This window comes from Candidatus Methanomethylophilaceae archaeon, from assembly GCA_017524805.1.
GTDB lineage: Archaea > Thermoplasmatota > Thermoplasmata > Methanomassiliicoccales > Methanomethylophilaceae > Methanoprimaticola.
Window position 1 is genome coordinate 1 of sequence record JAFXUX010000038.1, and the last position, 111,187, is coordinate 111,187.

At 55.7% G+C, this 111,187-nt stretch carries 95 protein-coding genes, 3 tRNA genes, 1 other RNA gene, 2 pseudogenes and 1 CRISPR repeat array; of the genes and pseudogenes, 64 read left to right on the forward strand and 37 right to left on the reverse strand.

What is annotated here, in order from left to right; translation table 11 throughout:
- The coding region (locus tag IKP20_07870) for a leucine-rich repeat protein (GenBank protein MBR4504868.1) at window positions 1-2,030 on the forward strand (2,030 nt) is incomplete at its 5' end.
- A gap of 194 nt (window positions 2,031-2,224) precedes the next feature.
- The gene (locus tag IKP20_07875) at window positions 2,225-4,360 is read left to right on the forward strand and encodes a Coenzyme F420 hydrogenase/dehydrogenase, beta subunit C-terminal domain (protein MBR4504869.1); all 2,136 of its coding nucleotides are present in this window, start codon (window positions 2,225-2,227) and stop codon (window positions 4,358-4,360) included.
- Window positions 4,361-4,376: 16 nt separating this feature from the next.
- On the opposite strand, the gene IKP20_07880 is transcribed toward IKP20_07875, so the two are convergent.
- A complete protein-coding gene (locus IKP20_07880) occupies window positions 4,377-6,533 on the reverse strand; it encodes a Coenzyme F420 hydrogenase/dehydrogenase, beta subunit C-terminal domain (protein ID MBR4504870.1) in 2,157 nt (718 codons plus the stop codon).
- Between the two features lie 148 nt (window positions 6,534-6,681).
- On the opposite strand from IKP20_07880, the gene IKP20_07885 reads away from it, so the two are divergent.
- A complete protein-coding gene (locus IKP20_07885; GenBank protein ID MBR4504871.1) occupies window positions 6,682-8,811 on the forward strand; it encodes a Coenzyme F420 hydrogenase/dehydrogenase, beta subunit C-terminal domain in 2,130 nt (709 codons plus the stop codon).
- 164 nt (window positions 8,812-8,975) lie between these two features.
- The gene (locus IKP20_07890; protein MBR4504872.1) at window positions 8,976-11,093 is read left to right on the forward strand and encodes a polysaccharide pyruvyl transferase family protein; all 2,118 of its coding nucleotides are present in this window, start codon (window positions 8,976-8,978) and stop codon (window positions 11,091-11,093) included.
- Window positions 11,094-11,135: 42 nt separating this feature from the next.
- Here the strand turns inward: IKP20_07890 and IKP20_07895 are convergent, their stop codons facing one another.
- The 4 genes from IKP20_07895 to IKP20_07910 all read right to left on the reverse strand — a co-directional run bounded on the left by IKP20_07895 (window position 11,136) and on the right by IKP20_07910 (window position 15,272).
- Complete coding sequence (locus tag IKP20_07895) at window positions 11,136-13,265, reverse strand: polysaccharide pyruvyl transferase family protein (protein ID MBR4504873.1); 2,130 nt, start codon at window positions 13,263-13,265, stop codon at window positions 11,136-11,138.
- A gap of 66 nt (window positions 13,266-13,331) precedes the next feature.
- The gene (locus IKP20_07900; protein ID MBR4504874.1) at window positions 13,332-13,889 is read right to left on the reverse strand and encodes a hypothetical protein; all 558 of its coding nucleotides are present in this window, start codon (window positions 13,887-13,889) and stop codon (window positions 13,332-13,334) included.
- 83 nt (window positions 13,890-13,972) lie between these two features.
- Window positions 13,973-14,317, reverse strand: coding sequence for a hypothetical protein (locus IKP20_07905; protein MBR4504875.1), 345 nt, complete (start codon window positions 14,315-14,317; stop codon window positions 13,973-13,975).
- The gene (locus tag IKP20_07910) at window positions 14,310-15,272 is read right to left on the reverse strand and encodes a DUF2111 domain-containing protein (protein ID MBR4504876.1); all 963 of its coding nucleotides are present in this window, start codon (window positions 15,270-15,272) and stop codon (window positions 14,310-14,312) included. The genes IKP20_07905 and IKP20_07910 overlap by 8 nt, the downstream gene beginning before the upstream one ends.
- 150 nt (window positions 15,273-15,422) lie before the next feature.
- On the opposite strand from IKP20_07910, the gene atwA reads away from it, so the two are divergent.
- From atwA to IKP20_07965, 11 genes and pseudogenes are all read left to right on the forward strand, one after another.
- Window positions 15,423-17,030, forward strand: coding sequence for a methyl coenzyme M reductase system, component A2 (atwA, locus tag IKP20_07915; GenBank protein MBR4504877.1), 1,608 nt, complete (start codon window positions 15,423-15,425; stop codon window positions 17,028-17,030).
- Window positions 17,031-17,032: 2 nt separating this feature from the next.
- Entirely contained in the window at window positions 17,033-17,653 is a 621-nt protein-coding gene (gene mcrC, locus IKP20_07920) for a methyl-coenzyme M reductase I operon protein C (GenBank protein ID MBR4504878.1), read from the forward strand.
- Window positions 17,650-19,167, forward strand: coding sequence for a methanogenesis marker 3 protein (locus IKP20_07925; protein ID MBR4504879.1), 1,518 nt, complete (start codon window positions 17,650-17,652; stop codon window positions 19,165-19,167). The genes mcrC and IKP20_07925 overlap by 4 nt, the downstream gene beginning before the upstream one ends.
- Complete coding sequence (locus IKP20_07930) at window positions 19,164-19,586, forward strand: methanogenesis marker protein 6 (GenBank protein ID MBR4504880.1); 423 nt, start codon at window positions 19,164-19,166, stop codon at window positions 19,584-19,586. The genes IKP20_07925 and IKP20_07930 overlap by 4 nt, the downstream gene beginning before the upstream one ends.
- Window positions 19,583-20,017, forward strand: a complete 435-nt coding sequence (locus tag IKP20_07935) for a methanogenesis marker 5 protein (GenBank protein MBR4504881.1) — start codon at window positions 19,583-19,585, stop codon at window positions 20,015-20,017. Before IKP20_07930 ends, IKP20_07935 begins: the two co-directional genes overlap by 4 nt.
- A complete protein-coding gene (locus tag IKP20_07940) occupies window positions 20,014-21,237 on the forward strand; it encodes a methanogenesis marker 15 protein (GenBank protein MBR4504882.1) in 1,224 nt (407 codons plus the stop codon). The genes IKP20_07935 and IKP20_07940 overlap by 4 nt, the downstream gene beginning before the upstream one ends.
- Before the next feature lie 9 nt (window positions 21,238-21,246).
- Complete coding sequence (locus IKP20_07945) at window positions 21,247-21,813, forward strand: methanogenesis marker 17 protein (protein ID MBR4504883.1); 567 nt, start codon at window positions 21,247-21,249, stop codon at window positions 21,811-21,813.
- Window positions 21,806-22,734 (forward strand): annotated as a pseudogene (locus IKP20_07950) (methanogenesis marker 7 protein). The gene IKP20_07945 and the pseudogene IKP20_07950 overlap by 8 nt, the downstream one beginning before the upstream one ends.
- A gap of 145 nt (window positions 22,735-22,879) precedes the next feature.
- On the forward strand, window positions 22,880-25,633 hold the full coding sequence (locus tag IKP20_07955; protein ID MBR4504884.1) for an FAD-binding oxidoreductase: 2,754 nt from the start codon (window positions 22,880-22,882) through the stop codon (window positions 25,631-25,633).
- A gap of 408 nt (window positions 25,634-26,041) precedes the next feature.
- Window positions 26,042-26,650, forward strand: a complete 609-nt coding sequence (locus tag IKP20_07960) for a cobalamin-dependent protein (protein MBR4504885.1) — start codon at window positions 26,042-26,044, stop codon at window positions 26,648-26,650.
- Between the two features lie 148 nt (window positions 26,651-26,798).
- Window positions 26,799-28,178: pseudogene (locus tag IKP20_07965) on the forward strand (monomethylamine:corrinoid methyltransferase).
- On the opposite strand, the gene IKP20_07970 reads toward IKP20_07965, so the two are convergent.
- Together IKP20_07970 and IKP20_07975 are read right to left on the reverse strand one after the other, a co-directional pair.
- Entirely contained in the window at window positions 28,168-28,848 is a 681-nt protein-coding gene (locus IKP20_07970) for an HAD family hydrolase (protein MBR4504886.1), read from the reverse strand. The pseudogene IKP20_07965 and the gene IKP20_07970 overlap by 11 nt on opposite strands.
- 7 nt (window positions 28,849-28,855) lie before the next feature.
- Window positions 28,856-30,073 (reverse strand): YcaO-related McrA-glycine thioamidation protein, encoded by a 1,218-nt coding sequence (locus IKP20_07975; GenBank protein ID MBR4504887.1) that lies wholly within the window; start codon window positions 30,071-30,073, stop codon window positions 28,856-28,858.
- A gap of 103 nt (window positions 30,074-30,176) precedes the next feature.
- On the opposite strand from IKP20_07975, the gene IKP20_07980 reads away from it, so the two are divergent.
- Window positions 30,177-31,109: a hypothetical protein gene (locus IKP20_07980; protein ID MBR4504888.1), complete on the forward strand. Its 933-nt coding sequence runs from the start codon at window positions 30,177-30,179 to the stop codon at window positions 31,107-31,109.
- A 9-nt stretch (window positions 31,110-31,118) separates the two neighbouring features.
- On the opposite strand, the gene rnpB is transcribed toward IKP20_07980, so the two are convergent.
- An RNA gene (gene rnpB / locus IKP20_07985) (RNase P RNA component) lies at window positions 31,119-31,412 on the reverse strand.
- Window positions 31,413-31,549: 137 nt separating this feature from the next.
- Between rnpB and IKP20_07990 the strand changes: the two genes are divergently transcribed.
- The gene (locus IKP20_07990) at window positions 31,550-31,858 is read left to right on the forward strand and encodes a heavy metal-binding domain-containing protein (GenBank protein MBR4504889.1); all 309 of its coding nucleotides are present in this window, start codon (window positions 31,550-31,552) and stop codon (window positions 31,856-31,858) included.
- 11 nt (window positions 31,859-31,869) lie between these two features.
- Here the strand turns inward: IKP20_07990 and IKP20_07995 are convergent, their stop codons facing one another.
- Complete coding sequence (locus IKP20_07995) at window positions 31,870-32,307, reverse strand: regulator of amino acid metabolism, contains ACT domain protein (protein ID MBR4504890.1); 438 nt, start codon at window positions 32,305-32,307, stop codon at window positions 31,870-31,872.
- A gap of 265 nt (window positions 32,308-32,572) precedes the next feature.
- Here IKP20_07995 and IKP20_08000 point away from each other — a divergent pair, with 265 nt between their 5' ends.
- A complete protein-coding gene (locus tag IKP20_08000; GenBank protein ID MBR4504891.1) occupies window positions 32,573-32,854 on the forward strand; it encodes a chorismate mutase in 282 nt (93 codons plus the stop codon).
- A gap of 1 nt (window position 32,855) precedes the next feature.
- Here IKP20_08000 and IKP20_08005 read toward each other — a convergent pair whose 3' ends face one another.
- From IKP20_08005 to IKP20_08020, 4 genes are read right to left on the reverse strand one after another with little or no spacing between them, the layout of a single operon-like run.
- A complete protein-coding gene (locus IKP20_08005; GenBank protein MBR4504892.1) occupies window positions 32,856-33,770 on the reverse strand; it encodes a hypothetical protein in 915 nt (304 codons plus the stop codon).
- A gap of 45 nt (window positions 33,771-33,815) precedes the next feature.
- Window positions 33,816-34,793 carry a mevalonate kinase gene (gene mvk, locus IKP20_08010; protein ID MBR4504893.1) on the reverse strand — a complete coding sequence of 326 codons (978 nt, stop codon included), beginning with the start codon at window positions 34,791-34,793 and terminating at the stop codon, window positions 33,816-33,818.
- Window positions 34,793-35,317, reverse strand: coding sequence for a hypothetical protein (locus tag IKP20_08015; GenBank protein ID MBR4504894.1), 525 nt, complete (start codon window positions 35,315-35,317; stop codon window positions 34,793-34,795). Before IKP20_08015 ends, mvk begins: the two co-directional genes overlap by 1 nt.
- Before the next feature lie 5 nt (window positions 35,318-35,322).
- On the reverse strand, window positions 35,323-36,447 hold the full coding sequence (locus tag IKP20_08020; GenBank protein ID MBR4504895.1) for an aminotransferase class I/II-fold pyridoxal phosphate-dependent enzyme: 1,125 nt from the start codon (window positions 36,445-36,447) through the stop codon (window positions 35,323-35,325).
- 131 nt (window positions 36,448-36,578) lie between these two features.
- On the opposite strand from IKP20_08020, the gene IKP20_08025 reads away from it, so the two are divergent.
- The 3 genes from IKP20_08025 to IKP20_08035 are packed head-to-tail and all read left to right on the forward strand — an operon-like array spanning window position 36,579 to window position 41,708.
- Entirely contained in the window at window positions 36,579-38,435 is a 1,857-nt protein-coding gene (locus tag IKP20_08025) for a sel1 repeat family protein (protein ID MBR4504896.1), read from the forward strand.
- Between the two features lie 30 nt (window positions 38,436-38,465).
- The gene (locus IKP20_08030) at window positions 38,466-39,071 is read left to right on the forward strand and encodes a sel1 repeat family protein (protein ID MBR4504897.1); all 606 of its coding nucleotides are present in this window, start codon (window positions 38,466-38,468) and stop codon (window positions 39,069-39,071) included.
- Between the two features lie 9 nt (window positions 39,072-39,080).
- Window positions 39,081-41,708, forward strand: coding sequence for a sel1 repeat family protein (locus IKP20_08035; GenBank protein MBR4504898.1), 2,628 nt, complete (start codon window positions 39,081-39,083; stop codon window positions 41,706-41,708).
- 2 nt (window positions 41,709-41,710) lie between these two features.
- Here IKP20_08035 and IKP20_08040 read toward each other — a convergent pair whose 3' ends face one another.
- Window positions 41,711-47,641 carry a DUF4011 domain-containing protein gene (locus tag IKP20_08040; GenBank protein ID MBR4504899.1) on the reverse strand — a complete coding sequence of 1,977 codons (5,931 nt, stop codon included), beginning with the start codon at window positions 47,639-47,641 and terminating at the stop codon, window positions 41,711-41,713.
- A complete protein-coding gene (locus IKP20_08045; GenBank protein MBR4504900.1) occupies window positions 47,638-48,414 on the reverse strand; it encodes a hypothetical protein in 777 nt (258 codons plus the stop codon). Before IKP20_08045 ends, IKP20_08040 begins: the two co-directional genes overlap by 4 nt.
- Before the next feature lie 123 nt (window positions 48,415-48,537).
- On the opposite strand from IKP20_08045, the gene asd reads away from it, so the two are divergent.
- Window positions 48,538-49,599 (forward strand): aspartate-semialdehyde dehydrogenase, encoded by a 1,062-nt coding sequence (asd, locus tag IKP20_08050; protein ID MBR4504901.1) that lies wholly within the window; start codon window positions 48,538-48,540, stop codon window positions 49,597-49,599.
- A 211-nt stretch (window positions 49,600-49,810) separates the two neighbouring features.
- On the opposite strand, the gene IKP20_08055 is transcribed toward asd, so the two are convergent.
- The 4 genes from IKP20_08055 to IKP20_08070 form a co-directional block, all read right to left on the reverse strand.
- Window positions 49,811-51,523, reverse strand: coding sequence for a LicD family protein (locus IKP20_08055; protein MBR4504902.1), 1,713 nt, complete (start codon window positions 51,521-51,523; stop codon window positions 49,811-49,813).
- Between the two features lie 155 nt (window positions 51,524-51,678).
- Window positions 51,679-53,040, reverse strand: coding sequence for a LicD family protein (locus tag IKP20_08060; GenBank protein MBR4504903.1), 1,362 nt, complete (start codon window positions 53,038-53,040; stop codon window positions 51,679-51,681).
- A gap of 9 nt (window positions 53,041-53,049) precedes the next feature.
- Entirely contained in the window at window positions 53,050-53,730 is a 681-nt protein-coding gene (locus tag IKP20_08065; protein MBR4504904.1) for a sel1 repeat family protein, read from the reverse strand.
- 3 nt (window positions 53,731-53,733) lie between these two features.
- Window positions 53,734-53,880, reverse strand: coding sequence for a hypothetical protein (locus tag IKP20_08070; GenBank protein ID MBR4504905.1), 147 nt, complete (start codon window positions 53,878-53,880; stop codon window positions 53,734-53,736).
- A 360-nt stretch (window positions 53,881-54,240) separates the two neighbouring features.
- Between IKP20_08070 and IKP20_08075 the strand changes: the two genes are divergently transcribed.
- The 18 genes from IKP20_08075 (at window position 54,241) to IKP20_08160 (ending at window position 73,832) form a co-directional block, all read left to right on the forward strand.
- A complete protein-coding gene (locus IKP20_08075; GenBank protein ID MBR4504906.1) occupies window positions 54,241-55,512 on the forward strand; it encodes an ATP-grasp domain-containing protein in 1,272 nt (423 codons plus the stop codon).
- 4 nt (window positions 55,513-55,516) lie between these two features.
- Window positions 55,517-56,263 (forward strand): phosphocholine cytidylyltransferase family protein, encoded by a 747-nt coding sequence (locus IKP20_08080; protein ID MBR4504907.1) that lies wholly within the window; start codon window positions 55,517-55,519, stop codon window positions 56,261-56,263.
- A 357-nt stretch (window positions 56,264-56,620) separates the two neighbouring features.
- On the forward strand, window positions 56,621-57,817 hold the full coding sequence (locus IKP20_08085) for a hypothetical protein (GenBank protein ID MBR4504908.1): 1,197 nt from the start codon (window positions 56,621-56,623) through the stop codon (window positions 57,815-57,817).
- 5 nt (window positions 57,818-57,822) lie between these two features.
- Window positions 57,823-60,378 (forward strand): LicD family protein, encoded by a 2,556-nt coding sequence (locus tag IKP20_08090; protein MBR4504909.1) that lies wholly within the window; start codon window positions 57,823-57,825, stop codon window positions 60,376-60,378.
- 122 nt (window positions 60,379-60,500) lie between these two features.
- Window positions 60,501-61,364: an ATP phosphoribosyltransferase gene (locus IKP20_08095; GenBank protein ID MBR4504910.1), complete on the forward strand. Its 864-nt coding sequence runs from the start codon at window positions 60,501-60,503 to the stop codon at window positions 61,362-61,364.
- A 1-nt stretch (window position 61,365) separates the two neighbouring features.
- Window positions 61,366-62,415, forward strand: a complete 1,050-nt coding sequence (gene hisC / locus IKP20_08100; protein ID MBR4504911.1) for a histidinol-phosphate transaminase — start codon at window positions 61,366-61,368, stop codon at window positions 62,413-62,415.
- On the forward strand, window positions 62,412-63,011 hold the full coding sequence (gene hisH / locus IKP20_08105) for an imidazole glycerol phosphate synthase subunit HisH (protein ID MBR4504912.1): 600 nt from the start codon (window positions 62,412-62,414) through the stop codon (window positions 63,009-63,011). The genes hisC and hisH overlap by 4 nt, the downstream gene beginning before the upstream one ends.
- Window positions 63,008-63,772: a 1-(5-phosphoribosyl)-5-[(5-phosphoribosylamino)methylideneamino] imidazole-4-carboxamide isomerase gene (locus tag IKP20_08110; protein MBR4504913.1), complete on the forward strand. Its 765-nt coding sequence runs from the start codon at window positions 63,008-63,010 to the stop codon at window positions 63,770-63,772. The genes hisH and IKP20_08110 overlap by 4 nt, the downstream gene beginning before the upstream one ends.
- Complete coding sequence (locus tag IKP20_08115; protein ID MBR4504914.1) at window positions 63,769-66,915, forward strand: DUF3427 domain-containing protein; 3,147 nt, start codon at window positions 63,769-63,771, stop codon at window positions 66,913-66,915. Before IKP20_08110 ends, IKP20_08115 begins: the two co-directional genes overlap by 4 nt.
- 50 nt (window positions 66,916-66,965) lie before the next feature.
- A complete protein-coding gene (locus IKP20_08120; GenBank protein MBR4504915.1) occupies window positions 66,966-67,382 on the forward strand; it encodes a transcriptional regulator in 417 nt (138 codons plus the stop codon).
- Window positions 67,383-67,422: 40 nt separating this feature from the next.
- Window positions 67,423-67,977: an imidazoleglycerol-phosphate dehydratase gene (locus IKP20_08125; protein ID MBR4504916.1), complete on the forward strand. Its 555-nt coding sequence runs from the start codon at window positions 67,423-67,425 to the stop codon at window positions 67,975-67,977.
- A 1-nt stretch (window position 67,978) separates the two neighbouring features.
- Complete coding sequence (gene hisF, locus IKP20_08130) at window positions 67,979-68,731, forward strand: imidazole glycerol phosphate synthase subunit HisF (GenBank protein ID MBR4504917.1); 753 nt, start codon at window positions 67,979-67,981, stop codon at window positions 68,729-68,731.
- On the forward strand, window positions 68,674-69,330 hold the full coding sequence (locus tag IKP20_08135) for a bifunctional phosphoribosyl-AMP cyclohydrolase/phosphoribosyl-ATP diphosphatase HisIE (GenBank protein MBR4504918.1): 657 nt from the start codon (window positions 68,674-68,676) through the stop codon (window positions 69,328-69,330). The genes hisF and IKP20_08135 overlap by 58 nt, the downstream gene beginning before the upstream one ends.
- On the forward strand, window positions 69,327-69,641 hold the full coding sequence (locus IKP20_08140; protein MBR4504919.1) for a histidinol phosphate phosphatase domain-containing protein: 315 nt from the start codon (window positions 69,327-69,329) through the stop codon (window positions 69,639-69,641). The genes IKP20_08135 and IKP20_08140 overlap by 4 nt, the downstream gene beginning before the upstream one ends.
- 36 nt (window positions 69,642-69,677) lie before the next feature.
- Window positions 69,678-69,977 carry a histidinol phosphate phosphatase domain-containing protein gene (locus IKP20_08145; GenBank protein MBR4504920.1) on the forward strand — a complete coding sequence of 100 codons (300 nt, stop codon included), beginning with the start codon at window positions 69,678-69,680 and terminating at the stop codon, window positions 69,975-69,977.
- A 62-nt stretch (window positions 69,978-70,039) separates the two neighbouring features.
- Window positions 70,040-71,485, forward strand: coding sequence for an MFS transporter (locus IKP20_08150; protein MBR4504921.1), 1,446 nt, complete (start codon window positions 70,040-70,042; stop codon window positions 71,483-71,485).
- Window positions 71,486-71,494: 9 nt separating this feature from the next.
- Window positions 71,495-72,277, forward strand: coding sequence for an S-methyl-5'-thioadenosine phosphorylase (mtnP, locus tag IKP20_08155; protein ID MBR4504922.1), 783 nt, complete (start codon window positions 71,495-71,497; stop codon window positions 72,275-72,277).
- Between the two features lie 139 nt (window positions 72,278-72,416).
- Window positions 72,417-73,832 carry an aminopeptidase gene (locus tag IKP20_08160; protein MBR4504923.1) on the forward strand — a complete coding sequence of 472 codons (1,416 nt, stop codon included), beginning with the start codon at window positions 72,417-72,419 and terminating at the stop codon, window positions 73,830-73,832.
- 28 nt (window positions 73,833-73,860) lie between these two features.
- On the opposite strand, the gene IKP20_08165 is transcribed toward IKP20_08160, so the two are convergent.
- The 9 genes from IKP20_08165 to IKP20_08205 all read right to left on the reverse strand — a co-directional run bounded on the left by IKP20_08165 (window position 73,861) and on the right by IKP20_08205 (window position 80,038).
- On the reverse strand, window positions 73,861-74,559 hold the full coding sequence (locus IKP20_08165; GenBank protein MBR4504924.1) for a class I SAM-dependent methyltransferase: 699 nt from the start codon (window positions 74,557-74,559) through the stop codon (window positions 73,861-73,863).
- 20 nt (window positions 74,560-74,579) lie between these two features.
- Window positions 74,580-74,652 (reverse strand) — tRNA-Gly (locus IKP20_08170).
- A gap of 29 nt (window positions 74,653-74,681) precedes the next feature.
- Window positions 74,682-75,287, reverse strand: coding sequence for a thiamine phosphate synthase (locus tag IKP20_08175; protein MBR4504925.1), 606 nt, complete (start codon window positions 75,285-75,287; stop codon window positions 74,682-74,684).
- Window positions 75,278-76,450, reverse strand: a complete 1,173-nt coding sequence (thiH, locus tag IKP20_08180; GenBank protein MBR4504926.1) for a 2-iminoacetate synthase ThiH — start codon at window positions 76,448-76,450, stop codon at window positions 75,278-75,280. Before thiH ends, IKP20_08175 begins: the two co-directional genes overlap by 10 nt.
- Before the next feature lies 1 nt (window position 76,451).
- Window positions 76,452-77,219, reverse strand: a complete 768-nt coding sequence (locus tag IKP20_08185) for a thiazole synthase (GenBank protein ID MBR4504927.1) — start codon at window positions 77,217-77,219, stop codon at window positions 76,452-76,454.
- A 1-nt stretch (window position 77,220) separates the two neighbouring features.
- On the reverse strand, window positions 77,221-77,829 hold the full coding sequence (gene thiF, locus IKP20_08190) for a sulfur carrier protein ThiS adenylyltransferase ThiF (protein ID MBR4504928.1): 609 nt from the start codon (window positions 77,827-77,829) through the stop codon (window positions 77,221-77,223).
- A gap of 1 nt (window position 77,830) precedes the next feature.
- Window positions 77,831-78,025, reverse strand: coding sequence for a sulfur carrier protein ThiS (gene thiS / locus IKP20_08195; protein ID MBR4504929.1), 195 nt, complete (start codon window positions 78,023-78,025; stop codon window positions 77,831-77,833).
- A 464-nt stretch (window positions 78,026-78,489) separates the two neighbouring features.
- Entirely contained in the window at window positions 78,490-79,791 is a 1,302-nt protein-coding gene (truD, locus tag IKP20_08200) for a tRNA pseudouridine(13) synthase TruD (protein MBR4504930.1), read from the reverse strand.
- Between the two features lies 1 nt (window position 79,792).
- A complete protein-coding gene (locus IKP20_08205; GenBank protein ID MBR4504931.1) occupies window positions 79,793-80,038 on the reverse strand; it encodes a DNA-directed RNA polymerase subunit L in 246 nt (81 codons plus the stop codon).
- 115 nt (window positions 80,039-80,153) lie between these two features.
- Between IKP20_08205 and IKP20_08210 the strand changes: the two genes are divergently transcribed.
- The 3 genes from IKP20_08210 to IKP20_08220 all read left to right on the forward strand — a co-directional run bounded on the left by IKP20_08210 (window position 80,154) and on the right by IKP20_08220 (window position 83,967).
- Window positions 80,154-81,704, forward strand: a complete 1,551-nt coding sequence (locus IKP20_08210; GenBank protein ID MBR4504932.1) for a DEAD/DEAH box helicase family protein — start codon at window positions 80,154-80,156, stop codon at window positions 81,702-81,704.
- 86 nt (window positions 81,705-81,790) lie between these two features.
- Window positions 81,791-83,605, forward strand: coding sequence for an ATP-dependent DNA ligase (locus IKP20_08215; GenBank protein MBR4504933.1), 1,815 nt, complete (start codon window positions 81,791-81,793; stop codon window positions 83,603-83,605).
- A 47-nt stretch (window positions 83,606-83,652) separates the two neighbouring features.
- A complete protein-coding gene (locus IKP20_08220) occupies window positions 83,653-83,967 on the forward strand; it encodes a hypothetical protein (GenBank protein MBR4504934.1) in 315 nt (104 codons plus the stop codon).
- A 124-nt stretch (window positions 83,968-84,091) separates the two neighbouring features.
- Here IKP20_08220 and IKP20_08225 read toward each other — a convergent pair whose 3' ends face one another.
- Window positions 84,092-84,418, reverse strand: coding sequence for an iron-sulfur cluster assembly accessory protein (locus tag IKP20_08225; GenBank protein ID MBR4504935.1), 327 nt, complete (start codon window positions 84,416-84,418; stop codon window positions 84,092-84,094).
- A 28-nt stretch (window positions 84,419-84,446) separates the two neighbouring features.
- A complete protein-coding gene (locus IKP20_08230) occupies window positions 84,447-84,854 on the reverse strand; it encodes a carboxymuconolactone decarboxylase family protein (GenBank protein MBR4504936.1) in 408 nt (135 codons plus the stop codon).
- Window positions 84,855-85,040: 186 nt separating this feature from the next.
- On the opposite strand from IKP20_08230, the gene IKP20_08235 reads away from it, so the two are divergent.
- The 6 genes from IKP20_08235 (at window position 85,041) to IKP20_08260 (ending at window position 94,192) form a co-directional block, all read left to right on the forward strand.
- On the forward strand, window positions 85,041-88,313 hold the full coding sequence (locus tag IKP20_08235; GenBank protein ID MBR4504937.1) for a leucine-rich repeat domain-containing protein: 3,273 nt from the start codon (window positions 85,041-85,043) through the stop codon (window positions 88,311-88,313).
- 303 nt (window positions 88,314-88,616) lie between these two features.
- Window positions 88,617-89,309 (forward strand): hypothetical protein, encoded by a 693-nt coding sequence (locus IKP20_08240; protein ID MBR4504938.1) that lies wholly within the window; start codon window positions 88,617-88,619, stop codon window positions 89,307-89,309.
- Between the two features lie 452 nt (window positions 89,310-89,761).
- Window positions 89,762-91,858, forward strand: a complete 2,097-nt coding sequence (locus IKP20_08245; GenBank protein ID MBR4504939.1) for an acetate--CoA ligase family protein — start codon at window positions 89,762-89,764, stop codon at window positions 91,856-91,858.
- A gap of 102 nt (window positions 91,859-91,960) precedes the next feature.
- Window positions 91,961-92,758, forward strand: a complete 798-nt coding sequence (gene dph5, locus IKP20_08250) for a diphthine synthase (GenBank protein ID MBR4504940.1) — start codon at window positions 91,961-91,963, stop codon at window positions 92,756-92,758.
- Window positions 92,759-92,872: 114 nt separating this feature from the next.
- On the forward strand, window positions 92,873-93,874 hold the full coding sequence (locus tag IKP20_08255) for a class I SAM-dependent methyltransferase family protein (GenBank protein ID MBR4504941.1): 1,002 nt from the start codon (window positions 92,873-92,875) through the stop codon (window positions 93,872-93,874).
- 162 nt (window positions 93,875-94,036) lie between these two features.
- The gene (locus IKP20_08260; protein MBR4504942.1) at window positions 94,037-94,192 is read left to right on the forward strand and encodes a hypothetical protein; all 156 of its coding nucleotides are present in this window, start codon (window positions 94,037-94,039) and stop codon (window positions 94,190-94,192) included.
- Between the two features lie 268 nt (window positions 94,193-94,460).
- On the opposite strand, the gene dcd is transcribed toward IKP20_08260, so the two are convergent.
- Complete coding sequence (dcd, locus tag IKP20_08265; protein MBR4504943.1) at window positions 94,461-94,952, reverse strand: dCTP deaminase; 492 nt, start codon at window positions 94,950-94,952, stop codon at window positions 94,461-94,463.
- A gap of 51 nt (window positions 94,953-95,003) precedes the next feature.
- Here dcd and IKP20_08270 point away from each other — a divergent pair, with 51 nt between their 5' ends.
- Both IKP20_08270 and IKP20_08275 read left to right on the forward strand, forming a co-directional pair.
- Window positions 95,004-96,005: an LD-carboxypeptidase gene (locus tag IKP20_08270; GenBank protein ID MBR4504944.1), complete on the forward strand. Its 1,002-nt coding sequence runs from the start codon at window positions 95,004-95,006 to the stop codon at window positions 96,003-96,005.
- 62 nt (window positions 96,006-96,067) lie between these two features.
- On the forward strand, window positions 96,068-97,030 hold the full coding sequence (locus IKP20_08275) for a calcium/sodium antiporter (protein ID MBR4504945.1): 963 nt from the start codon (window positions 96,068-96,070) through the stop codon (window positions 97,028-97,030).
- 128 nt (window positions 97,031-97,158) lie between these two features.
- Here IKP20_08275 and IKP20_08280 read toward each other — a convergent pair.
- The 5 genes from IKP20_08280 to IKP20_08300 all read right to left on the reverse strand — a co-directional run bounded on the left by IKP20_08280 (window position 97,159) and on the right by IKP20_08300 (window position 101,108).
- Window positions 97,159-97,245, reverse strand: a tRNA-Leu gene (locus IKP20_08280).
- Between the two features lie 126 nt (window positions 97,246-97,371).
- Complete coding sequence (locus tag IKP20_08285; protein MBR4504946.1) at window positions 97,372-98,421, reverse strand: uroporphyrinogen decarboxylase family protein; 1,050 nt, start codon at window positions 98,419-98,421, stop codon at window positions 97,372-97,374.
- 36 nt (window positions 98,422-98,457) lie between these two features.
- The gene (locus tag IKP20_08290) at window positions 98,458-99,438 is read right to left on the reverse strand and encodes a hypothetical protein (GenBank protein ID MBR4504947.1); all 981 of its coding nucleotides are present in this window, start codon (window positions 99,436-99,438) and stop codon (window positions 98,458-98,460) included.
- 121 nt (window positions 99,439-99,559) lie between these two features.
- Window positions 99,560-100,540, reverse strand: coding sequence for a deoxyhypusine synthase (locus IKP20_08295; protein MBR4504948.1), 981 nt, complete (start codon window positions 100,538-100,540; stop codon window positions 99,560-99,562).
- A 4-nt stretch (window positions 100,541-100,544) separates the two neighbouring features.
- Window positions 100,545-101,108 carry a hypothetical protein gene (locus IKP20_08300; protein ID MBR4504949.1) on the reverse strand — a complete coding sequence of 188 codons (564 nt, stop codon included), beginning with the start codon at window positions 101,106-101,108 and terminating at the stop codon, window positions 100,545-100,547.
- Window positions 101,109-101,155: 47 nt separating this feature from the next.
- Here IKP20_08300 and IKP20_08305 point away from each other — a divergent pair, with 47 nt between their 5' ends.
- The 3 genes from IKP20_08305 (at window position 101,156) to IKP20_08315 (ending at window position 102,499) form a co-directional block, all read left to right on the forward strand.
- Window positions 101,156-101,533, forward strand: coding sequence for a hypothetical protein (locus tag IKP20_08305; GenBank protein MBR4504950.1), 378 nt, complete (start codon window positions 101,156-101,158; stop codon window positions 101,531-101,533).
- Between the two features lie 128 nt (window positions 101,534-101,661).
- The gene (locus IKP20_08310) at window positions 101,662-101,904 is read left to right on the forward strand and encodes a hypothetical protein (GenBank protein ID MBR4504951.1); all 243 of its coding nucleotides are present in this window, start codon (window positions 101,662-101,664) and stop codon (window positions 101,902-101,904) included.
- Window positions 101,905-101,968: 64 nt separating this feature from the next.
- On the forward strand, window positions 101,969-102,499 hold the full coding sequence (locus IKP20_08315) for an inorganic diphosphatase (protein MBR4504952.1): 531 nt from the start codon (window positions 101,969-101,971) through the stop codon (window positions 102,497-102,499).
- Window positions 102,500-102,963: 464 nt separating this feature from the next.
- On the opposite strand, the gene IKP20_08320 is transcribed toward IKP20_08315, so the two are convergent.
- Entirely contained in the window at window positions 102,964-103,827 is an 864-nt protein-coding gene (locus IKP20_08320) for an EamA family transporter (protein ID MBR4504953.1), read from the reverse strand.
- A gap of 282 nt (window positions 103,828-104,109) precedes the next feature.
- Here IKP20_08320 and IKP20_08325 point away from each other — a divergent pair, with 282 nt between their 5' ends.
- The 10 genes from IKP20_08325 to IKP20_08370 all read left to right on the forward strand — a co-directional run bounded on the left by IKP20_08325 (window position 104,110) and on the right by IKP20_08370 (window position 110,346).
- Window positions 104,110-104,691, forward strand: a complete 582-nt coding sequence (locus IKP20_08325; GenBank protein MBR4504954.1) for a DNA-directed RNA polymerase — start codon at window positions 104,110-104,112, stop codon at window positions 104,689-104,691.
- A complete protein-coding gene (locus tag IKP20_08330; protein MBR4504955.1) occupies window positions 104,684-104,908 on the forward strand; it encodes a DNA-directed RNA polymerase subunit E in 225 nt (74 codons plus the stop codon). Before IKP20_08325 ends, IKP20_08330 begins: the two co-directional genes overlap by 8 nt.
- 5 nt (window positions 104,909-104,913) lie before the next feature.
- Window positions 104,914-105,420: a GTP-dependent dephospho-CoA kinase family protein gene (locus IKP20_08335; GenBank protein ID MBR4504956.1), complete on the forward strand. Its 507-nt coding sequence runs from the start codon at window positions 104,914-104,916 to the stop codon at window positions 105,418-105,420.
- Window positions 105,417-105,731: a 30S ribosomal protein S24e gene (locus tag IKP20_08340; protein MBR4504957.1), complete on the forward strand. Its 315-nt coding sequence runs from the start codon at window positions 105,417-105,419 to the stop codon at window positions 105,729-105,731. Before IKP20_08335 ends, IKP20_08340 begins: the two co-directional genes overlap by 4 nt.
- Before the next feature lie 5 nt (window positions 105,732-105,736).
- Window positions 105,737-105,922: a 30S ribosomal protein S27ae gene (locus tag IKP20_08345; GenBank protein ID MBR4504958.1), complete on the forward strand. Its 186-nt coding sequence runs from the start codon at window positions 105,737-105,739 to the stop codon at window positions 105,920-105,922.
- Window positions 105,923-105,970: 48 nt separating this feature from the next.
- Window positions 105,971-106,044: transfer RNA gene (locus tag IKP20_08350), tRNA-Arg, on the forward strand.
- Window positions 106,045-106,542: 498 nt separating this feature from the next.
- Complete coding sequence (locus tag IKP20_08355; GenBank protein ID MBR4504959.1) at window positions 106,543-106,866, forward strand: hypothetical protein; 324 nt, start codon at window positions 106,543-106,545, stop codon at window positions 106,864-106,866.
- A gap of 226 nt (window positions 106,867-107,092) precedes the next feature.
- Window positions 107,093-108,598, forward strand: a complete 1,506-nt coding sequence (locus IKP20_08360) for a hypothetical protein (protein MBR4504960.1) — start codon at window positions 107,093-107,095, stop codon at window positions 108,596-108,598.
- A gap of 38 nt (window positions 108,599-108,636) precedes the next feature.
- Window positions 108,637-109,335: a helix-turn-helix transcriptional regulator gene (locus IKP20_08365; protein ID MBR4504961.1), complete on the forward strand. Its 699-nt coding sequence runs from the start codon at window positions 108,637-108,639 to the stop codon at window positions 109,333-109,335.
- Window positions 109,336-109,515: 180 nt separating this feature from the next.
- Window positions 109,516-110,346 (forward strand): viperin family antiviral radical SAM protein, encoded by an 831-nt coding sequence (locus IKP20_08370; protein MBR4504962.1) that lies wholly within the window; start codon window positions 109,516-109,518, stop codon window positions 110,344-110,346.
- 132 nt (window positions 110,347-110,478) lie between these two features.
- Window positions 110,479-111,046: direct repeats of the CRISPR family, unit length 32 nt; unit sequence GTTTCAATCCACGCACCCACGAAGGGTGCGAC.
- Window positions 111,047-111,187 lie beyond the last annotated feature (141 nt).

Sequence of the window (111,187 nt, forward strand, 5' to 3'; positions counted from 1 at the left end):
GGTGGATGTGCGACGGCAAGCTCCTCGGAAGGTCCACCATCGTGGCCGACGACATCGAGGTCTCCTACGAGATCACCAGGACAGCTCAGGAGTACACCGTAACCGTCAAGACCGTCGACTGCGGAACCACCAAGACCGTCGAGTTCGATGTCCCCTACGGCACCCAGATGAACGTGTCCGAGGACACCTACACGCTCTCCGTTCCCGGCTTCGCCAACTTCAAGGCCGATGTCCCCGTGAGCGATGCCCAGTACACCTACGACTTCAGCGGGTGGATGTGCGACGGCAAGCTCCTCGGAAGGTCCACCATCGTGGCCGACGACATCGAGGTCTCCTACGAGATTTCCAGGACCCTCAGAGAGTATGTCGTCACGATCGTGTCTTCAGATGAGGATGCTGGATCCGTTTCCGTCGAAGAGATTACCGCATTCTACGGAACTACCATAATCGTTGATGGAAACGTCCTGACCATCGGAAATTCTGAATCCGAGGCCATCGTCAAGGACTCTACCGAGGAATACTCCTACGCCTTCGAGGGATGGGACTTGTCTTCCAGGACTGTCCTCGGTGAGATGACCGTCACCGCGGAGTTCTCCAAGACCCTGCTTGCCTTCGTCTACGAGAACGTTTGGTACCTTGTTCTGGAGGACCGCTCCACCGTCTCCGCATTCGGATACGACGGAGAGCCCGTTTCCATCGCGGTTCCTGACCTCGTATACTGCGACGACATGGAGTTCGTCCCCGTGTCGATTGCCGAAGGCGCCTTCGCTGACTGCACTACTGTGACCTCCATCGAGGTCGGAGAGACAGTCGCCGATATTGGCGCCGGAGCCTTCGACAGCCCGTTCCTCACGTCCATCGTGGTATCTGAAGAGAACGAGAACTACTCCTCCGCTGACGGGGTGCTTTATGACAAGGACGCTGCAGTCCTGATCAGGTTCCCCGCCTCCATGCTGTCGGTCCAGATTCCGGAGTCCGTCGAAAAGATAGGCGCGGGAGCCTTCAGGAACGCTGGGGCCGCTCTCAAGGAGAACGGCGAAGACGCTTACTTCAACTACATATGGTTCCCAGCCACCGTCAAGACCATCGGCGCGGACGCCTTCCGCGGAAGCGCGCTCGAGTGCCTCAAGTTCAGAGACGGGACTACTACCATAGAAGCAGGAGCCTTCGCTGAATGCGGCAGCGTCAGTTACCTCTTGTTCAACTACACTCTCGAGACAATCGGAGACGGTGCGTTCGAGGGATTCGTCTTTATAGGCGAGGACAAGGCGGAGATGAAGCTCAGCGACGCCGTCAAGGGCTTCAAGTTCACCGGCGATGCCAGCGACAGCCTCGAGATCTACGTCCCGCCCGTTAACGGAGTCATCGTCAGCGGCGACGTGAAGTACAAGATAACCTCCAACGAGGATTCCAAGGATATGTCCGCCATCAGCCTCGCTGATGACAGTGTGACCGAGCTGGTAATCCCCGAGACCATCACCTACCTCGGATTCGAATGGTCCGTCACCTCCATAGCCTCCAGTGCTTTCGCAGGGACTGCCATCGAGTCCGTGACCACTTCGGCCGAGATCGGCAGCAATGCCTTCAAGGGATGCAAGAAGCTCGAGTCTGTCACCCTCGAAGGGGCGACGGCCATCGGAACGTACGCCTTCTACGGCTGCACTGCTCTTGTGTCCGTCGATCTCGGAGATGTCACTGTCTTGGGCACCAGCGCGTTCAGCGGATGCAGTTCCCTGTCCACCATCGACCTGAGCGGCGTCATCTCCGTCGGCAAGCACGCCTTCTATAACTGCAAGGCGCTTACCGCCGCCGATCTGAGCAGCGCCACGACCATAGGATACGGAGCGTTCTCCGGAACGAACCTGCAGGATGTCTCCTTCGGATCCGGCCTCACCGACGTCGACTCCAAGGCGTTCTACGGCTACACCTTCAAGAAGATCAACGGCACCACCAAGATCACGGCCAATGCCGAAAACCTCAAGGGACACACCTTCTCTGGTTCGGGCAAGGTCCTGATCATGGAATCCTGAACCTAAACGGCCGGGCAACCCCCGGCCAAACTTCTTTCCTTACTAAAATATCGGTTTTTGTCGGCAGTTCGCTTATCATGTTTGGGCGGGCGAATTTCAGAGCATCAAAAGGGCTCCTTAAATCCGGATCTGATCTGCATTCCAGGCTCTTTCCCAATGATTAGTGTTATTAATCATCCGCATAATTATCATGCATGTCCGATGTGGTCACCGATCTCCGCAGCAGAGGAAAGGATTGCTGCGGCTGCGCCGCGTGCGTCAGCGTCTGCCCCAAAGGCGCTGTCAGCATGGTTTTGGATGACGAAGGAATATGCAGGTCCTCAGTTGATATCCTCGCCTGCGTGGATTGCGGCTTATGCTCCAAGGTATGCCCCATACTCAATTTGGACCGCTCCAACGACTCCAAACCCAGCTTCTATGCTTACAGGGCAGAAGAAAGTGAGGTTTTGAGGAGTTCCTCCGGAGGCGCATTCTTCCCGATGGCCCAGCGGATGATCTCCCGCGGCGGATACGTCTGCGGCGTGGTGTTCGACAGCGACCTCAACGCCGTGTTCAGGATGACCCAGGACATCGCCGTCGTAAGGGACATGCAGAAATCCAAGTACGTATTCAGCGAGATGGGTAGTATATACGGCGAGATAGAGGAAGCTCTGAAATCCGGGAAGGAGGTTCTTTTCGTCGGCTGCCCATGCCAGGTCGCAGCGGTGAAGAACCGCATCAAGGACAAGGAGAAGCTGTACACCGCCGATCTTCTTTGCGCCGGGCTTCCCGCCAAAGGCATCTATCGGAAGTATCTGGAGGAGATCTCCGAGGGCAAGAAGATAAAGAACCTTATCTTCCGCGACAGCGAGCTTCCGTACGGGACTCTTGTGATCGAATACGAAGACGGCACCAGGAAGACCAATTTCCGCGATCTGTATTTCGCAGGGTTCCTGAAGCATATGTTCAAGAGCAGATCCTGTTCTGAATGCGAGTTCGCGTCCATCCCGAGGCAGGGAGACGTGACCATAGGCGACCTCTGGAATTACGACAAGATCATCTATGATCTCGATGCGAAGACCGGCATAAGCTGCGTCGTGGTGAACAGCGAAAAAGGAAGGGAGATGTTCGGCGTACTCTCGGAAAACGCTACTTTCCTCAGGGAGATTCCGATGTCCTTCGCCATGCGCTTCAACAGGTTCAATGTGAAGCGTCCGGCAGGTCCGGCCAGCGAAAGGTTCCATTATCTTCTCGACAGGGGCTATAGCGTCAGGAAAGCGCTGGATTACTCGATCAATTCGAAATATGACGTGGCCATCACCGGATTCTGGCGCGCCCCCAATTACGGCGGGGATCTCACGTACTATGCGCTGTACAACGTGGTCAAAGACATGGGTCTGGAGCCGATATTCGTGGAGGCATGCAACCCCAAGGCTCCTCCGGGATCTCCTCCGAGCCCGGTGCACATGGACACCAAATATCCCGCGTTCAGCATCGCGCCGTGGTATGCCAGCAAAGAGAAGCAGGCGGAGATCAACCTCCGCGTGAAGAACGTGATGGTCGGGTCGGATCAGGTCTGGAACCCCAAGCTTCTGTCCCCCGGCGGGCTGAACGCCTACTCTCTGGATTTCGTGTCGGCATGGAGGAATTCCGTGGCATACGCCTCATCGTTCGGAGCGACCTCTTACGAAGCGGACACGCCCCAAAAGAAGGAGCACATAGACCTTCTGAAGCGCATAAAGCACGTGTCGGTCCGCGAGAAGTCGGGAGTGGACATCTGCGCGAAATTCGGCATCGATGCCAAGCTTGTCCTGGATCCGGTCATGCTCTGCGACATGAAGCATTACGAGGAGCTGATCGACAGCGCCGACATGGAGTTCCCCAAGAGGTACATGCTAGCCTTCATCCGCCACATAAACGTCCACATGGATCCGGTCCTGATGTCCTCCGCGCTGGGGGTCACCTCGCTGAACGTCGGCGGGCCGGAGCTCGACTATTCCAAGCCCGTCTCATACCCCATGATCAACGTGCATTCCGTGGAGAACTGGCTGAAATCGATAAGCAGAGCCGAGTTCATTCTCACGGATTCGTTCCACGCCACCGTTTTGGCTATATTGTTCAGGAAGCAGTTCATCTCGGTGTACGGCCGCATGGATGAGGCATCAGGGAACGGACGCATGTCCACCCTGCTGAATTCATTGGGACTGAGCGGCCGCCTATTCAGGACCACGGAAGAGGCCGTTCAGGCGGGCGCCCACAAGCGCGAGATCGATTACGATGCCGTCTACGGGAAGCTGGACGCCCTGAGGGCGGAATGCATGGCTTGGCTCGAGAGCGCCATAGAGCGCTGAGGGGGGCTGTCCCCCCTCAATATTCTTTCTCTATCTCCAAGGCATCTTTGAGCCAGTTCAGGGATTCCTCGCGAAGACTCTCCAATTTGGCGTTGACCTTGTTGTAATCGATGGGAACCCCGAAATCCTTGGATGTGACGGCGTCCCAGGTGGTCTGGTACATCCTGCATTCCAGGTCGAACATTCCCAGCAGCGATCTGAAGCGGTCCAAGCCGGTCTCTTCGCCCATGTTTCCGTACGTCACCGTGAACTGTTTCCCGAAGACGATGCAGAGGGCGGCCGCATGGAAGGAGTCCGTCAGCACGTAATCCGCGTAATATATGGACTTGACCCAGTTCTCGACGGTGCCAGCATGGGTCATGGGGTACGAAGTCCTGACCTCATCGAGGTTGATGTCGGGTCCGACTATGTTGACGAAATCCAGGCCTATGAAGTCGGCCAATCTGAGGGGTTCCATATGCTCCCCTATGTGCCTGATGAAACATAGTCCGTAGTGCTCCGGGAATTCCATGGTAGCTTTGTCCAGAAGGGCCTGATAATGCTGCATTCCGCAGAGCATGACCGGATCGAGGACATGCTTCGCCTCTATGCCCAGGTTTTTGCATATGTCCACTCCCGATTTCTCGCGGACCGACACGTGCTTGATGTTGCGGAGGGCTTTGACCTGCTCTTTCTCCACTTCCGTCTCGGGCTCGTACGTGGATTTGCCGAACGAGGATGCGTACGCCACGGTATTGCGCCACGGGGTCGAGAAGTCCAGGGCATAGGAATACACGGTCTCGGGGTGTCCCTCGAACAGATTCGGGTTCCAGACCTGGTCCGACCCGACCATGAGCGTGTAGATCCTGAGATTCACCTCGGTCTGCTGGCGCTTGTCATGGGCCCAAGGTATGATGCTGTAAAGGGGATAGGCGTTCACCAAGCGCTTCGGGCTTCCGGGGACCACGAATTTATTGTTGCTGCGGGCCTCGATCATCGCGGGTTCCAGCCCCAGGTCCTTGATTATGTTGAATAGAGCGTAATATGTCAGGTCCCCGCCGTAGTTCGGCACTCTCCATAGCCCGGTGATTCCCACGTCATATTTCCATTCCAGACAATACTTGATGGATTTTCTGACCGAATATCCGCGCTCAAGCATGTAGTACATTCTTTTCCTGCCCAAGTGGTGCTTGTGCTCGGGGTGGAGCCTGTTGAAACGCCTCACGAAGTCGAACGGTATCTCCCTCAGGAACGTAGAATTTTCGATGAGGACGTTCATCAGCTTCCTTCCGGCGGCGTTGTTGACGAGGACCGCGCTGACCCCTTTGCTGGAGTCGAAGTCGTAGAACAGCCTCTCCGAATCCCACAGGTCCCCGATGGTCAGATCCGCGTGCCTGGGGGCGGCCGCGAAATCGCAATTGGCGCAGCAGTCGTCTTTATACAGATTAGCGTTGAATCCGGCGAAGTACGGGTCTTTGAAGTTGGTCTTGCTGGTCCCGTCCGCGAAATCGAATATCAGAGTTCCGTATGGGACCTGTTTGCTGCGGAAAGTCAGGTTTCTTATCCTCTTCCCCCCGGCTTCCTCTTTGATGTATTTTTTGTAGATGCTCTTGGATGGCATTCCAGAGCAGATCAGATCCACGGTGAACAGCTTGTCATCCTCGCCTATGTAATTCCTGAGGGCTGCCGCATGGCACGGAAGACCGACGAAAAGGACGATGTGGCCCTGGCTCAGGCAGGCCTTGACGTCTTTGTATACGCCTCTCATCTCGCTCAGAACGTATTTCGAGCCGTACATGCGTCTGATGGTGCTCCTGTCGTTCGTCAGCTTGTACACGACGTTCATGTCGTCGTCGTAGAGAGCTCCGCACACGTATCCGCCGTTGTGGAGGGTCCACCCGGCCAATATGGAAACGGCGCCTCCGGAAGAGCTCATAGCGAGGACTTTGTCGTTGGCCATGAAGGCATACGATTTGGGGCGGCTCATGTTGATGCCGGTGCTGTGGTTGATGATGGGGCATACGTCGATGCACGTTCCGCATTCCGTGCACAATTCGGTGTCGACAGACGATTTGAGGAACCCTTCTTCGTTGAGATCGATGGAGATCGCTCCGCTGAGGCAGACATTCTTGCATGCGTAACAGCCCAGACAGCTTTTCTCCAATTCTTCCAGCGCATCGACCACATGTTCCATGGTGCCTGATGGTCATAGAATAATAAACTTATTCGGTGGATGGCAGCCGGCGTTTTCCGGTTTCTCCGGTTCTGGACGAGCTTCGGAAGCCTGGGTTTCGGCCGCCAGAAAAAGTGCTAATTTATATCGCAAAACACTACGCCTTCGCATGGCCGTCAACGTCGGGACAGAACTCCCCAAAGCGAAGAAATTCTGCGTCGGATGCTATGCTTGTGAGAGCGCATGCAACCACAGCGCAATAAGCATGGGCTTGGATGCGGAAGGCTTCTGCAGAGCTTACGTGGACGATTCCGCTTGCACAGGCTGCGAGTCCTGCGTGATGGTCTGCCCGCAGCTCAATTACGAATCAGAATCCGTTGATTCGCCTCTGGCGTACGCTTTGAAGGCTCCGCAGCCGGTGCTCTCCGAGAGCTCTTCCGGCGGTGCGTTCTCCCTTCTTGCCGATTTCATTTTGGAAAAGGGAGGGTTCGTGTGCGGCGTTGTTTTCGACGGGGAGTTCAACGCAGTCTACGAACTGACCGACGACAGGGAAGAGATCGCCAAGATGCGCGGTTCCAAATATGTCTACAGCGAGATGCGCGACATCTATGATAGAATCTCTGAGAAGCTGAAGGCGGACCGCGATGTTCTCTTCGTAGGGCTGCCATGCCAGGTGAAGGCCGTCAGAAACTGCATCGGGAACGATGAGCATCTGTATTGCGTCGATCTGATCTGCGGCGGCCAGCCGTCCAAAGGCGTGTTCCAGAGGTACGTGTCCGAGATCTCATCCGAGAAGCCGATCTCCGGCCTCTCATTCAGGAAAAAAGGGTATCCGTACGGGATGCTCGCCATAGATTACGCTGACGGGACCAGCAAGCTGTCATTCGGCGACAAGTATTATGCCGGATACAACAGGCATATGATAAAGAACCAGGCGTGCGGCGACTGCAAGTTCTCGTCCGCCCCCAGGCCCGGCGATCTGACCATAGGGGATCTCTGGGGTGCCGAGAGGTACATCCGCGACACCGACATCTCGGAGGGGGTCAGCGCCGTGCTGGTGAATACCCGCAAAGGGCGTGAGATGTTCGATGCCATTTCCGAAAAGGCCGCATACAGGAGGGAGGTCCCGCTCGATTTCGTGAAGCGCTTCAACAGGATGGGTCCCAGGCTTGCGATCCACGAATCCAGGAAGAGGCTCTTCGATCTGGTGGGCCGCGGGTATCCCGTATCGAAATCGGTGGACTATTGCCTCGTCGGAAGGTTTGACATGGGGATCACCGGCTTCTGGAGGGTCAACGACTATGGCGGCGAGCTTTCCTACTACGCATTGTTCATGTTCTTCATGGACAGGGGAATGGAATCATTGATGATCGAGTCCAGGAACGACATCTCCGGCCTTCCCAGCGAGCCGGCCCTTTTCAGCAACCATTACACCGCCAATTCGAGGGCCAAATGGTATCCCAACATCAGGGAGCAATCGGAGATCGGCGCCAGAGTCTACAACGCCATCGCCGGTCCGGGTCCCATATGGGACAGGAGGATCATCGGCCAGGACGTGGTGGAATGCTATTCCCTGGATTTCATACCGTCATGGAGGAACAAGATTTCCATAGCATCCAGCTTCGGCTCGAACGTCTTCGAAGGATCGGACGAGGACAGGGCGAGGATCGCGAATGCCATCGGCAGGCTGGACAAGGTATCGGTATGCGATCTCTCATCGCGCAGCATATGCGAGTCCATGGGCGTGGAGGCCAAGATCATCATGGATCCCGTCTTCCTCTGCGACCCCAGGCATTATCGCGACCTCATCGCGAAATCCAAGGCCTCTTTCCCCCACGGATACGTGCTGATCTATGCCTTGCACCAGAAGGATCTGGAAGGGTTCGAAGCCGCTGTCGACGAATTGGGTCTGGGGCAGATATTCGTCGGAAATGCGGAGACGAATTTCAATCTGAAGTCTCCGTATCCGGTCACCAACACATATTCCATAGAGAACTGGCTGAAATGCATAGACGAGTCGTCGTTTGTCATCACGGATTCCTATTACGCCGCCGCTGTCGCCATCCTGTTCAGGAAACCTTTCGCGATCGTAACGAAGGCGGAGCCCGAGCGCGAGGGAAGGATATCCTCTTTGCTCAAGATCGCAGGATTGGAAGGCCGCATTTTCGTCGACATCCCGGAGCTTCTGAATTCCGGAGCAATCGGCGAGGAGATTGACTACGACGCCGTCCATGAGAGGATAGCTCTCGGCCGCGACGAATCCATAGAGTGGGTTCTCAGTTCGCTTCAGCTGTCCTGAGCCTCGGGCCGGAGCGGTCTGGAGGGGAGGTTCTGCCTCTCCATCCGTTGCCCCCCGGAATACGCTGGGATATACCGCAAAACCAGTGGATTTGAACGGGGTGCATATAAAATAGTAGATTCGGCATGATAGGTCTGGGTATAGAATTGACTTGTATCGATGCCTTGTCAGAGCTTAGCAAAGAATGCGCCGGATGCGCGGCATGCCAAAGCATCTGCGTCAAGAATTGCATATCTATGGTGGAGAATAAAGAAGGCTTCCCTGTCGCAGTGATAGACAAGTCCGCATGCATAGATTGCGGAGCATGCGAGCGCGTCTGCCCTCAGATCTCCCCTGTTTTCGACAATGACAAAGAGCCGGAATGCTATGCGGTCAAAGCGCCGTCTGAAGTGCTGGAGAAGAGCTCGTCCGGAGGCGCCCTGTCTCTGATAAGCGATGCGGTCTTCCGCGATGTCCCCGGATTCATCTGCGGGGCGGTTTACGACAGCGAATTCAACGTAGTGTTCGACATGGTGGACAGCAAAGAGGGCGTCACCCCGTTCCACGGGTCGAAATACGTGTTCAGCGACTTGACGAACATATACCCAAAAATCAAAGAGAAGCTGTCCGCAGGCTCCCGCGTCCTTTTCGTCGGATGCTCCTGCCAGGTCGCCGCCATCAAGAATGTATTCAAGAACGACGAGAATCTGATCACGGTCGATCTCCTCTGCGGCGGGTTCGCATCAAAGATGGTGTTCAAGAAATATGTCGCCAGTTTGGAGGAGACTTACGGGAAAAAAGTGGCCGACGTCAAGTTCCGCGCCTTCGGCGTCCCGTACGGCTCCCTTTATGTGGTCTTCGAAGACGGAAGCACCGAGACCATCCTCAACGATCTGTACATGAGGGCGTTCGTCAAGGGGCTGATCAAGAACAAATCGTGCGCCCAGTGCCAGTTCGGGCTGCCCAGACAGGGGGACCTGACCATCGGCGACCTTTGGAACGCGGACAAGATCATTTCGGACACAGATCTGAAGAACGGGATAAGCAGCGTTCTCGTCAACAACGAGCGCGGGAAGGAGATCTTCGAGATTGCACAATCCTCGGCCGAATACGTCACGCCGGTGCCGCTGTCTTTCCTGAAAAGATTCAATAAGACTTCGTCCAGCAAGACGAAGCCGCATCTGGGCCGCTCCAGGCTCTTCGACATGCTCGAGCGCGGGGTTCACATACAGAAAGCTCTGGACTATTGCCTCGGATGGAAGTTCGATGTCGGCATCACCGGATTCTGGCGCGTCCACAATTTCGGCGGGGAGCTGACGTACTATGCTCTTTACAACCTTATGCTGGATCTGGGCCAGGAACCCATCTTCATAGAGGCCCGCCACGATTTCAAAGGGGCGCCTCCGGACCCCAAGCTGCTGAAGGGCGTATATCCGTTCTATGCCAAGGCCAGATGGTACCCCACTATGGAGGAGGAGAACGAGATCAACCTTCGCGTGACCAATTTCGTGGTCGGATCGGACCAGGTCTGGAACCGCCGTTTCGTCTCCCAGAGCTCGATCGAATGCTATGCGCTGGATTTCGTCGCAGATTGGAGGAACAAAGTCGCCATAGCGGCATCGTTCGGAACGGACAGGTACGAAGGTAATGAGGAGGAGACTGAGCGCTTCGGGAAGCTGATCAGAAGGTTCAACCACATATCCGTGCGCGAGAGCCAGGCCAAAGACATTATCGAGGAATTCGGAAAGGAAGCCTACGTAATCCTGGACCCTGTCATGCTCTGCGATACGAAGCACTTCGACGAGCTTATAAGCAATAACGAACACGTGTTCCCCGGCAAATACGTCTTCAACTACGTGATGCACCCCGAGATTTTCGAGGGCATGGACAGATTCTACAGCAAACTGGGATACGGGCCGGTTACGATCCTGAACTATCTGCTGGACCCCAGGAACGAGGATCTCCTGGCCATCAACACGCATTCGGTGAGCGATTGGGTCAAGTGCATCAAGAACTCGTCCTTCGTCCTGACGGATTCCTTCCACGCGACCGTGTTCTCGATTCTGTTCAGGAAGCCCTTCGTCGTCCTGCACGGCAATCTGGACAAGACAGGCGGACTGACCAGGCTGGAGACTCTGCTCAACAAATTCGGCTTGGAGGACCGCCTATTCAAGACGGTCGACGAGGCCCTCGCCACCGATGTGATGGAGAGGGAGATCGATTACGAGCCTATCCACAAAGCCCTCAACGAACTGAAGGAAAAGGACATCCAATGGCTGAGGATGGCTTTGAACATCGAATGATGGGGCCCGGCCCGATGCTTCTGTTGCGTCGGGCCCTCCCTTTCAGCTCATGTTCAAAGCGTTCTTAACCCACGCCATTCCCACTTCGCGTTCTTTATCCAGTTTCCTGTGGACTTCGTCGTAATCGATGGGAGCGAACAGGACCCCGGATTCTATTGCATCCTGGGACGTCTTGCATATGCGCTCTTCGAGGCCCAGCGTCGTGAGCAGGGTGGTTATCCTGCCGACCCCAGAGCCTTCGTTCCAGTTCCCTATCAGAGTCACGAACGGCTTTCTGAACAGGATGGAGAACACGGTCCCGTGGAAGGAATCGGTGACGACGAAAGACGAGTTCTTGATGCCCTTCATCCAGTTTTCGACGGTCCCCACGGAAGTCCTGGGGTAGTCAATCCTTTCGTTGAAGTCCGATGACGCGTTTCCGGCGGTTACAGGGCCGTATCCCAGCGCTTCGTAGATTTTCTCCATGCCTTCGAAGTTGACCGGGTGCATCATGTAGTTGAATGCGTATTGCTTCGGATAGCGCATCTGCGAGGCGTCTGAAAGAGCCTCGAAGTGCTTCACGTCGCAGAGCATGACGGGATCGATGATTATCTCCGCCTCAGCGCCGAGCTCTTTGCAAAGCTCCACGGCAGAGCTCTCACGCACGGAGAGGTGGTTGAACCTTCTCAGCAGAGCGGCGAAGGATTCTCTCTCCTCGTCGGTGCCTTCGAATCTGTCCGTACCGAATGATGAAGCTATTGCAATCTTGTTTTTCTCGTCGTGGACGAAATCCAGGGTGTAGCATTCCAGGATGTCCTGGGTGATGAAGCGCCTGTTCCACACCTGATCGGATCCGACTATGAAATTGTCGACCCTGTTGTTGAGCTCTTCCTGCTCCTCTTTCGTTTCATACCATCTGGCGATGTTGTAGAACGGGTATTTCGTCGCCAGCAGAGGGGGGTTCGGCGGGGCGTTCCTTTTCGATTTCCTTCTGGATTCGATCATGAGCGGCTCCAAACCCATGTCCATTATGATGTGGTACAGGGCGTAGTACGTGAGCTCCCCGCCGAAATTCAGGACGCGCCAGAATCCTGTTATGCCGACGTCGAACTTCCATCTGAGGCAGTAATCTATCGATTTGGCGACCGGGTGCCCGCGCTGAAGGAAGTGCACCATCCTGATCCATCCCAGATGCAATCTGCGCTCATGCTTCAGGCCTGGGTTCTCCTCGAAATTAGGCTTGGGTATCCTCTCGGCGAAATCGGCGGAATCGTTCATGTCGAACGCCATGGCGGCTCCCTTTTGGGAGTTCACCATCACCAGGCTGAGGGTCCCTGCGGCGCTTCCCGCGACTTTGTCGCTTCCCATGAGGTCTCCGAGAGTTATGTCTCCGGGCCTGCTGTCTATGAACCTGCATGCGGCGCACCCTTGGTTGATGATGAGGCTGGCGTTGCATGCCCTGACGAACGGATCGTAGACGGACATTCTGAAGGTTCCGTCTGCGTACATTATGGCCAGGGAGCCTTTGGGCTGGCCCCTGGGATTGAAATCCATGGACGTGATCGGCTTCTCCGCGGACAGCTCTTCGATGTACTTGCTGTATATCATCGGCGAAGGCTGGCCGGTGCACACGATGTCCGCGGTGAAAAGATGGGGGTCGTCCCCGACTATGTTGTGGAGGGCGTGCACATGGCACGGCATCCCGACGAAGAGGACATCTTCGCCCTCGTCCAGTTTCTTCTTGATTTCGCCGTAGATGTGCCCCATGTCGCTGGGGGCGTATTTGGGTCCGCGCATCTTCTGGACGATATCCTTGTCTTTTGTGATCGCGTATACGGCGTTCACGCCATTTTCCAGGATGACTCCGCACACGTATCCGCCGCGGGCGAGCATCCAATCGGCGAGGATCGGGAACGCACCTCCGGAAGAGCTCGTGCTCGCTATCTCGGCGTTGGCCCTGAACGCATAGTAATCCTGTCTCCTCTTGATTTCCGGGAGAGGGGATATAAGGGGGCAGATTTCCGAGCATCTTCCGCATCTGATGCATTTGCTTTCGTCGACGGAGGACCTCAGGAACCCCACATTGTCGGTAGCCAGAGTGATAGCGCCTTTCTCGCACACGTTCTCGCATGCGCGGCAGCTTACGCACAGCTTTCTGATGCCGATGAGCTCTTCGACGACGTTGAGGGCCATGCGCCGTCAACTGGATGTCCGTATTAAAGGGTATTCAAAAGAAGGCCCTGGGATACGGCCCAGGTTTCACAGTCTGTCGAAAGCCACCAGGACGGACGCGAGCTTCGGGTTGTCAACTAGCCCGTAGTGTTTTTTGATCATGAGGTCGCTGGTGGGCGCCGGACTGCAGGAGACTACGTTCTTGCAACCGTTGCTTTCGTTCAGTTCCGGGAACGAAACGGGAGGCATGACGAACTGCTCTCCTCCGCTGGCCTGCACCGTGGGGAACAGCACGAATCCGTCGGACAGCCACACGACATCGTCTCTGGAAGTGTACTTGCTCGCGGTGAAAGGGAATACCTCTTCGCCTATGACGTTGCCCTCCCCGGAGACGAGGATGACCGTGGGTTCTGGCGGAGGTCTGAATCTGGGATCCTTGACTATGCAGATGACGCTGTCGCGCTCCAGAGCCTGTTTGAATCCCTGATTGTCCACTTCGATGTTGCCCATCGCACGGACTTTTGCCTCCTCTTTCTCGAGCTCAGAGAGAATCTCCTTGTCGAGATAGAAGGCATGGATGACTCCTCTCAGCCCGCGTATTATTTCGAGCTGTTCGTCGCCCGGTGCGTCCGGATCCGCTGTCATGGTTCCACTTGATGTATTTAGACGTTAAAAAAAGTATGCAATCCAACGCATTGCGCATAATTGTGGATTCTTCGGTTTTCCTTTCATTTGATGTCCGAAGTTTCGCCGTCTTCGAGGAAATGTATGGCGCAATCGCGCTTCAGACCGAGGCCGCCGGCGACTTCTATCGCTTTTATTATTCCGGCCATCACCGGGCAGGCCGCGTGGGGGATGGTCTCTTCCGCGAGCCTGTATATTTCCGATTCGGAGATCTTGGCTTCCACCTCGGAGAATGCGCTGATAGGCTGCAATCCCCAGGAGAGCCTCAGAACGTTCGGGCATTCGCTTTTTATGTCCACGCGGACCATGCCCATGTCCTCCTCGGCGGTCACCAGCGTGCGTTTTTTGCACACCCCTGCGTCCACCACCAATCTGCACGTCTTATTCATTGTCGTCATTCCTCAGTCTTATGAGGTTGTTCACGCCGGCCATGGATCTTATGTCGACCACGCCTATGGCCGCGATGATGCGGTTGTCCAGTTCGATCGGGGTGACGATGACTCTGATGCCTTTGTAAGGCCCGGAGACTGCAATCTTGCGTATGGTGGTTCCGGCGCTGATCACTTCCTCCAAAACCTGGCCGGTGTACGCGTTGTCTATGACCTTTCCGTTCTCGATCCTTATCCCCAGATTGTCCCTGCTTTTGGCGCATACCGGGAGCCCTCCCACCAAGTCGTGGATGGCGAACGCAAGGGAGATAAGCTCGCTGCCCGAGCTGCGCGACGACAATATATCTTCCAATTCGCGGCCGAATCTCATCCCTCCCATCATGGCCAGCCCGGCGTTGACCGCCGCGATCTCCGCCGCTTCCAAAGTCGGCCCGGTGCCTATTATGATGACGTCGTCGCTTTTCAGCTGGAAACTGGACCTTATGCTTTCCTCCGTTCTGGCGTCCAGCGTGGCATCGGAGCCTGGCAAAGACAGCTTCCCGCCGGAGTAGGTAAGGGTGGTGGCTCCTGCCGACCCCTCTTTTTTGGCCGCGCCCTTCTCCTCGCATCCGTATTTCACGTTTCTGGCCATCTTCGGTATGCGGACGGCCACGTTGGCATCCCCGCCGGTCAGGCCTTCGGCGTCCACGTCTGCGGAGATGTCCATGTGGGTCTTCTTCTTGAATTCCAGACCTTTGGCGGTGAGCAGAATGCCGCTCTTCCCGATCGTCACCATTCCCTGCTCCTGCATTATGGAGATGATGGATCTGGTGCTCCCTTCGCCGATGCCGAGGAGCTCTGCCAGTTTTTTCCTTCCGATGGTATTCCTGCTGTCGAGGGTTTCGATAGCCTTCCAGATATGGTAATCGCTGAATTTCGGCAGCGGTCCGCCGGATTTGGCTGGTCCAGGGGTCATATGGATATATCTTTCATCCAATTTAAATAGTTTTGAGTGTCTGGATGTATATTCGGACAGTACGGCATCGGATAAGTATGATGGGTGTATCGCTTCCCGTCGGGGCTTCGATTCATATACTATTTATTGGCAGAGGATTTACGGAACGGCATGGCTCAAGAATCTGTCGACCTTCTTGAAATCGAGAACGTCTCCAAATCCTTCGACGGAAGGTTAGTACTGAAGAATGTCAGCGCCAAGCTTTCCACGGGGAAGATACTCGGTTTGGTCGGGAAGAGCGCGGCCGGAAAGAGCGTTCTGATCCATATGCTCAGAGGCAGCGACGAATACGCCCCGGACTCTGGCCGCGTGATATACCACGTCAACCGCTGCAAGAAATGCGGCGACCTCGATCTTCCGTTAAAGGGTGTTCCCTGCGTCAAATGCGGCGGGGAAACGGAGAAGCTGGCGGTGGATTATTGGTCGCTGAAAGAGGATGATCCGCTCAGATCGGCGGTGAAATCCCATATCGCCATCATGCTTCAGAGGACCTTCGCCCTGTTCGGAGACAAGACGGTCATCGAGAACGTCATGGAAGCCGTCACCCCGGATTACGAAGGTGACAGAAGGGTCAGGCGCGCCATCGAGATGATCGAGATGGTCAACATGACCCACAGGACGACCCACATAGCCAGGGACCTGTCCGGAGGGGAGAAGCAGCGCGTGGTCATGGCCAGGCAGCTCGCCAAGGAGCCTCTGTTCTTCCTGGCCGACGAGCCCACCGGAACTCTCGACCCCACCACCGCCGAGACGGTCCACCAGGGTCTCATCGATTACGTCCGCAAGATGAACATCTGCATGGTGTTCGCGTCCCACTGGCCTGAGGCCATAACCAGGATGGCGGACGAGGCTATTCTGCTGGAGGCCGGGAACGTCGTCAAGCAGGGCAACCCCAAGGAGGTCACCGACCTCTTCATGAAGGACTACCATTTCGAGAAGCAGGCCGTCGGAAAGCTCGGCGAGCCCATAATCGTCCTGGACAACGCCAAGAAGCACTATTTCTCTGTCGTCAGAGGAGTCGTCAAAGCCGTCGACGGCGTATCATTCGACATCAAGGAGAGGGAAGTCTTCGCTCTCATAGGTTATTCAGGGGCGGGGAAGACTACGACCTCGCGCATGATTGCGGGAATGACCCCGGCCACCTCGGGAACCGTCAAGATAAAGATAGGCGACGACTGGGTGGACATGTCCGAGAGCGGTTTCGCAGGAAAAGGAAGGGCCACACCTTACATCGGCGTCCTCCACCAGGAATACACGCTGTATCCCTTCGACACCGTCCTTCAGAACCTGACCACCTGCATAGGTATGAAGATGCCCGCGGAGCTCGCCAAAGTAAAAGCTATACAGGTCCTGACCAGCGTGGGATTCCCCAAGGAAACCGTCGAGAAAACTCTCTACTCATATCCCGATTCTCTCTCGGTGGGAGAATGCCAGAGGATAGCCTTCGCCCAGGTTCTGATCAAAGAGCCGCGCATAATCATCCTCGACGAGCCCACCGGAACGATGGACCCGATAACCAAGACGATTGTGGCGAAATCCGTGGTAAGGGCGAGGGAGACCTTAGGAGAGACTTTCATCGTCGTCAGCCACGACATGGATTTCGTTATGAACTGCTGCGACCGCGCCGCCTTCATGAAGAACGGGACGGTCGTATCCATTGGGAACCCAGAGGACATCCTAGAGGAGTTCAACATGGAGCCTGTGCCCGAAGGTGAATGAAATTGAAGCAGAAGATGGGAAGGCATCTCAGCTTCGTTGAGTGCAGGGAATCGATGGGTCTCGGAGTCGGAGGCGGACTTGCTCAGAGGGCGACCATCTCCGAGTCCGGGAGGGACGTGGTGGCCATAGCGATGGGTCCCGGAAGGAGGCACATCACCAAACCCGTCTGCGAGATCACCTATGCGCTCCGCGAGGAAGGGATAGATACGAGCGTCCTGGTGGTGAACGCCGGTTCGGGAGTGCCCGCCGACGCGCCGGACATGACTACGGGTTCCTGCTTCGGCCTCGATCCGATCGAGGTCGAGAGGATCCAGCAATACAAGGTGGCTCTGATCCACCTGGGGAACGTCAGGGCCCACATCATCTACAAGGCCAGGCTGATACTCAGGAACGTGAACATACCTGCCATAATAGTGGCGCAGTGCCCCATAGATTTCGAGGACTTCGCTGCAATAGGCGTCAAGACGTCCCGCGTGATGCCCCCGGACGACAAGATCCAGACCAAGGGTGAGATCGTGAACATAGTCACCGGCGTCGTCAGAGGGGTAACCTGCGACCAGGACAAACTGGACGAGATCGTATCGAAAGTGCAGTCGATGCTTCCGGAGCGCGGTATCGAATGATAGTCATCGTCAACGGCAAAGAGAAGAAGCTCAAGGCCGGCTCCACGCTCAAGAACGCGATAGCCGGCGAGACTTACGTCAAAGGGTCCCTCATCTCTGTGCATCTGTCGGAGGAGAAGATTGTCACCGAGACCAGCGATTTCGAGATCGAGACCGAAGCCGGGACCATGGTCATGCGCCTCAACGACTCCCCGCTGGCGGAGATGTGGAGGACCAAGGTGGCACAGGCGCTTCCCGGCGCGAACGCCAGATGGGTGACCCACGACATAGCGGCGTTCGGATCGTTTCCGACCGATCTGGAGGTGAGCAGGGAGGAATTCCACTACAAGACCTACGACTGCTTCTTCGCTCTCGGAGGGTTCGACAACCACACCACGTACATCATGGTGGCCAGGGACAACCACAACGGCTCCTACGGCGCCGGGCATGGGCTCATCGGAAAGATAACCGTCGGAAGGCACATACTGGACAAAATCAGGGAGGGGGACCGCATCATCGGCGTCCGCCCCATGATGTCCGAGACCAGCACCGAGAACGTCGTGGTCACGGACGATTTATCATTCAAGCTTGAGGACGGGTACAGAGTGGAGACATCCGTCACGGTCAAGCTGGACCCGGCTTCCCCAGAGGCGTCGGAGCACGTGCTCGTGCTGTCCAGCCAGGGATTCATCAGAGCGACGGATTCGACCGGGAGCTACGTATCCTGCTCCGACGATCTGGACGTCTCGATCCCGGCGGAGAACATAGCGATAAGAGGCGCCGGGGCGGTCGCGGTCAGGAACAGCGGAGTCGGTACCGGGCGTTTATTCTTCTACAAGGAGAAAAGGCAGCTCTCGCCCAGCCACACTTCGGCTGGAAACATAACCCAGGGGGCGGCAATCCTGTCCCGCGCGAAAGCCGGCGACGTCTTCGCCGTGACAACGGAGCCTCCGAGGGCGCTTTCGGTGGGCATGACCCAGGCCGATGGCGCCAAGTTCCTGGAGGCCGCCGGGATAAAGCAGGTCAGGACCGGGGACGTCTCGGATGACGCAATAATCGCCGAGCAGAGCCCGGAGCGCACCATGCAGGCTCTCAAGGACGGGGAGGTCGAGACTTTCGGCGTCCCGAGGGAGAGAGTGTTCAAGATCAAGCTCTCTGACGCCGACCCAGCCAGCAACATGTATTTCAGGAAGATTACCGGCCTCAGTCACAAGCCCGTCGGGACCTTGAAGGTGCAGTTCACTTTCGAGGGCCTTCCCATGGTGACCTTCTACGGCGACGAGATGAGGGGAAAGAACCTGTATCCCCAAGACCCGTTCAAGAAGTCCAAGCGCGGGGACATAGGGCTGACCAACCAGGCCAGGCCGCACCACGGTCTGATAGGCATCAGGCTGAAGGACAGCAAAGAATACGGCCCCACCGGCGAGGAGCCCTACGGGACCAACATCATAGGGAAGTTCGTGGACGATCTGGACAGGCTGATGGACGGCTTGGAGGACGACGCCACGGTGTACGTCACGGAGGCGGATTTATGAGCGAAGCCAGAGAGACGAGATTGTTCATGATATCGCCCAGATCCACGCTCACGCCGGATCAGCTCGCGCGCATGATCCATGCGTACGGGGCGGAGGCTCTGGTCAAGGAGACATGCTACGGGTGCCTCGTCGAGGGGCCGAGGGAGCTGGTCCTGTCGATACGCGACAGGGTCAGGGAAGGCTATCCGAACGAGGTCTTCACCAAAGTCAGGGCATACCCCAGCAGCGACCCCAGAAGATGCCGCGCGATGCACGGTACAAGGCCCGGGTACGCGCAGCTGGAGATGGAATGGGAGCTACTGGCAAAGGTCCAATACGGGCTCGAAGAGGTAGCCAAAGGCGCCAAATACGTCCCTCCCGAGGAGAAGAAACGCATTTCAGTAAACGATTTCAAGAGAATTTGCGAGGTACGCCGATGAAGGTCTTCATAGATCCGCCCAACAGCCTGGTGCTTTTCGATCTGGTCGAAAGGTTCGGGCATGAACCGCTCAGCACCATGGCCGCCATCCAGGAGAGGGTGGACAACATAGAGGTGGACATGCCGCCGATGAACGTCACCCTCGACGACGTCGTCAAAGGGCTGAAATACGCCGGTGTGGAAGTCCCATCCGGCGTCAGAGGGAGATTGGCCTTGTGGGGCCCCCTAATCGACGAGGCGGACGCGGCCATAATCATGGACGACTGCCCCTACAGCTTCGGATGCGTCGGATGCGAGAGGTCCAATCTCATGGTCAAATATCTCATAAAAAGGCGCGGCATCCCTGCTCTCAGGGTCACGTACCCGGAGAACGACGAGCAGGCGGTCAATTTCGTCGCTCAGACCAAAGAATTCCTGGAGGGATTGAAATGACGATCAAGATAGCGCAGCTCTCATGCGGAACGGAATACAGCAGCGTCCAATACGAGATAGAGAAGGCGGCCAGATCCGTCGGGGCTAAAATCGTGTATCCCGACGTCTCCGCGGCGGACATCGACGAGGCCGTCAAGAGGTTCGGATTCGTCCCCAGGTCGCCTCAGCTCAAGCTGATGATCGCAAGGGCGGTCAGGCTGGCCGACGGGAAATACGACGCCGACGCGGTGTTCATCACCACCTGCTTCAGGTGCGCCGAGGCCGCTCTGGTGAGGAACGAGCTCAGAAGGTTCATCCAGGAGAACACCAGGCTCCCTGTGGTCACGTATTCGTTCACAGAGAGGCTCAAGGCGTCCCAGCTTCTGACCAGGATGGAAGCTTTGGTCACCATAGTCACGAGGAAGGAGCTCCTTTCCAGGGAGAGGCAGACAGGCATCACCGTCGGGCTGGACTCCGGGTCGTCGACCACCAAAGCGGTCGTCATGGAGAACAACAAGATCATCGGGAAGGACTGGACTCCCTCCGGGGATGTGGTCGCATCGGCCGAAGCTGTGCTCAACAACGCCCTCAAGATGGCCGGCATCGAGATGAATCAGGTGGAAGCCATCGGAACCACCGGGTACGGGCGTTTCACCCTCGGCGAGCATTTCGGCGCCAAGCTCGTGCAGGAGGAGCTGACAGTCAACTCCAAAGGGGCCGTCTGGCTGGCCGACAGGCAGAGAGGCGAAGCCACCATCCTCGACATCGGAGGGATGGACAACAAAGCCATCACCGTCAGGGACGGGGTCCCGGACAACTTCACCATGGGCGGCATCTGCGCCGGAGCGTCCGGCAGGTTCCTCGAGATGACCTCCAAGAGGCTCAAGATCGAGGTCACCCAGCTCGGAGCTCTGGCAGACAAAGGGAACTGGAGGAACGCCAAGATGAACTCCTACTGCTCAGTCTTCGGCATCCAGGATCTGGTCACCACTCTGGGCGAGGGGAAGAGGTTCGAGGACGTCGCCGCGGCCGCGTGCCACTCGGTCGCCGAGCAGGTCTACGAGCAGCAGCTCCAGGAGATCGACGTGAGGCATCCGATCATACAGGTCGGAGGGACTTCGCTGATCTCCGGGCTGGTCACCGCCGTCGGGGAGATCCTCGGGGAGGCCCCGATCGTGCCTCCGGATTCCCAATACATCGGCGCGGTGGGCGGCGCTCTGCTGAGCTCAGGCCTCCTGTGAGGGATTCCCATGGAAACTGAGGTAATAGGGGACGACAGGTTCGGGGATGAGGCGTACCAGCGCCTTTTCGACGAGATCATGAGCGATCTCAACAAGGCGGTCCTCATCGACAGGGCCAAGCTGGTGCTCAGGCCCGACGTGCCCCTCTTCATATTCTCGATAGTCCTGAAATCGGAGCCGACCCTCAAGACCATCCCGGACGTGTGCAACGTCAGGGCGGAGGGGGAGAACATCCACCTCACGATATCGCAGGAGCGCTATGCGCCGGCGGTGCTGTCCGCCCTCTGGGGGAAGTACGGGAGGAGGTCCGTCTTCCAGCAGACCCGCTTCGACCTGGATGTGACAGGCGCCAAGGAATCCGAGATAGCATCCATGGTGGTGTCTTCCGGGGAGGAGACCAAGCGCGAGATACTCGGCGCGCTGTGGAGGTCCATGCCCGAGGGGATCAAGAACCGCAAGGTGCTGATGGACGGGAACGTGATCACCGTCGTCGCGACGGAGGAGATCTTGCTTCCGGACATGATCGGCGAAGGCAAGAAGATACACTCCGGAATGGGAGGTGCGGCAGATGTTTGAGGTCATGATGTATGACGGAGGGGTTTACCGCTCCGAGGAGCTCTTCGAGATGATCGAAGACGTGGGAGGCGTCGTCCTCCAGAAGAACAGGAGCTCGCAGATGCTCATGGTCACCATGTCGGTTCCCGGGGAAGACAGGGAAGCCATAACCAAGCTCTGCTCGGACATCGGCGGGGTCGTTAAAAGCGTCCCTCTGGCCGGGACCGAGATCGCCGTCATCGGGCCGACCCTTGGAAGGCACCACATGCCCCACCCCATATGCGACATCGCCGAAGAGCTCAGGAGATACGGCTCGGTGACAGTCGTGATGGGTCTCGCAAGGGGAAGAGGGAAAGCTACGTCCCAGATATCCGCCGAGGAGAAGGCCATCATCGACGAGTACGACGCCGCAGTGTTCGTCATGGGAACTTCAAGAGCTGCGTGGAGAAGAAATCGGAGCTTATAGAGGACATCCGCGTGCCTACGGTGCTGGTATCCGGCCCCAAACCGGACGGCATCGACGACAAATGCGAGGCCATCGTGTCCGGAGTCGGCAGGAAGGCATCCAGGATGAGGACGCCTCCGGAGAGGGCGAAGCTCGAGGAGATAGCCGATACCCTGGAAAAAGTGCTCCGCGACAGGAAGAAGAGCCTGGAGGAAGACCCTATCTTCGTGCATCCGGCCGAGGTCAAGCAGATCCTCGAAGGCTACGAGCCTATAGACATGTGCCTCAGGCCGTCACCGATGGTCCTGCACTTGGACGGGCTAAGAGTCAAGATCCCGTACAGGGAGCACAAGGATTATCTGGAAAACGTAGAGGTGTTCGGCAGGAAACTCGGGGAAGTCGCCGACATATTCCCGTCTAGGATAGACGACAGCAGCGTGATAATCCGCATCAAGACGCTTTCCCAGGTCACATACGAGGACGCGCACAGGAATTGAGGCCCAGGCGCCGGGGTCAGACGCGATTCCGGCGCTTGGGAAACCGTTTTTCACTGTCAACGCTTCGTTCCAGACACCTGTGGCCTAGCCAAACTTTTTAATTAACCATGTTGTACCCGCCTTTATTATTATCCATTCAAGCTGAATGGAGGTTGAGACCCACATGAAGTCCATAGGAGCAGACAATTCCAAAGTCACGTCCGAAGCTATGAGCCAGTTGGCCGCCCTCATCGGGAGGACAACGATCACAGACGACGTCGCAGTCTTCAAGCCCGCCGACGAGTCCGAGATCGCCAAGGCCATCCCTAAGATCCTCAGCGCCGGGGCCGGAATCACCACCCTCGCCAGGAAAAAAGGCTGCCAGAAGGGCGAAGTTTACGTGGATCTGTCGGGAATGACCGAGATTGTGTTCATTGACACCGTCGCGATGACCGTCAAGGCCCAGGTCGGATGCAAGATCGCGGATTTGGAGGCGGCAGTCAACGAGAAAGGGTTCACTCTCGGCGCCTATCCCGGCAAAGTCGGAGCCACCCTCGAGGATTTCGTGTACACCGAGGATGCGGTTCTGGGATCGTACAAATACGGCACGATCAAGGATTGCGTCTACAACGTCTATGCGGTGGACTGCAACGGAGACTCCTTCGAGACCGGATACGACAACATCGGATACTACATGTCCGGATACAATCTGACGCAGACGATGGTCGCATCCTACGGCAGGGTCGGGCTCATCACCGCCGTCACCCTCAAAATCTCGCCTCTCGGCGTCATCAAGATGGCCGCCTACAGCTTCCCCGATTACGCGACCATGCAGGCCGCCTACATGAAGCTGGTCCACGAGGCCTCCCTCAAGCCTCTCAACATCTCATTCAACGCAGCGGAGAAATGCACCAAGATCGCATACCAGGGCGCGGAGGATTTCGTCAACGCTGATATCGAAGCCACCGACGCGCTCATGTCCGAGATCGGGGCCACCAAAATCGGCGAGCCCAGCTGGGAGAAATGCGTCGGATGCGACTGCGTCAACCCCGATCTCACCACTTTCTACGTCCCCCTGAAGAACATGGCGGCTTTCCTCGAGTGCGCCGCGTCTTTCGGGAAGATCGCCGGCACCATCCCGGACCGCAGCACCGTCGCGGCCAAGATCGCCGGATCCCCGTCGGCCGAGGACATCGACAAGATCGCCGACAAAGCCGAGGAGCTGGGCGGAAGGTCCTCTTCCAGATGCTTCAGCAAGTATCGCGACGGGCCCACCAACGCATTCTCCAAGAGGATCGAGGAAGGCATGCTCGGAGGCACTGTGGAAGACGTCAGGCTCAGCCGCGAAGTCACCCCAGCGATCATCGAGAAGATCAAAGCCATTGTTGGCGATAAGAACGTGAGCACCTCCGACATGGACAGGATCCTCTACAGCCACGACATGGCTCCCCTCCCCAAAGAGGCGGGGATGGCTTTCAAGAACATCCCTGACGTCATCGTCAGGCCGGAGACTCCCGAGCAGATCGCAGAGGTCGTCAAGATCGCTTACGCCAACGGCATCGCCGTCATCCCCAGAGGGAATGCCAGCTGGGGTCTCGGAGGATGCATGCCGACCGCAGCAGGCATCCTGATAGACATGTCCTCCAAGATGAACAAGATCCTGGAGATCAACGAGGAAGAGCTTTACGTCAAGGTCCAGGCCGGAAGCACCTGGAAGAACCTGCTGGAAGCCTGCATGAAGAAAGGCTACATCATCGGTTCCTATCCCTCAAGCTTCCCCGGAGCGACTCTCGGGGCCTGGATCTCCACCAACGGAATGGGAGTCGGATCATACAAGTACGGATCCGCCAGAGAGAACGTCCTGAATTCCGTCTATATCGTCGACGACGGTTCGATCGTCACCACCGGGTTCGACAACATCGGATCCTACAGGCAGATGTACAACCTGAACCAGTTCTTCTCCGGCGCGGAGGGAACCCTGGGAATCATGGCCACCGTCACCTTCAGGATCTACCCCATGGGCAAGATCAAACCCCTGGCATACGAGTTCGATGCCCTCAAGTCCATCGACGGCCCGATGCAGGAGATGGTCAACGACGCTTCGGTCAGGCCCCTGCACGTCGCCTGGTCCGATTACATGCATTTCGAAGGCCAGAGGAGAGCCGGATGGCACGCTCCCGACGTCTCCAACCTGTGGCTGGTCACCCTCCAGGGCGATGAGAAGCACAACGGAATGGAGGAGGCGTGGTTCGACGCTGTGGCTGAGAAGTCCGGCGGAAAGAAGATCTCCTACGAGATATCGGAGCATGAGTGGGAGGAGAGATGCTACGAGTTCAGGGCCAGGCACCTCGGAGTCGGAGAGATCCCGGCTGAGGTCATAGTGCCGACCCACGACTGGGGTACCTTCACCGACAGATGCTACGAAGGCTTCAAGGAGATGAGGATGGAGGCCGGAGGAATCATCGGAGTCATGGTAGACAGGTCCACCGCCCTGTTCATGCCCTATTACTTCAAGGACGACGAGATGATCACCGGAATGCTCTCGTTCGGATTCAACTTCTACCTCGGCGACGTGGCCTCGGAGTACGGAGGAAGGAGCACCGGGTTCGGAGTGTTCTTCGCCTGGAACCTGGACAACATCCACAGCGCCACTACGGTCGCCAAGATGAGGGATCTCAAGACCGTCTTGGATCCGCATGACGTGGTCAACCCCGGACACGTGGTCTGCGGAACCACCAGGTTCGGAGTGAACATGACCAAGAGCCTGATGGGCATGGGAAGCACCATGATGCAGGCCATGAAGAAGCTCCTGCCCGCCGACAAGTCGTTCACCAACAACTCCAAGAGATTCAGATACGAAGATCTGGAAGAGATCAAGGTCCTCGACAGGGTCCATACCCTCGGCGACGGATCCCAGTGATCTCAGTTTTAGAGGCACCCAGCCCCTTCCTAGCGGAGGGGGTTGGGGCAAACGTCTTTCCTGTTTCTTTCCGGCCTCTATTGTCTCTTAGGTTCCGCGCCAGCATGCGGCCCATTTCCGTCCCGGTTTCCTGCGCATATTCCAGCAAGGCGTTCGGGGGGCGGACGGAAACATACCTTGCAATCTCAGGCCGATCTGACCTAGCGGGATGGTCCATCCTTCTCTTTGATTGAACTATTTTCAATGTAATCAGTAATTTTTATCATATTTTTATTTTAAACTATCCATATGTTCTGTTTTAAATAATACGACCGAGATTTCATTCCGGTGGTTTTCATCCCCGCGACCAAGGAACAGCGCATCCTCAAGAATCTCTGCAAATCCGTGGAGACGAGCGATTTCCGCCTGATGGAGAGGAGCGTCGACCAGGCTTTGGAAGCGGGGATCCCGTTCGAAGTGATAATGTCCCAAGGCCTCGGCAAAGGGATGGAATCCATCGGCAAGCTGTTCGACAGCGCCAAGATTTACCTCCCGCAGGTCGTGGCCGCCTCGAAGACCGTCGAAAGCGCCATAAAGAAGCTTGAGCCGGCGATCGGAAGCGGCGACAAAACGCACCGCGGCACCATCGTCATGGGCTCCGTGGAAGGCGACATCCACGAGATAGGCAAGAACGTGTGCTGCGCAATGCTCCGCGGCGCGGGATATCGCGTCATAGATCTGGGCCCTGATGTGTCTCCGGACGATTTCCTGAAGGCCGCCAAGGAATATTCTGCCGACATAATCGGCGGTTCGGCGCTCATGACCACGACGCTGAAGATGCAGAAGAGCATGGTGCAGACTGCCATCGAGGAAAAATCCCCTGTGATGATGATATTCGGCGGGGCTCCCTGCAGCAAGGAATGGGTGGATAAGATCGGCGGGGACGGCTATTCCGCATCGGGCACGGAGATAGTGGAGCTCGTCGATAAGCTTATGAAGAGCCGTGCCGAAGAGGAGACGGACAATGCCGATTCCTGAAAAGCACAGTATTTAATGTTTTTCCATGAGGCAATAGATTTTCGCTATTCTAATATATAATGGATTTAAGCAATGTTCTATTGCGCTCAAAATGATTGTTTTGGTGTCAATATTATAAATAAGAGATTGCATGCCCTAACAAGGTAGAATGGCAGCCCGCAGATATGTTGACGTTTTTGAGTCGTACGATCGTTTCACAGAGGGAGACAAGGTGCAGGAATCGTATTGGGATTACGATATCGTCCACAGCACCGCAGTCAAGATGAAGGATCGTTATGAACTGGATTTCGGCGCCAACATAGTCCCGGAAGACCCAGACATGGTGGACAATCTTTTCCTGGCCGGAGTCGACATGCTGCTTGAGACCGGGATCTACAACATAGATCTGGGCCGCGTCATGCACATCGATGAGGATGAGCTGTACGAAGGCATCAAAATGGCCCCCAGAAAACTCAGCATCGGCCATGGCAAAGACAAGTGCAAATGCAAAGCCCGCGTGGGAAATTCCAAGAAAAGGCCTATAATCCAGGGGGGTCCGACCGGAGCCCCTCTGTCCGAGGAGATATTCATGTCCGTGATAGAGTCCTATGCGGATGAGCCCATGGTGGATGCCATCGTCAGCGGGGTCCTCGAGACCGTGGACGGCCATCAGGTCCTCACCAACACGCCCTGGGAGATCAAGGCCACCATGGCCGAGGTCAGATATGTCCGCGAGGCAGTAGCCAACTCAGGAAGGCCTGGGATGGGCATCTAGGGCCCGCAGACTCCGCTCTCGCCCGACGGCCGTCTCGCAGCCGGGCTGGGTTCCAACGGCATGAGGATATGCGATCCCCACGAGTGCTCACAGCTCAACGAGCTCAAGATAGACATGGGGGCATTGAACATAATCTCCGGATGGCATTCCGCCGGGGATATAATCCTGATCGAGCAGATGCCGATGTTCGGAGGGTATGCAGGAGGCGTCGAGGAGACCGCCATATGCGACGTGGCGACCACTCTCGCCTCATTCGCGGCTTTCAACGCCGACATACATCTCGACGGCCCGATCCACATCAGATGGGGCACCACGTCCACCAGAGAGACAATGCAGGTCGCCGCACATGCCGCCGCAGCTCTGGATTACAACACCGACCTCCTTCTCGCCAACCAATACTATACGATGGCCGGGCCTTGCACAGAGATGTGTCTCCTTGAGGTTGCCGCCCAAGCGATAGCCGATACAGCATCCGGAAGGGAACTCCTGTCGGGGGTGGCATCCGCCAAAGGAGTCGCCATCGACAAGGCCACCGGTTTGGAGGCGAGGATGCTCGGGGAAGCCTCGGCGGCCACCTGCGGGATGGAGATTCCGGAGGTAAACAGCATCCTCGACAAGATAATCTCCAAATACGAGCTGAATTTCTCTTCCGCGCCTCAGGGTAAGACCTACAAAGAGTGTTACAACGTCAACGATGCCACCCCGCTGCAGGAGTATCTGAGCATCTACGATTCCGTCTTGGACACTCTCGCCGATTGCGGGCTCAGTTTCTGAGAAGCTCCACGCAATCTCCGGCGCGCTCTATGACGGGGATGGCGGGATCAGCCTCCTTCCATTTCTCCCTGGTGCCGCTGCCGGTCAGGACGCCAACGAATTTAGCGCCAGCCCCGTGGGCCGACATGTAATCGGTAATGTTGTCGCCGACGTACAGAATCTCGGCGGGATCGACGCCCAAAAGGGAGGCCAGCTGCCTCATAGCCACAGGAGATGGCTTAGCGTCGTCGTATGAGGAGAAATCCCTGCCCATGACGGCGTCGAATCCGTCTCTCGTGCCTGTGACGTCCAATGCGGCTTCGGCGTATTCCAGGCTCCCGCGGGTGAGCAAACCCGTCTTCAGGCCCATGGACCTCAATTCCCCCAAGCATTCCTTGGAGCCGGGATAGGGGACGGCCTCCGTGACGTATTCCTTCTCCACCTTGGTGAACGCCGCGTCTATCTCCTTGGATATCGCATCGAATTCGTCTTCGCGGCCGTGGGACTCCAGCCAGGCTTTGATGGGCCAGCGGGGCCTTTTGATGTATTTCTCTTTGTATGCCTCTTCGAAGGGGATGCCGTGGGATTCGAGGATCGCGACGTCTGCCACCGATAGCTTGGCGTAATCGACATGGGTCTTCAGGAACGTACCGTCCATATCGAATCCTACTGCTTTTATCCCCTCTAGCATGGTATCCTCAGCGGCGAGGTGGCCACATCCCGCTGAGTCTTCCGCCTTCCCTTTCTGGGTCCATGGTGCTGACTTCGAGCCCGGGCACGATCATCCTTACCGTCGGAACCCCTAATTCGGGGCGGGTGAGGTCCACTGCCGCCACCGTATCGAATCCGTTGTCCATAAGGCTTCCTAACACGACCTCTATGTCGTCCAAAACGTATGGGGTGGCTTTGTTCTCCATGCTTTCCAGGGCTATCTTCTTGGGCCTGTCCGCGTACCACAGCCTGTTGACCTTCTTGATCTTCTCGTAGCCCATGTCCTGGGTCACTTTCTGCAGCTGGGCGTTAATCTTTGACCCGTGCTTGTGTGTGGCTCTGCTCTGGGCGACTTCCGTTATCGCTCTTATGGCGGCGATCTCGGGGTCCAGATGAGTCCCTACGCCTATTGTGAGCATCTCCGGGTCTTTCGTTCTCACGTCGTCGGCCGCGGCGCCTATCGTCGTAATTCCGAGGTCGGTGGTCAGGTCCTTCAGGTGGATCTCTATACCTTGGTCGGCGAATTTCTTGAGGAGCTGGCCAGGCACAGAATTCTCGTCCTCGACCACTACGTCCGCGTTGCACGTCTCCCTGTATTCGGCGATGGACCAGGCATCTCTTTCTATGTCTTCGAAAAGCGCATGGAGTATGGCCTCTTCCATCGTGTTCCCGCTGGCTATGCCGTTCGTGTGCCATCTGAACAGCTGGTAATCGCCGTCCGGCACGTATGGGTAATACACGGCGCATGCCGGGACCCAGATGGGACATCCCCTGAACATCTCGAACCCTTCGGTCCATGCGATCTGCTGGCCTTCCAGATGGTCAAGGACCCTCAGCGGAAGGATCAGATCGACAGGGTTTATGGTCATCATGACCTCCTTGGCCTGCTCATAAGTGCCGTAGACTATCTCGTCCGAATCGCGCTGTTCCGCGCTGTATCTCTCGATGGATTCCATCACGGCCGAAGCTTCCGCCTGGGCGGGGGTGGCTCCTTTGCCGTTGTAGAATTTCGGCTTTCCCAGCGCTGTCTCGCCGCGCCTGACGGAGAATACGGGTATTCCGACGTCGTCTTTGGAGGTGATGTTCTCCGGGGCATCAAGCCCTGCTTTTTTCAGCAGCGGCCTGACCTCGTCGAGAGTTTCTTCGGGAGGTTTGATGCGTATGCCGGATTCGGGGGAGCATTTGGGGCAGCGGTTGAGGATCATGGATTCAGCTTCCGTTTCCCCATCGCAAAATTAGTACTTATCAATGTCCTATCTGAAAGGTAGGAGAAAATACGTTTAATTGTAAGAAGCGATATCCTTAAGCATGGTTGCAACCGAGAGTGGCGGTTTGGGCACCGAAAAGATCGATTCGGGGCGCATGGCTTTTGAGGAATCGGATGCGCTGTCGAAAGTCAGAGACGCATTAGGGGTCATGGGCTGCGACCAATACAGCTACAACGAGAGCGACAGATGCATCAATTTCATAGCCGAATCCGAGGGCAAGATCGTCCATGCCCAGGCGTACGTCGACGGCGAGGCATTGGCGTTCATCTGCGGGCCGGCCAAACTGAGGATTCCGCGCAGCTGCGGTTTCAAAGCCCGCAAAGCGATCTCCGACATGAACAACGCGGGCGATCTTCTCGGAAGGTACGTGATGGTCCCGATCGACGCGGAGAGCAGCATGGTCGCCGAGATTTATGCCATTCCGTGGAAGAAGTTTGACATCAGCGCCGAGGAGCTTTCGTCGGTCATGGGAATAATCATGGATTCTGTCTTCGAGAGTTGGGACGATCTCAGCCTTCTGGCGGAAGACCCGGGAGCAACCGCTCTGGATACGGTGAAAGACGCCATGAAGCTTCTGGACGTGGATTACAGCGTCAAGAAGGACATCGTGATGTTCGGCCTCCAAGGCGATGACATGCAGATGTTCGTCGGCGTCTACGTCAGCGACGGATGCCTGACAATCAGGATAAAATCGGCGATAGTGGTCTCCGCCAACAGGAAAGCCACAGCTTTGGAATCGCTGGATGCCATAAACTCCTCGATGAGGATGGGCGCCTTCTGCCTCACGAAAGTGAAGAAAGGCTACAGCATCGGATATAGGTACACGCTGCCCCTGATGGGGATCGACCTCACCCCGGAGATCGTAGCCATCCTGGTGAAGACGTCGATCGCAGCAGTCGACAGCCGCGACGGAGATCTTCTCGCGCTGGTCGGAAAGAACAGCGCCAGATTCAGCGACTTCATGTTCGGATGAATGGGCGTCAGGTGGTGGTAGTAGCCCCCCTTCTGTTTCAGACGGCATTCAACTACGCGTTCTACCCGCCGGTCGCGGGCCGTTCATCCCGGCTGTATGAACTTGCTCCGATGGGGAGTCGCCGTTTCACCAAATCTTCGGGAACGTCACCGCCTGGCGGATCATCCTATGCGCCGAATCTGTGTCGTTTCTGGGCCCTTGCCACGGCTCTCGCCGTACCGGCTTGCGCCGATCCATCTTGCCCTCGGAGGAGGGAACTTCCTCAGCTGGCTTGCGCCTACCGTCGGCCGTCCTCCATCTCCTGACAGCCAGCGAATCTTCAGGCGATTTAAAATGGCTTCGGTGATGCCGAATGTCTGCATGTATTTATGCCCGCCTACGAATAAGATGAGCAGCTCTGGCACGCATCGTTTAATACGGGGTCTGATAATTTCGCCCTTATGTTGATAAGCACCACAGAGAGAATCGGAAGAGAATACGAGGTTCTTGGTATTGTTAAAGGGAGTACCATTCAATCCAAGAACATCGGCCGTGACATAGGGCAGGGCCTGAAATCCATTGTCGGAGGCGAGCTCGTAGATTATACCAAGATGATGAACGACGCGCGTGCGCTGGCCGAGAGCAGGATGATCGAGGACGCGGAGAAATGTGGCGCCGACGCTATCGTTTGCGCGAGATACGCGACCTCGTCGGTCATGCAGGGTGCCTCAGAAGTCATCGCATACGGCACCGCGGTCAGATACGTCTGAGCCTGCCTTTCTCAAACCTTTTCCTTCACTTTCAGTATTATGCTCGAGACTCCGCGGGAGGATCTGAGCTCCGGGATCAGCTCCGGCGGAACGGTTCCGTCGATCACTATTGTGAGCACGGATTGTTCCCTGTCGCCTTTGTCGTCGACAGCGGCCTGCCTTATCGACAGGTTGTGCCTGTAAAGTATCTCGGTGATCCCGGACACTATCCCTGACATCTTCGCGTCCGTAGGTATTATCTTGATTGTGGAGCAGCCAATTTCCGGCGCGAGATTCTCCATGGAAAGCATGCATTCCAGCTTGGAGAAAATGGAATCCAGCTCGGGAATGGAAGATATGCGTTCAAGGGTTGTGCGCACCACCCTCCTGTCGACTTTGGCCGCGCGGCCTATAGCAGAATCGCTTTGGACTATCTCCCCGCAGAAGGCCTTGCCATCGACCACTTTTATCCCGTGAGAGAAAAGAAGGCGCGCGACCTTGTTCTGCGAGGGATATCCCCCAAAGTATTTGTCCAATTTTTCCATGTTGGTAGCATGTTTTTATTCTTTATTTATCATTTATGTGCATTATTATTGACAAATCTATACTTTTGATGATTCACTCAACGTGGAATATGGTCCCGGCTCTAAATGCGCATGGTTTTTGGCTCAACCATCTTATCTATGGCCCAAGAAAAACCGTTAATACGCATAGTGGAATCTGTAGGCGAGTTTTATGCCCGATGAGCCTGAGACGGAAGAGTTGAGGATGCAGATCGAATCCATAGACGAAGAGATAATCGATCTCATCGCGACGCGCATGGAAATAGCGGACGAGCTCGCCAAAGCGAAGAGAAGGTCTTCCCAAGGCTATTGGAACGAAGAGAAAGAGCGGGAAGTCATCAGCAGGTACCATGAGCTCTGCGAAGAAGTAAGCCTCTCGGAGGATGAGGCAAGGCAGATTGCAGAGGTCATACTCCACATCTCCAAGGAAAGGCAGAAGCACTTTTTCGAGTGAATCAGGCTCCCTGCGGCGCGGGAGAGGCGCTCCTGCGCGTGTACATGGAGAACCACAGGGATTCCATGATCATGCAGATGAAGCATGGGATGACCGATTCAGGAGTGTTGGCGAGAAGAACCATGCACATGGACACCGAAAGGCCGGTGTTCTTCCATACGCACAGCACATGGAATACCGGTTTGGATGCCGAATCCACATTCAGTTTGCCCATCAGGAATCTGGATATCCCTATCAGCAGCAGAAGCCTGAAAGCCCCCGCGGCAACGACCGCCACCGCCAGTTCCGGGTACGAGAAGAGGTATTCGCGGTTGGCGCTGACCGAAAGGAACAGCATTATGCCCATCATCAAGTCGATGAACGGTATCTTCAGCTTGCGGGACAGATTCAGCTTCCTGAGTGGGATGCTGACGATCACCGGCACCGCAATGAACAGGACTATGTACTTCAGTATCTCCAGAGGATTCACAGCGTCCCCAAGCATCGCAAACGAAATCAGCGGGGTCAGCACTATTCCCGCGGCATAAGTGGCAGCTACCGCCGATACCGCCGTTTTTATGTTGCCTTTCATCAGAACCGCGGCAGTGACCACGGATATCGCGCATGGCATCGATGCCAGCAGGGTCCATCCATGCCAGATTTCGGGGTTATTTCCCGCGAAAAGGAGTCCTATCCCTATGGTGACCGCGGTGTTGACCCCATAGCACAGCAGCATCGACAGCAGGAATTCTCTGCCGCCCTCCCTGATGTCTTCGTCGGAGAATCTCAGACCATCGAGCGAAAGGGTCATCTGGATCATCAGAGCGATGATTATCAGTTCAGACGACGGGATGTCAGTCTCGCCTATAAGGAGGCCTAGAGCCAGCGCTCCCACGGTCCATACGCGCAGGTCGCTGACGACTCCGAAGGCATCCATGCCGTCGCAAGATATGGACGGGGTATATACGCGATGCGGGCGCCATCAGATGTACGACGAGAGGTCGAGCAGGGGGCTGAGGGGTTCTGAGGTCTCCAATCTCGCGCCTTGCTCCCCGGTCTTCATGATGTACGCGATCCCTCCGCGGGATTCTATGGCGGACGCGACTTTCTCTGGCTCGTCGGTCAGAGCGACCATGCACCCTCCCCCTCCGGAGCCGGTGAGCTTGGCTCCGTACGAGTACGGCATCGCTGCGTTGACCAGCTTGTTCAGCTCTTTGCACGAGACGCCCAGGATGGACAGGAGCTTGTGGTCGGTCAGCATCATCCTGCCCAAAGCTTCCACGTCGTTCCTCTTTATCGCTTCGTATCCGCTGAGCGTGACGTTTCCGATCTCTTCGATCATTTCCGTCGCGAAGTTGCTCCTCTTGGCGTAGCGCCTGACTTTGTCGACCTGCGGGGCGGTAGGCGCTCTCACGCCGGTGTTGCCGACGACGAAGGTCATGTCGGGGACGTCGATGTCAGTGACGCACCAGGAGCGGTTCCCGCGGGTTATGTTCCACAGCTTTCTGTCTTCGTTCCCCGGCAGGTTGACGCCGATCCCTCCGCCATGGACGCATGCCGAGGCGTCCATAGGGCTTCCGCTGCCTTGGGCCGCCAGCTCTGCGTTGTAAGCTTCGTCTACGAGATATCTTTCGCTCGGGTCGTCTCCGGCCATGGAGCTCAATGCGAGGGCCAAAGCCGCGGAAAGGGCGGCAGAGGAACCCAGGCCTGCTCCGGCCGGGATGTCGCTTCTGGTTACGAAATCGGCCGCATGGCGCAGGTTCCTTGTCAGGTAGCGGAAGTGTGGCTGCTTGCCGAACTCTATGGTCTCCCCGTTGAGGGTGTTGTGCCTGCTGCGCCTGACGCTGCAAGTTATCCTGCGGTTGGCCGCGAGTACCAGCGCCGGCTTGCCGTAGACCACGGAATGTTCCCCGAGGATCACGAATTTCCCCGGGGCGGATGCGGTGTGCCACCTGGACATCAATCTTCCAATCCGTATTTGGCCATCTGCTCGCGGATAGCGTCGGATGGGGTTCTCTTGTTGAGGAGAGGCTGGGGGATGCTCCACCATTGGTCGGAAGCGTCGTCGAGCTTTCTGTCGTATTCCTCGTCGCTCTCCCCGTCTTCCCTCTTCACTTCGCCCAAGGCTTCGTTGAGCTCTTTGTAGAGGTCCACGCCGAATTTCTTGTTCACTATGGCCACGCCGGTGAACCCGTCAACGCATTGCGCCACTTCTTCGGCGGTGTCTGGGGCTAGGCTGTCCATGATCATGTCCAGGACGCTCTGGGCGGTCAGCTTGAAGATCATCTCGCGCTTGGCCTCTTCCGGGAGCTCCGGGTTTTCGACGACGGATTTGATGAGGTCCCTTCCGAACAGGTCCGTCAGGGCTTCCACTCTGCGGGGATTCTTGCCGTAGACCATCTCATCGTGGGCCTCTTCAGGTCTCATCTCCGGTTCGTCGTCACCGAAGAGCGCCGCGTTGGGGTCGATGTTATCGTTCGCCATGTCTTTCACTTCAGCCCGGCCATCACTTCGGCCAATATATCCATTCCCTTGGAGATTTTCTCTTCGGACGCCGCATACGAGAATCTGAGGTGCTTTTCTCCGCGCTTGCCGAAAGCAGATCCAGGGGTGCATATGAGTCCGGCGGCCGCGAGCTTGTTGGCCAGATCCACTGACGGGATGTCCTGCTCATAGGAAGGGAACGCATAGAAAGCCCCTTTGGGAGGCTTCAGGCTCATGCCTTCGATCCCGTTGAGCCTGCCGGTTATGAGGTCCCTTCTTGATCTGTAAATCTTCCTGGCATTCTCGAGATAGGGTTCTATCCCAGGCAGCGCGTCCAGTATCCCGTATTGGGCGGGCATGTTCGGGCTGGCGCACACGTGGTATTGCATTTTGATGAGGTCGGGCATCACGCTCTCGTCCGCTATGAGGAATCCCATCCTCCAGCCGGTGACCGCCATCATCTTGGAGAATCCCCCGGCGACTATCGCCCTGTCAAGCCTGTCCAGGAAGGACACGTGCTTCCCTTCGTAAACGAACGAGTCGTGGACCTCGTCGGAAAGGATGATGATGTCCTTGTCCTCGGCGATGTCCAGGAGGGCTTTCTTGGATTCCTCGGAAAGGACTCCGCCGGTGGGGTTGGAAGGGGTTGTGACGACGATCATCTTGGTTTCGGGGGTTATCTTCGAAAGGATGTCGTCCGCATCAGGCTGGAAATCCCCGTCGGTGAGGTTGTATTCAACGCTCTTCCCGCCGCAGAGCTGGGCGTGAGGGCCGTAAATGACGAACCCCGGGCTCGGAACCAGAACCTCGTCGCCGGGATCGATGAACGTTTCGGATATCTCCAGAAGCGCGGAGGATCCGCTGGGGGTTATCATCACGTTGTCGCCTTTGATACGGCCGTATCTGGAATATCTGTCCGCGACCGCATCCCTGAGCTCCATGATCCCGGCTGTGGGGCCGTATTTGTTGAGTCCGGCGCATGCGGCTCTGTTCATCCCTTCAATCGCCGTCTTCGGCGGATCCAGATCCGGCTCGCCTAGACCGAGGTTGATGGAATTCGGGCCCGCCAGATCGAACATCTTCCTTATTCCGGACATCGGAATCGCCGATATCCTCTGGGACACTTTCATGACGGGAGAATCTAGGTCGTTCTATAAGAGAAGTTGCCGTTCCGCAGAAAAGTAGTCCACTATTTTTGGATTGGGAAGTATCAACTTTTATTACTCTTACAGATATGGCATTGCATCCGTGGGGAGCGAGAATGAAATCTGTTCTGGGAGACATAATCATCAGGGAGATCTGGAAGGAGGAGCGCGAGGGTGTCTCCGATCTCAAATGCAGGATAGATATATCGGACAGGGACGACGATGGCGTCGAAACCGTCGAGACGAAGGAGATCAGGTTCTCGGTCCCATCCGAGTATTCCGAATACCTTCTCACGGAGAGGTGCGACGCATATGTCGTATTGCTGCTGAGGTACGCCGTGAGCAACGGATACAACATCAGGTCCGACATCCCCATCTCGAACGACCTCTATTACAATCTAAAAGAGCAATTCCTTCCGCCCTTCGTCAAGAACGACGGATACGCGGCCGACCTGATCCTCGAGACGGCCAGCAGCGTCGGAGGGGGCGAAGCGGTAGGCACGGGCCTGTCATGCGGCGTGGATTCCCTGTACACTGTGATGAGGATGAAAGATTATCCTGATCCCGAATTCAGGCTGACCCACCTGTGCATCAACAACGTGGGAGCTTTCAACGGCCTGTACAGGATGGAAGGCATAGACAAGGTCCGCAAAGGCATGTACGCCAACGCCCGCGCGGCGGCGGAAGAGATCGGTCTTCCCCTGATCGAAACGGATTCCGATGTCGATGACGTCTTGCACCAGAACCATTACCTCACCCACTCATACACATCCGCCTTCGCTATTTTCTGCCTCAAAAAGCTGTGGAAATACTATTTCTATGCATCATCGGGCGTTGATTGCATCACTGGGTTCAGCATCAGGGGGCATCTCATGTTCCCGCCGTCCAAATACGAGCTTCTGACCATGGACTGCCTGTGCACCCCAGCCATGAGGATATATATCGACGCGCCGACGGTGGCCAGATACGATAAGACAGTTGCATTGGCCGATTATCCCGTGGCGCAGAGGCATCTCGTGTCCTGCACGTCCTCGTACGTGAATTGCTCGCGCTGCGACAAATGCATGAGGAACATCATGGCCCTGGATTCGGTGGGCAAGCTGGAAGGTTTCTCGAACATATACGATCTGGATCTCTATCGCAATTTCAAGTACAGGTACATGTGGTATCTATATTCGAGGAGAGACGACCACTATTTCGAGCCGGTCTTCGAGAATTTCAGGGCCAAGGGCGACGAGGAGTTCGTTCGCACCGGCCAGATCTACGAGTCGATGGAGGAGTTCGACAGCGCCTGGAAGAGCGGCAACAAGGAGTGGGTGGCCGAGTGCTTCGAAAGGATCAAAGGCTACGCCGACGCCGGTGACATGCATGCTGCATCCCGCATAGGCAGGGCCTACAATTATGGCGTCGGCGCGGAGCAGAACCGCGAGGAAGCCCAGAAGTATTGGGCGATAACTATCGACGCTTTGAGGCAGGAGATCGCCGACGGATTCAACACGTCCAGGATCAAGCTTTTCGACATGCTGTGGGCGACCGGCGAGGAGAAGTACTATCCCGAGATGATAGAGCTTTTGCAGCCGCTTCTGGACGCGGAGGATATGTCCGCCATAGCCCGCAGAGGGCGCATGAGCAGGGACGGAAGAGGTTATCCCAAGGATACCGACGATGCCGTACAATGGTTCAGGTGGGCGTACAGGAAGGATCCTGTATGGCTCCAGGAGTATTGCGGCCTTCTCCTGAGCTCCGGGAAAGAGGAATATTACCAGGAAGCCAGAGAGGTATGCCTCGAGCGCTGCGACAAGAGCGCCAGATACGCGTATGGATTCCTGGGCCGCATTTATCGCGACGGGAAAGGAGTTCAGAAGGATCTCTGCGAGTCGGCCAAATGGTTCGAATTGGCCGTGATCAACAACGTGGAATGGGCTCCTATAGAGTATTTCGATGTCCTTTGGACGTTCAACGATCGCATGTAGGATCTGAAGCTCAGGGATTTGGTTCGCGCCATGGCAGAGGGCGGCTCCGTCGCGGCGATGGGCCGTCTGGGCAAGGTCTACCATTACGGCCGCGGTGTGCCCAAGGATCTCCATCTGGCCCGCAGGTGGCTAAGGCGCGCCCAGGAGAGGGATTTCGTCTGGTTCCCGGAGTATTACGAGACCCTTCTGGCTTCGGACGAGAAGTTCCATGATGAGGCCTGCAAGAGGTGCATAGCTCTCTCGGACAAGGGCGTGAAGCATGCTTACGTCTATCGGGCGCGCATGTATCGCGACGGGTTCGGCTGCGAGAAGAATGCCGACGAAGCCATCGCATGGTACAGGAAAGGCGTCTCGGAGGGCATGGTCTTGGCCGCGATGGAGCTGTTCGAGATATTCTGGGCCAATCCGTCCCCAGCCACGGACAAAGAGATGATAGACGCCATACTTCCGTTCGCGAACCGCGGAAGCCCCGGCTGCATGGGCCGTCTCGGCCGCGCTTATCACTACGGAAGGGGCGTCCCGGTGAATCTTGCGATGGCCGAGAGGTGGACCGCCAAAGCCTGCGAGAAAGATCCTGCGAGATGGAGCAAGGGCCTCGAGACGATAAGGCTCAAGAGAAAATCGGAAAAGCGCTGAGGGATAAGTATGGATGGTACCGGCTCACACGTGACGCTGCGCATCAGAGGGATACGCCGCGAGGATTCGGAAGAGGTTTCTCGCCTGGTTTTTTCGATAGATAAGACTATAGTGGAAAACAATGGTAGCACTACAGTCAACTCAGAAACATTCCTGGAGGCCCCCACAGAATACGCTCCGTTCTTGGTCACAGAAAGAGCCGATGCCATCGTCGCTTTGCTGATAGGATACGCCAGCGGCAAAGGGTGCGAAATACAGTCTGACGTCCCGGTTTCCGAGGATTTCTATCACAATGTTATTGAGATTCTCCTTCCAGAATTGAATGATGGAATCACTCTGTCTTCCGAGTTGCTTCCTCCGCTTCCTAAGGGCAACTCTGTAGGTTCTGGGATGCAATGCGACGTCGATTCGATGCATGCGGCGATGAAGTATTCCGATTACAAGATCCAAAGGTTCAAGCTCACTCACCTGTGCACCAGCAATCTGGATTATTTAGGGGATGACTATAGTCTTACTGATGACACCGAATGCTTCCTGAGCAGAGCGCGCGAGGTCGCCGGGGAAATCGGGCTTCCGATGATATCCGTCCGCACCAATGCATGCGAGGAGTTCCCGATCGGTTCGCAGGACGCCCGCGTCTACGCCGAAGCTTTCATCGCGCTCTGCCTGAGAAAGCTTTGGAGATGCTATTTCATCCCGTGCTCCGAGGAATCAATTGGCTTTGCACCATTCCTCATGTCTTGTCTGAGTTCCCCGGGATTGGAGCTGATCCCGGAAGGGCTGCGCATGTCCCGGTACGGGAAGATAGCGGGGATATCCGATTTCGCTCCGGCTCAGAGGCATCTTCTCTCGTGCCAGTCCGGAGGCGGCAATTGCGGCATCTGCGACGGATGTGCATTCGATATGCTGGCTTTGGATTCGCTCGGAAAGCTGGACCTGTTCTCCGAGACTTACGATATAGAATTTTATGGGGCGCACAGGGAACGTTATCTGAGGCAACTGGCCCATGAAAGGGACGATCCCAGATATGTGCCCATATGCGCTTCGTTCTTGTATAAAGGCGATGCCCAGTATGTTTCTGCGGACGAATCCGAATCGCTGATAAGGAATTTCGATGCGCTATGGGCTAAGAACGATCCGGAATCGGATGCGGAGGCAGTGGCTTCCATAATGCCGCTGGCATCCGGGGACATCCGCGCCGCATATCGTCTGGCTGACGCGTACGCATCCGGAAGAGGAGTAAAGAAGAACCGCGAAAAGGAGCTTGGATGCCTCAGGTCCATCGCTGAAACATACAGGATGGAGATGGTCGACGGCTTCCCTTCGGGATGCGATCTCTTCGACGTGCTGTGGAGGTCTGGCGAATCCGACTCGGACCTCTTGGATTCCGTGAGGCCGACGGCTGAAGCGGGCGATTCTTCCGCCTGCGTCCGCATGTCCAAGGCATTCGCCGAGGGGAGAGGGACCAAGAAGGATCCGGACGGTGCGATCTTCTGGATGGGGAAGGCTTTCGAGGCTGACCCGCCCGAATATGCCGAGGATTATTGCGAGATGCTCATATCATCCCAGGATCCGGAGAAGCAAGCGGAGGCTGCGCGCCTATGCGAGAGCCAAGCCGCCAGCCTTCGGAACCCTAAGATGTGCGCGATGATGTCCGGTCTGTTCCGCGACGGAAAAGGGGTAGAGAAGAATCTCTCGGAAGCCTGCGGATGGATGGCCAAGGCCGCGGAGATGGACAGATCTTATGAGCTCGAATGGTGCAGGATGACATTGGAGCATGGCGATTCCCGTGCCAAAGCCAAAGCCGCCGAGGTCTGTCTCCGCGGCTGCGAGGAGCTTCAGAATCCGGATTACTGGACGCTCATGTCCGAGATATATCGCGACGGAATCGGAGTGAGGAAGGACATAGGAGAAGCGATCAGATGGATGAGGGAAGCGGTCGCCGTCAGGCCGTCCAGGCTGTCGTACGAATTTTTCAGGCTGCTCCAATCGTCCGACGATGAGAATAACCGCAGGGAGGCTTTCGAAGGCGCTACCGAGCGCTTCGAGAAGACCGGGTCCACGATGTATCTCGCGCTCATCGCCCGCGCATACCGCGACGGAAAAGGCACTGAGAAAGACATGGCTAAAGCGGTCGAGCTCATGAGGAAGGCATCCAAAGAATCGCCGTCCAAATACCTCAGGGAGTATTGCGAGATCCTCGTCGATTCCGACGATCCCAAGGACAACAAGGAGGCGCTCAGAAGATGCGAATCCTTGTATTCGAAGACCGGGTCGGCTTTCAGCTGCAAGCTTCTGGCCCGCATGTACCGCGACGGGAAAGGCGTGGAGAAGGATCTGGACAAAGCCTTCGAGTGGATCGGAAGATACAGGGAAGCGGAAGGCTCCGATGAGCTGGGCTACTGCGAATTCCTTCTGAGCACTGGGATGGAAAGCGCCTGCTCAGAGGCCTGGGAAATCTGCAATGAGCGCTATTCGGAGACAGCGGATCCCAAGTGCTGCGGACTCATAGCCCGCATGTACCGCGACGGGAAAGGGGTTGGGAAGGACCGCGACAAAGCCATCGAATGGATGGAGAAGGCCTTCCTGGATGACCCCGCCGTTTGGGAAGCCGAATTCAACGAGCTTTTGGGATGATCTCACTCCTCGGTCGGCATCAGATTACCGCCTTCCTCCAGGATCAGCCCGTCCTCCACGGCCAAGTCGATGGCCTTCTCGATCGTGGAGATTACGTTGGCTCCGGGGCGTTTGAATCCCAAGGCTTTGCCGGCTGCAGAAGCGCATGAGAGCCTAGGAATCGAGACGGAAGCTTCCACGACGTCCAGGCAGGCGTTCATCAGCTCGATCAGCGGGATGCAATCTATGTCCCTGGAATCTGCGGTAGATTCGGCCGCTCTGTAGGTGCGCATTTTTCTGTCCGCGCCTTCCGCCCAGTAAGTGACGAAATCATCGCGGATGTCCGGGGAGAACTCGGAGCGCAGGTTGCGGATCAGAGCTTCCTTTTTGTTTCCCACAAGGCGCTTGATCCCGGTGCCTTTCCTGTATAGGGACAGCAGCAGCTCTTCGTTCACCGGGGATTCCATTGCGATTATCTTCCCGGCGATATCCCTGATCAGATCGCGGTCGGACGTAGCGACATCCACGGGAACATCTTCGAATTGGAGGTTCAGCGGGACGTACGTTCTCCGCCTGGGTTCCTCCTCATCGGGTTCCGCATCGTCCACTGGCATCTCTTCCTCGGCGCTTTCGTCCGGTGCCACTTGAGGACCGTCTGCGGGAGTATCCTCGGTAGCATCTTTCTGCGGCTCTTCCTCCGCCGGGACGTCGTCCGGGATGAGCTCTTCTCCGTCTTCCTCTGCCGCCACCGCGCGGTTGGCCAGGATGTCCTCAATCCTGTTCTCTATCTTCTTGAGGGTCAGCTTCTTGTTGAAGAACCAGTCCACGGACCACACGTGCATGATGTTCCATCCCAGCCTCACCAGGACATCGGATCTGGCGAATTCCCTGTCCCTGGTGTTCTCCGACTTTTTGTACGAGTCTCCGTCGCCGAGGATTCCCAAGATGTATTCCTGCGGGTTCTCCGGATCCACGACGGCCAGATCAACCCTGAACCCGGAGCTTCCGATTCCGAAATGCGATTCGTATCCTATCTCGCTGAGAGACTCGGCTATGTCCTCCATGATGGCGGACATGTCTTCGGCTGGCTTGGCATGGTCCTGGTCTCCGAAGCGCCCGTTGTTCTCGGCGAACTTCAGGAATTCCCTCATGCTGCGGACGCCGCTGCTCGAAGCCGGCGTGAGCTTGACGTCGGTGTATCTCATCGATGAGAACACGACCATCTCGCATCTTGCGCGGGAGACCGCGACGTTGAGCCTGCGGCCTCCTCCGGGACGGTTGATCGGACCGAAATTCTGGACGACCGTCCCTTCCCTGGAAGGCCCGTATCCTATGGAGAAGAGGATGATGTCCCTCTCATCTCCCTGGACCGTCTCCAGATTCTTGATGAACATGCCCTCGGACATCTTCCCCAGCCTCTGCTGGAATCTCGGATGCTTAGATGTCATGTCATCCATGGCGTCCTCGATGCAGTTCTGCTGGCTTATGCTGAACGCGATTATCCCTATGCTCTCCCCTTTGTATCCCTTTGACATGACGCGCCTGTAAACCTCGTCGACGACGGCGGCAGCCTCTATGGGATTGCAGCGCCTTCCCTTATGGTATCTGCCCTCCCTGACGAAGCGCATGCCGACTTTGGTCTCCTGGTCGTTGGGGGACGGGAACGTGAGCATCTTTCCGTCGTAGAAGACCCTGTTGCTGAACGTGATCAGGCTCTCATGCCTGCTGCGGTAATGCCATTCCAGATAGGTCTGGGGCATGTTCAGCGCGAGGCAGTCTTCCAGGAAGCTTTCCATGTCTTCGATCTCCTCCTCGCTTTCCTCGGTCTCCATCTGCTTCTGGAAGAACCTGGTCGGAGGGAGCTGCTGCCTGTCGCCGGCGATCACCGCCGCTTTGCCTCTTCCCAACGTGCCTATGGCTTTGCTGGTGGTTATCTGCGAGGATTCGTCGAATATGACGATATCGAATTTGGGATAGTCCATGGTCAGATACTGGGACACGGACTGCGGGCTCATCAGGAGGCAGGGGCACAGGCGGGGAAGCATATGCGGTATCTCTCCCAGGAGGGTCCTGATGGATTTCTTCATGCGTCCCGCGCTGACCGCCCTGTAAACTTTTCCAGCTTCCGAATCGGGGATGGAGCTGTCAATGTTGCGCGGCACGTTCTTGTAGAGCCTGTATTTCAGAAGGCTCTTGTTTATCTCCGCATATTCGGAGTCCAGCTTCCTGAGGCGTTCGACGGTTCCCTCGAACGTAGAGGCGTTGAACATGCGCAGGGATTCCGACTCCTGGCGGCAGAGGTTTATCATCGTTTTGTACAGCGATCTGTAGGTCGAGTTCACCACGGCATTTGAGTCCATGCCGGACCTTATTGCATCGCACGATGCGCCCAGGCCTTCCTCCTCGAGCTTGGAGGCGTAATAGTTCCAGTTGGCCCAGTCGAAGACTCCGGCGAGATGCGGGCGGATGGATTCGCAATAAGCCCTGCATTTTTCCGGGAGCGAAATGTCCGCGTCGGTCTTCATCACGGATATCAGTTTGTCGCGGGCGGCCTCCCATCTTTCGACGGCGCTCTGATAGTCTTCCGCGCCACCGTTGGGCCCTTCCAGAGCCATGCGCAGCTCATGCAGCTTGTCAGCGGATATCCCCACTGCTTCGGCGGCGGAAATCGTCTCGTTGGCGCGGACCAGCATATCCGAGAGGGACGCCTTCTCGGAGGCAATCCCAGCGGAAGCGGAGGCGACCTTTCCCGGGATCGAGGAAAGCGATCTGAAATCCTGGTTCACGGCAGAGATCAGGTCTGCGGTTGTGCCCAGAGACTCGAAGGCAACTCCTGGGCGGAGCACATTGGAGACGTCGGACATGAACTTCTTCTTGGCCGCGCTCTTGAACAGCATCTTCCCGTCGGCTTCGTGCCATCCTTTCTTTATGTTGTATCTGGAATCGAAATCGTAGACCTCCGGGCGCCATTGGGTCTCGATGCGATTCATGTCGGGCCCGATGGCTATCAGTTTGGAGCAGAACGATTTTACTTTCTCCGCCGACGAGCGGATGGCGCTGTTCGGAGGCAGCCATCCCGCTTCGGTCGCTTCAGAAGCCAGATCTGAGAGCTCGCCGGAATCCTTCAGCATTTTTGCCGCTTCGTCCTGGCGGACGTCCCTGGGATCCCAAGCTGCGAAGGCGTCGAATATGGAGTCCGAGAGCGAGACGATCTTCGGAACGACATCAGGTATGCGGGCTATGTTGGGATCCGAAGCGATCTTGGCGTCGGCGGACATGACTGTCGACACGATCCTTCCGGTCCGGTCCGTATCTCCGTCTATCCCGGCCGCGGCTATCTTCGGCCCGACGGCATCCAGCGCGTCCGCCGCGGCCAAAGCCTCGTCCATCGCCTCTTCGATGTCGTATTGCAGGGAGGCGGCAGGCACGTCCGCGTGGATCGTCGCAAGGGCGTCCGTGTCGCACATGCTGGTGGCGATGCCGTAGGCCTGGCATGCCTTTATGATGTCGTCCTCCAGGTTCCCTACCGTCTCCGGTTTCATCCTCAGCGCGGTGTCGGTGGATATCCTGAGGTCTTTGGCTCCGGCGACGTTATGGGCCTCATAAAGAGAGATGCATTCGTACGCGCTGAATCCCCACGCCTGCTTCCTGTGAAGGTCGGAGACGTAGGCATCCAGCTTCTCTTTGGTGGCGCTGAGCTTGGCGATGGTCTCCTCCAGCTTGGAGTCGTCGAATTCCTTGCACGGCTCCATCGCTTTCCTCAGCTGCTCCAGGACCTTAGTCTTCTCCGTCTTATCGGAATGGAGCTCCAGGCAATGGTTCCCGATGCCGATGCCATCCAGCCTTTTCTCGACGACGTCCAGCGCCGCTCTTTTCTCGGCCACGAACAGGACCGTCTTCCCGCGGTAGATCGAATCCGTGATTATGTTGGTGATCGTCTGCGATTTCCCGGTTCCCGGCGGGCCGTGCATGATGAAGGTCTTCCCTTCGCTGGCGGCTCTCACCGCTTTGATCTGGGAGGAGTCTGCGGGGACGGTGAGGCATAGGCCGTACGGGTCCGCGTCCGCTTCCAATTCCGGGTCGGCGTGGTATATCCCGCCCGACACCATGGCCTCCACGACGGGGTTCTCCTTGAGCTTGCCCATGTTCTTCTCCAGGTCTTTCCACATGGCATACTGGCTGAACGAGAACACGCCCAGCGCGGCGCCGTCGAGGACTTCCCATCCCTCCAATCCTTCTATGCATCTGCGGACGTTCTGGGTGATCCTGTCGACGTTCAGGCCGCCGTCGTCCAAAGGAAGCGGATCTATCCCGGGGATGTTTATGTCGTATTCCTGGCGAAGCTTCTCGGCCAATGTGACGTTGAAAACGGTCTCCTCATCGTAAGGCACGACCACGTATCCCTTCTGCTTCTTGATGAGCTCGGCCGGGATGAGGATGAGAGGAGAGTAGCGGGGTATCCTGTCGGCTTTGCTCTCGAACCATCTGAGCACGCCTATGGCTATGAAGAGTGAGTTGCATCCGCTCTCTTCCATCTCTTTCTTGTACAGACGGTAGATGGATTTGAGCGAGGATATTGTGTCGGCCTCGCCGAGCGGGGTTCTTATCCAACCTCTGGACAGCTCATCCCCGAACGAGCCCGCATAGTTTCCGACGTAGGTCTCGGTCTCGAACGGCCTTTCCGAGTAGATCCCGGCGCCGTCCCAATCCTGGGGCTTCGGCATCAGGATGAACTGCGTCCCTTTGGAGAACGTCTCCCCGAACTTCGAGGTGTCCCCGACGAGCAGAGGGACCGCTTTGGCGCCGACTTTCATGCTCACCAGCGGGTTCCTGGTGGTGATGTCGAGGAGGTCGCGCTTCCAGATGTCCACGCGGGTCAGCGCTCTGTCCTCGGCCGCCTCGTAAACTTCGCCGACCTCTTTGGGGGCGACGGATTGGGTATCGAATTCGTCCTTCTCGACGGTCCAGGCCCCATTCTCATATCTGCGGGTCGGGAGGGGTCTGATCGTCGGGCGGGATTTCTTTATGTCCACGGCGCAGATGAACGATTCAGTGTCCTCCAGGCGCATCAGGGCGGCTTCCGAGGCCACGTCGAAAGCGGCCGCGTGTCCATCGCAGAGATATGTGCACTCGACAGCTCTGGCGTCGCGGTTGCGTATCAGACGCGTGATGGCTGAGCTGTCGATGGATGTTATGTCGGCCATGTGGTCGTCCACGAGCCAGAAACCTGCGAACGCATGGCCTTTGACCAGGAAGATGAACGTGTTGAGGCCGATGGATTCCAAAGCGGAGCAGTAGAGCGCCGATACGTCGATGCATGTGCCTTCCCTGTCGGATACTACGGTATCTGCCAGGCGCACCCTTTGGCCTGATTCCTCGAAACCTGCCGGCGGCACGATGTATTTGATTCTGAGCTTCTGGATGGCGTCGTATACTGCGGCAGCCATCTCGGCTACCCTGTTCCTGTCGCCGCGATAGCCTTCGAGGGATGGGTCTTTGCCCCAGCTTCTGAGCGTCTCAGAGGCTGAATCGCGGATTTTAGCAAGGCAGGAAGCGTTGGGAGTGACGAAGGACGCTATGAGCTCCGGACTGTCCGGACCGGGCCAGTATTCGAACGGGAGGATCTCGGTGTCGCAGGACTCGGATTTGATGCTTCCGTCTTCGCCTTCCGCTAGCAAGGTGACGCGGCAGGGCATCGTCTCGGCGGCTTCCAGCAGGCGGGCGGGATCCAACGACACGTTGAAGTGCTCTCTGAGATCCAGAATCGTGCCGGCGGCGATCCCGTCGGCTTTGAACGAGATTTCCTTGATGAAAGGCGGATCCGATCTGAGCGTGAAGGTGATATTCTTCTCGTCTTCTTCGGCCTCCGCCGTCGCCGTAAGGACGGGGTTCATCCCATTCCTGTAGAGCACGTACCCTATCTTGCTGATTTCCAACTCGAGTTTCAGTTTCATCTGCCCATCCTCTTTTTGCTCAGCGCCAACTCCATCTTGGCGCGGTCGCCTTCCGAAACCGTTTGAAGCGAAGGCGATTCCCATAGTTTATCGTATGCATCCCGCAGCTCGCGGAAAATGTCCGGCAAGTCGCTCTCCATTATGCGGATGCCCCATTCCTCCGCTGTCGTGAGGGCGCTTTTGGAGATGTTCGCCGAGCCTACGTATGCCTCCCCATTGCCGTTCGGAGAGGTGAAAATGAAGCTTTTCGCGTGTATGTGGTCCTCTGCGGTGGCATCGAACTCGAATTTCACTTCCGTATTGGGGAGCGAAGCCAATTCGATGACGGCTTCCGCCTCTGTGGAACCCATGAATGAAGTCGTTATGGTGCGTATTTTCGTTCCTTCTTCGGCTCTTTCCCGGAGCCAATCGATCATCAGGTTCAGCCCGGACATCTTGATGAAAGACACCACTATGTCGATGCCATCCGCATGGGAGGCCGATTCTTCCAGAGCGTCGATCAATGCGAATCCGCATCCCGGGGTCACCGCAGAGCTGTGGGATGGGATCTCCGCGAAATCGCGCTCGCTCTTCCTGATGCCAGCTCTTTTCCAGTTCTTTTTCGTTTTTGTAAATATTATAATCTTAGTTTTGTTCACGTTTTTCTTGCCCAGGAATTCTTCGGGCATGCATATCCCGCAAACTTTACCACTATCGCAGGTGTACTCTCCCTCACGTTTTTCACATATTATGCAGGGGTTCTTCACGCGGGGATACATGAGGGCGCATGCCATTCATGCCTATTATTTGCTGTCATGGTTGGATTTGATATTCTTTTAAGAATATTATTATTTTATTTTTAGGCACAAATATTTATAAATTATAGGAATAGCCCCGGCCACTACAGAGGAAAGAGCATGAGCAAAATCAACGTAGCGGTGCTTGGAGCGACCGGGATGATAGGGCAGAGATTCATCCAGATGCTCGAGGACCACCCGTATTTCGAGATCGAGGGGCTTTATGCGTCCGAGCGGTCGCAGGGAAAGAAGCTCCGTGACGTACTCAAAGTCAGGGACCACGTCTATCTGGACGACACCCTCGACAGGACCATCGAGGTCATGGACATCGCGAAGATTTCCAAGAGCTGCAGGATCGCTTTCAGCGGCATCCCTTCGGACCTGGCAGGGCCCACGGAGACGGATCTGGCGCAATCAGGAGTCGCCGTCTTCACTAACGCAGGCTCCCACAGGATGGATAAGAACGTCCCGATCCTCATCCCCGAGGTCAATCCCGAGCATTTCGAATCCATAAAGGACCAGAGCACTTACGCGAACGGCGGATACATCGTGACCAACGCGAACTGCTCCTCCACCGGGATTGCGCTTCCGCTGGTGGCGCTGGACAGGGCTTTCGGGCTCAAGCAGGTATTCGTCTCCACATATCAGGCGCTCTCTGGCGCAGGATATCCCGGAGTTCCCTCCCTTGATGCGGTCGGAAACGTTGTGCCGTTCATCAGCCACGAAGAGGAGAAGATGGAGTCCGAGCTGGCAAAGATGCTCGGAACCTATTCGGACGGCCAGTTCAAATATGCCGGTTTCAAGGTCATGGCCAATTGCGCCAGGGTTCCAGTCGTCGACGGCCATCTCGAGTCGCTAGTTCTGGACCTTGAGAAGCAGCCCACCCTCGAGGAGATGTCCAAAGCTCTCTCCGAATTCCGCGGAGAGCCCCAGAAGCTCCATCTCCCGTCCGCGCCAGATCAGCCGGTGATCGTGAGGCCCGAGGAGAACAGGCCCCAGCCCGCTTTCGACGCCATGGCCGGTACCCCAGCCCGCGCGAGAGGCATGGCTTCCACCATCGGCAGGCTCAGACAGAGCAACGGATACTACAAGGCGTTCGTCATGTCCCATAACACCCTCAGGGGAGGCGCCGGCGGCTCTGTTCTGAACGCAGAATTGGCGAAAGCCAAAGGTATTCTCTGAGAAAAACAAAAGATGGGGGCGCGTCCCCCATCCAATTTTTGATAATCTTGACCCTCCGATAAAAATCAATTTTTAATGCTTCAAATTACAAAAATTACTTTTTAGTAATCGAGGCTATCACTCCGATCAAGCCGCAAAAGGCACCAGAATTATCGCAGATCAAACCCTATTTGCTGGCAATCGGAAGCGAGGATTCCGGGAGATTCTGCGATCAATCGCCAGATTCTTCCAGTTCCCTCAGGAATCTTTTTATTTCCTCCAGATCAGCATCATTCCAATCCGAATGTTTGCGGTTCAGAAGGGCCGGCGGGAATCTCATTATGTCTCCGTAGAGCGCTTCCATGATTTTCTCGCCGTTGTTGGGGCCGCTCAGAACGAGGTCCTCGAATTGAATATCTTTTACCGGGAAGAAATCCGATCTGTCGAATAGTTTCCGCCTCGGGCGGGGGACGGGGTTGTCAAAGGTCAGAGCCACCGCATCTCCCTCGGAGCCTCCCATGTCTTTCGTGAAATTCTTTTTGGCCTCTTCATAGGTGCCAATTATTCTGGGGTCCTTTACCGGGCTGACCTTATTGGCCAGATCTTCTTTCGCCAGCGCGTCGATCTTCGCGCGCAATCCGGCTATGTAGTTTCTGTACTCTTCCCATCCTTCGTCATCCGAGGATCTCACGCCGTCGAAGATCATCACGTCTATATGCAGCACTCTGGGGCTCACGTCTCTCATCCGGATCTGATGGCCGTAATTGATTCCGTTTCCCATCGAGCTGAGATATACGAATTCTTTCGTTTTCATTTCAGGGTCGTCTTCCAGCGCTTTTGCGAGTCTGTCGTAATCCTCGCGCATCATGTAGATGTCGACGTCGTCGTCCCACGGTATGAATCCTCCGTGGCGGGCGGACCCCAGCAGAGTCCCGCATGCGATCATGTAGTTTACGCCGAACTTCCTGCATTTGCCGTCCAGCTTTTTGAGCATCGCTCTGAGCCCTTCCTGGATGGTGGAGATTCTGGAGTCGTCGATCTTTATCGACCTGAAGATTTCGCTTACGTTGTCTTTGGAAATCAGGCCCGCTTCAATGGCGGCATCAAGGGCTCCGTTGAGGGTGTCAGAGGCGTTTCTGCTGCTCAGAAGGCCGGACGTCCCGCATTCCATCATGGCGTCGATGACGGTCTGGAAGTCCTTTGCCATCTGTTTTTCCGGGCTCTCCGAATTCTTCAAGAAATCAGCGTATGACGCAGGCACTCTGAGGTTCGTTTCCATCAGGGCCAAGAACATGCGGTCGGCGGAGCGCTCACCTAAATATTTGGCCGCTGCGATGTCGTCTTGGTCGAGCCGGCTTTTTTCCGCGGACTCCAGGGCGCCGTTCCCTTGGCGCATCAGCTCCAAAGCAAGCCATGGGAGCTCTTTTTTCCAGTTGGGCGGTAGCTCCCCGATGCGGCTCAGGATTTCTGCGGCCTTTTCCGGGTCTTTTTCGGTTCCGTTTCCGTGGATATGGGCGGACATCAGGCGCAGCTGGGCGCATAACGAATCGGGATCCCGGGATTCCAGCAGGTATCTGCATGCCAGATTCCGGCAGACCGGATCGCCCGAAGAGGATGCGATATCATAGAGCATGCAAGCCGCCGTCATGGATCCCAGATCCGCGGCGGATTTCATCCACGATATGGCTGCGATCTCGCTTCTTTCCGTTCCGATACCGTTGTTGTACGCTTTGGCCATGCGTATGATCGATTGGATGTCACCGGATTCCGCGAAAGGCTCTACCACGCGTAACGCTTCTTCTCTGCTTTCCGGATCATCGGATGCGCGGAGGGCGTCGAAGAGTTCGGCAGCCGCTTCTGCAGAGCCGGCGAGTGCGTCGCGGCGCAGAATGTCCAGAGTCCCATGCATTTGGGCTGTATTCTGATCCTCAGCGTCTCCATCCATCCGTATCCCTCCGATTCCGATCTATCCAGAGCCACTCAAGGCCGTGCGGCATACTTGGTCGGCAGCGGTCTGGTGGCTGATTCATAAGGCGCCCCCATCTCATGCGCTCGGCAGAGACGATGGGGGCAGATTTCAACAGAGTCCTTGTCAAGAGCTCATATTTTCGGGGTTCTCTTTGCAAGGAACGCTTTGATCCTTTTCAGATTGTAGTCTTTGCCTTTGACATGGTTGCGCATCATGTCTCCGGGGAACCTCATGGGAGACCCGTAAAGATTCGTCAGGACTTTCATCGGGTCGCGGGGCCCGGGGAGCATAATGTCCTCGAATTTCATGTATACCGGCGGGAACACTTCGTCGTATCTGAATATCTTCTTTTTGTGGGATACTCTGGGGTTGTCCATGGTCATCGCTACGGCGGTCCCGCCTTCTCCGCGCATATCTGATTCGAAAGATTCCCTGTAGCTCGCGTAGAGGTCTTTGATCCTCGTGTCTTCCAAGGGGTTGAGGCCTTTCTCTTTGTCTTCTTCGTTGAGGTCATCGATCATTTCTCTGAAGCTGTGGGCGTAATCGGAATATCTCTGCAATCCGGCTGGGTCGGCGGACTCGACGTAATCCAGCACCATGACGTCCAGGAACATGTTCGCGCCCTTCATCCTCATGTGGATGTGGTTGAACCATTGGGTGGTATCGGCCTTGCTCTCATACAATCTGCTGTGTATCCTGAACGGAGAGTTTTCGTCCAGCACAGTCTTGAGCTTCTCAAAATCCTCGCGCATCATGTAGTAGTCGATGTCGTCATCCCACGGGACGAATCCCCCGTGGCGATAGGCGCCCAGAAGCGTTCCGCAGGCGATCACATATTGGATTCCGTTGGCCTTGCAGATGTCGTCGAACGACTTCAACATCAGTTTGAGGACTTTATGGATGTTCTCCAGGTCGCTTTTGTTGATCCTCAGGGCTGAGAAAATGCTCTTAAGATCATCCTCGGCAATCGCTCCAGCTTCCAAGGACGCTTCCAGCATCCTGTTCATCGTCCCGGATGCGTTTCTCGGGGTCAGAAGGTATTCATCTTCGAATTCCACTAGTATGTCCAGGATGGTCTGGCAATCCTCGGCGATGAAGCTCTTGGGATCCTCGACGTTCTTTATCAGTTTTCCGTATGACGAATCGAGGCGGAGATTGTTCTCAATCAAAGCGGCTAAGACGTGTTCCTTATGGGATTCGACCAGTCTGGGCGCCCATGCCGGCATGTTCTCGGAGAAGTTAAGCTTCTTGATGGACGAAATCATGTCGCCCTCTTGGTACGACATATACAGCGCCATTTCCATCAGATCTGACAGATAAGTCTCCCTGTCCAGCCCGGCAGTCAGGCTTACGGCGGCTTCTCTAATTTCAGGGTCGCTGCTGAGACAGCAAAGCTTGCCCAAACACACCCTTTCGTCTGGTTCCTCGACAGGGTCGTCGCTTTCTACCGCGCGTTTGGCCATGGCCTCTGCGGCTTCGGCATCTTTTTCCATGCCTATGCCCTAGTAATATGCTTTGGCGATGCGGATCATGGCGGATACGTTGCCAGATTCCGCGAAGTATTTAAGTGAAGGTATTATCGCTGCAGCTCCCTTGGGATTGGGCGCGCTGCCGACGGCAAGGTCAAACATGCGTACCGTATGCTTGCATGCTTCGTTGCGGGCAGATTTGAAATCGGAATTCAGATCCTGGATTTCTTTCAGATTCGCTTTGGCCCATGGAACGTCCTCTTTGTACGACAATATCGCCCATTTCTCGGCTTCGCTCAGATCCTTTTTGTAGCATTTGCCTCTGTAATACATCTTTCCGATGCGGGCCATAGCCCTAGGATTGCCGTTCGCGGCGGATTCCTCGGCTATTCTCATCATCTCGGAATTGTCATCGGAATCTCCCAGCCTCCAATAGATATCGACCAGAGTGTTGCTGACGAAAAAGTTGCTCAGGATGTCCGAATCGTGCATCCAATCTGCCATCACGCGAAGCGCTTCTTTGCTGGCGCCACGGCTTTCAACCAATTTTCTTACGGCTTTCAAGCTGTCCGTGTTCTTTTCCTCTATTTTGGAGCAGACAATCGGAACGATGCGTTCGGCCATCTCTTTGTCGATAGTCGCAGGCAAGTTTTGCATAAGCATGCATGCCGCATCGAAGCCCTCTTCCGGGTGTTCGGATATGAGTTCGCACACCTTCTACTCCTTGAGATCGAATCTGGTGTAATATGAGTATTTCAGCTCGTCGGCCAGTTGGGAGAAATCACCTGATTCGGCGGTTAAGATGGCTTTTTTCAATCCATCGCAGCTTCTGTTCGAAGCGTCTTTTCTTATGATGTCAGTCATGTCATATCACTTTAGCAAATCTTGCGGAACTGGGTTCGATTTTTGTCGTAATTTTTTTGATTATAATCCGAACATCTGAATGATGAAGAACGTCTTCTGGCAGATCTCAGCTCCCGAGTGTTTTGAGCAATTCCTGTTGGTAATAGGCACCATAAAAATCTTATTTATATGATGCGGGATGGGCCCGCAATCCATGTCTGTCGGATGATTCCGATGATGCCGTGCGTTCGTTCGTTCTCTTAGAATCGCCCCGATTTGGCGATTATAATCGGGAGTTTATAGGCTAAATTTGGTGTGATGATATGGGCAACCGTTATTGTGCAACAATATTATTAATAAAAGGGGTACTATGAAGACAGCATGGAATGCCTTCTTATCCTAGGTGGGAACTCCGCTACAGCTGGCCTTGTGACGATGGCCAAGTCTATGGGTGTCAGAACGGTGGTCGTGGACAAAAATCCTCACGCTTACGCCAAAAAGTTCGCTGACGTGCCATACGACATCGACGGCACCGATATAGATAGCATAGTGAGGATAGCCAAGAAGGAAAAGGCGGACGGCATCATGTTGGGCGCTGTCGAGGAACTCATGGACACTTATCAGAAGGTGTGCGATGCCCTTGGGATGAGATGCTATGCGACGAAGGAGCTCTTAGATCTGTTCTCGGACAAGAGCGCATTCAAGAATGCATGCGTCGCAAACGGTGTGCCTACGACCGAAGGCGGGCTTTATGGCATCGCCGACGTCGATTCTTTCAGGTCCAAGAAATTCCCGCTGATCGTGAAGCCGGTCGACAGCAGCGGATCCCGCGGCATCAGGGTATGCTACAAGTTCGAGGAGCTCCGTTCCGCGGTCGAATCAGCCCTGTCATTTTCCGAGCTCGACAAAGTCCTCATAGAGAGGTACATGACCGGGCAGGAGGTCGTGGTCTATTACGCGTTCCAGGACGGGGAGCCAACGCTGCTGGGAATCTGCGATCGCTACACTAACCATGAGCGTGCCTCCAGCGCGCAGCTTCCGACCTCATATGTGTTCCCATCCAGATTTACGAAAGGGTACATGGCATCCGAAGACTCGGCGGTAAGAGAGATGTTCCGCAAGATCGGAGTCAAGAACGGGGTCATGTTCCTTCAGGGATTCGCAGATGACGACGGGACGCTCAGGTTCTACGAGTCTGGATATAGGCTGAACGGCGCACAGGAGCACCACATCTTCGCCAATCTCTGCGGCATAGACGCGAAGAGGATGATGGTCGACTTTGCTCTGCACGGCAGGATGGCCGATTTCAGCATTTCGGAGAAGGCCGACCCTCTTCTCGGCGGCCGCTTCGGATGCAAGCTGTCCGTCCTCATGGAGCCGGGAACGATCGCCAAAGTCGTCGGATTGGAGGAGGTATCGAAGATGGAGGGCGTGGTATGCGTCAATCCCAGCTATGATATCGGGGAGACGGTGAAGGATGCCGGCACGCTCAAGCAGATAGTATGCAGGTTCTTCATAGTGGCCGATACGATATCAGATCTGAAGGTCCGCATAGACAAGATTTATGATGCGTATGACGTTATCGATGGGAACGGCGCGTCTTTGTTGATGGAGCAGTTTGACACGAGACTTCTATTGGAGAATTACAGGTGATCTCATGAGAGCTATTCTTTTGGCCGCTGGAAAAGGAACCAGGATGTACAGGCATTTCAAATGCCCCAAAAGCACGCTGAAGGTCGATGGCGTGCCGATAATAAGGCATTCAGTCGAGATATTGCTCAGCAAAGGGATCGATGTCACGGTCGTGCTGGGATACGACTGCGAGACTATCCGCTCTTCCCTAAAGGGCTGCAAAGTGGACTACAGCTACAACCCGTTCTACTCTAAGACGAACAGTTTGGGCTCCCTATGGACGGCCAGGAAATATCTGAAGCCCGGGGAGGACGTGATAATCTCCAATGCCGACGTCTATTGGGAGGAACCGCTCCTGGAAAGGCTGCTGGAGGCTCCCGGCAAGATAGTGATGGTTGCCGACAGCGCGAGGTACGAGGTGGGAGATTACTTCTTCTACGTGGAGGACGGCATGATCTCCAAGTTCGGCAAGGAGCTGAAGCTCGAAGAGAGGAACTACGAGTACGTCGGATTGGCCAAGATTTCGGGCGACCGTGTGGAGGCGTTCTCGAAGAGGCTGGACACCATGGTGAAAGAGGAGAAGTACGACCTGTGGTGGGAGAACGTCCTCTACAACTATCTGTCCGAAGATCCCGTCAGAGTCGTGGATGTGCCGGACCTGTTTTGGGCGGAGGTGGACTACGTCCAAGACTATGATCGCATTAAGGAGTATATCAGAACGAAGGACGTCTCCTGCAAGCTGGACAAAAGGTTCATGCCGATCGTAGAATGACGGCGGTCGCCGGGGGCCATCAAGGCCCTTCCGCGGCGAGCGTTTGCAGATCCGCGCATCGTCAAAGGGTGTCCCGTCGGAAAACGGGATTCCAAACGGTCAACTTTGTTATCTGTGGCCGGCGCCGGGCACAGCCAAAAACAATCGGCGCAATACATTATATTTCCCTGAATGTTTTGCTGGAAATCCAAGCAATGAAACCTGCGGCCTAACGAGGAATGTGATAATTTGAGGTATCTGGGGTATGGTTATGTCGAAGGGGTCGATCAGAATGGCGAAACTGCGATCCTTCCTTCCAATGATTTGGACAAAGCGTCCTGTGAAACCATAATTCAGCAGCTGCAGCCCAAAAGTGACATGCTGCTGAATTTCTACTCTGAATTGGACGTGATTAAGCTGGGGCTCAGAGAAGAGTACATTCTGGCCATCGACGAAGGGATCAAAAAACATGGCGTCAACGAGACCATCGACATAATTCTGAACAATTATTCCGACAAAAACAATAATTTCCTGAGGATACTGAAAAGAACCGATCAGTGCCATCTTCTCACTCTGATGATCGACGCGGAATTGGGTTCGAAACTCTGCTATGATGACAGTTCGGTCGGCGGAAAAGTCAGCGGCAAAACCTATTCGCGCGACATCAGTATGCTGTCGTTCCTCTGCCAGCAGGAGAAAGATTGTTTCATAGCGAAAAAGATGATCGTCAAAGCCATAGACTGGCTGATCGATAAAGGGCTGAAAGACAGCGCCTTCGGGAAAGAGGAGGTCAGAGGTTTCATCGGGAGTTTCAGGCAATACGACGACTACTCCATCGTAATGCGCAAGACCATTCTGTTCATGCTGAAGGAAGTGGACAGAATCTGCTCTGCTAATGAAATCGATTATTCCATTGCGTCAGATACCCTTCTGGGCTATGCCGTTTTCAAAGGCCTGATGCCTTCCACCAACAGCGCTCAGATCATGATGACCCGCCAGGATTACGACATATTAAAGAAGGCGCTGGCAGGCAACAAGACGCTGAAGATAGTGGAATATGCTTACAAAAAAGTGATGAGAACCCGCATCACAGTGAAAGGGATTTCGAGCAGCTGGGCGTACATATCGGTGATCAAATTGGATGTAGTCAAAGACGGCGACCGCCGCGGGCAATACGATTCGATCAAAAGCGATCTGAAGAAAAGCCTGGCGAAGATAGACCTGGGCGATGTCGACGTCAACAATCCGAAGGTGTCAGCCCTCTACAGGGATGCCTTCAAAAAAATATCCAACCTGATCGGTTCGGATAAGGCGGATCAGAGCTGCGGCCTCGTGAACGGCATCGAAACCGCGAAAATAAACGAGATCGACTGCAGATTGGAAGATTATCTGCCCACGAAATCTATTCAATTCGATTCGCTCACTCTGAAAGCCGCGAACCATCCCTCATCTTTCAACGGAAAATTCGAGGAACCTCCGCTGAAATTGTCGCCATATCTCGGCAGCAAGAGGGCAAAGGCCGATCTGGATGTGATCGAGACTGTTATCAACAAAGAATTGGCGGGAGGGAAGTGATCGCTATGAAGGACAAAATAGTCTTGAGCAAATCCAGGGTCGATTCCTTATCCAAGATCGATGTTGAAGAGGAAAGCTGGATCAAGCAGTATTCTGAGCGTCCGTGGGATGGAAAAGAGCCGATAACAACGGGCAAGTACTTCATCGAATACGAGGGAATCCCGTTCCACTTCGCATTTTACAAGTCAAAAACTGACGACAAGCATCTGATGGTGTCCCTGACCGGAGGGAATTACGGTTCGACCCGCACCGAGGGCATGTATACGAGATGGAAATATGCGGCACGCACGGATTATTCCATACTTTGCATCGATGACCCGATGGTGTGGATGTACAAGGTCAGGTTCGGATGGTTCGGCGGCGCGAACAAAAAAGGCAAGCCGATTTGGACCATCACTTCTGAATTGATCAAGAAGATAATGGCCGCAAGCTATTCGAAGCAGCCCGAGGTAATTTTCTACTCTTCTTCTTCTGGTGGGACTGCAGCCATTCTGATATCGTCAGTGATAGGGTTCCCATGCTCCGTGGTCGCGATCAACCCGCAGCTGTATCTGCCGTTCAATCCTATGTACAAAAAAACGACGGGCGCCGGCATCCTCCATGAAGAGTTGGTAAAACAGAAAACCGTAGTCGGAATCATCAAGAATCACAAGGAAAATCATTACATCATTCTGGAGAATCTGGCCTCGTACAATGATTACGTCAGGCATCACATGCATCTTTGCGGAGAGCTGGGAATAAAACCGGCATACGGCATAACCCGCTCATCCGACAATCTGATCAGCTGGGTTTATTATGCGGCCTCCAATCAAACTCATAGGGCGCAGGATTTCGCTTCGCTCTATCCGGCTTTGGAATACTTGACAGCCAATTTCGATCGTTTCAAGGAGATCCCGTGGAACCTGTTGGATCTTTTCAACGGATACCTCCAGGACCATCACGTCCAACTCAGGGATGCCAAACTTATCGAATCAAATCTGAAACCGCCATTGGAAGATGCCGTCGAATATGCCAAATCCGGGGATTTCACATTTCTGGAAAAGATAATCGACGATTGCTCGGAAGATGAGATCAGAGACAACGAGATATTCAAGCTGATTCTGAAGTTTCCCAGCAGATCCGTTGTCTGCCTGTGCCATCTCTTCGGCAAGACCCATGACAAGGCTTTCTTGGACAAGGCCGCCCACCGCATCGTCAGAGCTCTTATAGAGGATCCCAAGACCTTTACGAATCAGATGCAACCCATACTGATGGGCTCGAATCTGACGGAAGAAGCGGCATGCTCTTTGGTCGAAGCGGCATCGTCGCGCATCGATGATGTCTTAGAGAGTATGAGGTCGTCCGAACAGATCAAAGAGATCGCATGCGCGGTTATGCTTCAGTATCTGTCGTCGGGAAAGCCGATGGATGTCATCATCGATCAGATGAAGTCCGACGGCCCGAGATCCGTCCTTTTGCTCCTGAGAGCGGTCAATAAAGAGTATCTTCTTACGCTGGCTCTCGAAACCGTCATGAAGAGCGGCATGCATTATAAATGCAAAAAGAGGGATTACGACTCAAGGAAGGAGTCGCTGCTGTCCGACTGCTCGATATTGATATCTATCCTCGAGCTGGGCGAAGAAAGATTGGTATTCAATTCGGCGGCGGTATCCCATATGCTCAACTGCATTGTCGAAAGTGGGCAGAAAAACAATGTCATCGGTGAGCAGGATATATTGGGCATCTTCAAGTCTATAAAATGCAGCGATTCGACGACCGTGGTCATCCACAGGGCGCTGGCGATGATTCTGAGGGAAGTCGACAGGATATGCACGTCAAAAGGAGTCAATTACACTCTGGCGTGCGGCTCTCTGATCGGCGCCTATCGCCACGAGGGATTCATCCCATGGGATGACGACGCCGATCTGTACATGACCCATGACGATTTCAAAGTCTTTAGGGAGGCGGCGAAGAAGAGCGAAGTCATCGATCTCATCGAATTCACGTACCACAGCAATTACTCCACCAGACTGAAGCTCCGCAATGTCCCGACCCGCTGGCTGTTCATCGACATCTTCACTTTCGATTACGTATCGGATCTGGAGAACGCTTGGGAGCTGCGCTGCGAGATGAAGAAGCAGATGAACAAGGAGATGAAAAAGTACCTCGTCGGAAACAGATTCTCCAACAAAGAGGTCAATATCCCCGGCGTCAAGAGCCTGTATAATCGCTATATCCCGATGTCCATGTCGCGTTTGGACCCCAATAACGAAAGGAAAGGGATCGTGCTGGGAATAGACAACGCTACGAGGCACAAGCACATCTACCCGATAGAAGACTATCTGCCGACAAAGCGCCTGAAATTCGAGGATATGACCTTGGCAGTCGCCAACAATTACCAGAAGATTCTGGAGGTTAATTACTCGAACGCCCTGAGCTTCCCTGAGGATATGATGACGGCCAAGCACAGGCGCACGGATCTGGATCTCACGGACATCCTGATCAGGGTCTGTAAAGACGATTCCGCCCGCAGGTCTGAGGCTCAATCAGAATCGGATGGAGGGGACTCCAAGCAGAGCTGATTGTACCGTGCCGAAACGGCAAAGGATGTCGGGAAGGGTTGGCGGCCCGCAGATTCCTGTTCCCGTTCCCGTCATCCTTATCTATATCGCGCATATACGAAGCAACCGACGGAAGGATTCAAATGACGCTCAGATTCGGAGTCCCAAACAAAGGAAGGCTGAACGAACGGACCATCGAGCTCCTCACGAAAGCGGGCCTCGATCTTGGTGACGACATCGGCAGGAAGCTGTATGTCAAGATAAAGAACCAAGACATCGAGATTATGTTCGTTCGCGCCCAGGACATCCCCGAATTCATCGCCAAAGGGGCGATCGACATGGGCATCACCGGCCTGGACCAGGTGGCCGAATCCGGGCACGATCTGAAGAATCTTCTGGATCTCGGATTCGGTTTCTGCCGCCTCTCCGTGGCGGTTCCGGAGGAATCCCCTGCCAGATCCGTCAAGGACATAAAGGACGGGAGCCGCATCGCCACGTCGTTCCCGAAGATAACGAAGAAGTACTTCGATTCGCTCGGAAAGGACGTCAGCGTCATCGTCGTGTCCGGGGCGGCCGAGATCATGCCTTATCTGGGCATCTCGGATTACATAGTCGATTTGGTGTCAACCGGATCCACCCTCAAGATGAACAGGCTCGTCGAGATCGGCACCATCGTCGAATCCCAGGCGGCTATCATATCCTCGGAGAAAGCCATGAAAGGCCACGGGGAAGAGATCGATCTCGTAGTCAGCTCCATCGCCAGCGTCATAGCGGCCGAGGACAAGAAATACATCATGGCTGACGTGCCCAAATCGGCGCTGCCCGAGATCGAGCGCATAATACCCGGCATAGGCGGGCCCACCATAGTTCCGATATCCGGAAGCGGGGACACAGTGGCCGTGCACGCGGTCATCGATTCCGATCAGGCCTATCGCATCATATCCGAGCTCAAGAGGGTCGGGGCCAAAGGAATATTGACCATGCCCATAGAAAGGCTGGTCGATTGATATGGACCGCAGCGTCATGAGAGAGACTGCGCAGGGATTCCAAAGGTATTACAACCCCAAGCTGAGCGGCGAGCTCAGGCTGGACACGAACACCAACGTCCTCGGATCCAATCCGGCGGCGGAAAGGTATCTGGCCCAGGGGAAGTGGAATCTGGATTCCTATCCCAATACGTATTCTGACGGTCTCAGAGCCGCTCTCGGTGAGCTCTACGGCCTCCAAGCGGACAATTTCATCGCCGGCAACGGTTCGGACGAGATGCTGGACGTCACTTTCAAGACGTTCACCAATTGGGGGGACAACAGCGTAGTCCCTGTGCCGTCCTATACGCTCTACGATTATTTCGTGAAGATGAACGGAGGCAAAGCCCTCGAAGTCGATCTGACCGAGGATTTCCAGCTCGATGTCGACGCCATAGTCAGGCAGGACGCGAAGATCGCGATAATGCCTTCCCCGAACAATCCCACCGGCAACTGCTTCAGGGAGAGGGACATCGAGGACGTCCTGTCCAGGTTCGACGGAATAGTGGTAGTTGACGAGGCCTACGCCGAATACTCGGAAGGCTCCATGATCCGCAGGGTTGACGAATTCGAGAATCTCATTGTGCTCAGGACGTTCTCCAAGGCATACGCCATGGCAGCCCTCCGCATCGGATACGCCGCCGCCAACCCCAAGCTGGCCGAGATGATGATGTGCGTGAAGATTCCCTATTCGCTGAACATGATCAGCGAGGGAGCCGCCATCGCCGCCATCAAAGACCAGGATTTCATCAGTAGAAGCGTATCCATGGTCAAAGAGGAGAGGCCCAAACTGGCCGCCGGCCTCAGGAAACTCGGGTTCGAGCCATTCCCGTCGGATTCCAATTTCATTCTGGCCCGGTCTCCGATAGACCACGAGGTCTTGGTCAGCGGGCTAAAGAGCAGAGGCATACTCATACGCGATTTCGGCTCCAAGCGCAGGACCGAGAACTGTGTCAGAACCACCGTCGGCAATTCCGAGCAGAACGCGCTCCTGCTGGAGAAAGCCGAGGAGGTGATCTCGTCATGCCGCTGAAGATCACTGTCACAGATTATGGCGTGGGGAACATCTATTCCATCGCCAAATCCCTGGAGAGATGCGGCGCAGCTGTGGAAGTCATCAGGGACATGTCTAAGCTGAAGGATGCGGAATGCATCGTTTTCCCCGGAGTGGGAGCTTTCGACAGGACCGCCGAGACTCTTCTGCCATACAAAGATGAGATACTGGCGATGCTGGAATCCGGGGTTCCGACCCTGGGAATATGCATCGGGATGCAGATCCTATTCGAAGGGAGCGAGGAAGGCTCGAAGCCCGGGCTCGGCTATTATCCGGGAAAGGTCAGGATGATGGAAGGGAAAGTGCTGCCTCACATGGGCTGGAACGAGGTCAAGACCGACGATCCTCTTTTCGAAGGGGTTGACGACCGCATGTTCTATTTCGTCCATTCCTATTGCGGATGCCCCAGCGACCCCGGCATATGCGTCGGGACCACCGAATACGATGGGAAGGAGTTCGGCTGCTTCTTCAGGAAAGGCAACGTCTACGGCACCCAGTTCCACCCGGAGAAGAGCAGCGCCACAGGGAAGAAGGTGCTGCAGAACTTCATAGCGTTCGCGGAGGAGCGGATATGAAGGTCATACCCGCGGTCGATGTCCTGGACCATCAGGTTGTCCAGCTGGTGGGCGGGGTTCCCGGCAGCCAGCAGATCGTCATGCCCGATCCCGTCGCCGTGGCCGAGATGTGGGCAGACAAAGGTGCCGATTACTTGCATCTGGTGGATCTGGACGGGGCGTTCGGCAAGGAGAACAATTTCCCTGTCTTCAAGAGGATCATAGAGGAAGTCGGGGTGCCGGTGGAGATCGGCGGCGGAATAAGGGATTCGGATTCTGTCGAGGACCTCATATCCGCGGGAGCTGACCGCGTAATAGTCGGCACCAAGGCCGTGAAGGATCCCGACTGGCTGGCCGAGCTGGCTTACGATTTCCCGGGAAAGATAGTCCTTTCCATGGACACCAAAGGCGGACGCATCGCCGTCAAAGGATGGCAGGAATCCGCGGAGCTCACCGTGGACGAGATGTTCGGCCGCATATGGGATCTGCCGCTGGCGGCCGTCCTCAACACCAACGTGGATGTCGAAGGCCAGAGGAAGGGCATCGACGAGGCGCAGGCAAGGCAGTTCATAAGTTCCTGTCCCCACGACGTCATCGCATCCGGCGGAGTCACATCCAAGAGGGATGCCGAGATCCTGTCCGAGTGCGGCGCGGTGGGAGCTGTCGTAGGCCTCGCCATGTACACCGAGGTCATCCGCCCCTGGGAATGGGATGTCCCCTGGTGGGCGCGATCGACAGCAGCTAATATCCCTACCGATCTCCAGATCCGATCGTATTTATGAGGCTGGAAGACGGAATCTACGAGCATGTAATCAGCGAGTCCATAGACGGGGCGCTATCCGAGCTGGGCATGGAGGATGCCGAGGTCAGAGGCATATCCCCAGAGGATTCGCCGGAAGTTCTCTCGCAATACATCGCAGGGGTCGTCCGCCGCGCTCTCGAATCATCTGCAGGAAGGCATCCCAGCAACCGCGCCGGCAGATCCGATGCCATATCCGAGGAAGTCAGCATCTGCAACGGCATCATCAGAAGCCTCATCGAGATGACCGGGGACGGATCCCTGTCCAGATGCCTGATATCCGGCGACGGGAAGCAGCTTTTGGCGGTCAGGGCCGGCGGCAGGGACCTGATCGGAATACGCCCGCCGACTCCCATGTCGTTCAGCACCCTTTTCACGAACAAAAGGGGCGAACCCAATCTTATGGAGGAGCTGAACAAGGAGATAATGACTTCCGACGAGGTCGATTTCCTCGTGTCTTTCATCAAGTGGAGCGGCATCCGCACGATCCGCGATTCCCTGGAGAGTTTCGCCCGCAGCGGCGGGAAGCTCAGGATACTGACCACGACGTATTTGGGAATAACAGACGCGGCCGCGATAGACTGGCTTTCCAGGCTTCCAAACAGCTCGGTGAGGATATCCTACGAGAACGACAACACCCGCCTCCACGCGAAGGCCTACGTCTTCAGGCGGAGGACCAAGCTGGATTCCGCGATCATCGGCTCTTCCAACCTGTCCCGCGCGGCCGTCACGGATGGCGCGGAATGGAACATGAAGGTCACATCCCCGGATGCCCCGTACGTCATGGCCTCCGTCGGGAAAGCTTTCGAGGAGTGCTGGAACTCTCAGGATTTTGCGGGATACGATCCCGACAGGGATGGCGTCCGTCTGAGAGAAGCGCTCTCCCGCTCCAAAATCTCCGATTCCGGGTCTATCGATCTGCCTTTGTTTGACATCAGGCCGTACCCTTATCAGGAGGAGATCCTGGCCCAGCTGGAAGCCGAGAGGGAGATCCACCATTCCTATCGCAATCTCGTCGTGGCCGCCACAGGCACCGGGAAGACTGTCATCGCCGCTTTCGATTACAGGCGCTTCATCGGGAAGCCGGAGAATAGGGGCAGGGTCAACAGGCTGCTCTTCGTCGCCCATAGGGAGGAGATTCTTCGTAAAAGCCTCCAAACCTTCCGTATGGTTCTCCATGACCAGAATTTCGGAGGGATATGCACGGGCAATATCGAACCTCCATCCATGGACCACGTATTCATGTCCGTGCAGACGCTGAGGTCCAGAGGCTATGCGGAAAGCATGCGGCCGGATTTCTACGATTTCATAATAGTCGACGAGACCCATCACGCCGGAGCGGACAGCTACCACGGCATCTTCGGGATGAGGCCGAAGGTCCTTCTGGGGCTGACCGCCACGCCAGAGCGCATGGATGGGAAGAGTATTCTCTCTTCTTTCGGCGGCAGGGTGGCGGGCGAGATACGCCTCCCGGAAGCCATCGACAGGGGCCTCCTCGTTCCGTTCCATTATTTCGCGGTGACCGATCCCACCGACATCTCCAAGGTCAAGTTCACGCGGGGCAGATTCGATGAGGAGGAGCTCACCCAGATTTATCTAAGAAACGACGGGCGCATAGGCGTCATCGTCGACGCTCTGAGGAGGTATACCCCGGACATCGGGTCGGTGAAAGGGCTGGGGTTCTGCGTATCCAAGGTCCATGCCAAATACATGGCCGATAAGTTCTGCGGGATGGGGATCCCATCTGTGGCGTTGACCAGCGATTCGCCGGATGACGTCAGGCGGGACGCAATGGGAAGGCTTTCCCGCGGGGAGATCAATTTCATCTTCTCTGTGGATCTCTATAATGAAGGCGTTGACATCCCGGAGGTGAATACCGAGCTTTTCCTGCGCCCGACCGGCAGTATGACCGTGTTCATCCAGCAGCTGGGGCGCGGCCTCAGGCTCTGTCCTTCGCAAGGGAAGACCGAGCTTACTGTGCTGGATTTCGTAGGGCAATTCGATGCGAAATACGACCTCTATCTGAGGCAGATCGCCTATCTCACGTCATGCTCGGCTATGTCAGTCGGATCCCAAATCAAAAACGGGTTCATCGGACTCCCGACGGGATGCTATATTGGATTGGAGGAAATCGCTAAGAATCACATACTGGACAGCATCAGCAATACGAATGCCGGGAAGAGGCGCCTGGAGACGTCGGTGAGGGAATTCATCGACGAATTCGGCAGGGATCCAACCCTGTCCGAGTTCTTGGGATACGCGAACACAGAGCCGAGCGCAATATACAAGGGCGGGCGCACCCTCCATGGGATGGCTGTATCCGCTCGCGGCGGGACTCCCGACCCAGAGGATGAGAAGGTTTTCTCCAAGGCGTTCCTGAGGGCTCTGAGCATCGACAGCGTCTCCTGGATAGAGGCGATGCTGAGCGTTATGGATGGAATTGGCGGCCGCTCAGAATCGATGGATCGCTACGTTTCGATGCTGTACTTCACATTCCACCCTTCCTCGGGCGCAGGCGGGAGCGGGGACGCATGGGAGTTTGCAGATTGGCTCAGAGGCAAGCCAGATTATGTTTCGGAATTCAGGGAGATCCTTCATATGGACAGGGATGCGGTGAAGTTTATGGAGGAGTCCGTGGACATAGGCCATACAAACCCTCTCCGGCTGCATTGCTCGTACAGCAACGATCAGATCAGGGCGGCCCTGGGGATAATAAAAGCTGGAGACATCGGCACTCTCAGGGAAGGCGTATACTACGACAAAGCCAACGGGTGCGACCTCCTTTTCGTCACTCTGAACAAGAAAGAGGGCGAGTACTCTCCGACGACGATGTACGAGGATTATCCCATCGGCGAGAGCGAGTTCAATTGGCAGAGCCAGAGCACCACATCCGAGGATTCGGCCACCGGGAGGCGCTACATCAATCACGACGATATGGGAAGCAGCGTCCTGCTCTTCGCCAGGGAAAGGAAGACCAACTCGTACGGCGGCAGCATGGCCTATGTTTTCCTCGGCAAAGTCCATTACATCTCGCATTCCGGCAGCAGGCCGATGACAATACGCTGGAGGATGGAGAGGTCGATTCCGATGAAGGTTCTGAAGTGGTCGCCAACGGCCATCAGATGATCCCATCCACCGACAAGTTTTATCAGTCTCCGACGTATCGATGCCCAACTATGAAGCTTCCATGCGAAATCGTCGTCACCCGCATCCTCCCGACGGTCAGAGGTGCCCTTGCCAAGGAGCTCGTCAGAAACCATGGGATGACCCAGGTGCAAGTGGCCTCCATGTTCGGCGTCACCAGCGCGGCCATATCGCAGTATCTGAAGGGCTTCAGCGAAGGCAATGACATAATCGACAGGAGCGAATACAGGGACGATTTCTATGCTTTCATAGCGAAGGAAGCCGACAGGGTAGCCGATGGGAAGGATGTGACCGAAGCGCTGTGCTCGATATGCCATTTCATCAAAGACAGCGGGCTTCTGAAGGCGCTCTACATTCTAGAAGGTTATACCGGCGACCTCAGCATGTGCATGGAGTGCTCCAACCTGGCCATCGTCCATCCTTTGGATCCCTTTCCGAGCGCCCGGTGAATATGCTTTATACGTCCGATTCCTACTCGTGTTCGTTACCATGGCCGGAAGGACAGCGAAAGTGGAGCGCATGACGAGGGAGACGCAGATCTCCGTCGAGCTTGACATAGATGGGAGCGGGAAATTCGAGGTCGACAGCAGCATCATGTTTCTGAAGCATATGGTGGAGACTCTTGCCAGATACGCATCTTTCGATCTGAAGGTCAGCGCCTACGGCGACAATGACCACCACATCATCGAGGATACGGCCATAACCATAGGGAAGGCGCTTCGGGACGCCATGGACGGAAGGCCGATCGAGAGGATGGCCACGGCGATCGTCCCGATGGATGACGCTCTCGTTATGTCTTCGCTGGATCTCGTGGACAGGCCTTATGCGGACATCGATTGCCCCTCGCCGGAATACCACCATTTCATGAGGAGCTTCGCTATGACTGCGGGGATAACCCTGCACATAATGGTGTTCCGCGGATTCGACGAGCACCACATCGTAGAGGCCGGATTCAAGGCCACCGGGAAGGCTCTGAAAGAGGCTCTGAAGGTCAGGGACACCGAGCTCAGCACAAAAGACAGCGTCAGATTCGGAGGCGAATGATATGCTCGCGAAAAGGATCATCCCCTGCCTCGACATGAAGAATGGCAGGGTAGTGAAAGGAATCAATTTCAAAGGTCTGAGGGACGTCGGCGATCCGCCGAAGATGGCCGTGGAATACGAGGCCCAAGGCGCGGACGAGATAACATTCCTGGACATCTCCGCTTCTCTGGAATCCAGGCAGACGATGCTTGACATAGTCTCGGAGACCGCCAAGAACCTCACCATACCGCTGGCCGTCGGGGGCGGGATAAAGAACGCGTCTGATATGAGGGACGCTCTGAACTCCGGGGCCGACAAAGTCTCCGTGAACTCCGCTGCCGTCAAGAACCCGGATATCATCGCGGAATGCGCCAGCGATTTCGGGAAGCAGTGCGTGATAGTCGCAATCGACGGCAAAAAGGTAGGCGACCATTGGGAGGTGTTCACCCACGGAGGGACCCGCTCCGCAGGCATCGACGCCGTGGAATGGGCGCAGAAAGCCCAGGATCTCGGCGCGGGGGAGATCCTTCTCACGTCCATGGACGCCGACGGCGTGAAGACCGGATATGACATACCCCTTACAGCGGCGGTCGCCGATGCGGTTGACATACCAGTCATCGCTTCGGGCGGATGCGGCTCCAAAGAGCACATAGCGGAGGTCTTCGAGCGCACCGGGGTATCCGCGGCGCTGGCCGCCTCAATCTTCCATTACAACGAATGCACCGTCTCGGAGGTCAAGGAATACCTGAGGGACAGGGGGATCGCAGTAAGATGACCGAACTCAAATACGACGACAAAGGGCTCATAACCGTGGTCGTACAGGACTGGATAACCAACGAGGTCCTCATGGTCGCGTGGGCCAACGAAGAGGCCGTAGAGCTGATGAAAAGCACCGGATACACCCACTTCTGGTCCAGAAGCAGGCAGAAGATGTGGAAGAAGGGCGAGGAATCCGGCCATGTGCAGAAGATAAAGTCCATACAGACGGACTGCGACGCCGACACTTTGCTGGTCAGGGTGGAGCAGACCGGGGTCGCATGCCACACCGGCACGCCGTCCTGCTTCAACGACGTCATCTACGGCGACAAAGATTCGACGATGGCCATACTGCCGGACCTGATGCGCGTGATAAAGGACAGGCACGAGAACCCCTCGGACGAGAGCTACACATGCAAGCTGTTCGACGACGAGACCCGCATGTGCAAGAAGATCATAGAGGAAGCCGGGGAGTTCGCGCTGGCCATCAAGGATAAGGACGAGGACGAGATGGCGTGGGAGCTGGCGGACCTCATCTACCACACCATGGTCGCCATCGAGAAGACCGGCCTTCCGATGGACATGGTCTATGCGAAGCTGTCGGAGAGGGCCCAATGAGAGCCGACCTCCACACGCACAGCATCTTCAGCGACGGGGAGCTGATCCCGGCGGAGCTCGTCAGGACGGCAATGATTCTGGGGCATGACGCCATCGCGATCACCGACCACGTCGACATGGCCAACGTCGAATGGGTGGTCACCAACGTGGTCAAGGCCGCCGAGCTCAGCGAGGATTACATCAGGACCATCCCGGGGGTTGAGATAACCCATGTTCCCCCATGCAGGATAGCCAAGGTCGCGGATATGGCCAGAAGATTCGGGGCGCAATGGGTGGTTGTGCACGGGGAAACGACCGTCGAGCCGGTTTAGCCCGGCACCAACAGGTATTCCGTCGAGAATCCGGACATCGACGTTTTGGCGCATCCCGGATTCCTCACTTTGGAAGAGGCGGAGCTCGCCAAGAGCAACGGCGTCCTCATCGAAGTCAGCGGCAGGAGAGGCCACAGCCTTACCAACGGCCATGTGGTCAAGGTTGCCAGGGAAGCCGGGGCCGACATCATAATCGATTCCGATGCCCACGCTCCCGAAGACCTCATGGACGAATCCAGGGCCAGGATCGTTGCCCGCGGGGCGGGGATGTCCGATGCCGAAGTGGAGAGAGCGATCAACGCCACGCCTTTCGAGGCCATAAGGCGCATCCGCTGAGAAACAATCCGGCTGTCCGCCGGAATCCTTTAATTTATATAATCGCGGGCAATCGCAAATTGATGATCGGGCATCCTGGGAAGCAGGCCGTAAGGCTCCTGTACGCCGTCATTGCCTTGGCGGCATTCGTCGACGGATTGGACGGGACGATAGTCACCACCGCTCTCCCTGACATAGCCCAAGCGTTCGGGATAACGGCAGCGGATTCGTCCTGGGTCATAACCGTCTATTTCCTGGTGATGGCCGGGCTGATCCTGGTCTTCGGGAAGATATGCGACAAAGGCGCGCTCAAGAGGGTCATCGTCTTAGGGTTCGCGACTTTCACCGTAGGATCCTTATTGTGCGCCTTTTCGTGGTCATTCCCGGCGCTCATCGCGTTCCGGGCGGTCCAAGGTATCGGGGCGGGCATGCTGTCCGCTTCCGGGATAATGATCGCTGTGAAGTATCTGCCCCACAGGCTGATGGCCATGGGGCTTTCGATCTCCGTCCTCGGATATTCGATCGGAGGGGCTCTGGGACCGGTTCTCGGGGGCGTCCTCACGGAATACTTCGCATGGGAATGGATATTCCTGATAAATGTGCCCATAGGCATAGTGGGCGTGGCTCTGGCGCAGAAGGCCGTCCCGAAAGACTTCGGATTCAAGTCTCCCGGATTCGATTACGCCGGGTCCGCGCTGCTGTTCATCGCGATGATCTCCGGATTGTATGTGATCGAATCGATTCCGTCGCACGGGTTCGGCACGGTGTCCGCCGTTCTCATCGCGGTCTTCGCCGTCTCCGCAATCTTATTCATAGTTCTGGAAAGAAAGGTCTCAGAGCCCGTCCTGAGGCTTCCGGTATTCAGAAGGCCGGCCACCATAGCTTCCATCGCGGTCTTCCTGCTGATAAATCTGTGCTGGATGGGTGCGTTCTATCTTCTGCCGTTCTATATGCAGATCGTCCTGGGATATGACACGATGACGACAGGGGCAGTTCTGGCTATCCAGTCCTTGGTCACGCTGGTGATGTGCGTTCCGGTGGGGAAGATGATCCCCAAGAAAGGCAACAGGCATTATGTGATTCTGGCGTGCGCTTCGCTGGTAATAATGTCCGCGTCTTTGGTCTTCGCCAGAGATGGCTCCCCGATTCCGATGATCATTTCGGTTATATTCCTGGGGGTCATCTGGGGGTTCGGAGGCGGATCCTTCGGGAGCAGAGTCGTCGACAGCGTGCCTCCGGAGAACAAAGGTGACGCATCGCCGGTTGTATCCCTGGTAATCTATCTGGGATCGGCCATTGGTTCGGCGCTGTATTCGGGGATGTTTGCCTTGGGCTCAAACTCATCCGGAACCCCGATCTCGGAGCTGTCATCGGACGTCTTCATGTCCGGGTTCACATTCGCCATGATTATCGGGACTGTAATCTCAGTCTGCGCTCTGTTCCTGTCCTGGGCGTTCAACGAGGAGAAGGATGTCCACGAGGATAGGCTGCGATTTCCATCGCCAAATAGAAATATCGATGCCAGATAAGCATCAGATATGCCAGAGATAGCGATTATCGGAGGCACCGGAATCTACAACCCGGATGCTTTCGAGCTTATCAAAGAGGTCCGCCCGGACACCCCATACGGAAAGCCGTCGTCCAAAATACTGGTCGGAAAGATTGCCGGAGTCGAGATTGCATTCCTGTTCCGCCATGGAACCGGAGAAGAAAGGTACCCTCCGTCTTCGGTCCCATACAGGGCCAATATGTGGGCCCTCAAAGAGCTCGGATGCAGATACGTCATATCCGCATGCGCCGTGGGCTCTCTTCAGGAGGAATTCGTTCCCGGAGATTTGGTGATCGCGGATCAGTTCATCGATTTCACCAAGAAAAGGGATTACACTTATTTCGACGACAAAGTCATCCACATTTCCATCCCGGATCCGTTCTGCCCGTATCTCAACGGGATCTTCGCCGTCGCGGCGGAGGAGATGGGAATCAGATACCACAAAGGCGGCAGATACATGTGCATAGAAGGCCCCAGATTCTCCACCAGGGCCGAGAGCTTCATGTTCAGGAACTTTGCCGACATCATCGGCATGACTGTGGTCCCAGAGTGCCAGCTTGCCAGGGAGCTAGGCATGTGCTACTGCAGCCTTGCCACCGTCACAGATTACGACGTCTGGAAGGACGAGCCTGTGGACATAGACATGGTCCTCAGAACGATGTCCGAATGCCTCAGCAAAGTCCTCAGGCTCCTCGAGCTCGGGCTTCCAAGGATACAGTCCTGCGGATGCTCCGAATGCATCGAGGCCGCCAAAGGCGCAGGTGCGCTCTGAAACTTTTCTGGGGGAGCCTAAGCCCCCAGATCAATTCTCTTTGTGTTCGCCGGTCTACGCGCGGCATTCTTTTGCAAGCGTCCCGCGAACCCTTTTATTATGGTAATTTAGAAGTATTCGCTAATCGGTCGCTTGTTCTATGGAGGAAGAGAAGACTCAAGGCCAGATTCTGGCCGAAAAACTTCTGAGAAAGCCCAAGAGCATCCCGGAGTCGAATCCCGAGATTCTCGACGAGGCTTCGAAGTTCTGCGAAGGATACAAGGAATTCCTTTCGAACAAAACCGAGCGCGAGGCCGTCGCATACGCGATTCCGATACTCAAGGGGCGCGGGTACACCGAATACGTTCGCGGAAAGGCCTACAAGCCCGGCGACAAGTTCTACATGGTCAACCGCGGGAAGAACATCCTGATGTGCACCAAAGGCAAGAGGCCTGTAATCGATGGGATCCGCGTTTCCGTGGCCCATCTGGACAGCCCCAGGCTGGATTTCAAGCCCCATCCGCTGTTCGAGGACGCCGATATGGCGTATTTCAAGACACATTACTACGGCGGCATCAAGAAATACCAGTGGACCACGGTCCCGCTTTCCATACGCGGCAAAGTGATGAAGGCCGACGGAACCTCGGTCGATGTGAGGATCGGGGAGGAAGAGGACGAGCCCTCCTTCTGCATAACCGATCTGCTGGTGCATCTCGCCCAGAACCAGATGTCCAAGACCGCCTCCAAGGTCGTCGAAGGAGAGCAGCTCAACGTTCTCATCGGATCCTGGCCGTATCAGGACGAGAAAGTCCAGAAGAAAGTCAAGCTCGCAATAATGTCCATCCTCAACGAGAAATACGGCATAACCGAAGCCGATTTCGAATCCGCCGAGCTTTGCGCCGTGCCCGCATTCAAAGCCAGGGATCTCGGCTTCGACAGGTCCATGGTCGCCGGATACGGTCAGGACGACAGTTCCTGCGCTTACGCCGAGTTCATGGCCGAGATCGACACCAAAGAGCCGGAATTCACCACGCTCACGATCTTCGCCGACAAGGAGGAGACCGGATCCGACGGAGTGACCGGGATGAGGTCTTATTTCTTCAGGGACTTCGTCGAGGATCTGGCTCAGGCAGAGGGGGTCGAGGTCAGGCATGTCCTCCGCAATTCGATATGCCTCTCGGCCGATGTGGGATCGGCTTACGACCCGGCGTTCGGCGACGTTTACGAGACGACCAACTGCGCCTATCTCAACTATGGGCCTATACTGTCCAAATACGACGGTTCCAGAGGCAAATACAGCACGAACGACGCTTCCGCCGAGATGGTCGGATACATGCTGGACATCTTCAGGGAGAACGGCATAGTCTGGCAGATGGGCGAGCTAGGGAAGATCGACATAGGCGGCGGAGGAACCATAGCCTCCGAGATTTCGGTTCACAACATCGATACCATCGACATAGGCGTGCCGGTTCTTTCCATGCACGCTCCCGTCGAGGTTACTGCGAAAGTCGATGTATACATGCTTTACAAAGCGATCTATGCCGTGTACAACAGCTCAAAGCAGAAGAAAATCTGATCAAACAGCCGTCTTCGGGCGGCGCCCTTCATCTTCTTCCGACATAAATCACGCGATCTGAATCATTGCGGTAAGGGGAGAACCTGTCGGAATACATCCTGAATTCTCTGAGCCCAGCGTCCTCCATCATCCCTCTCATCTCATCGGCGGAGTAGAATCTTATCTCATATACGCAAGTATCCGAGGGGTCGGCGGTGTTGCTGTGGACTGCGCATCTCCTTTCCCGGTCCCAGCCCATGCCTTGCACCATATCCTCGGCGCGTATCTCCCCTGAGCCAAGCATGTTCTCCGTTTCGATTATCAGGATGCCGCCGTCCTCCAGCAGCCCAGCGAATTTCCTGACGAGTTCGCGGTTCTCTACGTCGGAGAAATAGCCGAAGCTCGTGTACCAGTTCAGGACGCATCCGAACCTGTTCTCGGAGGAGAATTCTCTCATGTCTCCGCGCACGAATTCGCATTTTCTGCATCTGCTTCTGGCGGCGGCGATGAAGAAAGGATTGGCGTCGGTGCCGGTGACTTCGAACCCGGCTTTCGCGAGGCCAGCCGATATGCTCCCGACCCCGCATGGGATGTCGAGAACAGAATCGCATTTCCCTCTGAGAAACGCGATCAGGCTTTCTATATCGGCCTTGATGTGCTTTTTGTCGGGGAACCATTCCCATCCGTTTGCGCACTTGTAGTTCTCTCCGATGGGAACCCTGTCATGCGAGGAATCGATGGGAGACATGGAATCAAAAGAGAGATGAGTGCAACCGCCGGGATTCGAACCCGGGCAATGAGCTTGGAAGGCTCAGATCCTAACCAGCTAGATCACAGTTGCCTCTAAGTCCCCGACTGCTGATGCTATATTTAAGTATATTGCATGGGACGCCGGCTCTGGCATTCTTTTCTGCATGCGGAGATGATTTCTTCCGGGTCTTCCGCAGCCATCAGGCCAGACATGAGGCATGCTCCGGAAGCTCCGCTTTCGCTCACCGCGCGGATGTTGCCGGCTCCTATGCCTCCGATCGCCCATATTGGAATCCCCAGCTCCGAAGCCAGGCGCTTCACGGTCCCGAGTCCCATGGCAGCTTTTCCCGGTTTGCAGGACGTCTCGAATACGTTCCCAAAGACGACGGCATCGGCGCCATTTTCTGAGGCCTGTATGCCTTCTTCGAAGGAATGCACGGATACTATAGTCCTGAACCGGCTCTTCTTTTCCATCGAATGGAACGGCATCCATACGGTTTCAATGCCAAGGTTCTCTGCGATTCTCGGGTCGCCGTCCAAGCAGAATTCAATGCCGCATCCGTCGCAGATTTCCATGAGCGATGCCGCGAGCGCGAGGGATTCGCCGTATGGGAGGTCTTTCTCGCGCATCACTAACATGTCGGCTCCTGCGGAGCATATCAGGCGCACCTGGTCCAGAAGGGGCCTGGCGCAGTTTTTCCGGTCTGTCACAGCGATTATGTCCATCGGTCTGATCTCACGTAATCGTTGAAAATCGGCTGCAGTCCGCTTTTAGCGAGGGCTTCCCTGACCTCCGCCACGTTGCGTGTATCTGACAGCTCGAATTGGCCGCCGCCTTTGCTCTTGACGTCGCTGTGGCCGCCTATCTCGACTGACGATCCGGCCGATATCTTCGTGGCGCAGATGTTGACGATGCCGTCCCTGAATCTGGGCGATTCTCTGGTCGAAATAGTCTCGGATGCGAACGGCATGAAGAGCCTGTAAGCCATCGCAACCTGCAGGAGGTTGCTCTCGGAAACTTTCACGTCGTCTTCCTTATGCGCAGCTGTCGGCCTGAGCCTGGGCAGAGAGAACGCGATCTCCGCATGCGGGTATTTCCTCTGGATCAGATAGGCATGCACCCCGCAGCAGAACGCGTCCTTTCTCCAGTCGTCCCTGAGCCCCAGCAAAGCGGCGAATCCCACGCCTCTCATCCCGCCTATTAAGGCTCTCTCCTGGGCGTTGAATCTGTAGGACATGACCCTTTTCGGGCCGCCAAGATGGAATCTGGAATACGTCTCCGGGTCGTACGTCTCCTGGAATACAGTGACATAATCGGCGCCGCACCCATGCAGAAATCTGTAGTCGCCGGAATTAGCCGGATATATTTCGAGCCCGACGCTGGAGAAGCGCTCTGCGGCCTTCCTGACGCACATGCCGATGTATTCCATGTCCGAGAATCTTCTGGATTCCCCGGTCAAAAGGAGCAGGTCCGTGAGGCCGGTGGAAGCGATGCTGTCCATCTCCTTCTCCACCTCTTTCTCTGTGAGCCTGGCTCTGGAAATGTCGCTGCAGGCGTTGAACCCGCAGTATTGGCAGCGGTTCTCGCAATAGTTGGAGGCGTACAGCGGAGTGAACAGGGTCACCGCGTTCCCGAAATGCTCTCTGGTGGTTTTCCTGGCTTTCTTCGCGATATCCTCAAGGAACGGTTCCGCCGCCGGAGAGAGCAGTGCTGCGAAGTCGTCGGGCTCCAGCCTTCCCTTTCCCAGAGCTCTCTTGACGTCTTTGTCCGTGTAAGAGCCGAGGTCGCAGTTCCTATCGGCATCCAGGACTTTCTCCAGGATCTCCGTGCCTATGTTTTCCATATGGGGGTAGTAATCGCACGCGTCCGTCGGAGCTCTGTACGCCATATCATTCACCCAGGAACCCAGTGAGAGGGGAGGAAGCTTCGCCTCTGTCCTCGAGCACCCTGCCCAGCCCCGCGAGATATGCGGCTCTCCCAGCCTCAATCGCCATCCTGAATGCGGCGGCCATCGCAGGGATGTCTGCGGCCGTAGCTATCGCGGTGTTGGCCATGACGGCCCCGCATCCCATTTCCATGGCTTCGCAGGCCTGGGAAGGGCGTCCGATCCCGGCGTCCACTATTATGGGCAGGTCGATCTCTTCGACCATGATCTTGATGAAGTCTCTGGTGAGAAGCCCTCTGTTGCTTCCGATGGGCGCCGCCAGAGGCATGATCGCCGCCGCTCCGGCATCGGCCATGTCCCTTGCCGCGGTCAGGTCCGGCATCATATACGGGAGCGGCGTGAACCCGTCGTCCGCCAGAAGCCTGACGGCTTTCGCGGTCTCAGCGTTGTCTGGGAGCAGATATCTGGTGTCGCGGACGATCTCTATCTTGATCATGTCGCCGCATCCGAGCTCTCTGGCCAGCTGGGCAATGGTCAGCGCTTCCTCGGCGTTTCTGGCTCCGGAAGTGTTGGGCAGCAGCGTAACTCCTTTCGGCATATAGTCGAGGACATTTTCCTGCCCTCCTTCGTTGACTCTGCGTACAGCTAGCGTTGCGATCTCCACCCCTCCGCTGCGGATGACTCTGTCCGTCATGCCGAGGGAGAATTTTCCGGATCCGAGAATGAACCTCGATTTGAAATGCTTTTTTCCGATTATTAGGTCGTCAGACATTTTAGTCCCTTCCCGTGAGAATTTGAATCGCTTTGTTTGCCATGAGCCCGGCGCATATGCAGACTCTGGGGGCGCACAGGCCGCAATCCGTCCCGCTGACCCCGTCGCCGCAGACATACGCATTCTCTGCGATCCTTCTGGTGACCATAAGGGACGGGTCCGATATCCCGCCCATGCCGTTCCCGCATATGATAGGTTTGCCAGGCATGTTGGATAGGACTGTCTCGAGGATCATGGATTTGGATTCTGGGTTGTCCAGCGCTTCGAAAATGATGTCGCACTCCGAGAATATCTCTTGGATGTTTTCCCGGTCGAGGACGATGTCGTGGGTCTCGATATTTATGCTGGAATCTATGGAGTGTATCGCTTCTCTCAGGGCTTCGGCCTTGCGTTTCCCAACATCGCTCAGAGCGAAGCATTGGCGGTTCAGGTTGCTCAGCTCCACGCAATCGAAATCCGCCAGAACCAGCTTTCCGATTCCGGAACGGGCCATCATGATGGCGATGTTGGATCCCAGACCTCCGCATCCCGCGATCCCGGCGCTGGATCTGCGAAGGGCGTCGAATACCCCAGGCGGGCTTCTCGCCGCGATGTCTTCGGAGATTCCCATCTCATCCGCCGCCCACGAAGCTCACTATTTCCATGCTGTCGCCGTCGCTCAGAGGCGTGGAACCGAATTCGGCGCGGGGGACGATTTTTCCGTTCAATAGGATGGCAGTCTTCGATGCGTCATACCCATGCTTGTCGAGGTATTCTTTCGCGGTCATTCCCTCGGCCACATTCTCGTTCCTACCGTTGACCATCATGCGCACCGCAATTTGTATTCAGAGCATAAAATTCTTGTTTCGAAATATCTGGCTATTGTAATTTGACAGCTCTGACGAGGTCATGATTCGAGCGGAAATTAGCGATCATGAATCTGGCAAGGGAATAAAATGACGAATCTTTTCGTTGTTATGTTGTACACAGATCCGACGATGACTTGTTATATGGTCTATGCTGAAGGATGAGGATATGCGGATGTTTTGAAGGAACACATCTAACATTTATTCGATAGGGAATCGGATAAAATCAACATGTTCAAAAATTGAACAGGTTCAGACTGACAGCAACATTTTCCAGACAGTGTTTGGAAAATCGGATATTCTTTCGTAATTCGTTCATGATATGGTAACAAGAGAGCGAACAGACTCGGCGCTTCGATTTTGTTTATTGGTCAGACGTAGATGTAATCTTCGTCGACGGTTCCCACCTGGGTGGAGACGCAGCTTCAATAGTCTCTCATCTCAGACTTCATGAACTCTCTGAGAAGGCAGGTGGCGTAGTTCCCTTTGGGCAGCGAGAATGATAATGTGTAGCTCACCTCTCCAACTGAACTTTTAAGATCTTTCAATGGGCACAGTATTTCTCTTCTCGATCCTTTGGAGCTGCATCTCGGGAGCTCCGGGATGTTGAAATCCTCTTGGGAGAGCTTCTGCTCCTCTATGACTTTCCTCTCTATCTCGCCCATCTCACCTTCGCAGAGGATGCTGTCCTGGCCGAACAGAGTGATGGTTACGAAAGCCCTTCCGACGCGTACCTGCCTCGCGACGAGGTCGATGTTCTTCTGAGTCGTGAGTATAGGATTCTCATGCTGCGGTATGCCGTTCGAATCGAGAGGAATGATTATGTCGCCTTCCACGGGCATGCTGAGCGGAAGGCCGGATTCCATCCTTCTGCTCAGCATCTCGTTGAACAGGCACGATTGGTAGGCATGCACGAACATCATCTGGAGGTTGGTCGGAAGGATCTCTATTGCTCCGCTCCAGTCTCCCGGGTTTTCAGCCAGATGGCCGGCCAGCATCCTTTCGAAGGACATGTTTTCGGGCATCTCCTTCATCATGGAGTCCCAGTCGTCCCTGCCTGCGAAGCTTTCCCTTTTCTCCCTCAGCTCAGGCTCCTCTTCGGGCGTGGTGAAAGATATGTACGTTCTGACTGCGCCCTCGAAATCCCCGCGGACCAGCCTTTCGCCCACGAGATGGGTCACAGGCCTTACCGAACCGAATCTTTGGACTCCGAAGTAGTTCGGGAATCCTCCGGTCTTCTTGATCGTCCTGACGTCCTCGGAAATTATTCTCTCTATCTCGGATATCGGAGCCGAACAGTCTCTGACAGTGATTTCAAAAGAGTTTCCGATGAGATCCCCGATCTGTATTCCGCGGGCGCCTCTGTATGCGCCGCTGATGGACACGTCCTTCAGATCGACTTTCCCGAGGTCTGGGTTCCCATAGAACGACATGAGCTGGGTGGTGATCGCCCTTTTGTCCTTCGTCCCGGCGAATCCGATCCTTTCCCTGGAGATTCCCATGGTGCGGGAGAGCATCCTCACCAGCCTGTTGGTCTCCCAGTTGCGGGTGGTGACCGTCGCGATGGTGTATTTTCCGTCCTCTTTCTCTCTGGGTGAATCGGAAATCTCCCTCACGACGAAGTCCTCAGGCACCGTTTTCAGATGTCCTCCGGTCCCGTCGGTATCGCAGAGGTAGCATCTCATTCCGATGCCGGCCTCGGCCGTGCGGCATTCCCTGTAGCCCATGTCAGAGCCTGAAATAATCGGCGATAGCGATCGACGCTTTCTTTATGGCTTCCAGGGCGCTCCCTTCCTTGACCTGGACGAAAAGGGTCCTGTCCTCGAGCTCGGGGTGCTTGTCCACGTACCTCACCATCTCGACGTTGGAATCGTCGTAGAGGGTCTTTATGAGAGGGGTGATAAGGGTGACGTTGGCATCCTTGAATCCGATGACGGCGGTTTCGCCGGTGTCCTCGATGAGGTAGGTCTGCATGGTTTCGCCTATACCCTGCCTATAAATAATGTTTCGGTAGCGCTTATTATTAAAAGAGATAAGCGGGGCACATTTTCGTTACGGTTATGTCTTTCCTACGTTTTACGGGGCCATCATGAATGCTGTGTCCCATCCGCGCATAGCACCGGGGAAGGTGGAGGAGAGGAAATACCAGACCGCCATGGTCAGCGGCTGCATCGGATGCAATACCTTGGTCATACTTCCCACCGGTCTCGGCAAGACTGTTGTCGCGCTGAGGACGGCCGCGGAGTTCCTTTCCAAGGGGAAGGTCTTGATATTGGCACCTACGAAGCCGCTGGTGGACCAGCACAGCAGGTTCTTCACGGAGACGCTGGTGGGCACTTCGGTCGCGGTGATGACGGGAACCATGAAGCCGGACAAGAGGGCGGATGTGGTTTCGTCCTCGGATGTCATCATAAGCACGCCCCAGTGCGTCGCCAACGATCTGGAATCGGGTAAGTACAATCTGGACGCTTTTTCCCTGGTGATCTATGACGAAGCCCACCGCGGAGTGGGAAACTATTCGTACGTGACCGTGGCCGGCCATTGCTGGAGCGGAATGCGTTCGATTGGCATGACCGCATCTCCAGGAAGCGATTACGAGAAGATCAGGGAGGTCTGCGGGAATCTGGATCTGCGCAGGATAGACATCAGGTCGGACGACGACCCGGACGTGTCCCCGTACGTTTATGATACATACATCAACAGGATAGAGGTCAATCTCCCGCCTGATCTGGTGAAGATTTCGAGCATACTTAGGTCGATGCTCGATACGCATACGGAATCTTTGATCGCGCTGGGCCTCATGGACCGCGGATGGCCGGCGTCCACGAAGCATATGCTGATGATCGGCGCCGGGCTGCAGAGGAGGGCCGCGAACGGCGAGAGGAGCACGACCGTATTCAGGGGCCTCTCTTTGCAGGCCATATGCATCAAGATCCTCCACGCGATATCGCTGGTAGAGACGCAGGGCATGACCGCGCTCAGAATCTATCTGGACAAGCTCGTGGCCGAATCCAATCAGGTGAAGGGCGGGAAGGCAGCTAAGACTATAGTGAGCGACAAGAGATTCAAGGAGGTCCTGAGAATTTCCCAGAATACCAACGCGGAGCATCCCAAAATTTCCAAGGCGATGTCTCTGGTCAGCATGATAATGACTGACGACCCAGACAGCAAGGTTCTGGTCTTTTCGCAATATAGGGATACCTGTGATCTTCTTGTTTCAAAGATTTCTCAGATACCAGGGGCCAGAGTTGGCAAGCTGGTCGGTCAGGCCAACGGGGGCCTGAAGCAGAAGGAGCAGATCGATCTCCTGACGAGATTCCGCTCCGGGGAATTCAACGTCGTGGTCTCGACGTCCGTCGGTGAGGAAGGGCTTGACGTGTCCAGCACCAACGCGGTCATATTCTACGAGCCGGTGCCGTCTGAAATCAGGACGATCCAAAGGCGCGGCCGCACCGGAAGGAAGAACGACGGCGAAGTGTACGTCCTTATCGCTAAGGGAACAATGGACGAGGTTTCGGACAGGAGCAGCAAGAGGAAAGAGGATGATATGCGCGGAAGGCTCGAGAAGCTCAGCGAAGAGCTCAGCAGATCATCGCCCTATTCGTCCCGCAGGAAGCAATCCGGGATCGACGATTTCTGATCTTAATTGGTAAGACTATAGTTATACTAACTGATAGAACTATAGTATCCGCGAAACGTTAATAGGTCTCCGCCATACACTCAGCTATGCTCTATTCCGACCTCGCATCCACCTTCGACAGGCTAGAATCCACCGGCAGCCGTCTTGAGATGGCTTCCATATTGGCGGAATTATTCCGCGGGGCGGACAAAGGCGAAATCAGGGATATAGCGTATCTGTGCCAGGGGAAACTGCATCCCGATTTCTATCCGTCAGTTCTGGGCATGTCAGATAAGCTGGTTCTCAAGGCGATAGTGGAGGCGACATTCGCGGATGAGAAGAAGGCGGAGCAGCTTCTCATCAAGAGCGGCGATCCCGGCGAGGTTGTGGTCGCCCTCATGGGGAAGAAAAAGCAGACCAGCCTTTTCGCGTTCGACAGCGCTCCCGAAAAGGGCGATCTTTCGGTGGAAGATGTGGTCAAAGCCCTGGGACAGATGGAAAAGGCCAGCGGAAAGAGGTCACAAGACAAGAAAATAGAGATTTTCAAAGGGCTGATAACCAAATCCACCCCAAATGAAGCCAAGTATCTGTCCAGGATGGTCACCGGCAGGATGAGGGTAGGTGCCGGGGACATGACCATACTGGATGCTTTGGCCGAGGCTTTCGCCACAAAGGAGGAGCGCCCGGACATCGAGAGGGCGTTCAATGTTACCTGCGATATAGGTTTGGTTGCCCAGACGATAGCCGAAGGTGGGATGGATTCCATCAGGCAGATCGGAGTGAGAGTCGGGAGCCCAGTGAAGGTCATGCTCGCCGAGCGTCTTCCGTCTGTTCCCGAGTTAGTCGAGAAAATGGGAGGGAGGTGCGCCATCGAATACAAATACGATGGGATCAGGGTCCAGGCACACATCGGTAAGGACGGCAGCGTCAAGCTGTTCTCCCGCAGGCTCGAGGATCTCACCCCCAATTTCCCTGATATCGCGCAGTCGCTGAGGACCCGCTGCAAATGCGAAGAGGCCATTATCGAAGGGGAATGCGTAGCGATACACCCGGAGACCGGATTCATGCTTCCATTCCAGACTGTGACGCACAGGAGGAAGAAGCATGGGATGGACGAGGCCATCCGCGACGTCCCGGTCAGGATATTCATGTTTGACATCCTTTATGCGGACGGAAAAGATCTGACTTCCCTCCCATTCCCGGAACGCAGGAAGGCTCTCGAGGATAATTTCTCTCTCGGCGGGATGGTCCAGATGACCACCATGAAGATTGTCGAGAGTCCGGAGGAGGGCGAAAGGTTCTTCGCATCCGCCGTAGCCGCGAGATGCGAGGGCATCATGGCCAAATCCTTGTCTCCTGAATCCGTATACAGGGCAGGCTCCAGAGGGTTCCTGTGGATAAAATACAAGAAGGATTATCAGCAGGCCCTCACCGATTCGTTCGATTTGGTGGTGGTCGGAGCCTTCTATGGCATGGGGAAGAGGGCAGGCAAGTATGGTGCCTTGCTGATGGCGGCCTTTGATCCCGAGGAAGGCCTTTTCGAGACCGTCTGCAAGCTCGGAACCGGTTTCGACGACGAATTTTTGGACGGGATGGCAGGGCTTCTGGGCGACGATATCTCCGAGACCATGCCGAGGTCCGTGGACGCCGAGATGGTCCCAGATGTCTGGTTCGAGCCTACGGTGGTTCTGGAGGTCGTCGCGGCCGAGATAACCCTGAGCCCTATCCACACGGCAGCCAGGGATCTCATAAAAGAGGGTGCTGGCCTCGGCATAAGGTTCCCCAGGTTCACCGGCCGCGTCAGAGATGACAAGGCTCCGGAGCAGGCCACTACCGTGGACGAGATCGTAAGGATGTACGGGATGCAGTCCCACGATTCCGACGGTCTATCTTCAGAGGAAGGAAAACCGGGCGAAGAGTGACCCGCCCCTCAATTATATACTGCGCAAACGATAGTTTCTCAGATACTATGAGCGAGACTGCCATCATAAACGCAGGCGTATGCGGCAAGACGACCAGGGTCACGGCTATCCCCTCGGACGACATGATGACCATCACTGTCAAAATCGAAAGCGACTGCCCCATGGTCTCCAAGACCCCCATAATCGAGAATGTGGCGTGCTACGAGGAAGTCGGGAAGCCTTTCGGCGAATCCGCGGTTTACAGATGGGCATCGGACAACATCCGCCATACGGCTTGCCCAGTGCCATGCGGGATAGTGAAATGCATCGAAGCCGCCGCAGGTCTCGCGCTCAAGAAGCCGGTGACGATAGAGTGGGAATGATCGTCTTCTGAAATGGGGGTCATTTCCCCCTTAAACCAATTATATTTCTAAAGAAACAGTCAAATTTCCAAGGAAAAGGCGGAATCGGTTTCGGGTTAAGGATGGGCCTTCCGGCCCTTGAGAATCAGTGGCATCCGCCGCCGCAGGAGGAGCATCCGTTGAAGTTGGGGTCGCGGATCCTGAGGCCGGTTCCGAAGTCGGGGTCGTCGATGAATTCGATTATGCATTTGTTGAGTTCTTCGGCTGTAGCTTCGTCATAGAACATGTCGAAACCATTGGCGGTTTTGTCTACGGTCTCGCCATCGTTGGCCTGCTGTTGGAAGCTCATCCCGAACTGGGGCCCAGAACAGGCCATTCCCGCGAGGTAGATTTTGATGCCGTAACCTACTTTGCCGTTCTTTTCGAGAAGGTCATTGATGAACTTCTCCGCATCAGATGTGATTTGGACCATAGCTATCGGACTCTCGACTGCTGCGGTATTATTTAACGTTGCGCAAATAACCCTCATCCGTGTCGATATCGAAGAGTTCCGCGTATCTTCTGAGAGCATAGGATTGGGCGCGGTTCATGGCTACATGGCATCCGATCGTCACCGCCTCCAGTATCTCGTCTTTGGTCGCTCCGGCATCCAAGGCATGTCTCATGTGCACTCCGATGCAGTATTCTCCGCAGTTCGCGGCAGCGGCTGACACGGCGCATAGATACTTTGTTTTGTCGTCCAATTCGTTTTTTCCTTCGAAAACCGCTTTGTTCAGGTTGCTTTGGGCGATGAAAATGTCCGGGCGGGTCTGCATCACCTGATTGACCACAGGTATGAACCCGTATTCGCGTTTTATCGCTTCCAGTATCTTGTCTGCTATCTCTCTTTCTCTGGGATCCTCTTCCATGGGATGCCATTTCTCTGCGCGTTGATAATTGTTGAGGGCACTTCGACATCCCATGCGTTAGTCGAGGTCTGAGATTACGCGCCCTTCAACTGAGCCAAAAAAGCAGGTTACTATATAGGCGGAACTATGAAATCGGGAAGTTTATTCGTACAATTAACTATAAATACACAAACCGATACGAATTTCATGGGGTATTTTTGCGATTTCAGAAAGAATGACATCTGGCGCATGATCGCCGTCGTCGCGGTAGTCTTGGCTGCGGCGGCGTTTCTCATTTCCGCATTGCCGGACGGCTCGGACGGGGTCCAATCCGGCACTTGTGGGGACGATGTCACGTGGGTTCTGAACGATGACGGTGTTCTGATGATATCCGGTTCGGGACCGATGTATAACTACGACGGCTACTACGACGACGGCGCGGAGTTGGTCTCCCCCTTTGCAGACAAAAGTTTCGAAAAGGTAATCATCGAGTACGGGGTCACCAGCATAGGCGACGTTGCGTTTACGGATAGTTACATACTTAACCTCGAAATAGCGAATTCTGTCACCTATATAGGAAGAGCTGCATTTTTTGGAGGTTCTGGTCTTGAATCGGTAGTCATTCCGGATTCAGTGGGCTATATCGGAGATAGCGCATTCGGGATGCATGCGGAGCTAAAAACAGTGGTTCTTCCCGACTCCCTGTCGTACATCGGCGACGGTGCTTTCGATAACACTCCAATTAAGTCCATAGAACTTCCGAGCGCGTTGACCTTCATCGGCGATAGTCTGCTGTTATCTAGCCCGATCACATCAATAACCATTCCGCCTTCGGTCACCTACATAGGATGTCAAGCATTCGCCTGGTGCACATTTTTGGCCGATGTTTTCATTCCTCCCTCGGTTGTCCAGATCAAAGATGGCGCTTTCGAAGATTGCAGATCTCTGGGATTCATAACAATCCCCGACTCCGTGACCAGCATCGGCAAAGACGCATTCAAAGGCATCGAGTTCTTCGATGAGAAAGGCAACCGCCTCGCCGCCAACGTCGAGAACCTGTGCGGATATACGTTCGAAGGCAATAACGGGGTGCTCATACGCGACGCAGGCGATGGCCCCGGGTTTGTCCCGGACGGGGTTCAATCCGGCAAATGCGGGGATGATCTCACATGGGAGTTAGACGACGATGGGAACCTGACTATTTTCGGCAGCGGCGATATGTATGACTACGGTTATCCTAATTGCGGGCCCTGGGGCAAAGGGATAAAGTCCGTCCGCTTCGAAGGCTCGGCAACTAGCATAGGCAAATATGCATTTTTTGAATGCACGTATTTGGATGCTGTCATCATACCAGATTCGGTAATAGATATCAGATATTTTGCGTTCAGCTTCTGCACCTCCCTCTCCTCCGTGTCCATGCCCTCGGTGACGTCCATCGGGAGTAGCGCGTTCCAAGTCTGCACCTCCCTCTCCTCCGTGTCCATGCCCTCGGCCACTTCCATCGGGAGCGACGCGTTCTACGAATGCGCTTCCCTGACGTCCGTGGACATCCCCGATTCGGTCACCTCTATCGGGGGCTCTGCATTCTACGGTTGCGCTGCCCTCTCCTCTGTCACCATACCGTCTTCGGTCACGAGTATTGTGAATTACACGTTCTTCAAATGCACCTCCCTCTCCTCCGTGTCCATGCCCTCGGTGACGTCCATCGGGAGCGACGCGTTCCCATTCTGCACCTCCCTCTCCTCCGTGTCCATGCCCTCGGTGACGTCCATCGGAGCGGAAGCGTTCTACGGCTGCACCTCCCTCTCCTCCTTGTCCATGCCCTCGGCGACGTCCATCGGGGACGGGGCGTTCAACAACTGCACCTCCCTCTCCTCCTTGTCCATGCCCTCGATGACGTCCATCGGAAGGGAAGCGTTCTACAAATGCACCTCCCTGACGTCCGTAGACATCCCCGATTCGGTAACATCCATCGGGGGTAGCGCGTTCGCCGGATGCACCTCCCTTGCCACCGCAGACATCGGGAACTCTATCATTAGCATTGGAAGTAATACGTTCTGGGGCTGCAAATCCCTGTCCTCAGTATCCATTCCGAACTCGGTCACGGCCATCGGAAAATCCGCGTTCTACAATTGCATCTCGCTTTCCAGCGTGAACATCCCTGGCTCTCTGGAAAAGATGGGGAAGGATGCGTTCGGCGGGATCAGATTCCTGGACGAGAACGGGAACGATCTCCCCCATACACCGGAGAGTCTCAGAGGATACGCCTACGAAGGCAGCGGCGGCGTGCTGATGCGCATGTCGGACGAGATATTCAGCTCAGGCGGACTGATTTTCAGGCTGGATTCCGGCAGTGAGGATGCCGTTTTGGTCGGCTTCTCCGAGCCGGCACAGCATCTGTCTGTCCCTGCGTCGGTGTCCTATTCGGGGAAGGACTACGCGGTCTCTGGAATAGGCCCCAAGGCCTTCTACGGATGCGAATCCCTGATCTCGGCGGACCTCGGAAACGTATCCGAGATAGGGATGAAGGCTTTCGCCCGCTGCGGGTCGCTGGAAAGCGTCAGCTTCGGCGGTTCTCTCGGGGAGATAGCGCCGTACTCGTTCTTCGGATGCGGTTCCCTTGCCTCCGTCACAATCCCGGACTCGGTTGCGTCCATAGGGAAGAGCGCGTTCAGCGGCTGCGTTTCGCTGACCAGCGTGGCTATCCCAGGCTCCGTGGCATCCATCGGGGAGAACGCGTTCTACGGGCTCAGGTTCCTGGACGAGAGAGGAAATCTCCTTGACTGCTCGGCCGAAGGCCTGGGCGGATACGCGTACGAGGGGAGCTGCTGCGTGCTCCAGCGCGCGGCGGACGGATTCACGTTCGTCTCCGGCGGGCTGGTGTTCAAGGTTGACTGGTCAGGCGATTCTGACGCCACATTGGTCGGCTTCTCCGAGCCAGCGGCGCATTTGGCTGTCCCGGCATCGGTTACATACGAAGGGAAGGAATATCCCGTATCCGAGATCGGCCCCAAGGCCTTTTATGGCGTCGGAGAGCTGGTCTCCGCCGATCTGGGAAGTATAACAGAGATAGGCATGAAGGCGTTCGCCCGCTGCTCGTCGCTGGAAAGCGTCGATTTCGGGGATTCCCTGAGGTCAGTGGGAGGGTACGCTTTCTACGCATGCGACTCCCTGTCCTCCGTGTCCATCCCGGATTCCGCGGTGTCCATAGGAAAGTGTGCGTTCTCGTTCTGCGTATCACTCGCGGAAGCAGTCATTCCCGATTCGGTGGAAACAGTTGGCGACCGCGCGTTCTATGATTGTGGCTCCATTTCTTCGGTGGCCATAGGGAGTTCGGTCGTATCGATCGGCCCCGGCGCTTTCCATGGGCTTGTATTCTTCGACGAAAACGGAAAGAGGCTGCCGATGACCGCAGAGGCCCTCGCCGGCCACCTGTACTTGGGGGACGGCGACGGGAGACTGTACTGCTCCGTCGCTTGACGGACGCATCCATATCTATCAAAACGCTGGGACGGACCCTGCAAAAGGGTCCCCAGCCTTTTTCCAAATTGTTCGGCTGGTCCGTCGCTCAGTCATTCCTGCCGAGCCCATAGTCTGAATGCCGTTTGACAGTTCGAATCCAGACTTCCGCACGCCTGCAATATGGCATGTCCGCTTTCGGATTCCGCTTCGGGTTTTCTCGAACGATCGTCATCTCCGGGAAGATGCAGCGTAACCGCACGCCCAGCAATTAAGAGCGTTTCCGAGAACTCAGCTCATGCGGCAGGTCCGCAGGATGTTCGCATGGTATTCGCGGATGATTTGGATTATGACATATCGGAAATCTATTCCGAGGTCGGGAAGAGGTACGGGTACGAAACTGTCACCGCCGAGTTCGCCGAGTTCGACGAGCTGAAGCTGAAATGGGTGAGGCATGGCGGTTGGGCAAGATTTTTCGTCAGCGATTATCTTGGCGGAGCCCCGAAAGCAGTGGCCGAATCCATCGCGGAGACCCTTATGAGAAAGATTTTCTCGGCAGAGGGCTCCGATTATTCGGCGGAGGTCTGCGATTGGCTCACGTCGGATGATTTCGTAGACAGGAACCAGAAGATATACATCTCCCGGAAGGATGGAATGGCCCCTCCGGACGAGGGGAAGCACAAGGATCTTCGCGCCTCATATGCCAGATTGGTATCGTCCGGCTACCTCAGCGAGGACGGGAGAGTCTTCCTCGGATGGGACCACGGCTACGGCGAGCCGGGGCCCGGGCGCTCGAGCGTTCTGATGAAGGTCGTCGGGGTCTCTCCGAAGCTGGATTCTGATGAGATATCCGATGAGGCCCTCGATTATGCCGTGTATTCGCTGATGCTCCATGTTTTCGTCGGGTTCGTGCCCTGCAAAAGGAGAGAGAACAGGGAATTCGAGGAGAAGATGTCGCAGTATCCTCGCAGAGACGAGCTCTCAGAGGAGCTGGCAAGGATCGGGGTAAGCGTCTGAAAGGTGTCCCCCGAGCGCTAACACGCCGCATCACGGTCCGACGATGACGCCGGTCTCCGGGCATTGACTTACGCCGGGGGTATGTGTCGGACCCAACGTTGGCCTCCGGTCATCGCTGCGGCGACGCGCCGCCAACTCCCGCAGGAGCCCCATAAATGGGATATGGGCCGCTGTGCGCCGATTCGTGCACATGGCGGTCATTGATCGCGCCCCTTCGCCGGTTCGGCATGCGCCCCATGTTTTCCGCCTTAATAAAGCGATTGAGACGTATGGGGCTGGGGCGATTTCCGTGGAAACTGTACGAATAGCAGTAAGTTTATTGTCGAATTGCTACTGAATCAGTAGATTCTGCTTCGATTTCACAAAGTTTTCGTACTATTGACTACGAATAACTGCAATATATGGGCCTGACTTCACAAAGGTTTATCAAATGATTGGGGATACGGTCTCACATGAAGTCATTGCTGGCTCCAACGTCCGTCGCGATCATCGGGGCATCCAACGACGAGACCAAACTCGGCGGGATGCTCGTTAAAAACATGATAAACGCGGGGTTCAAGGGAAAACTGTACCCTGTCAACCCCAAAGGCGGAATCATTCAGGGCTACAAAGCTTACACGAACGTAACCGAAATCGGAGAGCCCGTGGATCTCGCGGTCATCGCAGTCAAGGCCGCATTCGTCCCCGGAGAGATGGCGAACCTCGGGAAGGCCGGGATAAAATATGCGACCATCCTGACCGCAGGCTTCAAAGAGGACAGCCCGGAGGGGGCGGAGCTCGAGAAGAAGCTCAAAGAGGAAGCGAAAAAGTACGGGGTAAGATTCTTCGGCCCGAACTGCTTCGGAAACATGAATCCCGGAGCAGGTGTCAACGCTACTTTCGCGCACCTTCTCCCCAAACCCGGCAACATCACAATATTCTCCCAGTCCGGAGCCGTCGGATCGTCCATCATCGATTGGGCTTACCGCAACCAGATCGGTTTCGCCAATTTCATAACGTTCGGCAACAAGGCCGACATCGACGAAGCGGACCTCATCGACCAGATTTCGGCCGACCCGCAGACCAAAGTCATAGGCATGTACTGCGAAGGCATCTCCAACGGAGAGAAATTCGTCAAGGCCATCGAGAGCATGCCCGTGAAGAAGCCCATCGTGATCTTCAAGTCCGGAAGGACCCAGGCCGGATCCGCCGCTGCTTCGTCCCACACCGGGTCCCTCGCAGGGTCCGATGCCGTCAACAACGTCGTGTTCAACAAGCTGAACATCCACAGGGCACTCGATCTGGATGAGATGTTCGATGTACTGAAAGTGTTCAGCAGCTGCAGCCCCATGAAGAAGGACGGCATAGGCATCATCACCAACGCCGGAGGGCTGGGCGTCATGTCTGCCGACGCAACTTTCGAGGCTCCTTACATCCACGCCGTCAAATTCTCCGACGAGACCATCAAAGAGATCAGAGAGAGGGTCCCCAGCGTCGCAGGCGTCACCAACCCCATCGACGTCCGCGGCGACGCCAAGCCCGAGTATTTCAGGGAAGTCGTCAGAATCCTCTACAAGGATCCGCAGGTGGGCGGCCTCGTCATCATGGGATCGCCTCTGGACACGGCCGATCTGGAATCCGTCGCAAAGATCCTCGTCGAGATGAAGGACGAGATCCCGGTGCCTGCCGTCGTGTGCTTCGCGGGCGGATACAAGTGCGACCGCGCCAACGAAATCCTCAGGAACGGAGGATTCCCCTGCTTCGACACTCCCGACAGGGCCGTCAGGGCGCTCAACGCTCTGAGGAAATACACCATCCGCTCGGAGATCGCGCACGATCCCCTCAAGACCCCCGCAGTCTCCGGAAGGGCCCAGACCGAAGCCATCATCAAGAAGGCAAGGTCGGAAGGCAGAAACTCCCTCACCGAATCCGAAGGGAAGCAGATCTTCACCGCTTATGGTGTCCCGATCCCCGGAGAGGGAACCGCCAACAGCGCCGAGGAAGCCGTCAAAGAATGCGACAGGATTGGATACCCCGTCGTCATGAAGGTGGTCTCCCCAGACATCAAGCACAAGACCGATGTGGGAGGCGTCGTGGTCGGCGTCAAGGATTCCGCGGCCGCCAAGGAAGCCTATGAGAAGATCATGGGCTCCTGCAGGAAGAACATGCCCGACGCAAGGATCGACGGCGTTTCGATCCAGCAGATGGTCTCCGGCCAGGAAGTAATCCTGTCCATGATCCGCGACTCCCAGTTCGGGCCTGTCGTCTCCTTCGGTCTCGGAGGGATTTACGTGGAGATCCTAAGGGAGATATCCCAGGCTCACGTCCCCATGACCGAGCAGCAGCTTGACGAGATGATCACCACCACCAAGGCATACAAGCTCCTCTCCGGAGCCAGAGGCCTTCCCCCGTCCGACATCGACGCGATGAAGGACGCCATCAGGAGGATCGTCCTCATAGCGCAGGAGAACCCCGAGATCCACGAGCTGGAGATCAACCCCGTCATCGTCGGCCTCAAGGGCAAGGGATGCTGGGCGGTCGACGCTCTCGTGACTCTTTTCAAAGAATGAGCTTTCCGGAGGGCTCAGTCCCTCCTCTTTTTCCTTTCCGTTCCGCCGCTTACCCATGGTTCCGACGGAACGGGTTTAATAGCCGCTGGCAATGGAGGTCCCATGGCATCCGAACTCGTATTCGTCGGGCTGGGACTCAGCGGCACCGACGGAATGACCGTCAAGGCTCTCAACGCCCTGAAGGAATGCGACATCATCTATGCGGAATTCTACACGTCCACGCTCATCGGCACCACCCCCGAAGACTTAGAGAAAGTCATCGGGAAGAAGGTCAACGTCCTCTACAGGGCGCAGGTGGAGGAAGGGGAGGACATAATCAGGGATGCGATGGACCACAGGGTCGCGTTCGTCACCGCCGGCGACACCATGCTGGCCACCACCCACGTGGACCTGAGGATCCAGGCCGCCGAAGCCGGGATTCCGGTGAGGATGTTCCATGGCGTATCGATATTTTCGGGGTGCCCCACTTCGCTGGGCCTCCAGCCATACAAATTCGGGAGGGCCGTCACTCTACCTTTCCTCGAGAGGAATTACCAGCCCAAGTCCCCTTACGACCATATAATGGAGAACAAATCCCGCAATCTCCATACGATGATCCTCCTGGACATACGCGCCGATGAGCGCAGGTACATGACCGCCCATCAGGCGATAGAATGGCTTCTGGAAGGCGAGAGCAAGTGGGGGGAAGGGCTGATCACGGATAAGACTCTGCTATGCGTCGCATCCAAGGTCGGATCCCCTGAAGAGAGGGTATTCGCGGGATATCCGCGCGATCTTCTGGCTATGGATCTCGGGGAGCCTCTCCACACTTTAGTCCTCCCTGGGAGCCTGCATTTCATGGAATCCTATGCGCTCGTGAAGTTCGCGGGAGCTCCCGAAGAGATAATCGAGGACGACTGATCTGGGAGTTTCAGTCTGCTTTCCGCTACATGCGGCGGGCCGGATTCCCGTTCTATAATCGGGGCAATGGAATCCGACCGTCCGCCTTATTTATGATGCCCCTAATCCTGTGCTATGCCCGTCTGCATACTAGTCCCCAAAAGGCAGGGGGAATCCGTCAGATCGGAGCTTCTTTCCGAAGGCATACTGGATTTAGTCCATAGGATACGCTCCGACGGCGATTATCTTCTGATTCCCATCACAGTCCCGTCCTATGGGGGATTCGACGTTGTCGAGGCAGATATGCCGTCCCAGGAGCGCCGCGCCACCGATTACAGAGAGGTCGCCGCGGTTCCGGACAGCCTCAGAGAAGAGCTGCCGTCATCTTTCGATGTCATCGGCGACATAGCTCTGATCAAGCTTCCGGATGTGCTGATGCCTTACAGAGCAGAGATCGGCAGGGCGCTCATGGAAGTCAACGGGAGCATCCGCACGGTGTTCCTGGATTCGGGAGTCAAAGGGGAGTTCAGGGTCCGCGATCTCGAGAGGATAGCCGGTTCCGGCCCCTCAGAGACCGTTCACAGGGAGTTCGGGGTCTCGCTTCATACCGACCCCTCCAAAGTGTACTTCAATCCCAGGCTGTCCTCTGAGAGAGCCAGAATCGCATCTCTGGTTAAGGACGGGGAGATTGTGATAGATATGTTCGCCGGGGTGGCGCCTTTCGGGACCGTCATCTGCAGGAACGCGAACCCAAGCGCGGTATATTCCATAGATCTGAACCCGGAGGCCGAGAGGTTCGCCAGGATCAATGCCGAGAAGAACCACGTCGATAATCTGTTCCCTTTGACAGGGGACGCGTCGGAAGTCATCTATACCCTTCCTATCGCCGACCGCATAATAATGAACCTCCCGCAGATGGCGGAGAGATTTCTGCGCTATGCTTTGGAAAGGCTGCGCATAGGCGGCGTCGCCCACATGTACAAAATAGCGGAGCGCGACGGCTTCCAAGCGTTCTGCGAAGGTCTGGAATCCGATATGTCAGCGCTGGGATTCGGAATAAGCATGGTGGCCTCCGAACTCAAGACATATTCGCCCACCATGAGCGTCTATTCGCTGGATATCCGCCGGGAATCCTGAGCCAGACGATTGGGGCAACAATGAATATTTATAAGCAATCCTATGTGATAAAGAGCACTGATATACAGAAACTTTTTTATATTCAGATGATGAATAGGATAATGTTGAGAAGTCAGTCAAAGTGAGACAGACATCAACAAAAACAATGAGAGGTAGATACAAATGGTCGCAATCATCACCGCAGTCGTAGTCGCCGCAGTCACTCTCGCCGCAGTCGTAGCAGCCACCTATGCAGCTTACAGGGCAGACAACGCAACCGGAAAGGTCGTTGAGCAGTATTATCTCGGACAGACCGGAGCAAAGTCCACCACCGAGTGATTTTCACAATCCACATCCCGGGATCAGTTCCCGGGTTCCTTCCTTAATTTTTTTCCTCTCTTCCACAGTTTCTGCTGAATTTGCATTCAAGAGATTATCTGCCGTCTGTTGATTCAGAAGGTGGGTTCAGAACACCTTAAATATGATTGGTGCTTACTCTTTATTGATGTCTCATCATTTATGTTGAAGCATCATTATCTGTTTTCCTCATTGGGCCGGGGGCACCCGGCTCGTTACCTATAAACTCAAGCCGTTGCCCCCTTGAAGTTCATTCCTTTTTGATGGGATCCAGCGTTATCCCGCTTTGACCCTGGTAATGTCCAGATCTTTTGGCGTAATTCTTGAGGGACGCCGAGCTCAGGGTTTCGAATACCATCTGGCAGAATCTTTCCCCTATGGGTATGTCAACCGGATTGTCGGACGCGTTGTATCCCCCGAGGGTCAGGGTGCCTTCGAATCCCGCGTCTATCTTCCCGAACGCGCCGATTATGCCCTTCCTGATCCAGCTCGTCCTCATCCAAAGCGATGCGCAGAGGTCGTCAGGCATTCTGATGCGCTCTATAGTGGAGACGTAGAACATCGTCTTCGGCGGTATGGTGGCGATCCCTTCCTCTTTGGTCACGGGGTCGCCCATTATGGAGATCTGCGCGATGCGGAGGTCATATCCGTTCGGAGTCAGCCCTCTCTCGCTGAAATCGCTGATCCCGATGGTGCCGGTCATCATGCCCTGCATAAGGTCTTCGTCGGACAGTATTGCCATGGCCATACGATATCGGGCCACAATAAAATAATATGGAAAGGATTTTGGGCCATGATTTTCCCTCCTTTCCTTTCCCCTGACGGATGCATCGGCGTGACGGCGCCATCTTTCGGCGTTACGGATCCCACAGATATAGCCCGCTTCTCGAATGCGAAGAAGACATTGGGGCTCAAGGGCCATCCCGTCATCGAAACCCCCGACGTATACACTGCCGATGCCGACGGAAGAAGCGCTCCGGCCGATCAGCGTGTGCGCGAGCTTATCTCCCTTCTGGAGGACCCTAAGGTCCAATACATCGTCGCGGCCAAGGGCGGGGACTATCAGATCGAGATGCTGCCTCTGATGGATTGGGATGCGCTGAAGAAGAATCCCACCTGGCTGCAAGGATATTCCGACAACACCGTGCTTCTCTTCAAAGCTACCGCGGAGCATGACGTTGCGACTGTTTATGGGGGGAATTTCGGCGACTATGGCATGGGGGAATGGCACAGAAGCATCTCGGAAAACCTGGGGATAATCGAGGGAAGAATCTCAGAGCAAGCATCGTATCTTTCCCACGAGGAAGGGTTCTCGGAGAGGATCACCGGATTGGAAGGATTCAAAGACGATGCTCCCACGGAATGGGCATCGTCCTGCGGCAATGCCAGATTCGGCGGGAGGCTGATCGGCGGCTGCATGGACGTCCTCGACTGGTTCCACAGGAAAGGCACCGCCGACCCTTCCGGATTCGTGTCCAAATATTCGGGGGAGGGAATCGTCTGGTACATGGAAACATACGACATGGACGCCGGCCGCGTGGAGAGGATGCTCAGAGGGATGTCGGAGGACGGGTGGTTCGACGGCGTCTCGGGATTCGTTTTCGGAAGGCCCCTGATATTCGGAGGGGACGATTATGCCGGGACCGTCTGCGACGCGCTGTCGGATTTCGAAGTTCCCAAGGTTTTCGGGGCCGATGTGGGCCACAAAGCCCCCAGAATGACGTTTATAAACGGTTCGTATGCAACTTTCGATCTGATTGACGGTGTGTGCAAAGTTTCCTACAGGTTCAGCTGATGGTCCGCTATTTCGATGGAACAGATAGGCAATTATAATATGGATACCAATCATTGCGGCGCATGGATTCGATATTGCTGCTCGGAATTCCGGTGGGAATCATTCTTCTCTATTTTGGTTCCGAGTGGCTCGTAAGGGGAGGCAAAGGCCTGGCTCTCCGGTTGGGCGTCCCGCCTTTCGTCATCGGGCTCACAGTATTGGCCTTTGGTTCGTCGGCCCCGGAATGCATCACCTCTATTGTCAGTACGGAAACCCCTGACATCATAATAGGGAACGTGATCGGGAGCAACATAGCCAACATCGGCCTTGCGATAGGCATGGCGGCCATCATATCGCCTATGGCGGCCAAGTTCTCGACGATGAGGCTTGAGCTGGGCGTGATGCTCGTCTCTTCTATTGCATTGTTCGCTCTGGCCCTCGTAGGGTATGCCGGATTCTTCGTGGGGATAGTTTTCGTCGCCGCCCTTTTCGTATTCGTATACACGGTATATCGTCTGAAGAAGAACGATGCGGAAGGGCAGGCATCCTACACATCGGATCTGGAAGAGAATGAGAAACCGCTGGGATACCCCATTCTGATATTGTTGGTCATCGCCGGATTGGTTCTGCTCTATTTCGGCGCAAGGTTCTTTGTGGACGGCGCTGTGGAGCTCTCGCACATATTGGGCATGTCCGAGATGTTCATCGGGCTTGTGGTGGTTGCAGTAGGAACTTCGCTTCCAGAGATCTGCATCAGTGTTCTGGCCGCCCGCCGCGGCGAGAATGAGATGGCGGTCGCCAACATCGTCGGGAGCAACATATTCAACATACTGTTCGTGCTCGGGATCGGTTCCATTCTCGTGGATGTTCCAATACCCCATTCGGCTCTCATATTCCATCTGCCCATCATGCTTCTGCTAACGGTCATAATGATGGCTGCCGTTTACAAGAACAACAAGGTGTCCAGGCCGGTCGGAGTTTTGTTCATCGCCATCTACATCGCTTATGTTGCGATCATGATGGCAGTCCCGTCTCTGACGATTTGAAAACATCTTAGGGCGCCATCGTCGGATAGCGGCGATGGGTCAGACCCCATAATTATTTTCGATTCGGAATCGCAATAGGCAGAGAATACTTCAAAACGACGGGGAATTATGGGATAGAGATGAAGAAGTGGTGCAAGGGATGGGATTTGAACCCACGGACCACTAAGGACAAGGCCCTCAACCTTGCGTCGTTGGCCATGCTTGACTACCCTTGCACTTGTAAAGGTCGTATTGAGGATTTGCATATAAATATTTCTGTTCATTTTTGTTCAATACTTAGAGTTCCAGATTGTTAGCGATCGTTTCGGAAAAAGGGATGGCGGGGCAGTGCCCCTCGCCTTTCATCTGAGCCAGTACTCGCGTCCCGCCTTTCCCATGGCGATGACATTCTCGTCCGGGCTGGAGATCGGCGTCTCGCATCCCGGCGCCAGGATGAAACCGCCTCCGTGCCCCGCGGCATCGAGTATCCTGTAGCATTGGGCGGTAATGGATTCCGGCGTTCCGGACATCATCTGCAAGACCGGGTCGATGTTCCCCATCAATGCGATCTTCCCATCCGCGTTCTCTTTGGCTTTTCCGGGATCCACGGCATGGTCGAAGCTGAGGCAATCCGCCCCGGTCTCCGGCAACTGTTTCATGGTCTCGATGGTGTTCCCGCATATATGGATGAAGCTCGGGATCGAGCTGTCCATCGCCTTGACGTCGGAGATCACCTTGGCTATATGCTCTTTGGAATATTCGGCGAACATATCCGGAGGGATCAGGTCCTGAGACGATGTCGGGTCCGCCATCCACATGAGGGTCGCGCCCGCGTCTATCATGCGCCTTTGGATGTCAGACACCAATACCGCAATCTTTTTGTTGAGCTTCTTCACGAGATCAGGTTCGTCGAACGTGTTCATGAGCATGTTCTCCACGCCCATGACGTATCCGGACGTCGTGATGGGTCCCCAGGATAGCCCGCAGATGTGGAGGTCCTCAGGCAGTATCCTGGCCGTCTCTTCGAGGCTTCTGGTGAACACCTTGGTGAAATTGGGGCAGGTCTTCTCATCGTATGGGTCGAAAAGCTCCATCCTGTCGATGTCCTCGGCGGTGTCGACCAGATGCTTGGGGACGCGCCCGTAGTCGTCCTCGGGGAAATTCACGTACATCCCCATATCCACGAACGGAACCTGGGAATCGAGGATAGGCTTGACGAAGTCCGACATGGTCTTCATCGCGTAGTCGACGGATATTTTGGCAGAAAGCTTAGGATCCCATCTGGCCGCCTCGACGGTCGTCCCGGCGCTGCGCGCGGCGGTGACCAATGCGAAATTGTTCACCGGTGTCCTGTCAGTCTCTTCGAAATTCAGGGCAGCCTCTACGCATGCCCTATGCCCCGCATCCTTCATGCACCTTTAATCTCATGCGTGATTCATATTATTTGTTCAAAGGCGGCGGAGCACCCTGTCCGTGAATTCCTCGGCGGTCAGAGTCCCTCCCACGTCCGGAGTCCTTTCCCCGGCGGCATATGCCTCGCAGAGGGCATCCATGAGGGCGCAGGATTCCTTTTCCATCCCGAATTCCGACAGCGCCCTGCAGCCGCCGATTATCAGAGAAGTCGGATTGGCGTATTTCCCTTCGACTTCGTTAGTGACGTTTCCCGAGATCGCCAGGATCTGGTCGTCGCCTACGAAGACGTCAGGGGAGAGATGGTTTCCGCCGGTCAGCCCGGCCAGAAGGCCTCCAGCCACCTGTCCGAAAAGGTCGACGCATATGACGGTACCGTATTTCGCAGGGTTTCTGACGGTCGAGGCCATCCATCTGCGTACGGTTTCTTCCGAGAGCGAGAAGCTTCCAGTTTCGAAGATGTTTCTGAAGCATTCCTTGAACATGCCGCTGGATTCCGGGAAGATCTCGCTAGTGATGCAGACGACCTCGTTTCTGCGCTCTATCTCCGCATACGACATCGCCTTCGCCATCATCCTGCTGTAATTCCCTTTTCTGACGTATTTGGTCAGGGTGATGCCGTCGAAATCTTCGGCCTCTATGGTATCCCTCCCAGGGACGGGGCTGCAGAACCAGAGGGTGGTGTCCATCCCCTTTTCCCCCAGGTCATCGGCCAGGGTGCGGAATCTTTTGCACACGGCGTAAAGGTCCAATTGTATCCTGAGCATGTTGATGGGATCCCTTTTCTGGCTGTGCCCGGCCTTATTTATGTCGATGGGCCCGCAGAGAGCGGCGCCGCATTCCGACGCTATCTCCATGGTATCGCGCGGAAGGTATGAGCCTACGCTCTCATACGCGGATGCTCCTATGTCTCCCTCTACGAATTCGATGCCTCCGGCGGCCGCGTCCAATACGGTCCTCACGGAATCCATCATGGTCTTTCCTATCCCGTCGCCGGGAAGAAGGAGTATCGTGTCCATCGGGTTCCCTCTTTTTCAATCGGAGTGGATGATGCCGTATATAAGATTAAGGGCAGAAAACAACCGTTAAGAATCAAACGGTACGGAATAGAGTGGCGGAGCCAACGCCCCGCCTGCGGTTTCAGAGCAGCCTTTCGGCGAGGGCGGCATAGATCAGGGGCAGCGTGATGGTGGCGTCGCCTTCGACGGTCATCTTTTTGGCGTCGGCTTTGACTTTGCCCCAAGAGACGGCCTCCCTGAGCCTGGCTCCGGAGAGGGAGCCATCGTATTCCTCGGCGGTGGTGAGATACACGGCATAGTCGAGCCCGCCGCGGAACTGGTTCCACCAGATCACGTGGTGCTTGGAAATTCCGCCTCCGATCATGAGGGCTCCGGTGTATTCAGCGTGGTTGGTCATCTCAGAGAGCATCTGCTCGTCGCCGAAGAGGTCGATCCTGAACTTTCTGTGGGTCTGGTAGTACATCCAAAGCTGGCATCCGAAGGATCCGTCGGTGATCCCGGGGACGATGACGGGAATCTGGTTCTTCCAGCACTGGTACATCAGGGAATCTTCATTGTCCATCCTCTTCCCGACTTCCCATATGATTTCGTGGGTGGTCATGGAATCCTTCCCTTCGAAGATCTCATCGAACATGGGCAGGATCTCTCCCTCGAGGACCTCCCCGTAGCACGAGTCGGGGACGAGAACGTTTCCGAGCCTGGAGATCGAGTACTCGTCCCTGAGCTTGGCGTCGTCCATCATGAAATCCCCTTTGAAGTAATCCTCGTACGTCCTGGAGATGTCGTGGTCCAGGGTTCCGCAGGTCGTGATGATGAGGTCGACCATGTGGTTCTTCACCATATCGACGATGACCCCGTGGGTTCCGGTGGCATTGATGCAGGCCGGGAAAGAGAGGATTCTGAGGCATCCCTTTTTGGTGATCATCTTTTCGGCTATGTCGGTGGCGTCGGAGAGTTTCTGGGCGGTGAATCCGCCGGCGCGTCCCATGGCCCTCATAAGCTGGTCGACGGTCATCCCTTTAGTGATTTTGATGTCTTCTACAGGTATTAGCTCCAATTCATTCTCGGGCATGTTTTCCACTTGGCCTTCGGTTAAAGCCATTCCCTTAAAATATGTTGCCTGGGGCTTTGCCGATCGCTTCCACGATGAGTTCCGCGGTTTTTTCCGGGGTTCCGGAGCCGTCCACCACGATCAGGCCCGGGACCGAGAGGATTTTTTCTCTGATCTCTCTCATCGAGCCTATATTCTCAAACATTTCGCGCTCCTTTCCCCTGGATTCGGAGCGTCCGACGGCGATTTCAGGGTCCAGATCGATGAAAACGATTGCGTCCGGGACGGGCATGACGGCTGAGAACATCCTGAAAATCGGTTTGGCGACGGGATCCGGGAGGTAATAGGCGGAAAGAGTGTACCTCACGACCAGGGAATTCTCGCTTTTCCTTATCCGGAATGAGCTCAGGAACATCTCAGCAGAAAGGAACGCGGCGGCGGCCAAGGATGCGGGGATGCCTTCCTTCGTGAGGAAGCGTTTGCATGAGCGCCCCAAGAATCCGTCCCCGGGATGCTCGATCAGCAGAAGGTCCTTCCCTTGGGAGCGGATCATGTCCGCAACGATCTTCGAGGCGGTGGTTTTGCCGCTACCGTCGAGGCCTTCTACGCTTACGAACACATCTCCGAATCGAATCGCGGATATATCGGGCTGCCGATTGCCGTGCGATGATGATAGTGGAGCGCTCCATGGGCTATCCGGAAATCAGGGATGTTCTGGAAGGCAAGAGAGTTTTCGTATGGACCTGCAACACATGCGCCAGATTCTGCGGCGCAGGCGGGAAGGAATACGCCGAGAAGATGGCGTCGGATCTGAAGGAGGACGGCTTGGATGTGGCCGGAGTGCTGTCGACTTCCGCCGCTTGCTTCATGAAGAACGCCGAGAAGATGGCCGGCGAAGCCCAGGAGTGCGATGCCATTCTAGCACTTTGCTGCGGGATAGGGGCGTCATGCGCCAGGAGGGCTTCCAGCATCGAAGTGATCAATCCGGTGAGGACGCTCGGGGTCGGGTATCTGGATTCCGAAGGGATCCCAAGGATTTCGTAAGTAATCGTCCGATATTCTCGGGATGTATGGAAGATCTGTCTGACCATTCCTGGGCTCTGGATAATAATGGATTGAAATGATATCTGGATTATAAGAATCGACTTATATCTGCGAGCTGACTTACAATTATGAAAGAGATAACCGAGGAAGAACTGCTGAAAACGATCGAAGAGAACCCGATGATCTGTACACGCGCGATAGTCAAGAAACTGCGCCCGGAGGAATTCAAGGACAACGCCACCTATCTGGAGTATGTGAGGAGCATCAAGCCGATCCTCATGAGGCTTTGGAAGAACGGGACGATAGTATCCTCGAAGGTCCAGTGCTGCACGTTCAATCTCAAGCAATGGCAGATATCCAATCTCCATTGAGACGGCGCTCATCCGTCGGCAATCGTTATTATATCCGTCCAAGGCTATACGGGCGCCGATAAAGATGATAATGCACGAGCTCTCCAAAGACAGGGTCACCCCAGAGAAATTCACCGCGATCATAGAGATTCCCAAGGGAAGCAAAGTCAAGTATGAGATCGACGAGGAAACCGGGCTTCTCGCGCTGGACAGGGTCCTCTCCACCTCCACCGCATACCCTTGGAACTATGGGTTCATCCCCAGAACTTACGCATTCGATGGGGATCCCCTTGATGTCGTGCTCCTCTGCTCAGAGACTTTGTTCCCGAACACCTTGGTCGAGTGCAAACCTATCGGTCTCCTCAAGATGGTGGACGGCGGCGATCAGGATGATAAGGTCATAGCCGTGCCCACGAAGGACCGCCACTTCAGGGATTACGACAGTATCAACCAGCTTCCCAAGCATCTCACCGAGGAGATCAGGCACTTCTTCTCCGTCTACAAGGCTCTCGAGGGCAAAGTCACCGAAGCCAAAGAGATGCTGGATGCCGCGGACGCCAAGGAAATGGTCGCTATCTGCAAGAAGAGATACGACGAGAAATTCCCTGGGATGTGAGCATCTCTTTCAATCTGGGGTCTGCCTGAAAGGGTCGGCCCTGTCCTTTTCTTTTCAGATGCGAGTGGCCGGCTCGAAGACGTTCGGATATATGGGCGGCCAGTTTTTCGGAATGCGCGGGAGTATCCAGCAATTTAAAGCTATTGCTGACAGAACGCTTAGAAGCATAGAAGAATGCTCTATGTTTTTTCTTGTGATTATCCATCGGTTTACTAATACAAAGAATAATGGCGGTTATTCCCCAATCCGATGATTTGCCAATAATGCTGTTTTTTGATGCTGAGTTCCCTGCTTCGGTCTGAGAATTCAATCCTTTATTTGTTGGCATTTTGGATGAAATGGGAATCAGTCCGGGCTTTTCCAGGCAGGTTCTATCAGATTGCGATGCTGAAAGCCTTCTGTCGCCAATGCTTTTAGACTGGCGCCCAGCAGAACGATGCAGAGGGCGTCAGGGCATGCCATGCTTATTGCAACGCCATGAGCGCCGTTCCAGCCACAATGCAGGCGATGCCCGCCGCCCTGCGTTTCGTCAGAGCCTCTTTGAACACAATCAGAGAGAATATGACAGTCACGACCACTCCCAGCTTGCTTATCGGAACGATGACGCTGGCCGGTCCGGTCTGCAGCGCGCCGAACAGGAACAGCCACGCCGAACCCGTGGTCAGGCCGGACATGGCTATGAACGTCATGCTTCTCCTGTCGATTCCGCCCATTTCCTTTCTTTTCCCTGAGGCAAAGACGATTGCCCAGGACATTGCCAGGATGGTTACAGTGCGGACAGCAGTCCCTAGGTTGGGGTCGACGTCCTCTATCCCAACCTTCCCCAGCAGAGCTGTCGCGGCGCCGAACACCGCCGATCCCAGTGCATAGAGAAGCCAGCGGGAACCCTCTGCCGAAGAGGTTTCTACATCCTGTTTCTCTATCATCAGCAGGGTTCCGGCGAGTATCAGGGCGACCCCGAAGATTCCGACGGCCGAAATGGATTCCCCCAGGAATGCGACAGCCAGAATCACCGCAAGGACTATGCTGAATTTGTTCACCGAAGCGACTTTGTTGACCTCTCCCAGCTGCAGCGCATTGAAGTAGCATAGCCAGGTGGCCCCGGTGGCGAAACCGGAAGCCATAAGGAAAATCCAGGAGCGAAGATCGATGCTCAAGATTCCCGACCAGGAACCGGATATCGCGACGATCGTCCAGGCGAACAGGGAAGCGACCACAGTGCGGAACGCCGTGGCCACGGTCGAATCGATCCCGCGGAGGCCGCATTTCGCGACTATGGAAGTGAAGCCTGCGCAAACTGCCGAGCAAACCGCAAGCAATATCCACATAGGGCCACCGTCATAAGCGGTAGACGCAGGAAAGTTAAAGCGATTTACTCTTAGGAGGCGTTTTCAGTTCGATTATGGGCCATATTCTTCAAGAAAATGTAAAAGAGCGGTGTGCCATAAGGACGTATCCCCGGTTTGGGCCGATTATGGGACTATGGCATCAGCCTTGCTTTCCGAGCCTTCCAGAGCAGCACGATCGTACGTCTGAATCCATTTATGCGCAAAGCGGCTTACAACTCAGATTTAAATATCTCTTCCTTATTGCTTGGGTGGAGGACCATTATGTATGCCATGATCAAGGATGTCGAGAGGCAGGTATGCATCCCACCAGTGGAGCTCGGCGACGACTATGAGGCCAACGTTGAGAAGCTCACTTGGGAGACTTTCGGCGGGAGGTTCGGAGAGGACAAATCGTTTACCGTTCTCATCCAGAACGTCAGATCAGTGGGACCTGGCCGCATAGTTCACGGCAACGGGGGAGTGCATCAGTCCGTTATGTTCGATGAGATCGTCTTCAAGCCAGAGAACGATGAGATTGTCGAGGGCAATGTGGTCGAGATCGTGAAATTCGGGGCTTTCGTCAGGTTCGGTCCTTTGGACGGGCTCCTTCACGTGAGCCAGGTGATGGACGACCGCGTGGACATAGACGAGAGCAACCAGAGGCTCGTCGGCAAGGAGAGCGGAAGGTATCTCGCAGTCGGCGACGTAGTAAGGGCGAGGATAGTAAGCCTCGATCTCAACGAGAAGAGCCCCCAAGAGAGCAAGATAGGGCTCACGATGCGTCAGACCGGCCTCGGGAAGCTCCAGTGGCTCGAAGAAGACGGAAAGAAATCTCTCCGCAGAGGAGGCGACGACGATGAGTGACGTGAGGAACCTTCTCGCATGCAAGTCATGCAAGATGCTGTTCGACTCGGAAGCGCTCAAAGAGCAGAAGCTTCCCCTTTCAGAATGCCCCCAATGCAGGGGCCAGCTCACCAAGGATTGGCAGGGATACCTGGCCGTCGTGGACTTCGAGAAGTCCGAGATCGCCAAGACCATGGGGATCTCCAAGAACGGCAAATATGCCCTGAAGGTCCGTTGACACTCATGTTCGAGAGGGATCTTGTCCTCCCAGCCTCGGAGAGGCAGGCGTTCAAGGAACCCATCGGAACTGAGCTGTACGATTCCGATCTGGATTCGTTCAGTAAAGAAACCCTTTTGGTGACGGTAGGGGACGTGGTGTCCCTGACGTTCAGAAACCGCGGGATAAGGCCGGATCTGTCCATATACGACGGATTCACCGAACGCCGCGGGATGACCCAATTCGCAGAGCTCGTCCGCGATGAGCCCAAAGAGAGGGTCGTCAGCCCTGCGGGGATGATATCCGCCCAGCTCGCGGATGCCATACGCAGGTGCATCGGGAAGTCCGGAAGCGGGCTGATCTGCGTGGAAGGGGAGGAGGATCTGGCTTTGCTGCCTTGCATCCTCTACGCCCCGGAAGGAGCTCAGATCGTGTACGGATGGCCCGGGCGGTGCATGATGCTCGTCGAAGTCGATGGGCACATCCAGATGAAGGCCGCCGACCTGGTCGCCAGACTGGAGGAATCAAAATGAAAATGGAAATCACCCAGAAAAGGGAGAACCCTCTCTTCGAGAGGACTGAAGTCCACTTCACGATCGATCACAACGGGGAATCCACCCCCGGAAGGAACGCGGTCGCCGAAGAGGTCGCGAAACAGATGAAATCCAACAGGAAATGCGTCGTAGTAGATGTCATCGAGTCGGTATACGGAAGGGGCATGTCCAAGGGATATGCCAAGGTCTACAAGAGCACCGAAGCCGCTCTCAAATACGACCGCGAGTATCTCCTGAAAAGGAACGGAATCGAGGCGCCAAAATACGAGGCGCCCAAGGCCGAGGAGTGATTCTTATGGCAGGAAAAGCAGCCTCTAAGAAAGCATCGGTCAAGAAGAGCAGCGCCTACAAGGTCGAGGGCGACAAACTCGTGAGAATCAAGCCCGTCTGCCCCAAATGCGGCCCCGGCGTTTTCATGGCTGTCCACAAGGACCGCAAGGCCTGCGGACGCTGCGGATACACCGAGTTCGACAAGAACTGAAGTTCCATTCCCGGGGAGACCCGGGTCAAACCGCTTTTTTCTGCATTAGGGCCTGTAGTATAGCCTGGATAGCATTGTGGCCTCCGGAGCCTCGGACTCGGGTTCGAATCCCGACAGGCCCGCTCATGCTCATAGCCAGCATCGATTTTTTCCGGTGCATTAAATTTCCGGGCCGTCCTCCCGTGCGGCGGGCCGATCGCGCGGATATGGTGTGTTTAACTCTCCTCTTTGAGCGATTATCGTGTTGACGCTTGGAAAACTGGAATTATGCCAAAGAATTTGGGGTATTTGTCGGCCGAATCCGCGGAAACAGTTGCAGATGACGAATAATCCAGGCAGTTCGGCGCCCAGATCTAATGCACGTGCATTAGCATGCCCGCACCCTGTTACCCGTTAACCTGTTAACCCGTCTCTGACATGGGAACTGAGGAGGACACCATTGCCAAGGCGATGGGTATTCGGAATTGGGGGGGCCTATTTTGACGGTCCAGCCTTTTCATTTTTGGGGAATCCAAGGTGCTTCAGGATGGGGATTTCGAATTGCAGGGGAATCCCAGGGCCTGAACTGCTGTAGAATCCCATCCGATGCATCAAGACCGCTTTGTGCGATAAGTGACGTGTTGGTCGCCAAGATTGCTGGTTTCGCCCAGAGGAAGCGGTACCGCATGTGGGACGATTCCGATCTGGAGATCCTCTATTCCGCCGATGTACTGGACATCGACATCCTGATAACCAGCGACGGGACTTTTTTTGACGCGAATGGGCCTCTCAGGGACATATGTGCTAGGATAATGAGGCCGCTGGAGCACCTCATGGGGAGGTGGAGAAGGAGGAAGCCCCAGTGTGCGATGGTCTGTAGGAGGCTGGATCGCCCGGAGTCGCTGGGGATGGCGGAGTGGGGCTACGCTCGCAGCGTCAGGAAGACTACAGTCTGGAGAGGATAGGATGAGAACGTGAGACTTCGGCACTAATGCGACTGTCCTTGACGCTTCTGTCGCAGAGAGAAGGTTTCCGCTAGTGATATGCCCATGATCACCATTTTTAGTTCGGAACTGATTGCGGTGATGGAGGTCAAGAGGCATGAATACGAGGGTGGATTCTTTCGGGCAGTTCGACAAACGCAAGGACGATCCAGTCTTCATGGAATACTTGCTGGACCACCATTAGGACGTGATAGATAGTAAAGAAGGCGCCGAGAAGGTCCTTTACTCCGGCGAGGTCGCCCGCCTTCTCGCTAGGATGGCAGTACATGAGAGATGTAGCGCAGAATTCGAAAAGCGCCCTATGGACCGTGAGATGTATGCAAGGTACTACAAGACCTCATTGTACGTCGCCAGAAAAGGGATTGATATCGGGATCCAGCTCGCATACGATGCCCGTGACGAGGGGAGAGCGGTTTCTGATCTTCTGTATAACCATTACATGGGTTGGATCTACATCCATTACTCGATGATGCTGCTGGAGACCCATCGCTATTTCGCCGCCATGAATGCGGTCTTGAATGCGGAAAACTTCCTTGTCCATGATTATTACAACGTCGTGACAAACGGGAATCTGAGCGCAGTCGTGTCCGAGCTAAGGAAACTGCCTGAATTCAGGAATCTCCCGTCAAACGTATCGGCAAAACAACGGAAGGACATCGTCGATAAGGCGCTCCAGTTCCTATATTCAGATTTTCACAACGCGATCGAGGATAAGAAGCTGCGCATATTGTCCAAGGTCTACAAGGAGGTGCCGAAAAGGTACCACGACATGTATGCGGTCTGGGCCTACAGGGTTCTGGCGACCTTGTTCGAGCAAGACCACAGCATATTGTTAAACTTTGGAGGCGTGTATCGGGACCTTCACGAGGAGTATCCCGAGATTCCCGATAAATATCCGGACCTTCCCGAGCTGTCCCTCAGGGATTCGGAGCTAGGAGAATCCCCTGAAGAGAAGGAATACGCCTTATGGGTCGCGAGCGGTGGCCTGGCACTGTCGTACCTAGATTTCGTTCCGGATCCCATCCTTCGCTGCAGGTATATATGCGATGATCTGCCCTTCGATTTCCACGACCCGGAGCAGAACCTCATGATGGAGGATGTGATGGAGACCTTCGCCCACTGCAGGTTCCAGATATACATGGCTACGACCTACCCGGCTACATTCGCTGGCCTCGCATACAGCATGAGCCCCAAATCCAAGCGCATATACAACCAGGAGCTGCTTCTGGACGTGTACCCCCGCCTGTACTCGGTTCTGGACAAGATCTCGCACATAGTCATGAGGTGCTTCGGAATCGTCCTCTCGCCCAAAAGGGAGGGCGATTACCCCCCACAGCCATCCTACAACCTCATCGTCCAAGAGATCCGCGGCCATTCCGGCGGGAACCCCCATCTTCTGACCCTGTGCGAGATATTCGACGAGATCAACCCCCGCTTCATATACAGGACCCAGAAGGACCAGCCTTTCTACGCGATGCTCCCCGACGCGATTCACATGGACCGGCTGCGGCACCACATAATCCATTCGGGGGTCTCCCTGACGGTGGAGAGCAGCGGCAAGGAATCCAACAGGGAGATCGCATACATAACCGAACGGGAATTCGGGTCGAGGTGCCGCGATCTGCTATACCTCGTCAAGGAAGCGATCATGAGCACCTGCCTGGCGCTCGAGTACAGGGACCGCCAGGAGTAAAGCACATTTGTTATATGATAAAACGGATCCGCTTTACGATGCACATACACCTGTCCTTCGCAGGCAAGACTCCGGACCCCACCCTGAACACCGTCAAGGCAATACCCGGCGCGATAGACAGGGTGGTGCTACTGTACAGCGTGTCGGAGGACGGCATCTATAAGAGTACCGCGAGGACGCTCGAGGAGAAACTGGGGGAGATGGGGTACGAGTGCGAGTCCAGGATTATAAAGCCCTTCGATTTCCTCAACATAGTGGACGTGATATACGGCGTATACGAGGAATACAGCGGTGCGGACAACAAGGCCAAGTTCTCCGTGGACATCACCAGCGGTACAAATTTGATGTCCGCGGCCGCATGCAACACTGCGTTCTTCATGGATTCCGACGTCTACTACATCATGGACCGTCGCATCTTCAAGGACAGGCCCCTGGAGGAGCTCCTTGTCAAGATACCCTCCCCGAAGATACCGGACGCCAAGCGCCTCGGAGGGCTGTCCCTGGACATGCTCAGATTCATCGCCGAGGAGCAGGATCAATGCCGCGAGGTCTGCAACGCCGACATCGCCAGGAAGTTCGGTATGAAGCCTCAGGCGGTGATGTACCATACCGCCAGGCTCGTCGACGCGGGGATCGTCGAGCTCGTCGACGCCCACACGCCGAAAGGGGTGATCGACAAGCGCAGGAAGGCCATCAGGATCAAACGCGAGGGGAGGTTCGTTTTGAGATGGACCTGAGCCGCCGATCAGTGCTCGAGGCGGCCGTGCATCGAGGATTCTCGTCTCCTGCAGGCGGATCGCAAAGCATGGAACGCTTCCAGGGCGTCGCATGTCTCATGCAAGTATTATACTATCATCAAAATCATATTTTTATTATAAAAGAATTTTACATTATAATTAACAAAGCATCGGCCTGTCATGAACTCGGAATCCGTTCCATGCAGGAAATTCAGGTCCGCGAACATACACGTGTACGGAAGATGCAACTACCGCTGCGAGCACTGCTTCGACCGCTGCCTCACGAAGAACTACATGAGGCCGGACGACTGGGCGGACGTGCTGTCCTTCCTCAAGGGGTGTGGCGTCGAGAAGATCAACCTGGCCGGCGGGGAGCCCCTGATGTACCCGTTCCTCGACCAGATGTGCTACCTCATCAAGGGGATGGGGTTCAAGCTGTCCATCGTCAGCAACGGGTCCCTGATCACCGACGACTGGCTGAGCCGCATGGAGGGGGTGGTCGACTGGATCGGGCTCTCGATCGATTCCGTCGACGAGGAGGACGAGATGCTGATCGGCAGGGGCAGCGGAGGCCACCTGGACAATGTCGCGGAGGTGGCCAGGATGGCACGCGAGCACGGCATCAGGGTGAAGCTCAACATCACAGTGGTCAGGAGGAGCTGGATGAAGGACTTCGGGCCCCTCACTGAGAGGATACGGCCGGACCGCGTCAAATGCTTCAGGGCCCTGACGCTGAGGAACGCAAACGACGACGTCCCAGACACGTGGTCCGTCACGAACGAGCAGTTCGCGGATTTCAGGCGCAGGCACGAGGGCATCGGGAACATCTTGTTCGAGGACAACGAGGACATGGTGGCGTCGTACGTGATGTTCGATCCCATGGGCAGATGGATGGTGAACACCGGGTACGAGAAGAGGTTCATCTCCTTCGAGGTCGTCAGGAGGGAGGGGCTGGGCAGCGAGGTGGACATCGAGAGGTACTACAGCCGCAACGCGGTCTACGATTGGTGATTCCGGCGGGATGCGACTTCGGGGACGATCTTTGGGCTCCCGTGTGCTGTCCGCACCGGGCGCCATGGATCCGTCCGGCGCCTCGCCCAGCGGGACGACGCTCCCGCACGACGGGCTCGCCGTGATAATGTCGTTTCAATCCACGCACCCACGAAGGGTGCGACACCGTCATGAACGAGATCATCAAAGGGGTCGAGAAGTTTCAATCCACGCACCCACGAAGGGTGCGACCCGGGAAGCGGGCGTTCGTGGATTCGTCCAGAGGGTTTCAATCCACGCACCCACGAAGGGTGCGACTCCGCTTACTGCCTAATCCGTATCGCAAGAGACTATGTTTCAATCCACGCACCCACGAAGGGTGCGACATTCTAGAAAACAGGCCAGCATACTACGGCGCGTCTGTTTCAATCCACGCACCCACGAAGGGTGCGACCCGACGGAGCGGCCAAGAGCATATCCGACATCATGTTTCAATCCACGCACCCACGAAGGGTGCGACCTTAATAACGGTGTTGTTGTAAGCGTCAATATCGGGTTTCAATCCACGCACCCACGAAGGGTGCGACCGGACGACGTAATCACCGGAACCCTTAAGCTGCTGTTTCAATCCACGCACCCACGAAGGGTGCGACGCCGGACAATTCACGTTTAATGACACCGACGGCAACGTTTCAATCCACGCACCCACGAAGGGTGCGACCTGAGGTGGGCCGGATGGCAGTCGACATCGTCTCCGAATGCAAGGCCCGCCTCGGCATAACGGGAGAGTATCATGACGCGACCATCCGCGCCTACGCGGACGACGTCATGAAGTACCTGCTGGATGCGGGGGTCCCTCCGA

Bases quoted from the DNA above. Each gene is read 5' to 3' on its own strand.
- IKP20_07875 (MBR4504869.1), top strand. From the start codon at position 2,225: ATGTCCGATGTGGTCACCGATCTCCGCAGCAGAGGAAAGGATTGCTGC.
- IKP20_07880 (MBR4504870.1), bottom strand. From the start codon at position 6,533: ATGGAACATGTGGTCGATGCGCTGGAAGAATTGGAGAAAAGCTGTCTG.
- IKP20_07885 (MBR4504871.1), top strand. From the start codon at position 6,682: ATGGCCGTCAACGTCGGGACAGAACTCCCCAAAGCGAAGAAATTCTGC.
- IKP20_07895 (MBR4504873.1), bottom strand. From the start codon at position 13,265: ATGGCCCTCAACGTCGTCGAAGAGCTCATCGGCATCAGAAAGCTGTGC.
- IKP20_07900 (MBR4504874.1), bottom strand. From the start codon at position 13,889: ATGACAGCGGATCCGGACGCACCGGGCGACGAACAGCTCGAAATAATA.
- IKP20_07905 (MBR4504875.1), bottom strand. From the start codon at position 14,317: ATGAATAAGACGTGCAGATTGGTGGTGGACGCAGGGGTGTGCAAAAAA.
- IKP20_07910 (MBR4504876.1), bottom strand. From the start codon at position 15,272: ATGACCCCTGGACCAGCCAAATCCGGCGGACCGCTGCCGAAATTCAGC.
- atwA (MBR4504877.1), top strand. From the start codon at position 15,423: ATGGCTCAAGAATCTGTCGACCTTCTTGAAATCGAGAACGTCTCCAAA.
- IKP20_07925 (MBR4504879.1), top strand. From the start codon at position 17,650: ATGATAGTCATCGTCAACGGCAAAGAGAAGAAGCTCAAGGCCGGCTCC.
- IKP20_07930 (MBR4504880.1), top strand. From the start codon at position 19,164: ATGAGCGAAGCCAGAGAGACGAGATTGTTCATGATATCGCCCAGATCC.
- IKP20_07935 (MBR4504881.1), top strand. From the start codon at position 19,583: ATGAAGGTCTTCATAGATCCGCCCAACAGCCTGGTGCTTTTCGATCTG.
- IKP20_07940 (MBR4504882.1), top strand. From the start codon at position 20,014: ATGACGATCAAGATAGCGCAGCTCTCATGCGGAACGGAATACAGCAGC.
- IKP20_07945 (MBR4504883.1), top strand. From the start codon at position 21,247: ATGGAAACTGAGGTAATAGGGGACGACAGGTTCGGGGATGAGGCGTAC.
- IKP20_07955 (MBR4504884.1), top strand. From the start codon at position 22,880: ATGGAGGTTGAGACCCACATGAAGTCCATAGGAGCAGACAATTCCAAA.
- IKP20_07960 (MBR4504885.1), top strand. From the start codon at position 26,042: ATGGAGAGGAGCGTCGACCAGGCTTTGGAAGCGGGGATCCCGTTCGAA.
- IKP20_07970 (MBR4504886.1), bottom strand. From the start codon at position 28,848: ATGCTAGAGGGGATAAAAGCAGTAGGATTCGATATGGACGGTACGTTC.
- IKP20_07975 (MBR4504887.1), bottom strand. From the start codon at position 30,073: ATGATCCTCAACCGCTGCCCCAAATGCTCCCCCGAATCCGGCATACGC.
- IKP20_07980 (MBR4504888.1), top strand. From the start codon at position 30,177: ATGGTTGCAACCGAGAGTGGCGGTTTGGGCACCGAAAAGATCGATTCG.
- IKP20_07990 (MBR4504889.1), top strand. From the start codon at position 31,550: ATGTTGATAAGCACCACAGAGAGAATCGGAAGAGAATACGAGGTTCTT.
- IKP20_08000 (MBR4504891.1), top strand. From the start codon at position 32,573: ATGCCCGATGAGCCTGAGACGGAAGAGTTGAGGATGCAGATCGAATCC.
- IKP20_08005 (MBR4504892.1), bottom strand. From the start codon at position 33,770: ATGGATGCCTTCGGAGTCGTCAGCGACCTGCGCGTATGGACCGTGGGA.
- mvk (MBR4504893.1), bottom strand. From the start codon at position 34,793: ATGTCCAGGTGGCACACCGCATCCGCCCCGGGGAAATTCGTGATCCTC.
- IKP20_08015 (MBR4504894.1), bottom strand. From the start codon at position 35,317: ATGGCGAACGATAACATCGACCCCAACGCGGCGCTCTTCGGTGACGAC.
- IKP20_08020 (MBR4504895.1), bottom strand. From the start codon at position 36,447: ATGAAAGTGTCCCAGAGGATATCGGCGATTCCGATGTCCGGAATAAGG.
- IKP20_08025 (MBR4504896.1), top strand. From the start codon at position 36,579: ATGAAATCTGTTCTGGGAGACATAATCATCAGGGAGATCTGGAAGGAG.
- IKP20_08030 (MBR4504897.1), top strand. From the start codon at position 38,466: ATGGCAGAGGGCGGCTCCGTCGCGGCGATGGGCCGTCTGGGCAAGGTC.
- IKP20_08035 (MBR4504898.1), top strand. From the start codon at position 39,081: ATGGATGGTACCGGCTCACACGTGACGCTGCGCATCAGAGGGATACGC.
- IKP20_08040 (MBR4504899.1), bottom strand. From the start codon at position 47,641: ATGAAACTGAAACTCGAGTTGGAAATCAGCAAGATAGGGTACGTGCTC.
- IKP20_08045 (MBR4504900.1), bottom strand. From the start codon at position 48,414: ATGGCATGCGCCCTCATGTATCCCCGCGTGAAGAACCCCTGCATAATA.
- asd (MBR4504901.1), top strand. From the start codon at position 48,538: ATGAGCAAAATCAACGTAGCGGTGCTTGGAGCGACCGGGATGATAGGG.
- IKP20_08055 (MBR4504902.1), bottom strand. From the start codon at position 51,523: ATGGATGGAGACGCTGAGGATCAGAATACAGCCCAAATGCATGGGACT.
- IKP20_08060 (MBR4504903.1), bottom strand. From the start codon at position 53,040: ATGGAAAAAGATGCCGAAGCCGCAGAGGCCATGGCCAAACGCGCGGTA.
- IKP20_08070 (MBR4504905.1), bottom strand. From the start codon at position 53,880: ATGACTGACATCATAAGAAAAGACGCTTCGAACAGAAGCTGCGATGGA.
- IKP20_08075 (MBR4504906.1), top strand. From the start codon at position 54,241: ATGGAATGCCTTCTTATCCTAGGTGGGAACTCCGCTACAGCTGGCCTT.
- IKP20_08080 (MBR4504907.1), top strand. From the start codon at position 55,517: ATGAGAGCTATTCTTTTGGCCGCTGGAAAAGGAACCAGGATGTACAGG.
- IKP20_08085 (MBR4504908.1), top strand. From the start codon at position 56,621: ATGCTGCTGAATTTCTACTCTGAATTGGACGTGATTAAGCTGGGGCTC.
- IKP20_08090 (MBR4504909.1), top strand. From the start codon at position 57,823: ATGAAGGACAAAATAGTCTTGAGCAAATCCAGGGTCGATTCCTTATCC.
- IKP20_08095 (MBR4504910.1), top strand. From the start codon at position 60,501: ATGACGCTCAGATTCGGAGTCCCAAACAAAGGAAGGCTGAACGAACGG.
- hisC (MBR4504911.1), top strand. From the start codon at position 61,366: ATGGACCGCAGCGTCATGAGAGAGACTGCGCAGGGATTCCAAAGGTAT.
- IKP20_08110 (MBR4504913.1), top strand. From the start codon at position 63,008: ATGAAGGTCATACCCGCGGTCGATGTCCTGGACCATCAGGTTGTCCAG.
- IKP20_08115 (MBR4504914.1), top strand. From the start codon at position 63,769: ATGAGGCTGGAAGACGGAATCTACGAGCATGTAATCAGCGAGTCCATA.
- IKP20_08120 (MBR4504915.1), top strand. From the start codon at position 66,966: ATGAAGCTTCCATGCGAAATCGTCGTCACCCGCATCCTCCCGACGGTC.
- IKP20_08125 (MBR4504916.1), top strand. From the start codon at position 67,423: ATGGCCGGAAGGACAGCGAAAGTGGAGCGCATGACGAGGGAGACGCAG.
- hisF (MBR4504917.1), top strand. From the start codon at position 67,979: ATGCTCGCGAAAAGGATCATCCCCTGCCTCGACATGAAGAATGGCAGG.
- IKP20_08135 (MBR4504918.1), top strand. From the start codon at position 68,674: ATGCACCGTCTCGGAGGTCAAGGAATACCTGAGGGACAGGGGGATCGC.
- IKP20_08140 (MBR4504919.1), top strand. From the start codon at position 69,327: ATGAGAGCCGACCTCCACACGCACAGCATCTTCAGCGACGGGGAGCTG.
- IKP20_08150 (MBR4504921.1), top strand. From the start codon at position 70,040: ATGATCGGGCATCCTGGGAAGCAGGCCGTAAGGCTCCTGTACGCCGTC.
- mtnP (MBR4504922.1), top strand. From the start codon at position 71,495: ATGCCAGAGATAGCGATTATCGGAGGCACCGGAATCTACAACCCGGAT.
- IKP20_08160 (MBR4504923.1), top strand. From the start codon at position 72,417: ATGGAGGAAGAGAAGACTCAAGGCCAGATTCTGGCCGAAAAACTTCTG.
- IKP20_08165 (MBR4504924.1), bottom strand. From the start codon at position 74,559: ATGTCTCCCATCGATTCCTCGCATGACAGGGTTCCCATCGGAGAGAAC.
- IKP20_08175 (MBR4504925.1), bottom strand. From the start codon at position 75,287: ATGGACATAATCGCTGTGACAGACCGGAAAAACTGCGCCAGGCCCCTT.
- thiH (MBR4504926.1), bottom strand. From the start codon at position 76,450: ATGGCGTACAGAGCTCCGACGGACGCGTGCGATTACTACCCCCATATG.
- IKP20_08185 (MBR4504927.1), bottom strand. From the start codon at position 77,219: ATGTCTGACGACCTAATAATCGGAAAAAAGCATTTCAAATCGAGGTTC.
- thiF (MBR4504928.1), bottom strand. From the start codon at position 77,829: ATGGGAATCTCCGAAGACATCGCGGCGAGAAGCCCGCCTGGGGTATTC.
- thiS (MBR4504929.1), bottom strand. From the start codon at position 78,025: ATGATGGTCAACGGTAGGAACGAGAATGTGGCCGAGGGAATGACCGCG.
- truD (MBR4504930.1), bottom strand. From the start codon at position 79,791: ATGGGCTACAGGGAATGCCGCACGGCCGAGGCCGGCATCGGAATGAGA.
- IKP20_08205 (MBR4504931.1), bottom strand. From the start codon at position 80,038: ATGCAGACCTACCTCATCGAGGACACCGGCGAAACCGCCGTCATCGGA.
- IKP20_08210 (MBR4504932.1), top strand. From the start codon at position 80,154: ATGAATGCTGTGTCCCATCCGCGCATAGCACCGGGGAAGGTGGAGGAG.
- IKP20_08215 (MBR4504933.1), top strand. From the start codon at position 81,791: ATGCTCTATTCCGACCTCGCATCCACCTTCGACAGGCTAGAATCCACC.
- IKP20_08220 (MBR4504934.1), top strand. From the start codon at position 83,653: ATGAGCGAGACTGCCATCATAAACGCAGGCGTATGCGGCAAGACGACC.
- IKP20_08225 (MBR4504935.1), bottom strand. From the start codon at position 84,418: ATGGTCCAAATCACATCTGATGCGGAGAAGTTCATCAATGACCTTCTC.
- IKP20_08230 (MBR4504936.1), bottom strand. From the start codon at position 84,854: ATGGAAGAGGATCCCAGAGAAAGAGAGATAGCAGACAAGATACTGGAA.
- IKP20_08235 (MBR4504937.1), top strand. From the start codon at position 85,041: ATGGGGTATTTTTGCGATTTCAGAAAGAATGACATCTGGCGCATGATC.
- IKP20_08240 (MBR4504938.1), top strand. From the start codon at position 88,617: ATGGTATTCGCGGATGATTTGGATTATGACATATCGGAAATCTATTCC.
- IKP20_08245 (MBR4504939.1), top strand. From the start codon at position 89,762: ATGAAGTCATTGCTGGCTCCAACGTCCGTCGCGATCATCGGGGCATCC.
- dph5 (MBR4504940.1), top strand. From the start codon at position 91,961: ATGGCATCCGAACTCGTATTCGTCGGGCTGGGACTCAGCGGCACCGAC.
- IKP20_08255 (MBR4504941.1), top strand. From the start codon at position 92,873: ATGCCCGTCTGCATACTAGTCCCCAAAAGGCAGGGGGAATCCGTCAGA.
- IKP20_08260 (MBR4504942.1), top strand. From the start codon at position 94,037: ATGGTCGCAATCATCACCGCAGTCGTAGTCGCCGCAGTCACTCTCGCC.
- dcd (MBR4504943.1), bottom strand. From the start codon at position 94,952: ATGGCAATACTGTCCGACGAAGACCTTATGCAGGGCATGATGACCGGC.
- IKP20_08270 (MBR4504944.1), top strand. From the start codon at position 95,004: ATGATTTTCCCTCCTTTCCTTTCCCCTGACGGATGCATCGGCGTGACG.
- IKP20_08275 (MBR4504945.1), top strand. From the start codon at position 96,068: ATGGATTCGATATTGCTGCTCGGAATTCCGGTGGGAATCATTCTTCTC.
- IKP20_08285 (MBR4504946.1), bottom strand. From the start codon at position 98,421: ATGAAGGATGCGGGGCATAGGGCATGCGTAGAGGCTGCCCTGAATTTC.
- IKP20_08290 (MBR4504947.1), bottom strand. From the start codon at position 99,438: ATGGACACGATACTCCTTCTTCCCGGCGACGGGATAGGAAAGACCATG.
- IKP20_08295 (MBR4504948.1), bottom strand. From the start codon at position 100,540: ATGGCTTTAACCGAAGGCCAAGTGGAAAACATGCCCGAGAATGAATTG.
- IKP20_08305 (MBR4504950.1), top strand. From the start codon at position 101,156: ATGATGATAGTGGAGCGCTCCATGGGCTATCCGGAAATCAGGGATGTT.
- IKP20_08310 (MBR4504951.1), top strand. From the start codon at position 101,662: ATGAAAGAGATAACCGAGGAAGAACTGCTGAAAACGATCGAAGAGAAC.
- IKP20_08315 (MBR4504952.1), top strand. From the start codon at position 101,969: ATGATAATGCACGAGCTCTCCAAAGACAGGGTCACCCCAGAGAAATTC.
- IKP20_08320 (MBR4504953.1), bottom strand. From the start codon at position 103,827: ATGTGGATATTGCTTGCGGTTTGCTCGGCAGTTTGCGCAGGCTTCACT.
- IKP20_08325 (MBR4504954.1), top strand. From the start codon at position 104,110: ATGTATGCCATGATCAAGGATGTCGAGAGGCAGGTATGCATCCCACCA.
- IKP20_08330 (MBR4504955.1), top strand. From the start codon at position 104,684: ATGAGTGACGTGAGGAACCTTCTCGCATGCAAGTCATGCAAGATGCTG.
- IKP20_08335 (MBR4504956.1), top strand. From the start codon at position 104,914: ATGTTCGAGAGGGATCTTGTCCTCCCAGCCTCGGAGAGGCAGGCGTTC.
- IKP20_08340 (MBR4504957.1), top strand. From the start codon at position 105,417: ATGAAAATGGAAATCACCCAGAAAAGGGAGAACCCTCTCTTCGAGAGG.
- IKP20_08345 (MBR4504958.1), top strand. From the start codon at position 105,737: ATGGCAGGAAAAGCAGCCTCTAAGAAAGCATCGGTCAAGAAGAGCAGC.
- IKP20_08365 (MBR4504961.1), top strand. From the start codon at position 108,637: ATGCACATACACCTGTCCTTCGCAGGCAAGACTCCGGACCCCACCCTG.
- IKP20_08370 (MBR4504962.1), top strand. From the start codon at position 109,516: ATGAACTCGGAATCCGTTCCATGCAGGAAATTCAGGTCCGCGAACATA.